At 71.6% G+C, this 114,608-nt stretch carries 100 protein-coding genes, 1 tRNA gene, 1 pseudogene and 1 riboswitch (1 of these 103 only partly in view); of the genes and pseudogenes, 44 read left to right on the plus strand and 58 right to left on the minus strand.

Annotated elements, in window-relative coordinates; translation table 11 throughout:
- Positions 1-216: 216 nt before the first annotated feature.
- Positions 217-906, minus strand: coding sequence for a class II aldolase/adducin family protein (locus ACFY1P_RS23015; protein ID WP_361535667.1), 690 nt, complete (start codon positions 904-906; stop codon positions 217-219).
- 113 nt (positions 907-1,019) lie between these two features.
- Between ACFY1P_RS23015 and ACFY1P_RS23020 the strand changes: the two genes are divergently transcribed.
- From ACFY1P_RS23020 to ACFY1P_RS23050, 7 genes are all read left to right on the plus strand, one after another.
- Positions 1,020-2,249: an anion permease gene (locus ACFY1P_RS23020; protein WP_390751732.1), complete on the plus strand. Its 1,230-nt coding sequence runs from the start codon at positions 1,020-1,022 to the stop codon at positions 2,247-2,249.
- A gap of 12 nt (positions 2,250-2,261) precedes the next feature.
- The gene (locus tag ACFY1P_RS23025; RefSeq protein WP_390751733.1) at positions 2,262-2,474 is read left to right on the plus strand and encodes a hypothetical protein; all 213 of its coding nucleotides are present in this window, start codon (positions 2,262-2,264) and stop codon (positions 2,472-2,474) included.
- Between the two features lie 281 nt (positions 2,475-2,755).
- Positions 2,756-2,882: riboswitch (cobalamin riboswitch) on the plus strand.
- Positions 2,883-3,003: 121 nt separating this feature from the next.
- On the plus strand, positions 3,004-3,990 hold the full coding sequence (locus tag ACFY1P_RS23030; protein WP_390751734.1) for a cobalamin biosynthesis protein: 987 nt from the start codon (positions 3,004-3,006) through the stop codon (positions 3,988-3,990).
- A 29-nt stretch (positions 3,991-4,019) separates the two neighbouring features.
- The gene (locus ACFY1P_RS23035; RefSeq protein WP_390751775.1) at positions 4,020-5,681 is read left to right on the plus strand and encodes a cobyric acid synthase; all 1,662 of its coding nucleotides are present in this window, start codon (positions 4,020-4,022) and stop codon (positions 5,679-5,681) included.
- Complete coding sequence (locus ACFY1P_RS23040) at positions 5,681-7,774, plus strand: putative cobaltochelatase (RefSeq protein ID WP_390751735.1); 2,094 nt, start codon at positions 5,681-5,683, stop codon at positions 7,772-7,774. Before ACFY1P_RS23035 ends, ACFY1P_RS23040 begins: the two co-directional genes overlap by 1 nt.
- Complete coding sequence (gene cobO / locus ACFY1P_RS23045; protein ID WP_390751736.1) at positions 7,774-8,373, plus strand: cob(I)yrinic acid a,c-diamide adenosyltransferase; 600 nt, start codon at positions 7,774-7,776, stop codon at positions 8,371-8,373. The genes ACFY1P_RS23040 and cobO overlap by 1 nt, the downstream gene beginning before the upstream one ends.
- Complete coding sequence (locus ACFY1P_RS23050) at positions 8,367-9,878, plus strand: cobyrinate a,c-diamide synthase (RefSeq protein ID WP_361530829.1); 1,512 nt, start codon at positions 8,367-8,369, stop codon at positions 9,876-9,878. Before cobO ends, ACFY1P_RS23050 begins: the two co-directional genes overlap by 7 nt.
- 2 nt (positions 9,879-9,880) lie before the next feature.
- On the opposite strand, the gene ACFY1P_RS23055 is transcribed toward ACFY1P_RS23050, so the two are convergent.
- Positions 9,881-10,606 carry a ZIP family metal transporter gene (locus tag ACFY1P_RS23055; RefSeq protein ID WP_361530832.1) on the minus strand — a complete coding sequence of 242 codons (726 nt, stop codon included), beginning with the start codon at positions 10,604-10,606 and terminating at the stop codon, positions 9,881-9,883.
- 93 nt (positions 10,607-10,699) lie between these two features.
- Here ACFY1P_RS23055 and ACFY1P_RS23060 point away from each other — a divergent pair, with 93 nt between their 5' ends.
- Both ACFY1P_RS23060 and cobC read left to right on the plus strand, forming a co-directional pair.
- Positions 10,700-11,083 (plus strand): cobalamin biosynthesis protein, encoded by a 384-nt coding sequence (locus tag ACFY1P_RS23060; protein WP_361530835.1) that lies wholly within the window; start codon positions 10,700-10,702, stop codon positions 11,081-11,083.
- A gap of 102 nt (positions 11,084-11,185) precedes the next feature.
- Positions 11,186-12,238 (plus strand): Rv2231c family pyridoxal phosphate-dependent protein CobC, encoded by a 1,053-nt coding sequence (gene cobC, locus ACFY1P_RS23065; protein ID WP_361530838.1) that lies wholly within the window; start codon positions 11,186-11,188, stop codon positions 12,236-12,238.
- A gap of 302 nt (positions 12,239-12,540) precedes the next feature.
- On the opposite strand, the gene ACFY1P_RS23070 is transcribed toward cobC, so the two are convergent.
- Together ACFY1P_RS23070 and ACFY1P_RS23075 are read right to left on the minus strand one after the other, a co-directional pair.
- The gene (locus ACFY1P_RS23070; protein WP_390751737.1) at positions 12,541-13,422 is read right to left on the minus strand and encodes an SCO1860 family LAETG-anchored protein; all 882 of its coding nucleotides are present in this window, start codon (positions 13,420-13,422) and stop codon (positions 12,541-12,543) included.
- 270 nt (positions 13,423-13,692) lie between these two features.
- Positions 13,693-13,824, minus strand: coding sequence for a hypothetical protein (locus ACFY1P_RS23075; RefSeq protein ID WP_361530844.1), 132 nt, complete (start codon positions 13,822-13,824; stop codon positions 13,693-13,695).
- Positions 13,825-14,007: 183 nt separating this feature from the next.
- Here ACFY1P_RS23075 and ACFY1P_RS23080 point away from each other — a divergent pair, with 183 nt between their 5' ends.
- On the plus strand, positions 14,008-14,136 hold the full coding sequence (locus ACFY1P_RS23080) for a hypothetical protein (protein ID WP_361530847.1): 129 nt from the start codon (positions 14,008-14,010) through the stop codon (positions 14,134-14,136).
- Positions 14,137-14,208: 72 nt separating this feature from the next.
- On the opposite strand, the gene thpD is transcribed toward ACFY1P_RS23080, so the two are convergent.
- The 4 genes from thpD to ectA all read right to left on the minus strand — a co-directional run bounded on the left by thpD (position 14,209) and on the right by ectA (position 17,428).
- Complete coding sequence (gene thpD / locus ACFY1P_RS23085) at positions 14,209-15,099, minus strand: ectoine hydroxylase (protein WP_390751738.1); 891 nt, start codon at positions 15,097-15,099, stop codon at positions 14,209-14,211.
- 1 nt (position 15,100) lies between these two features.
- Positions 15,101-15,499, minus strand: a complete 399-nt coding sequence (locus ACFY1P_RS23090; RefSeq protein WP_361530853.1) for an ectoine synthase — start codon at positions 15,497-15,499, stop codon at positions 15,101-15,103.
- Between the two features lie 71 nt (positions 15,500-15,570).
- A complete protein-coding gene (ectB, locus tag ACFY1P_RS23095; RefSeq protein WP_361530856.1) occupies positions 15,571-16,839 on the minus strand; it encodes a diaminobutyrate--2-oxoglutarate transaminase in 1,269 nt (422 codons plus the stop codon).
- A gap of 40 nt (positions 16,840-16,879) precedes the next feature.
- Positions 16,880-17,428: a diaminobutyrate acetyltransferase gene (gene ectA, locus ACFY1P_RS23100; protein WP_390751739.1), complete on the minus strand. Its 549-nt coding sequence runs from the start codon at positions 17,426-17,428 to the stop codon at positions 16,880-16,882.
- Between the two features lie 385 nt (positions 17,429-17,813).
- Between ectA and ACFY1P_RS23105 the strand changes: the two genes are divergently transcribed.
- Complete coding sequence (locus ACFY1P_RS23105; RefSeq protein ID WP_390751740.1) at positions 17,814-18,914, plus strand: amidohydrolase family protein; 1,101 nt, start codon at positions 17,814-17,816, stop codon at positions 18,912-18,914.
- Positions 18,915-19,061: 147 nt separating this feature from the next.
- On the opposite strand, the gene ACFY1P_RS23110 is transcribed toward ACFY1P_RS23105, so the two are convergent.
- Positions 19,062-20,219 carry a serine hydrolase domain-containing protein gene (locus ACFY1P_RS23110; RefSeq protein ID WP_390751741.1) on the minus strand — a complete coding sequence of 386 codons (1,158 nt, stop codon included), beginning with the start codon at positions 20,217-20,219 and terminating at the stop codon, positions 19,062-19,064.
- Positions 20,220-20,403: 184 nt separating this feature from the next.
- Here ACFY1P_RS23110 and ACFY1P_RS23115 point away from each other — a divergent pair, with 184 nt between their 5' ends.
- Positions 20,404-21,210, plus strand: coding sequence for an NAD(P)-dependent oxidoreductase (locus ACFY1P_RS23115; RefSeq protein ID WP_361530868.1), 807 nt, complete (start codon positions 20,404-20,406; stop codon positions 21,208-21,210).
- A gap of 77 nt (positions 21,211-21,287) precedes the next feature.
- Positions 21,288-22,502, plus strand: a complete 1,215-nt coding sequence (locus ACFY1P_RS23120; RefSeq protein WP_390751776.1) for a TerD family protein — start codon at positions 21,288-21,290, stop codon at positions 22,500-22,502.
- Here the strand turns inward: ACFY1P_RS23120 and ACFY1P_RS23125 are convergent.
- Together ACFY1P_RS23125 and ACFY1P_RS23130 are read right to left on the minus strand one after the other, a co-directional pair.
- Complete coding sequence (locus ACFY1P_RS23125; RefSeq protein ID WP_390751742.1) at positions 22,455-23,516, minus strand: MsnO8 family LLM class oxidoreductase; 1,062 nt, start codon at positions 23,514-23,516, stop codon at positions 22,455-22,457. The two genes, ACFY1P_RS23120 and ACFY1P_RS23125, sit on opposite strands and share 48 nt — an antisense overlap.
- Positions 23,517-23,960: 444 nt before the next feature.
- On the minus strand, positions 23,961-25,454 hold the full coding sequence (locus ACFY1P_RS23130; RefSeq protein ID WP_361527899.1) for a hypothetical protein: 1,494 nt from the start codon (positions 25,452-25,454) through the stop codon (positions 23,961-23,963).
- A gap of 254 nt (positions 25,455-25,708) precedes the next feature.
- On the opposite strand from ACFY1P_RS23130, the gene ACFY1P_RS23135 reads away from it, so the two are divergent.
- Together ACFY1P_RS23135 and ACFY1P_RS23140 are read left to right on the plus strand one after the other, a co-directional pair.
- Complete coding sequence (locus ACFY1P_RS23135) at positions 25,709-27,538, plus strand: endonuclease/exonuclease/phosphatase family protein (protein WP_390751743.1); 1,830 nt, start codon at positions 25,709-25,711, stop codon at positions 27,536-27,538.
- 292 nt (positions 27,539-27,830) lie between these two features.
- A pseudogene (locus ACFY1P_RS23140) lies at positions 27,831-28,283 on the plus strand (dihydrodipicolinate synthase family protein); the annotation flags it as partial.
- A 119-nt stretch (positions 28,284-28,402) separates the two neighbouring features.
- Here the strand turns inward: ACFY1P_RS23140 and dapD are convergent.
- Positions 28,403-29,389 carry a 2,3,4,5-tetrahydropyridine-2,6-dicarboxylate N-succinyltransferase gene (gene dapD / locus ACFY1P_RS23145; RefSeq protein WP_390751744.1) on the minus strand — a complete coding sequence of 329 codons (987 nt, stop codon included), beginning with the start codon at positions 29,387-29,389 and terminating at the stop codon, positions 28,403-28,405.
- 171 nt (positions 29,390-29,560) lie between these two features.
- Between dapD and ACFY1P_RS23150 the strand changes: the two genes are divergently transcribed.
- Entirely contained in the window at positions 29,561-30,241 is a 681-nt protein-coding gene (locus ACFY1P_RS23150; protein WP_361527907.1) for a DUF6445 family protein, read from the plus strand.
- Between the two features lie 80 nt (positions 30,242-30,321).
- On the opposite strand, the gene ACFY1P_RS23155 is transcribed toward ACFY1P_RS23150, so the two are convergent.
- The 8 genes from ACFY1P_RS23155 to ACFY1P_RS23190 form a co-directional block, all read right to left on the minus strand.
- On the minus strand, positions 30,322-30,660 hold the full coding sequence (locus ACFY1P_RS23155) for a metal-sulfur cluster assembly factor (protein ID WP_361527909.1): 339 nt from the start codon (positions 30,658-30,660) through the stop codon (positions 30,322-30,324).
- Positions 30,657-31,112 (minus strand): Fe-S cluster assembly sulfur transfer protein SufU, encoded by a 456-nt coding sequence (sufU, locus tag ACFY1P_RS23160; RefSeq protein WP_361527911.1) that lies wholly within the window; start codon positions 31,110-31,112, stop codon positions 30,657-30,659. The genes ACFY1P_RS23155 and sufU overlap by 4 nt, the downstream gene beginning before the upstream one ends.
- 18 nt (positions 31,113-31,130) lie before the next feature.
- Entirely contained in the window at positions 31,131-32,387 is a 1,257-nt protein-coding gene (locus tag ACFY1P_RS23165) for a cysteine desulfurase (protein ID WP_361527913.1), read from the minus strand.
- Positions 32,384-33,151, minus strand: a complete 768-nt coding sequence (gene sufC, locus ACFY1P_RS23170) for a Fe-S cluster assembly ATPase SufC (protein WP_361527915.1) — start codon at positions 33,149-33,151, stop codon at positions 32,384-32,386. Before sufC ends, ACFY1P_RS23165 begins: the two co-directional genes overlap by 4 nt.
- Positions 33,152-33,158: 7 nt before the next feature.
- The gene (locus ACFY1P_RS23175) at positions 33,159-33,479 is read right to left on the minus strand and encodes a non-heme iron oxygenase ferredoxin subunit (RefSeq protein WP_361527917.1); all 321 of its coding nucleotides are present in this window, start codon (positions 33,477-33,479) and stop codon (positions 33,159-33,161) included.
- Entirely contained in the window at positions 33,476-34,657 is a 1,182-nt protein-coding gene (sufD, locus tag ACFY1P_RS23180) for a Fe-S cluster assembly protein SufD (RefSeq protein WP_361527919.1), read from the minus strand. Before sufD ends, ACFY1P_RS23175 begins: the two co-directional genes overlap by 4 nt.
- Positions 34,658-34,718: 61 nt before the next feature.
- Positions 34,719-36,140, minus strand: coding sequence for a Fe-S cluster assembly protein SufB (gene sufB / locus ACFY1P_RS23185; protein ID WP_361527921.1), 1,422 nt, complete (start codon positions 36,138-36,140; stop codon positions 34,719-34,721).
- Complete coding sequence (locus tag ACFY1P_RS23190) at positions 36,137-36,958, minus strand: helix-turn-helix transcriptional regulator (protein WP_390751745.1); 822 nt, start codon at positions 36,956-36,958, stop codon at positions 36,137-36,139. The genes sufB and ACFY1P_RS23190 overlap by 4 nt, the downstream gene beginning before the upstream one ends.
- Positions 36,959-37,132: 174 nt before the next feature.
- On the opposite strand from ACFY1P_RS23190, the gene ACFY1P_RS23195 reads away from it, so the two are divergent.
- The 3 genes from ACFY1P_RS23195 to ACFY1P_RS23205 all read left to right on the plus strand — a co-directional run bounded on the left by ACFY1P_RS23195 (position 37,133) and on the right by ACFY1P_RS23205 (position 39,966).
- Positions 37,133-38,104: an ABC transporter ATP-binding protein gene (locus ACFY1P_RS23195; RefSeq protein ID WP_390751746.1), complete on the plus strand. Its 972-nt coding sequence runs from the start codon at positions 37,133-37,135 to the stop codon at positions 38,102-38,104.
- Entirely contained in the window at positions 38,101-38,886 is a 786-nt protein-coding gene (locus ACFY1P_RS23200; protein WP_390751747.1) for an ABC transporter permease, read from the plus strand. Before ACFY1P_RS23195 ends, ACFY1P_RS23200 begins: the two co-directional genes overlap by 4 nt.
- 90 nt (positions 38,887-38,976) lie before the next feature.
- The gene (locus ACFY1P_RS23205) at positions 38,977-39,966 is read left to right on the plus strand and encodes a COX15/CtaA family protein (protein WP_361527927.1); all 990 of its coding nucleotides are present in this window, start codon (positions 38,977-38,979) and stop codon (positions 39,964-39,966) included.
- On the opposite strand, the gene ACFY1P_RS23210 is transcribed toward ACFY1P_RS23205, so the two are convergent.
- From ACFY1P_RS23210 to ACFY1P_RS23220, 3 genes are all read right to left on the minus strand, one after another.
- Positions 39,939-40,985: an amidohydrolase gene (locus tag ACFY1P_RS23210; protein WP_361527929.1), complete on the minus strand. Its 1,047-nt coding sequence runs from the start codon at positions 40,983-40,985 to the stop codon at positions 39,939-39,941. The genes ACFY1P_RS23205 and ACFY1P_RS23210 overlap by 28 nt on opposite strands.
- Positions 40,986-41,046: 61 nt before the next feature.
- Positions 41,047-41,400 (minus strand): hypothetical protein, encoded by a 354-nt coding sequence (locus ACFY1P_RS23215; protein WP_361527931.1) that lies wholly within the window; start codon positions 41,398-41,400, stop codon positions 41,047-41,049.
- 24 nt (positions 41,401-41,424) lie between these two features.
- Positions 41,425-42,366 carry a heme o synthase gene (locus ACFY1P_RS23220; protein ID WP_361527933.1) on the minus strand — a complete coding sequence of 314 codons (942 nt, stop codon included), beginning with the start codon at positions 42,364-42,366 and terminating at the stop codon, positions 41,425-41,427.
- Positions 42,367-42,806: 440 nt separating this feature from the next.
- Between ACFY1P_RS23220 and tkt the strand changes: the two genes are divergently transcribed.
- Genes tkt through pgl form a run of 5 tightly spaced genes read left to right on the plus strand, consistent with a single transcriptional unit; the run spans position 42,807 to position 49,437 of the window.
- Complete coding sequence (gene tkt / locus ACFY1P_RS23225; RefSeq protein ID WP_390751748.1) at positions 42,807-44,894, plus strand: transketolase; 2,088 nt, start codon at positions 42,807-42,809, stop codon at positions 44,892-44,894.
- Positions 44,895-44,929: 35 nt separating this feature from the next.
- On the plus strand, positions 44,930-46,045 hold the full coding sequence (gene tal, locus ACFY1P_RS23230; protein WP_361527937.1) for a transaldolase: 1,116 nt from the start codon (positions 44,930-44,932) through the stop codon (positions 46,043-46,045).
- A 1-nt stretch (position 46,046) separates the two neighbouring features.
- Positions 46,047-47,573 carry a glucose-6-phosphate dehydrogenase gene (zwf, locus tag ACFY1P_RS23235; protein ID WP_361527939.1) on the plus strand — a complete coding sequence of 509 codons (1,527 nt, stop codon included), beginning with the start codon at positions 46,047-46,049 and terminating at the stop codon, positions 47,571-47,573.
- The gene (gene opcA / locus ACFY1P_RS23240; RefSeq protein WP_361527941.1) at positions 47,570-48,658 is read left to right on the plus strand and encodes a glucose-6-phosphate dehydrogenase assembly protein OpcA; all 1,089 of its coding nucleotides are present in this window, start codon (positions 47,570-47,572) and stop codon (positions 48,656-48,658) included. Before zwf ends, opcA begins: the two co-directional genes overlap by 4 nt.
- A complete protein-coding gene (gene pgl, locus ACFY1P_RS23245) occupies positions 48,655-49,437 on the plus strand; it encodes a 6-phosphogluconolactonase (RefSeq protein WP_361527943.1) in 783 nt (260 codons plus the stop codon). The genes opcA and pgl overlap by 4 nt, the downstream gene beginning before the upstream one ends.
- 339 nt (positions 49,438-49,776) lie before the next feature.
- Here pgl and pgi read toward each other — a convergent pair whose 3' ends face one another.
- The 14 genes from pgi to ACFY1P_RS23315 form a co-directional block, all read right to left on the minus strand.
- Complete coding sequence (gene pgi, locus ACFY1P_RS23250) at positions 49,777-51,426, minus strand: glucose-6-phosphate isomerase (protein ID WP_390751777.1); 1,650 nt, start codon at positions 51,424-51,426, stop codon at positions 49,777-49,779.
- 55 nt (positions 51,427-51,481) lie between these two features.
- Positions 51,482-52,753, minus strand: a complete 1,272-nt coding sequence (locus ACFY1P_RS23255; protein WP_390751749.1) for an MFS transporter — start codon at positions 52,751-52,753, stop codon at positions 51,482-51,484.
- 110 nt (positions 52,754-52,863) lie between these two features.
- Positions 52,864-53,199, minus strand: coding sequence for an RNA polymerase-binding protein RbpA (locus ACFY1P_RS23260; RefSeq protein ID WP_079110552.1), 336 nt, complete (start codon positions 53,197-53,199; stop codon positions 52,864-52,866).
- Between the two features lie 185 nt (positions 53,200-53,384).
- Complete coding sequence (secG, locus tag ACFY1P_RS23265) at positions 53,385-53,615, minus strand: preprotein translocase subunit SecG (RefSeq protein ID WP_184730779.1); 231 nt, start codon at positions 53,613-53,615, stop codon at positions 53,385-53,387.
- Positions 53,616-53,729: 114 nt separating this feature from the next.
- Positions 53,730-54,506 (minus strand): triose-phosphate isomerase, encoded by a 777-nt coding sequence (gene tpiA, locus ACFY1P_RS23270; RefSeq protein WP_361532314.1) that lies wholly within the window; start codon positions 54,504-54,506, stop codon positions 53,730-53,732.
- 6 nt (positions 54,507-54,512) lie between these two features.
- Complete coding sequence (locus tag ACFY1P_RS23275; protein WP_390751750.1) at positions 54,513-55,724, minus strand: phosphoglycerate kinase; 1,212 nt, start codon at positions 55,722-55,724, stop codon at positions 54,513-54,515.
- Positions 55,725-55,872: 148 nt separating this feature from the next.
- Positions 55,873-56,877 (minus strand): type I glyceraldehyde-3-phosphate dehydrogenase, encoded by a 1,005-nt coding sequence (gene gap / locus ACFY1P_RS23280; protein ID WP_361532308.1) that lies wholly within the window; start codon positions 56,875-56,877, stop codon positions 55,873-55,875.
- Between the two features lie 121 nt (positions 56,878-56,998).
- On the minus strand, positions 56,999-59,959 hold the full coding sequence (locus ACFY1P_RS23285) for a M14 family zinc carboxypeptidase (RefSeq protein ID WP_390751751.1): 2,961 nt from the start codon (positions 59,957-59,959) through the stop codon (positions 56,999-57,001).
- A gap of 143 nt (positions 59,960-60,102) precedes the next feature.
- Positions 60,103-61,110, minus strand: a complete 1,008-nt coding sequence (gene whiA, locus ACFY1P_RS23290; protein ID WP_116211143.1) for a DNA-binding protein WhiA — start codon at positions 61,108-61,110, stop codon at positions 60,103-60,105.
- Positions 61,101-62,153 carry a uridine diphosphate-N-acetylglucosamine-binding protein YvcK gene (gene yvcK, locus ACFY1P_RS23295; protein ID WP_361532301.1) on the minus strand — a complete coding sequence of 351 codons (1,053 nt, stop codon included), beginning with the start codon at positions 62,151-62,153 and terminating at the stop codon, positions 61,101-61,103. Before yvcK ends, whiA begins: the two co-directional genes overlap by 10 nt.
- Complete coding sequence (gene rapZ, locus ACFY1P_RS23300; RefSeq protein ID WP_361532298.1) at positions 62,150-63,082, minus strand: RNase adapter RapZ; 933 nt, start codon at positions 63,080-63,082, stop codon at positions 62,150-62,152. The genes yvcK and rapZ overlap by 4 nt, the downstream gene beginning before the upstream one ends.
- A gap of 138 nt (positions 63,083-63,220) precedes the next feature.
- Complete coding sequence (uvrC, locus tag ACFY1P_RS23305; RefSeq protein ID WP_361532295.1) at positions 63,221-65,233, minus strand: excinuclease ABC subunit UvrC; 2,013 nt, start codon at positions 65,231-65,233, stop codon at positions 63,221-63,223.
- Between the two features lie 129 nt (positions 65,234-65,362).
- Complete coding sequence (locus ACFY1P_RS23310; protein WP_390751752.1) at positions 65,363-66,211, minus strand: hypothetical protein; 849 nt, start codon at positions 66,209-66,211, stop codon at positions 65,363-65,365.
- A gap of 4 nt (positions 66,212-66,215) precedes the next feature.
- Positions 66,216-66,845: a papain-like cysteine protease family protein gene (locus ACFY1P_RS23315; RefSeq protein WP_361535562.1), complete on the minus strand. Its 630-nt coding sequence runs from the start codon at positions 66,843-66,845 to the stop codon at positions 66,216-66,218.
- 230 nt (positions 66,846-67,075) lie between these two features.
- Between ACFY1P_RS23315 and ACFY1P_RS23320 the strand changes: the two genes are divergently transcribed.
- Positions 67,076-68,023 carry a hypothetical protein gene (locus ACFY1P_RS23320; RefSeq protein WP_361535559.1) on the plus strand — a complete coding sequence of 316 codons (948 nt, stop codon included), beginning with the start codon at positions 67,076-67,078 and terminating at the stop codon, positions 68,021-68,023.
- A 160-nt stretch (positions 68,024-68,183) separates the two neighbouring features.
- Here ACFY1P_RS23320 and ACFY1P_RS23325 read toward each other — a convergent pair whose 3' ends face one another.
- A complete protein-coding gene (locus tag ACFY1P_RS23325; RefSeq protein ID WP_390751753.1) occupies positions 68,184-68,639 on the minus strand; it encodes a Rieske (2Fe-2S) protein in 456 nt (151 codons plus the stop codon).
- Between the two features lie 136 nt (positions 68,640-68,775).
- On the opposite strand from ACFY1P_RS23325, the gene ACFY1P_RS23330 reads away from it, so the two are divergent.
- A complete protein-coding gene (locus ACFY1P_RS23330; RefSeq protein ID WP_390751754.1) occupies positions 68,776-69,690 on the plus strand; it encodes a carbohydrate kinase in 915 nt (304 codons plus the stop codon).
- Positions 69,691-70,344: 654 nt separating this feature from the next.
- Here the strand turns inward: ACFY1P_RS23330 and uvrA are convergent.
- Positions 70,345-73,302, minus strand: a complete 2,958-nt coding sequence (uvrA, locus tag ACFY1P_RS23335) for an excinuclease ABC subunit UvrA (RefSeq protein ID WP_390751755.1) — start codon at positions 73,300-73,302, stop codon at positions 70,345-70,347.
- A 177-nt stretch (positions 73,303-73,479) separates the two neighbouring features.
- Between uvrA and ACFY1P_RS23340 the strand changes: the two genes are divergently transcribed.
- The 3 genes from ACFY1P_RS23340 to ACFY1P_RS23350 all read left to right on the plus strand — a co-directional run bounded on the left by ACFY1P_RS23340 (position 73,480) and on the right by ACFY1P_RS23350 (position 76,342).
- The gene (locus ACFY1P_RS23340) at positions 73,480-74,169 is read left to right on the plus strand and encodes a maleylpyruvate isomerase family mycothiol-dependent enzyme (protein WP_361535076.1); all 690 of its coding nucleotides are present in this window, start codon (positions 73,480-73,482) and stop codon (positions 74,167-74,169) included.
- A 10-nt stretch (positions 74,170-74,179) separates the two neighbouring features.
- Entirely contained in the window at positions 74,180-74,836 is a 657-nt protein-coding gene (locus tag ACFY1P_RS23345; protein ID WP_361535073.1) for an MBL fold metallo-hydrolase, read from the plus strand.
- Between the two features lie 222 nt (positions 74,837-75,058).
- A complete protein-coding gene (locus ACFY1P_RS23350; RefSeq protein WP_361535070.1) occupies positions 75,059-76,342 on the plus strand; it encodes an MFS transporter in 1,284 nt (427 codons plus the stop codon).
- Positions 76,343-76,359: 17 nt separating this feature from the next.
- Here ACFY1P_RS23350 and ACFY1P_RS23355 read toward each other — a convergent pair whose 3' ends face one another.
- The 4 genes from ACFY1P_RS23355 to uvrB form a co-directional block, all read right to left on the minus strand.
- Complete coding sequence (locus tag ACFY1P_RS23355) at positions 76,360-77,340, minus strand: TerC family protein (protein ID WP_361530351.1); 981 nt, start codon at positions 77,338-77,340, stop codon at positions 76,360-76,362.
- A 138-nt stretch (positions 77,341-77,478) separates the two neighbouring features.
- A complete protein-coding gene (locus tag ACFY1P_RS23360; protein WP_390751756.1) occupies positions 77,479-79,341 on the minus strand; it encodes a TerD family protein in 1,863 nt (620 codons plus the stop codon).
- A gap of 144 nt (positions 79,342-79,485) precedes the next feature.
- Positions 79,486-80,064 (minus strand): TerD family protein, encoded by a 579-nt coding sequence (locus ACFY1P_RS23365; RefSeq protein ID WP_361530345.1) that lies wholly within the window; start codon positions 80,062-80,064, stop codon positions 79,486-79,488.
- A 142-nt stretch (positions 80,065-80,206) separates the two neighbouring features.
- Positions 80,207-82,333, minus strand: a complete 2,127-nt coding sequence (gene uvrB, locus ACFY1P_RS23370) for an excinuclease ABC subunit UvrB (protein ID WP_390751757.1) — start codon at positions 82,331-82,333, stop codon at positions 80,207-80,209.
- Positions 82,334-82,412: 79 nt separating this feature from the next.
- Here uvrB and ACFY1P_RS23375 point away from each other — a divergent pair, with 79 nt between their 5' ends.
- From ACFY1P_RS23375 to ACFY1P_RS23385, 3 genes are all read left to right on the plus strand, one after another.
- On the plus strand, positions 82,413-83,339 hold the full coding sequence (locus ACFY1P_RS23375) for a glycerophosphodiester phosphodiesterase family protein (RefSeq protein ID WP_361530339.1): 927 nt from the start codon (positions 82,413-82,415) through the stop codon (positions 83,337-83,339).
- A gap of 164 nt (positions 83,340-83,503) precedes the next feature.
- A complete protein-coding gene (locus tag ACFY1P_RS23380; protein WP_390751778.1) occupies positions 83,504-84,019 on the plus strand; it encodes a methylated-DNA--[protein]-cysteine S-methyltransferase in 516 nt (171 codons plus the stop codon).
- A gap of 199 nt (positions 84,020-84,218) precedes the next feature.
- Positions 84,219-84,500 (plus strand): DUF6343 family protein, encoded by a 282-nt coding sequence (locus ACFY1P_RS23385; protein WP_361530336.1) that lies wholly within the window; start codon positions 84,219-84,221, stop codon positions 84,498-84,500.
- A 17-nt stretch (positions 84,501-84,517) separates the two neighbouring features.
- Here the strand turns inward: ACFY1P_RS23385 and ACFY1P_RS23390 are convergent, their stop codons facing one another.
- The 7 genes from ACFY1P_RS23390 to rpsA all read right to left on the minus strand — a co-directional run bounded on the left by ACFY1P_RS23390 (position 84,518) and on the right by rpsA (position 92,218).
- Positions 84,518-86,644 (minus strand): TIR domain-containing protein, encoded by a 2,127-nt coding sequence (locus tag ACFY1P_RS23390; protein ID WP_390751758.1) that lies wholly within the window; start codon positions 86,642-86,644, stop codon positions 84,518-84,520.
- Positions 86,645-87,418: 774 nt separating this feature from the next.
- Positions 87,419-87,757: a hypothetical protein gene (locus ACFY1P_RS23395; protein WP_390751759.1), complete on the minus strand. Its 339-nt coding sequence runs from the start codon at positions 87,755-87,757 to the stop codon at positions 87,419-87,421.
- On the minus strand, positions 87,750-88,523 hold the full coding sequence (locus ACFY1P_RS23400; RefSeq protein WP_390751760.1) for a hypothetical protein: 774 nt from the start codon (positions 88,521-88,523) through the stop codon (positions 87,750-87,752). The genes ACFY1P_RS23395 and ACFY1P_RS23400 overlap by 8 nt, the downstream gene beginning before the upstream one ends.
- A complete protein-coding gene (locus ACFY1P_RS23405) occupies positions 88,520-88,834 on the minus strand; it encodes a hypothetical protein (RefSeq protein WP_361530321.1) in 315 nt (104 codons plus the stop codon). The genes ACFY1P_RS23400 and ACFY1P_RS23405 overlap by 4 nt, the downstream gene beginning before the upstream one ends.
- Before the next feature lie 124 nt (positions 88,835-88,958).
- Positions 88,959-89,558 (minus strand): dephospho-CoA kinase, encoded by a 600-nt coding sequence (gene coaE / locus ACFY1P_RS23410; RefSeq protein ID WP_361530318.1) that lies wholly within the window; start codon positions 89,556-89,558, stop codon positions 88,959-88,961.
- A gap of 25 nt (positions 89,559-89,583) precedes the next feature.
- On the minus strand, positions 89,584-90,528 hold the full coding sequence (locus ACFY1P_RS23415) for a PAC2 family protein (RefSeq protein WP_361530315.1): 945 nt from the start codon (positions 90,526-90,528) through the stop codon (positions 89,584-89,586).
- Positions 90,529-90,712: 184 nt separating this feature from the next.
- A complete protein-coding gene (rpsA, locus tag ACFY1P_RS23420; RefSeq protein ID WP_087928573.1) occupies positions 90,713-92,218 on the minus strand; it encodes a 30S ribosomal protein S1 in 1,506 nt (501 codons plus the stop codon).
- Between the two features lie 426 nt (positions 92,219-92,644).
- On the opposite strand from rpsA, the gene ACFY1P_RS23425 reads away from it, so the two are divergent.
- On the plus strand, positions 92,645-93,460 hold the full coding sequence (locus tag ACFY1P_RS23425; RefSeq protein ID WP_361530311.1) for a methyltransferase domain-containing protein: 816 nt from the start codon (positions 92,645-92,647) through the stop codon (positions 93,458-93,460).
- A 291-nt stretch (positions 93,461-93,751) separates the two neighbouring features.
- Positions 93,752-96,286, plus strand: coding sequence for an ATP-dependent helicase HrpB (hrpB, locus tag ACFY1P_RS23430; RefSeq protein WP_390751761.1), 2,535 nt, complete (start codon positions 93,752-93,754; stop codon positions 96,284-96,286).
- A gap of 99 nt (positions 96,287-96,385) precedes the next feature.
- Here the strand turns inward: hrpB and ACFY1P_RS23435 are convergent, their stop codons facing one another.
- From ACFY1P_RS23435 to polA, 4 genes are all read right to left on the minus strand, one after another.
- Positions 96,386-96,577 carry a hypothetical protein gene (locus ACFY1P_RS23435; RefSeq protein ID WP_390751762.1) on the minus strand — a complete coding sequence of 64 codons (192 nt, stop codon included), beginning with the start codon at positions 96,575-96,577 and terminating at the stop codon, positions 96,386-96,388.
- 16 nt (positions 96,578-96,593) lie between these two features.
- On the minus strand, positions 96,594-97,634 hold the full coding sequence (locus ACFY1P_RS23440) for a DUF3068 domain-containing protein (RefSeq protein WP_390751763.1): 1,041 nt from the start codon (positions 97,632-97,634) through the stop codon (positions 96,594-96,596).
- A gap of 13 nt (positions 97,635-97,647) precedes the next feature.
- On the minus strand, positions 97,648-97,782 hold the full coding sequence (locus ACFY1P_RS23445) for an SPW_0924 family protein (protein ID WP_361526878.1): 135 nt from the start codon (positions 97,780-97,782) through the stop codon (positions 97,648-97,650).
- A 238-nt stretch (positions 97,783-98,020) separates the two neighbouring features.
- Positions 98,021-100,735: a DNA polymerase I gene (polA, locus tag ACFY1P_RS23450; protein ID WP_390751764.1), complete on the minus strand. Its 2,715-nt coding sequence runs from the start codon at positions 100,733-100,735 to the stop codon at positions 98,021-98,023.
- Between the two features lie 196 nt (positions 100,736-100,931).
- On the opposite strand from polA, the gene ACFY1P_RS23455 reads away from it, so the two are divergent.
- From ACFY1P_RS23455 to ACFY1P_RS23490, 8 genes are all read left to right on the plus strand, one after another.
- Positions 100,932-103,214: an FdhF/YdeP family oxidoreductase gene (locus ACFY1P_RS23455; RefSeq protein WP_361526882.1), complete on the plus strand. Its 2,283-nt coding sequence runs from the start codon at positions 100,932-100,934 to the stop codon at positions 103,212-103,214.
- 84 nt (positions 103,215-103,298) lie between these two features.
- Complete coding sequence (locus tag ACFY1P_RS23460; RefSeq protein WP_361526884.1) at positions 103,299-103,763, plus strand: PaaI family thioesterase; 465 nt, start codon at positions 103,299-103,301, stop codon at positions 103,761-103,763.
- A 77-nt stretch (positions 103,764-103,840) separates the two neighbouring features.
- Positions 103,841-104,239, plus strand: coding sequence for a hypothetical protein (locus ACFY1P_RS23465; RefSeq protein WP_390751765.1), 399 nt, complete (start codon positions 103,841-103,843; stop codon positions 104,237-104,239).
- 399 nt (positions 104,240-104,638) lie between these two features.
- Positions 104,639-105,874 carry a branched-chain amino acid ABC transporter substrate-binding protein gene (locus ACFY1P_RS23470; RefSeq protein WP_361526888.1) on the plus strand — a complete coding sequence of 412 codons (1,236 nt, stop codon included), beginning with the start codon at positions 104,639-104,641 and terminating at the stop codon, positions 105,872-105,874.
- Positions 105,875-105,965: 91 nt separating this feature from the next.
- Positions 105,966-106,898: a branched-chain amino acid ABC transporter permease gene (locus ACFY1P_RS23475; RefSeq protein WP_361526890.1), complete on the plus strand. Its 933-nt coding sequence runs from the start codon at positions 105,966-105,968 to the stop codon at positions 106,896-106,898.
- Between the two features lie 5 nt (positions 106,899-106,903).
- Complete coding sequence (locus tag ACFY1P_RS23480) at positions 106,904-108,727, plus strand: branched-chain amino acid ABC transporter permease (protein ID WP_390751779.1); 1,824 nt, start codon at positions 106,904-106,906, stop codon at positions 108,725-108,727.
- A 5-nt stretch (positions 108,728-108,732) separates the two neighbouring features.
- A complete protein-coding gene (locus ACFY1P_RS23485; protein ID WP_390751766.1) occupies positions 108,733-109,599 on the plus strand; it encodes an ABC transporter ATP-binding protein in 867 nt (288 codons plus the stop codon).
- Complete coding sequence (locus ACFY1P_RS23490) at positions 109,596-110,312, plus strand: ABC transporter ATP-binding protein (RefSeq protein WP_390751767.1); 717 nt, start codon at positions 109,596-109,598, stop codon at positions 110,310-110,312. The genes ACFY1P_RS23485 and ACFY1P_RS23490 overlap by 4 nt, the downstream gene beginning before the upstream one ends.
- 62 nt (positions 110,313-110,374) lie before the next feature.
- Here the strand turns inward: ACFY1P_RS23490 and ACFY1P_RS23495 are convergent, their stop codons facing one another.
- Positions 110,375-111,022: a response regulator gene (locus ACFY1P_RS23495; RefSeq protein ID WP_361526898.1), complete on the minus strand. Its 648-nt coding sequence runs from the start codon at positions 111,020-111,022 to the stop codon at positions 110,375-110,377.
- 89 nt (positions 111,023-111,111) lie between these two features.
- Between ACFY1P_RS23495 and ACFY1P_RS23500 the strand changes: the two genes are divergently transcribed.
- A tRNA-Leu gene (locus tag ACFY1P_RS23500) sits at positions 111,112-111,199 on the plus strand.
- Between the two features lie 82 nt (positions 111,200-111,281).
- Positions 111,282-112,070, plus strand: a complete 789-nt coding sequence (locus tag ACFY1P_RS23505) for a helix-turn-helix domain-containing protein (protein ID WP_390751768.1) — start codon at positions 111,282-111,284, stop codon at positions 112,068-112,070.
- A gap of 3 nt (positions 112,071-112,073) precedes the next feature.
- On the opposite strand, the gene ACFY1P_RS23510 is transcribed toward ACFY1P_RS23505, so the two are convergent.
- The 3 genes from ACFY1P_RS23510 to ACFY1P_RS23520 all read right to left on the minus strand — a co-directional run.
- Positions 112,074-112,805: a class I SAM-dependent methyltransferase gene (locus tag ACFY1P_RS23510; protein WP_361526902.1), complete on the minus strand. Its 732-nt coding sequence runs from the start codon at positions 112,803-112,805 to the stop codon at positions 112,074-112,076.
- Positions 112,806-113,012: 207 nt separating this feature from the next.
- Entirely contained in the window at positions 113,013-114,434 is a 1,422-nt protein-coding gene (pyk, locus tag ACFY1P_RS23515) for a pyruvate kinase (protein WP_390751769.1), read from the minus strand.
- Positions 114,435-114,580: 146 nt separating this feature from the next.
- On the minus strand, positions 114,581-114,608 hold the 3' end of the coding sequence (locus ACFY1P_RS23520; RefSeq protein ID WP_361526906.1) for an SIMPL domain-containing protein. 671 nt of this gene lie beyond the right edge of the window; 28 of the gene's 699 nt are visible here — the last part of the coding sequence; its start codon lies beyond the right edge, outside the window; its stop codon occupies positions 114,581-114,583.

The raw sequence follows: 114,608 nt of genomic DNA on the forward strand, positions 1-114,608 counted from the left end.
GGGCGCGTCCTCAAACGCCGGACGGGCTGGATGTGCGGACGGTAGTCCGTTGCCTGCGGCCCGCGGGTTACGAACCATGTTCCGCATGTTTCAGCCCGTCCGGCGTTTGAGGACGCGCCCGCAGGGCGCTCAAGGGGGTCCGGGGTCTCCCCCACGCGGCGGAGCCGCACATCAGATGCAGCCGGGAAGGGGCGGGGCTGGGGAACAAAACCCCGCTCACCCCCTCCGCTGCCCGTACCCCCGAAGCTTCCGCGTCGCCTCCCCCAGCTCGTCAAGCGTGAGCAGGGACGGAGTCCGGCCGGAGACCGCGGCGGACTTCAGCCACAGCTCGCACATCCACTCCAGCTGAGCGGTCCGGTCGTACGCCTGGTCGAGGGTCGCGCCGTGGACGACCGTGCCGTGGTTCCGCAGCAGACAGCCCGTGCGGCCCTCCAGGGCGCGCAGCATGTTGTGGGCGAGTTCGTCCGTGCCGTAGAGCGCGTAGTCGGCGACCCGTACCGGGCCGCCCAGCGCGCCCGCCATGTAGTGGACCAGGGGCAGCTCGTCGACCAGGCCCGCGGTCGCCGTCGCGTGGACGGCGTGGGTGTGGACGACGGCCGCCGCGTCGGTGGAGCGGTAGACGGCCAGGTGCATGGGGAGTTCGCTGGTGGGGGTCAGCTCGCCGAGGACCTGGCGGCCGTCGAGGTCGACGCCGACCGCGTCCTCGGGGCGGAGCCGGTCGTAGGGGACCCCGCTGGGCGTGACAAGAACGACATCGCCGACCCTCGCCGAGACGTTGCCGGAGGTGCCCACCACCAGCCCGTCCGCCACGGTGCGGCGGGCGGTGGCCACCACCTCGGCCCAGGCCCGGCCTATGTCGTCGCCCGTGTCGCCGTTGTCACTCTGCGCTGTGTTCGATATCCGCATCGCCATCCGCCTCCGGTTCGCGTCACCACTCGGTCCGACCCAGTTCACCTTCCGTTCACCCAGGGTCCTTACGGTCACCGCTGTACTGACCATCGAGCTGATTGCCTGGGTGAATGGAACACATCACGCTTCTCATCGGGATCGTGATCGTCACGGCCTTGGTGTTCGACTTTACGAACGGCTTCCACGACACGGCCAACGCCATGGCCACCACCATCTCCACCGGGGCACTCAAGCCCAAGGTGGCAGTGGCGATGTCGGCCGTTCTCAACCTTGTCGGCGCGTTCCTTTCCGTCGAGGTCGCCAAGACCATCTCCGGGGGCATCATCGACGAGAGCGCCGGGATCAGACCCGAAGTGATCTTCGCGGGCCTGATCGGCGCGATCGTCTGGAACCTGCTGACGTGGCTGGCCGGACTGCCCTCCAGCTCCTCGCACGCCCTCTTCGGCGGCCTGATCGGCGCGACCATCGTGTCCGTCGGCTTCGACGCGGTGAACGCCGACAAGGTCGTCATGAAGGTCCTCATCCCGGCGGTCGCGGCGCCCGTCGTGGCCGGCATCGCCGCCATGGTCGCCACGCGGCTCACCTACCGGCTCGCCAAGGGCCGCGACGAGAAGGAGACCGCCAAGGGCTACCGCGCCGGGCAGATCGCCTCGGCCGCCCTGGTCTCCCTCGCCCACGGCACCAACGACGCGCAGAAGACGATGGGTGTCATCACCCTCGCGCTGGTCACCGGCGGCGTCGTCGCCCCGCACTCCGACCCGCCGCTGTGGGTCATCGTCTCCGCGGGCCTGGCCATCGCGCTCGGTACGTACCTGGGCGGCTGGCGCATCATCCGTACGCTCGGCAAGGGCCTCACCGACATCCAGCCGCCGCAGGGCTTCGCCGCCCAGACCGGCGCCGCGACCGTGATCCTCGCCTCCTCGCACATCGGCTTCGCGCTCTCCACCACCCAGGTCTGCTCCGGCTCGATCATGGGCTCCGGCCTCGGCCGCAAGGGCGGCGTGGTCCGCTGGTCGACCGCGGGCCGGATGGCCGTCGCCTGGTGCCTGACGCTGCCGGCCGCGGGCATCGTCGCCGGTGGCGCCGCGTTCCTCGCCGACCAGGGCGACTGGGGCGTCGCCACGGTCGCGGTACTCGGCCTGATGGTGTCCGGCGCGATCTACGCCGCTTCCCGCCGCAAGCCCGTCACCCACGACAGCGTCAACGAGGACCAGCCGGAAGCGGCCGAGCCGGCCGGTGTGGTCACCGCCGCGCTCCAGGCCGTCGCCCCGCCGCCGGTCGGCCCCGTGGTCACCGTCTCCCCCGAAGCCGGGCGCACTCCCGCCGCCGCGGCGAGCTAAGGAATCCACACCATGCACATCGACTGGGCAGCTCTTGGGCAGGTCTTCGGCGTCAGCCTCGTGGTGACCGTCGGATTGGTCGGCGTCTTCACGCTGGGGATCGTCGGAACGTCGCGCCCTGCGGGCAGCGCGGCTCCGGGGGTTCTGGCGCGGTCCGGGGCGTATGCGTGCTTTGCGCTGTGCGCGGCGGCTGTGGGGTACGGGATCTTTTTGATCGTGGGGTAGGTGGGGGTGGGTTTTGTTCCCCAGCCCCGCCCCTTCCCGAAACTGGGGCTTCGCCCCAGACCCCGCAACACGTTTCGCGTGTTGTCCTCAAACGCCGGACGGGCTGATGGTGCTGACCGTAACCAGCACCATCAGCCCGTCCGGCGTTTGAGGACGAGCGCCGCAGGCGCCCACGCACCGCACCCAGATCAGCGCACCCCCAAGCCCAGCCCACCCACCAGGCCGGAAGTTGACGCCCGTTCATACCCCATGGTGGACTTCCGGGGCCAAACGGCGACAGCAGAGGAAGCCGGTGTGAGTCCGGCGCGGTCCCGCCACTGTCACCGGGGAGCGTTCCCCCAAGCACTACCGCCACGGCCGCGAGGCCGGAAGGCCGGGGGCGGCGTCGATCCGGGAGCCAGGAGACTCTGGTCGCCGGTCACGTCGAGCCAGGGCGCGGACCCTGAGTGAGGACACATCGCCATGCCCGGCCGCCGCCGACCATCCCGTTCCCCCGGATCCAGGTACCACACGACGGCGGTCTGATCCGATGCGCGCCGATCATCTCGGTTTCGCGTGCGGTGCCGCCCTCGGCTTCCTCGGTGACCGCGCCCTCGGCGACCCCCGCCGCGGCCATCCCGTGGCCGCTTTCGGACGGGCCGCGCAGGCCGTGGAGCAGCGGCTGTGGCGTGACCACCGCGGTCACGGCGCCCTGCACACGCTGCTGTGCGCGGGCGGCACCGTGGCCGCCGCCGGAGCGCTGGCCCGTGCCGTACGCCCCTCCCGCGCCGCCGGGATCGCCCTGACCGCCGCCACCACGTGGGCCGTGCTGGGCGGCACCTCGCTGGGCCGTGAGGCCCGTGCCGTCGGGGGCGCGCTCGCCGCCGGTGACCTGGAGGTCGCCCGGGAGCGGCTGCCCCATCTGTGCGGGCGCGACCCCGAGGCGCTGGACGGCCCGCAAATGGCCCGCGCCGTCGTGGAGTCCGTGGCCGAGAACACCTCCGACGCCGTCGTCGGCGCCCTCGTCTGGGGTGCGCTGGGCGGCGTTCCGGGGCTGGCCGGCTTCCGGGCCGTCAACACCCTGGACGCGATGGTCGGCCACAAGTCGCCCCGCTACCGGCGCTTCGGCTGGGCCGCGGCCCGGCTCGACGACGTCGTCGGCTGGCCCGGCGCCCGGCTCACCGCGACCCTCGCCGTGCTCGCCGGCCCCGACCCTCGGGGTGCCTGGCGGGTGGCCCGGCGCGACGCGTCCCGGCACCCGAGCCCCAACGCGGGCCCGGTGGAGGCCGCGTTCGCCGGGGCGCTCGGCGTCCGGCTCGGCGGCACCCTCGCCTACAAGGGCCGCGTCGAGCACCGCCCCGTCCTGGGCGCGGAGAACCGGCCCGTGGAGACCGCCGACATCGAGCGCGCCGTGCGCCTCTCCCGGCGGGTGTCGCTGCTGGCGCTGGGCGTCGCGATCGGGGTGCGGGCCGCCGTCTCCCGGGGCCGTGCGGCGGGCAGCCTTTCCCCAGATCGTCTTACGAGGAGGAGCCGGTGACAGCGGACAAGGGCGGGCCTTCGGGCCCGCTGGGCGGGGGCCTGCTCGTGGCCGGGACGACCTCGGACGCGGGCAAGAGCGTGGTGACCGCCGGGATCTGCCGGTGGCTGGTCCGCAAGGGCGTCAAGGTCGCGCCGTTCAAGGCGCAGAACATGTCGCTCAACTCCTTCGTGACCCGCGAGGGCGCGGAGATCGGCCGCGCGCAGGCCATGCAGGCGGCCGCGGCCCGGGTCGAGCCGTCGGCCCTGATGAATCCCGTGCTGCTCAAGCCCGGTGGCGACCGCAGCAGTCAGGTGGTGCTGATGGGCAAGCCTGTGGGCGAGCTCAGCGCCCGTGGGTATTTCGGGGGGTCCGGGGGGTCGTCCCCCGGGGAGACACGGCATTCGGGGCGTCAGGAGCAGTTGTTCGGCACGGTGACCGCGTGCCTGGAGGAGCTGCGGCGCACCCATGACGCGGTGATCTGCGAGGGCGCGGGCAGCCCCGCCGAGATCAATCTGCGGCGCACGGACATCGTCAACATGGGCATAGCCCGTGCGGCGCGGCTGCCGGTCGTCGTGGTCGGTGACATCGACCGGGGCGGGGTGTTCGCGTCGTTCTTCGGTACGACGGCGCTGCTGTCCCGCGAGGACCAGGCGCACATAGCGGGCTATCTGGTCAACAAGTTCCGGGGTGACGTGACGCTGCTGGAGCCCGGCCTGGAGATGCTGCGGGACCTCACCGGGCGGCCCACGGTCGGCGTGCTGCCGTTCGCCCACGGCCTGGGCATCGACGAGGAGGACGGTCTGCGGGTGTCGATGCGCGGCGCCGTCCGGGAGTCGGTGGTGGCCCCGCCGCACGGCGCGGACGTGCTGCGCGTCGCGGTGTGCGCGGTGCCGCTGATGTCGAACTTCACCGACGTCGACGCGCTCGCCGCCGAACCGGGCGTCGTCGTACGGTTCGTGGACCGCCCGGAGGAGCTCCTCGACGCGGATCTGGTCGTCGTGCCGGGCACCCGCGGCACCGTGCGGGCGCTCGCCTGGCTGCGCGAGCGCGGGCTCGCGGACGCGCTCGCGCGGCGCGCGGCGGAGGGCCGGCCGGTGCTGGGCATCTGCGGCGGCTACCAGCTGCTGGGCGAGCGCATCGAGGACGAGGTCGAGTCGAAGGCGGGCACCGTCGAGGGCCTGGGCCTGCTGCCGGTCCGGGTGCGGTTCGCCCTGGAGAAGACGCTGGCCCGGCCGGTCGGCGAGGCGCTCGGCGAGCGGGTGGAGGGCTACGAGATCCACCACGGTGTCGCCGAAGTGCTGGGCGGAGAAGAGGCGTTCCTGGACGGGTGCCGGTCGGGATCCGTGTGGGGCACGCACTGGCACGGCTCGCTGGAGAGCGACGGTTTCCGGCGGGCGTTCCTGCGACGGGTCGCCGAGGCGGCGGGCCGGTCGTTCGTACCGGCACCGGACACGTCGTTCGCGGCGCTGCGCGAGGAGCAGCTGGACCGGCTCGGCGACCTCATAGAGCAGCACGCGGACACGGACGCGCTGCTGCGGCTGATCGAGGACGGGGTTCCCCGCGGGATGCGGTTCATACCGCCGGGGGCACCGCTTCCGCCTGCGCGCAGAGAACAGAGCCCGGACCGTCGCGGTGACAGTGCCGGCGAGACCCCGGCGGCCACCGGCGTGCCCGGTGGGATCGATTCCCTCGAAGGGGGTAACACCTGATGGCCTCGGCCACCTATCCGTTCACCGCGATCGTCGGCATGGACGACATGCGGCTGGGCCTGTTGCTCAACGCCCTCTCACCCGCCATCGGCGGAGTGCTCGTACGGGGCGAGAAGGGCACGGCCAAGACGACTGCCGTCCGAAGCCTGGCCGCGCTGCTGCCCGAGGTCGAGGCCGTCACCGGCTGCCGGTTCTCGTGCGACCCGGCGTCCCCGGACCCCGCCTGCCCGGACGGTCCGCACGAGGACGGCGCCCCGCACGCCCCGCGCCCCGCGCGCATGGCCGAGCTGCCGGTGGGTGCCTCGGAGGACCGGCTCGTCGGCGCCCTCGACATCGAGCGCGCGCTGGGCGAGGGCGTCAAGGCCTTCGAGCCGGGCCTGCTGGCGGCCGCGCACCGGGGGGTGCTCTACGTCGACGAGGTCAATCTTTTGGGTGACCACCTCGTGGACAGCCTCCTCGACGCGGCCGCGACCGGCTCCTCGTCCGTCGAGCGCGAAGGCGTCTCCGTCCGCCACGCCAGCCGCTTCCTCCTCGTCGGCACCATGAACCCCGAGGAGGGCGAGCTGCGGCCGCAGTTGCTCGACCGCTTCGGCCTGACCGTCGAGGTCGCGGCGTCGCGCGAGCCGGACGAGCGGGTGGAGGTCGTACGCCGTCGGCTCGCCTACGACGAGGACCCGGCCGCCTTCGCCGCCAAGTGGGCCGCCGAGGAGGACGCGCTGCGGGAGCGGATCGCCGCCGCGCGGGCGCTGCTGCCGGCGGTACGGCTCGGTGACGGGGCACTGCGCCGCATCGCCGCCGTGTGCGCCGGGTTCGAGGTGGACGGCATGCGCGCGGACATCGTGACCGCGCGGACCGCCACCGCGCTGGCCGCGTGGGCGGGGCGTACGGACGTGCTCACCGAGGACGTCCGGCAGGCGGCCCTGCTGGCCCTCCCCCACCGGCGGCGCCGTGCGCCTTTCGACGCCCCCGGCCTCGACGAGGACAAACTCGACGAGATCCTGCGGCAGTTCGAGGACGACGAGCCGGAGCCCGAGCCCGACCCGGAGCCGGAGGGCCCGGACGGCGGCCCCGGCGACGACGGTCCCGAGGGCGGCGAGCCGCCGCGGGACAACGACGGGCCCGGCACCCCGGACGTCCCGGCACAGGGCGATTCGCCGGAGAACGCCCCGGCGCGGCAGGAGAGTTCACCCTCCGAGGCGCACGGTGAGCAGGGCGCGGCCGACGGGCAGTCACGTCCTTCGGAGGGCGGTGACGCCCCGGCGGTGGCCGCCTCGGACCCGTTCCGTGCGCGCAAGTTCGACGTGCCGGGCCTGGGCGAGGGCGCGGACGGGCGGCGTTCGCGGGCGCGTACCGCGCACGGCCGGACGACGGGGGCCCGGCGCCCGCGGGGCGCGCTGGCGAAGCTGCACCTGGCGGCGACCGTACGGGCGGCGGCGCCGCACCAGCGGGCGCGCGGGCGCGGCGGGCCGGGGCTGGTCGTGCGCCGTGACGATCTGCGGGAGGCGGTGCGCGAGGGGCGCGAGGGCAATCTCGTGCTGTTCGTCGTGGACGCGTCCGGTTCGATGGCGGCCCGCAAGCGGATGGGCGCGGTCAAGGGCGCGGTGCTGTCGCTGCTGCTGGACGCGTACCAGCGCCGGGACAAGATCGGGATGATCACCTTCCGGGGTGCGGGCGCCGAGGTGGCGCTGCCGCCGACGTCGTCGGTGGACGTGGGCGCGGCCCGGCTGGAGCGGCTGCCGACCGGTGGCCGTACGCCGCTGGCGGCGGGGTTGCTCCAGGCGCACGAGGTGCTGCGGGTGGAGCGGCTGCGCGACCCGTCGCGGCGGCCGCTGCTGGTCGTGGTGACGGACGGCCGGGCGACGGGCGGCCCCGAGCCGCTGGCGCGGGCGGCGCGGGCCGCGCGGCTGCTGGCGGGCGAGGGCACGGCGTCGGTGGTCGTGGACTGCGAGACGGGCCCGGTGCGGCTCGGGCTGGCGGGCGAGCTGGGCCGTGAGCTGCGGGGCCCGGTGGTCACGCTCGAGGAACTGCGCGCGGACAGCGTCTCCGCGCTCGTACGTACCGTGAGGAACACAAGCTCCAGGAGGGCCGCTTAATGCCGCAGGGACAGCCGACCGTCGTGCCGGACGACGGTCTCACCACGCGCCAGCGCCGCAACCGGCCGCTGGTCTTCGTCCACACGGGCATCGGCAAGGGCAAGTCGACGGCCGCGTTCGGGCTGGCGCTGCGCGCCTGGAACCAGGGGTGGCCGGTCGGTGTTTTCCAGTTCGTGAAGTCCGCGAAGTGGAAGGTCGGCGAGGAGAACGCGCTGCGCGTCCTCGGCGCCTCCGGCGAGGGCGGCACGGTGGACTGGCACAAGATGGGCGAGGGCTGGTCCTGGATCCAGCGTGATTCCGATCTGAGCAACGAGGAGAAGGCGCGCGAGGGATGGGAGCAGGTCAAGCGCGACCTGGCGGCGGAGAAGTACAAGCTCTACGTGCTCGACGAGTTCGCGTATCCGATGCACTGGGGGTGGATCGACACGGACGAGGTGGTCTCGGTGCTGCGGGAGAGGCCCGGCACCCAGCATGTGGTGATCACCGGCCGCAACGCCCCGGAGAAGCTGATCGACTTCGCCGATCTGGTGACGGACATGTCCAAGGTCAAGCACCCGATGGACACGGGCCAGAAGGGCCAGCGGGGCATCGAGTGGTGAACGTCCCCCGCCTCGTCATCGCCGCGCCCGCGTCCGGCAGCGGCAAGACGACCGTCGCCACCGGCCTGATGCGGGCCTTCGCGGACGCCGGGCTCGCGGTGTCCCCGCACAAGGTCGGCCCCGACTACATCGACCCCGGCTACCACGCGCTGGCGACCGGCCGTCCGGGCCGCAATCTGGACGCCTACATGTGCGGGCCCGAGCGGATCGCCCCGCTGTTCCTGCACGGCGCGGCGGGCTGCGATCTCGCCCTGGTCGAGGGCGTGATGGGCCTCTACGACGGGGCGAGCGGGCAGGGCGAGCTGGCGTCGACGGCTCATGTGGCGAAGCTGCTGAAGGCACCGGTCGTGCTGGTCGTGGACGCGTCGTCCCAGTCGCGGTCGGTGGCGGCCCTGGTGCACGGCTTCGCCGCGTGGGACCCGGAGGTGCGGGTCGCGGGCGTGATCCTGAACAAGGTCGGCTCGGACCGCCACGAGGCGCTGCTGCGCGAGGCGTTGGCGGAGTCGGGGGTCCCGGTGCTGGGCGCGCTGCGGCGCGTGGCCGCGGTCGACACGCCCAGCCGCCACCTCGGCCTGGTGCCGGTGGCGGAACGCAGCGCGGCCGCGCTGGCCGCGGTGGCCGCGCAGGCGGCACAGGTACGCGAGGGCTGCGACCTCAAGGGCCTCCTCGCCCTGGCCCACGATGCGCCGCCGTTGACGGGACCGGCTTGGGATCCGGAGGCGGAGGCCGTCTGCGGTGAGAGCGCCCTGCGGGGGCGTCCTCAATCTCCCCCAGCTACCGCTGGGAGGCGCCCCCGCGGGCTGATTTCAGCCCGTCCGGCGATTGAGGACAACGCGGCGAAGCCGTGTTGCGGGGGCTGGGGCGCAGCCACGGTTTCGGGAAGGGGCGGGGCAGGGGAACAAACCCCCGTCGTCGCCGTCGCGGGCGGCCCCGCCTTCACCTTCTCCTACACCGAGCACACAGAACTGCTGCGCGCCGCCGGCGCGGAGGTCGTCACCTTCGACCCCCTCCACGACGAGCGACTGCCGGAGGACACCACCGCCCTCGTCATCGGCGGCGGCTTCCCCGAGGTGTACGCCCCGGAGCTCTCCGCCAACGAGCCCCTGCGCGCAGCCGTCGCCGCCCTGGCGGAACGCGGCGCGCCCGTCGCCGCCGAGTGCGCGGGGCTGCTCTACCTGTGCCGTTCGCTCGACGGCAAGCCCATGTGCGGCGTGCTGCCCGCGGAGGCCCGGATGTCCGGCCGGCTCACGCTCGGCTACCGGGAGGCCGTCGCCATCGCGGACAACCCGCTGGCCCCGGCGGGCACTCGCGTACGCGGTCACGAGTTCCACCGCACGGTCGTGGAGCCGGGCACCGGCGCCTCCCCGGCGTGGGGGATGACGCACCCGGAGCGCCGGGTGGAGGGCTTCGTGCAGGGCGGCGTCCACGCCTCGTATCTCCATACGCACTGGGCCGGCTCCCCCGGCACCGCGCACCGCTTCGTGGCGGGCGCGGCACGGCGGTGACGTCAGCTCGCCAGGCCCACCACGAGCCAGACGAACGCCACCCCGGCCACCGTGCAGGCCAGCGTGGAGCGGGCGGAGTGCCGGTGGTGGGCCTCGGGGAGGATGTCGGAGGCCGCCAGATAGAGCAGCACCCCGCCGAAGAATCCGAGGTACATGCCGAGGGAGTGCTCCGGAAGGGTGAACAGCAGCGTCGAGGCGGCACCGACGACGGGCGCGAGCGCGTCGGCTCCGAGCATCAGGAGGGCGCGGTGGCGCTGGTTCCCGTACAGGTCGGTGATCGTGTACGTGTTGAAGCCGTCGGCGAAGTCGTGGGCGATGACGGCGAGCCCGACGGAGGCGGCCATGGAGCTGTCGACCTGGAAGGCGGCGCCGATCGCGACGCCGTCCATGGCGCTGTGCCCGACCAGCGCGGCAGCGGCGGTGAGCCCCACCTGGGGGACGCGTTCCCGGCCGGTGAGGCCGTGGTCCGCCCGGCGGACGGCGAGGAGGCGTTCGACGAGGTGGGCGGTGAGGAAGCCGAGGACGAAGCAGAGCAGGGCGACCGGCACTCCGAAGATCTTCCGCCCGGCGGCCTCCAGCGCCTCCGGCAGCAGGTCGAGGCCGACGACGCCCAGCATGAGCCCGCCCGCGAGCCCCAGGATGAGGTGGCGGCGGTCGGTGACCCGATGGGCGGCCCAGCCGCCGAGCAGCGTCATCAGGAACGCTCCCAGGGCGACGACGACCGGCACCGGTCCACCACCCTTCTCGCGGTTGCGCTGCTTCCTGCTTACTGACCTCCCGCCCGCGCCGCATGTCCACCGCCGTACGTCCCCGGAGAGCCGATGACCGTCCCCGCGCCGCTGTACGTCGGTGTCGGCGCCCGGCGGGGCGCCGGGGCCGACGAGGTCCTCGCGCTCGTCGGGCGGGCGCTCGGCGAGGCGGGCGGCGGGGTGCCTGCGGCGCTGGTCACCGCCGAGGCGAAGGCCGGCGAGCCGGGGCTGCGCGAGGCCGCCGCCCGGCTCGGGGTGCCGCTGCTGTCGTACGGTGCGCGGGCGCTCGCCGCCGTCGCGGTGCCGCACCCCTCCCCGGCCGTCCTCGCCGCCGTGGGCGTGCCGGGCGTGGCCGAGGCCGCGGCGCTGCTGGCCGCCGGCCCGCGCGGGGTGCTGGTGGTCGGCAAGCGGAAGTCGGCACGGGTGACCTGCGCGATCGCGCGCGGACCCGGGTGAGGGCGGCGGGCGGGCCGTCAGTACCGTTTCCGGGTCGGGCCCTCGCACGGGCCCCGCGGGCGTCAAGTCGGCGTCGAGGAGAAGAGAAGGTGGCCCGCGGCCATGCACACACCCAGTGAACCCGACCTGCGGCACCACGGCGACGCCGAAGTGCGCGGCGGCGGTGCGGAGTTGACCGACCTCGCGGTCAACGTGCGCTCGGGCACGCCTCCGGAGTGGCTGCGGGAGCACATCGCGGGCTCGCTCGACGGGCTCGCCGCCTATCCGGACGGGCGGGCCGCGCGGCGGGCCGTGGCCGCGCGGCACGGGCTGCCGGAGGAGCGGGTGCTGCTGACGGCGGGCGCGGCGGAGGCGTTCGTGCTGCTGGCGCGGGCCCTGCCGGTGCGGCGGCCGGTGGTCGTCCACCCGCAGTTCACGGAGCCGGAGGCGGCGCTGCGGGCCGCCGGGCACACGGTGGAGCGCGTGCTGCTGGACGCGGCGGACGGCTTCCGGCTGGACCCGCGCGCGGTGCCCGGTGACGCGGATCTGGTGGTCGTCGGCAACCCCACCAACCCCACGTCGGTCCTGCACCCCGCGCAGGCGCTGGCCCAGCTCGCCCGCCCGGGGCGGACCCTCGTCGTGGACGAGGCGTTCATGGACGCGGTGCCGGGCGAGCGCGAGTCCCTGGCCTCCCGTACGGACCTGCCGGGCCTGGTCGTGCTGCGCAGCCTCACGAAGACCTGGGGTCTCGCGGGGCTGCGCATCGGTTACGTCCTCGCCTCGCCCGGCGCCATAGCGAAGCTGGAGCGGGCCCAGCCGCTGTGGCCCGTCTCCTCCCCCGCCCTGGCGGCGGCGGAGGCGTGCAGCGCGCCCCCGGCGCTGGCCGAGGCCGCCCACGCGGCTCATCACCTGGCGTCCGACCGGTCCCATCTGGTCGCGGCCCTCGCGGAGTTCGAGGAGGTACGCGTGCACGGCCCGGCGGCGGGCCCCTTCGTCCTGATCCAGCTGCCGGACGCGGTGACGGTCCGCTCCCGGCTGCGCGGCCTGGGCTTCGCGGTCCGCCGCGGTGACACGTTTCCGGGCTTGGGCCCGGATTTTCTGCGTCTGGCGGTGCGGGATCGTGCGACGACGGACCGCTTCATCTCGGCACTTCGCGAGGTCTTGTCGGCGGGGTAGGGGATCGCGCCCGTCTGCGCCTGCGGCGCTTTGTTCCCCAGCCCCGCCCCTTCCCGAAACCTGGGAGACCCCGGACCCCCTTGACCGCGCTTCGCGCGGTGTCCTCAAGCGCCGGACGCGCTGAATTTCGCTGGTTACGGTCCGCACCTTCCAGCCCGTTGGGGGCACCTCCCAGCGGTAGCTGGGGGAGTTTGAGGACGCGGCCGCAGGCCGCCCCCGCCGCAGGCGGCAACGGACCCGCACATCGGGGTCTGGGGCAGAGCCCCAGTTCGGGAAGGGGCGGGGCTGGGGAAAAACAACCGCTAGCAGCTGCGGCGGCGGCGCGCCAGCGCCAGCGCTCCGCCCCCCGCAGCCACGAGCACAGCCGCCGCCCCCACCACATACGGCGTGGCAGAGCCACCCCCCGTCTCGGCCAGATCCTTCGCGGCGGCCGGCTCCGCGGACGTCCGGGCCGCGGCCTCCCGCGGCCCGGCCGTGGCCGCGCCGGACGGCGTCTCGCACGTGGCCGAGGCCAGCGTCACCGACCCCCGCACGTCGGCCACGTTCAGCTTCAGCGGGTTCACCGAGACGTTGAGCGCCAGCGCGCTCGCCGCCGCCGTGCGGGACGTCGTGGCCGTGCGGGACAGGTCCAGCCGTACGTCGCCGACACCGGGCACCGAGACCTTCGTCGGGCCGTTCGGGGTGAGCGTGACCTTCCTGCCGAGCACCGAGACGCTGCCCAGGAGGTTGGAGGTGGCGGTGGGCTTCCTGCCCGCCTCGCACACGGCCGTGGAGGTGACCTGCTGGACCTCGACGAGCGAGAGGAGCGGCAGGCCGGGTACGTGCACCCGGGCGTGGACGAGGTTGGCGTAGCCCTCCGCCTTGTTCCCGTCGGCGGTGGCGCGGGCGGTGGCGGCGTCGGCGCGCAGGACGTCGACGGGCTTGCCCTTCTCGACGCCGTCGAGCGTGACGGTGAGGGCGGTCTTGTCCGCGTCCGCCGGCGCGTGCACCTCGTTGAGGGAGGCGTTGAGCGGGACGTGGACGGTCTTGTCGAGCAGGGCGACGTCGAGTCCGGTGCGCAGGACGGCCGCGCCGGACTTCCCTCGGTCGCCGGAGCCGCTTCCGGTGGCGTGCGCGGGGCCGGCGACGGCGGTCGCTGTCGCGGCGGCCGTCACCGCGAGCGCGGCGAGACGGCGTGCGGGCATGCCGAAAGAAGGGCTGGTGGTGCTGTACACGTGTGTGGAACCCCCACAAGAGGCGTGGTGCCGTCGGCGCGGTCCATGGGGGACATCGCCGCGCCGACGGCGGGACCCCGCCATATTTGACCTCTTGAGGGTGAACGGGCAGCCTCCTGGGGCCAGTTCACCCCAACGAGTAGGTTTCGCAGCGGCATTCGATTCGCGCGGCGCGCGAGTCGCTTCCCGTCACACGCGTCGCCACACCCGCCGCCCAGCCACCCGTAGCCTGCCGCGCGGTCAGCCCGGCGGTCCCGCCCGCGGCGGCCCCGGGTTCACGACGGTCGCATGGTCGTCGTCACCGACCGGGAAGACGGTGACGTGGTCGTCGTCGAAGGCCGTTCGGAGCGCGGGCACTGTCGTTCGGTTCATGCGAACAGCTTCCCGGGGACGGCACCGCGGCGCGTCGGCCCAGGCGGCAGACCCGCTACTCCCCAGGACTGATCCATTTCTCGTTCCCGGGGCAGAACTCGCCGCGGCTTTCTCGGCCTTGAGGAGGACGAGCGCCCCTGACGACGTGGACGCGGCGATCGCACGCGCGGATAGCGGACCGGTATGGAGAGCCTCGCGCCCGGTCGCTTCGACCCCCGGACCACGCACCTCGGCACCGCGGCCTGGGGCCTGCTCCCCACGGACGCCGTCAACACGGCCGCGGACGTGGACCGGCTGCTGTCGGCGCCGTGACGCGAGCGCCGGACGGGCCCGACCCCGAAGGGCCCGTCCGGCGCTCGCTCCCCCGGCGTCACATCACCGGCCTCACATCACCGGCGTGAAATCTCTCGCGCCGATGAACTCCGGCCTGCGCACCGGTGCGGCGAACGGTTCCACCGCCGTGTTCTCCACGCTGTTGAAGACGATGAAGACGTTGCTGCGGGGGAAGGGCGTGATGTTGTCGCCGGAACCGTGCATGCAGTTGCAGTCGAACCACGTGGCCGAGCCGGCCGGGCCGGTGAACAGCTTGATGCCGTGCTCCTCCGCGAAGCCCGTCAGCGCCTTGTCGGAGGGCGTGCCCGCGTCCTGCATGCGCAGCGACTGCTTGTAGTTGTCGCGCGGCGTCTCACCGGCGCAGCCGAGGAACGTCCGGTGCGAGCCGGGCATGATCATCAGCCCGCCGTTGGTGTCGTGGTTCTCGGTGAGGGCGATGGAGACCGAGACGGTCCGCATGCGCGGCAGCCCGTCCTCGGCGTGCCAGGTCTCGAAGTCGGAGTGCCAGTAGAACCCGGAGGCGCCGAAGCCGGGCTTGACGTTGATCCGGGACTGGTGGACGTAGACGTCCGAGCCGAGGATCTGCCGGGCCCGGCCGACGACGCGGGGGTCGCGCACGAGCGCGGCGAAGACCTCGCTGATGCGGTGGACCTCGAAGACCGAGCGCACGTCCTGGGACTTCGGCTCGATGACCGAGCGCTCGTCGGCCCGTACGGCGGGGTCGGCGATCAGCCGGTCGAGTTCGGCGCGGTAGCGGGCCACCTCGTACGGACCGAGGAGCTGATCGACCGTCAGGAAGCCGTTGCGGTCGTAGCTCTCCAGCTCCGCCGTGCCGATCGGCCCGGGAGCGTCGGGGCCGGACCAGACGACGGGGTCCTGGCGGGGGACGGACACCTCGTGGACGCCGCGGGTGGGGTAGAGGTCTTCGGCCGTGGCCGTCATGTCAGCCCTCCTCCGTGAGCAGCGGGTAGACGCCGTTCTCGTCGTGGTCCTCCCGGCCGGTGACCGGCGGGTTGAAGACGCACACGCAGCGGAAGTCGGTCTTCGGGCGCATGGTGTGCTTCTCGTGGCCGTCCAGGAGGTACATCGTCCCGGGCGTGATCCAGTGCGTCTCGCCGGTCTCGTCGTTGGTGAGTTCGGCCTCGCCCTCCACGCACAGGACGGCCTCGATGTGGTTGGCGTACCACATGGAGGTCTCGGTCCCGGCGTAGAGCGTGGTCTCGTGCAGGGAGAAGCCGACGCGCTCCTTGGCGAGGACGATGCGCTTGCTCTCCCAGGTGCCCGACTTGGCCTTGACGTGCCGGTCGGTGCCCTCGATGTCCTTGAACGAGCGGACGATCATGGTGGTGCTTCCTTCTCTCGGTTTCTTCCGGGCTTCGCCGGGTTGTCTCTCGTGAGGGCGGCGGGTGCCGCTCAGGCGGTCTCGCGGACCGCGCGGGCGAGGATGCGCAGGCCCTCGTCGAGGTCCTCGGGGGAGATGGTCAGGGCCGGGAGCAGCTTGACGACCTCGCTCTCGGGGCCGGAGGTCTCGATGAGCAGGCCGAGTTCGAAGGCGCGCGCGGCGACGGCGGACGCCCGCGCGCGGTCGGTGAACTCCAGGCCCCAGACAAGGCCGCGGCCGCGGTAGCGCCCGCCCAGGCCGGGGTGCTCGGCGCAGATCGCGCGCAGCGCCTGCTCGACCTGCTCGCCGCGGGCGTGGGTCTGCTTCTCCATCTGCCCGTCGGTCCAGTAGGCGTTGAGGGCGGCGGCCGCGGTGACGAAGGAGGGGTTGTTGCCGCGGAAGGTGCCGTTGTGCTCGCCGGGCTCCCAGAGGTCGAGCTCGGGCTTGAAGAGGGTGAGCGACATCGGCATGCCGTAGCCGCCGATGGACTTGGAGAGGGTGACGATGTCGGGCGTGATGCCCGCCTCCTCGAAGGAGAAGAAGCCGCCGGTGCGGCCGCAGCCCATCTGGATGTCGTCGACGATCAGCAGCATGTCGCGGCGCTCGCACAGCGCGGCGAGGGCGCGCAGCCATTCGGGGCGCGCGACGTTGATGCCGCCCTCCCCCTGCACGGTCTCGACGATCACGGCGGCGGGGGTGTTGAGGCCCGAGCCCTGGTCCTCCAGGAGCCGCTCGAACCACAGGAAGTCCGGGACCTGTCCGTCGAAGTAGTTGTCGAACGGCATGGGCGTGCCGTGCACCAGCGGGATGCCGGCCCCGGCGCGCTTGAAGGCGTTGCCGGTGACGGCGAGCGAGCCCAGCGACATGCCGTGGAAGGCGTTGGTGAAGGAGACGACCGACTCGCGGCCCTTGGCCTTGCGGGCCAGCTTGAGCGCGGCCTCCACGGCGTTGGTGCCCGTCGGGCCGGGGAACATCACCTTGTAGGGCAGGTCGCGCGGCCGGAGCACGACGTCCTGGAAGGTCTCCAGGAAGGCGCGCTTGGCGGTCGTCGCCATGTCCAGGCCGTGGGTGACGCCGTCGTGTTCGAGGTAGTCGAGCAGGGCGCGTTTGAGCACGGGATTGTTGTGGCCGTAGTTGAGCGCGCCGGCGCCGGCGAAGAAGTCGAGGTAGGTGTGGCCGTCCTCGTCGTACATCCGGCTGCCCTGGGCGCGGTCGAAGACGGCGGGCCAGCTGCGGCAGTAGCTGCGCACCTCCGACTCCAGGCTCTCGAAGACGCTCAGTGCGGGCGGGGTGATGGTCACGGCAACTCCAGGAAGGGCGGGGGTGGTGGCTCGGGGGTGGTCAGGCCGCGAGGGGGCCGATGCGGTGCAGCACCTCGGGGGCGTGGCCGCCGTCGGGGAACAGGCCGTCGTCGAAGAGCACCTCGCGCTCGACGGGCGCGCCGTGGCGCTCGGCGAAGGAGGCGAACAGCCGGTTGGACGCGGTGTTGTCGGGCGTGACGGTGGTCTCGACACCGCGCACGCCCAGCTCCCGGGAGACCCGGGCGACGAGGCCGTCCAGCAGCGCGGCGGCCAGGCCCCGGCCGCGGTGCGCGTGGTCGACGGCGACCTGCCAGACCACGAGCGTGTGGGGCCGGTCGGGGCGGACGTAGCCGGTGACGAAACCGGTCGGCTCCCCGTCGGCGCCGCGGGCCACGGCGGAGGTGGCGGCGAAGTCGCGGCACCACAGCAGATAGCTGTACGAGGAGTTGAGGTCCAGCGCCTTCGAGTCACGGGCGATCCGCCAGATCGCGGCCCCGTCCTCGACGCGCGGGGTGTCGAGCGTGAGCCCCTCCGGCATTTCCGGGAATTCACTGCGGGCACGTACAAGGTCTGCTTGTGCGGCGGTCATGCGGAGTGAATTTACCGAGGTGAATCGAAAAATGCATGGGGGTGTGGTCTTTACCGGCACGGCGGTCCCGTGTTATCGCGCGAGCGTGGGCGGGCGCGAGCCACCCCGAAACGACGCCGATTTGTCGGCTATTACCGGACACTCCGGGCGGAATTGTGGGGTCGGTCACAGGAAAGATCCACCCGCTCGGACGCCAATAAAATTCGCGCGTTTAGGGTCAGGGCATGGGGGCAGGCGAAGGCAGGGAATTTGCATTCACGTATATACGGAGGGGAAATCGGGACCGCAGACCGCGCCGAATACGGAAACAGCCCGCCGGCCGGGGCCCGGGGCCGCGTTCCGGCGGCCCCGCCGCGCCGAACACGCCCCCGAATACAGTGATCCCATGAGCGACAGCGGAGTGCTGCACATCAAGGGGCGCGTGCTCACCGGCCCGGACCCCGACCACGGGACGCGCGACGAACTGTGGGCCGTGGACGGCAGGATCACCTTCGACCGGCCGACGGGGACACGCGACGTCACCACCCTCGAGGGGTGGGTGCTCCCCGGCCTCGTCGACGCCCACTGCCACGTGGGGCTCGACGCCCACGGGCCGGTCGACGGCTCGACCAGCGAGAAGCAGGCGACGACGGACCGCGACGCCGGCGCGCTGCTGCTGCGGGACGCGGGCTCCCCCTCCGACACCCGGTGGATCGACGACCGCGAGGACCTGCCGCGCATCATCCGCGCGGGCCGCCACATCGCCCGCACCCGCCGCTACATCCGCAACTACGCGCACGAGATCGAGCCCGAGGACCTCGTGGCCTATGTGGCGCGCGAGGCGCGGCGCGGGGACGGCTGGGTCAAGCTCGTCGGCGACTGGATCGACCGCGAGACGGGCGACCTGTCGCTGTGCTGGCCGCGCGGCGCGGTGGAGGCCGCCATCGCCGAGGCGCACCGGCTGGGGGCGCGGGTCACGGCGCACTGCTTCGCCGAGGAGTCGCTCGCGCCGCTGGTGGAGGCGGGCATCGACTGCGTCGAGCACGCCACGGGGCTGACGGAGGAGACGATCCCGCTCTTCGCCGAGCGGGGCGTGGCGATCGTGCCGACGCTGGTCAACATCGCGACGTTCCCGGCCCTCGCGCGGGGCGGCGAGACGAAGTTCCCGCGCTGGGCCGACCACATGCGCCGCCTGCACGCGCGGCGCTACGCGACGGTGGGCGCGGCGTACGACGCGGGCATCCCCGTCTACGTCGGTACGGACGCGGGCGGTTCGCTCGCGCACGGCCTGGTGGCCCAGGAGGTCGCCGAGCTGGTCAAGGCGGGGATCCCGGCGACGGCCGCGCTCGACGCGGCGTCCTGGGGCGCACGCTCCTGGCTCGGCCGCCCCGGCCTGGAGGAGGGCGCGCCGGCGGACCTGGTGGTCTACGGAAGCGACCCCCGCGAGGACGTCAGGGTGCTCGGCGCACCGCGGCGGGTGGTGCTCAGGGGGAAGGTGGTGCGGTAGCCGTGCGCGGCGGATGCGCCCTCGAAGTGCCGCCGATGGGCCGGATGTGGTGCGCGTCGACGATCACGTGCACCATGTCCAGCCCGTCCGGCGTATGAGGACGCTCCCCCGGACTTCGTCCGGGGGGACCCCTCGCCGGGCCGGCCCTCAGCTCGCCGACGCGCAGTCGTGGACCACCGCGGCCAGGCGGGGCGTCTCCGGGGCCGCGCCGCCGGGGAAGGCGAAGCGGCGGCGGTTGTAGCCGAAGGCGAGGGCGCGGCTGGGGTCGGCGAAGGCGACCGACCCGGCCGCGCCGTTGTGCCCGAAGGACCGCCCGCCCAGGAACGGGAAGGCGGTGTCCGAGACCGCCGCGAAGCCCAGGCCGAAGGCGTTGTGCTGACGCAGGACCAGGTCGTGGCCGACCGAGTGGACCTGGGCGAAATCGGCGGCCGTGGCGGGCGTGAGCAGCGGCTCCTTGCCGTCGACGCTGCTGATGGCCGCCGCGTAGAGCCGGGCGAGGCCGCGGGCGGAGGCCATGCCGCCGACGGAGGCGGGGCCGCCCGCGCGGATGACACGGGAGTTGGGCAGCGCCTCCAGCACGGTCGGCACGGCGTGGTTGAGGTTGAACGCGATGCCCTTGAGGCTCTCCGGTCCGCCGGCGACCTCCTGAAGGGCGCGCTTCTGCTCGGGCGTCGGGTCCATCGGCTGGGTGTCCAGCACCCGGTGCTCCTGGTCCTCGGGCAGGCCCATGTAGAAGTCGATGCCGTACGGGGCGCGGACGCGCGTCTCGTAGAACTCCTGCATGGTCAGCCCGGTCACGCGGCGCACGACCTCGCCGGTGAGGGCGCCGATGACCAGGCCGTGGTAGCCGAAGGCGGCGCCCGGCCGCCAGTGCGGGCGCTGCGCGGCCAGCCGCTCGGCTATCACGCGGTCGTCCGCGAGCTCCTCCAGGGTGAGCCCGCCGTCGACGCCGGCCAGGCCCGCGCGGTGGGCGAGCAGCTCGCGCAGGGTGATGCGCCCCTTGCCCTCGGCGGCGAACTCGGGCCAGTAGTGGCTCACTTCCCGGTCCAGGTCGAGGGTGCCGTCCTGGACGAGCATCGCCACGACGAGGTGGGCGGCGCCCTTGGTGGAGGAGAAGACCCCGGTGAGGGAGTCGGCCTCGATGCCGGGACCGCCCCACAGGTCGACGACCTGATGGCCGTCCACATAGGCGGCGAGCTGCGCCGAGTGCCCCTCGCGCTCCTCCGCGAGGGTCGCCTCGAACTCCTCGCGCACCGCTTCGTAGCCCTTGGCGACAGTCCCCTGGGCGATGGCACCGTTCGGCATGTGTACTCCTTGCGGATCGGGGTTGGGCGGATCCTGTGTGGGTGTGGAGCAGCGCCGGGCGCCGGGTTATTCCGCTGACCTGCGAAAAGGCGTCTTCTTCCGGCCGGTTCCACGAGCGCGGGCCGAAACAGGGGGTGGATCCGGGGTGCTTGACCCCATCCGTCCCCCTCCCTAGCGTGACCGCATGCCGACCGCTCCCACCGTCCTCGTCACCGGCGCCGCCGGAGGCATCGGCACCTTCCTGCGCGAACTGCTCCCCGGATACGGCCACAGGCTGCGCCTGTTCGACCGGCGCCCGGTCGAGGGCGAACCGGACGCCGTCACGGCGGAGCTCCACGACGGCGAGGCGCTGCACGCGGCCATGGCGGGCGTCGACGCGGTCGTCCATCTCGCGGGGATCCCGGTGGAGGCACCCTTCGAGGAGATCCTGCACGCCAACATCGAGGGCACGTACCGCCTTTACGAGGCGGCGCGGCAGGAGGGCGTCCGCCGGGTCGTCCTCGCGTCGAGCAACCACGCCGTCGGCTTCACCCCGGTCCCGGCCGAGGGCGCGCCCCCGATCCCCGTCACGACGCCGCACCGCCCGGACACCTTCTACGGGCTCTCCAAGTGCTTCGGGGAGGACCTCGCCGCCCTCTACTGGCACCGGCACGGGATCGAGTCGGTCTGTCTGCGCATCGGCTCCTGCTTCCGCGCGCCGTGGGCCGTGCGCATGCTGTCCACCTGGCTGAGCCCCGGCGACTGCGCCCGGCTGACGCACGCGGCGCTGACGGCCGAGGGGGTGGGGCACACGGTGGTCTACGGCAGCTCCGCCAACTCCCGCCTGTGGTGGGACCTGTCGGGCGCCCGCGCGCTCGGTTACGAGCCCCAGGACGACTCGGAGCCGTACGCCGCCGAGCTCCTCGCGGCGGAGGGCGAGGGCCCGCGGCCCGGCGACGCCTGGCTCGGCGGGACCTTCTGCACGGACAGCCCGCCCACCAGGAAGCACTGACCGCGGCCGGGCGGGAATCCGGCGTTCGGTAATGGAACCGCAAAGCGCGGCCACTCGTTACCCGGGACATGACCGCTATGACACCCGGCTCGAACATCCCACTGGCCGTCACGCGCGTGACGGTGGACGTCACCGCACCGGTGCGGCTCGACGTTTCGGGCCTGCTGCTCACCGCCGACGGCAAGGTGCGCTCCGACGACGACTTCGTCTTCTACAACCAGCCCAGCGGGCCGGGCGTGACCCACCGCGCCGCGTCCGCCGGCTCGCCCGACTCGATCACCGTGGACACCGGCGCGGTGCCGGACGGCATCGAGAAGATCGTGGTGACGGCCAGCCCGGACGCCGCGGGCGCGACCTTCGCGGGCACCGAGCCGACCGCGACGGTGCGCAGCGCGGACGACGGCTCCGTGCTCGCCACGTTCACCCCGCCGCGGCTGGGCTCGGAGACGGCGCTGGTGGTCGTCGAGGTCTACCGCCGGGCCGGCGCGTGGAAGGTGCGCGCGGTCGGCCAGGGTTACTCGAACGGCCTGGCAGGCATCGCCACGGACTTCGGGGTGAGCGTGGAGGAGCCGGCCGCCCCGGCGCAGCCCGTCGCCCCGCCGGCCGCCCCGCCCGTGCCCGCGCAGGCGCCGCCCGCGGGCCAGTGGGGCGCCCCCGCTGCCCCGGCCGCCCCCCCGGCCCCCGCCGCGCCGCCCGCCTTCCCGCCCGCGCCCGGCAAGATCAACCTCGACAAGGGCCGGGTCAGCCTCCAGAAGAACCAGACGGTCTCCCTCGTCAAGGGCGGCAAGCCGCTCGCCCGGTCGGTGCGGATGGGGCTCGGCTGGGAGCCCGCGTACGGCAGCCGGGCCATCGACCTCGACGCCTCGGTCATCGCCTACGGCCCCGACCGCAACATGATCGACGCCTGCTACTTCGGCAAGCTCCAGATCCTCAACGGCGCGATCCAGCACTCCGGTGACAACCTCACCGGCGAGGGCTCGGGCGACGACGAGTCGATCACCGTGCACATGGAGGGCCTGCCGCCCGAGGTGACCGGCCTGGTCTTCACCGTCAGCTCCTTCAACGGCCAGAAGTTCACCCAGGTCGCCAAGGCGTACTGCCGCCTGCTCGACGCCCGTACGGGCGAGGAGCTGGTGCGCTTCGACCTGACGGGGGCCGAGGCGAAGACCGGTGTCCTCATGTGCAAGTTCATCCGGCAGTTCTCGGGCGAGTGGGAGATGACGGCTCTCGGGGAGTACGTGAAGTCAAAGACGGTGCGCGACCTGGTCAAGCCCGCCGCCCAGGCCCTGTGACGCGGCCGTCGGCAGCCCGGCGAGGCGGGCCAGCCGGCGGTAGGAGGCGAACAGCGCCTCCCGGTCGTGGGAAGCGGTGGTGACCAGCACCTCGTCGGCGCCGCTGCGCTCGATCAGCGAGTCGAGCGCAGCGGCCACCTCGTCCTCCGTGCCGTGGATGTGGCCGCGCAGCCCGGCCTCGTAGAAGCCGCGCTCCCGGTCGGTCATGGCGAGGGAGTCGATCTCCTCGGCGGAGGTCAGCGGCGGGAAGACGCCGTGCGTACGGGAGTGGGCCAGTGCCCACGCCTCGGGCATCAGCAGGCGGCGGGCCCGCTCGGTGGTCTCCGCCACGGCCACGTTGCCCGCGACGACGACATAGGGGCGGTCGCGCAGGGCGGAGGGGCGGAAGGCGGATCGGTAGCGGGCGATGGCCGAGAGCGTCTTCTCCTCGCCGTTCAGCCCGCCGATGACCAGCGCCGCACCGGCCTCTGCGGCGAGCTCGGCACCCGCTCCGTTGGCGAGGACGAACATGGGCACCCGCAGCCCCTCCGCCGGGCGGGCGTGGACCTCGGGGTGAGCGCGGGGGCCGCCGGTGAAGTAGGCCGTGAGCTCGGCGAGCTGCGTGCCGAACTCCCCCATGGCGTCCTTGTCCGTGCCGAGCGCCCGGCGGATGCCGTCGGTGAAGCCCACGGAGCGGCCCAGGCCCATGTCGATCCGGCCCGGGAAGAGGGACTCCAGCACGCCGAACTGCTCGGCGACCACCAGGGTGCGGTGGTTGGGCAGCATCACCCCGCCGGTGCCGACCCTGATCCGCGACGTCGCGGCGGCGACGGCCGCGGCCAGCACGGTGGGGGCGGAGCCGGCCACTCCGGGCACGCTGTGGTGTTCCGACACCCAGAAGCGGTGGTAGCCGAGGGCCTCGGCGTCCTGGGCGAAGCGGACGCTTTCGCGGAGGGCTTCTCCTGGTTCATGCCCTTGTCGCGTCCGCGACCGGTCGAGAACGGAGAAGGGGGTCTTCCTGATACGCGCGCTCACGTCGGCTTCAACAGCGGTGACGCCGGAAGATTCCCGCCGGTGACGCCTGCGGCGGGCTTTTCCCCTACCCGCCCCTTCCCGGCTGCGTCTGATGTGCGGCTCCGCCGCGTGGGGGGCTCCGCCCCAGACCCTGGCGGTGGACCGGTTGGTGCCTGCGGCGCTTTGTTCCCCTGCCCCGCCCCTTCCCGAAACTGGGGAGACCCCAGACCCCCTGACCGCGCTTCGCGCGGTGTCCTCGAACGCCGGACGGGCTGATTTCAGCCCGTCCGGCGTTTGAGGACGCGCCCGAAGGGCGCTCCCGCCGCAGGCGGCAATGGGCCCGCAGGTCGGGGTCTGGGGCAGCGCCCCAGTTTCGGGAAGGGGCGGGGCTGGGGAACAAGCCCGCCGCAGGCGAACCACCGCACCCGGCGAACCCACGGATCCACCCCAGGCCAAGGCCACCGCCTAACGGCGAGACCGCGCCTTGAACGCCGCCTTGCGCGCTTCCTTCGCCGTCTTCTTGTCCGGATGCAAGCGCCCCATCGCCTCCAGGACATCCGCGGTAGCGGGGTGGTCCACCCGCCACGCCGAGTCGAAGAAGCCGCTGTGCCGGCCCACCAGGTCCGTCACCAGGTCGCGCAGTTCGTCCGAGTCGCCGTCGGCCGCCAGCTGTGCGGCGATCGTGTCGACGGTCAGCCAGAAGACCATCGTCTCGTCGGGCTCGGGGATGTCCGCCGCGCCGTGCTCGGCGAGCCAGACCCGGGCGAGGCCGCCGAGCTCGCGGTCGTCGAGGACCTCGCGCAGGGCGGGCTCGGCCTCCGGGCCGAGGAGGGAGAGAGTCTGCTGGCAGGACAGCCGGCGGCGCGGCGCCTCGTCGTCCGCCCCGCGCGCGGCGGCGACCAGCTCGCGGGCGGCGTCGAGCGGCGCGCGGCGGGCCAGCCACTGCTCCGTCTCGGCGCGGGCGGCCGTGCCGGGGTGGCCGGGGAGCGCGGCGAGGAGGACGTCGGCGCTCTCCTCGGCGAGGTCGCCGACGGCAGGGGCGTCGATCCCGGCGTCGATCATCCGGGTGCGGACGGCGTGGACGCCGAGCGGGGTGAGGGTGACCAGGCCGTAGCGGCTGACGTCCTCGTCCTCCGGGCTGTCGGAGTCCACTCCGTCGACGGACTCGCGGATGTGCCCCTCGCCGTCGACCTCCTCGATGAGGGCCTCGTCGACGGGCTTGTACTCCACGATCCCGGTCGGCGCGAGCATCCGGAACTGGTCGTCCAGGCGCATCATCGCGTCGGAGACCTCTTCGAGGACGTCGTCGGTCGGCTCGTCCATGTCATCGGGGACGATCATCGAGGCGGCGAGCGCGGGCAGCGGCACGGGGCGCTCGGCGGCGCTCTCGTCCAGCGCGGTCAGCAGATAGAGGTTGCCGAGTACGCCGTCGAGGAAGTCGGCCTCCTCCTCGGGGTTCCAGTCGAGGGAGTCGAGGTCGATGTCCCCGCCCTCGGAGATCTGGTCGACGATGTCGCCGAGGTCGGGGGCCGCGGCGTCGGCGAGGACGTTCTCCACGCCGCCGAGCCAGAGTTCGAGGATGTCGGCGGGGCTGCCGGAGGTGAGGGTCTCCATCTCCTCGCCCACGGTGGCGATGCCGGAGGGCTCGTCGGGGTCGGCGTCCGCGGGCTGGTCGGCGAGCGGGGCGGCGTCCACCAGCCCGGTGTCCAGCGCGTGCTGCCACGCCTCGGCGGCGTAGGCCGAGCCGTCCTCGTCGTCGGTGAGCCCCAGGAGCTCGGTGGCGGTGCGCAGCTGCTCGGCGAGCAGCTCGCCGCCCGCACCGACCGGGATGCCCTTCTCGCCGGCCCAGCGGGCGAGCCGCGCGGCACGGGTCAGCAACGGCGTGGACAGCGCGTCGCGCGCGAGCTCCGCGTCGGAGTGAAGCCGCACCGGCGGCATGGTCGGGCGGTCTCCGGACATCAGGGGGGTCATCTCCTCGTCGTGAACAGGCCGCGCCGCGGTCGTCCGGCGCGCGATGACCAAGCGTAGACGGGATTTCCCCGGTGCCGCCCGGTTCATCGCCCCGACGGCTGCCGTACACCCGCGGAACCTTGACAACTGCCGTGACCAGGCAGGACATTGACGCGCGTAGATCCGTCCGGCCCGCCCGGACACGCTCGGCCGCGCGCCTTCCGCGCCGGCCCGCCCGTCCCTCACCTCTCCCGGAGGCCCTCGTGCCCGCTCGCCGCCCTCTGCTCAGACCCCCGACGGTCGTGTCCGTCGTCGCCGCCGCGCTCGCCGCCGGACTGCTCGCCGCGCCGCAGTCCGCGAGCGCGGCGGAGGTCCGGATCCACGACATCCAGGGCACGACCCGGATATCCCCGCTCGCGGGCCGGCAGGTGAGCGGGGTGCCGGGCGTCGTCACGGCCGTACGCGCCTTCGGCTCGGCGCGCGGCTTCTGGTACCAGGACCCGCACCCCGACGCGAACCCCGCGACCAGCGAGGGGATCTTCGTCTTCACCGGCTCGGCCACGCCGGACGTCAAGGCCGGTGACGCGGTGCTCGTCTCCGGCACCGTCTCGGAGTTCTATCCCGGCGGGGAGGACGCGGGCCTTCAGTCGGTCACCGAGCTGACCAAGGCCACCTGGACCGTCACGTCCTCCGGCAACGCCCTGCCCGCCGCCGTCGTGCTCGACCCGGCGACGCTGCCCCGGCGGTACGCGCCCGACGCCCGCGGGGGGTCCGTCGAGAAGCTGCCGCTGAAGCCGGGCACGTACGCCCTGGACCGGCTCGAGTCGCTGGAGGGCATGCGCGTCTCGGTCGAGGACGCGCCCGTCGTCGGCCCGACCAGCGCGCACAAGGACCTGTGGGTCACCGCGGCTCCGGCGCACAACCGCACGGCGCGCGGCGGCACCCTCTACGGATCCTACGGTGACCCCAACTCCGGGCGGGTGAAGGTGTCTTCGCTCATCCCGTACGCGCAGCGCCCCTTCCCGGTCGCGAACGTCGGGGACGTGCTCGCGGGCACCACCGCCGGGCCGCTGGACTACGACAACTTCGGCGGCTACACGCTTCAGGCCACCGAGCTCGGGACGCTCGCCGACAAGGGGCTGAAGCGCGAGACGACCCGCAAGCAGAAGAGCGGCGAGCTGGCCGTGGCCACGTACAACGTCGAGAACCTCTCCCCCAGGACCCCGCAGGCGAAGTTCGACCGCCTGGCGTCGGCCCTCGTCACCAACCTCGCGTCGCCCGACATCGTCGCGCTCGAAGAGGTGCAGGACAACGACGGGCCGACGGACGACGGTGTCGTGGACGCCGGGCAGACGCTCAAGAAGCTCACGGACGCGATCGCGGCGGCGGGCGGCCCGTCCTACCAGTGGCGGCAGATCGACCCGGTGAACGACCAGGACGGCGGCCAGCCGGGCGGCAACATCCGCACTGCCTTCCTCTTCAACCCCGCGCGCGTCTCCTTCGACGACCGGCCCGGCGGGGACTCCACCACGGCCGTCGAGGTCGTCCGCGAGGGCGGCAAGGCCGCGCTCTCCGCCTCCCCGGGCCGCGTGGCGCCCGCCGACGAGGCCTGGAAGAACAGCCGCAAGCCGCTGGCCGGGCAGTTCACCTTCCGGGGCAAGCGCGTCTTCGTCGTCGCCAACCACTTCAACTCCAAGGGCGGCGACCAGGGCCTCGACAGCCGCTTCCAGCCCCCGGCCCGCACCTCGGAGGTCCAGCGGACGCGGCAGGCGAAGCTCGTCAACGCCTTCGTCAAGCGGCTGCTGGCGGCCGACAGCCAAGCGAACGTGATCGTCGCGGGCGACCTCAACGACTACCAGTTCTCCCCCGCCCTCAAGGCGCTCACCGCGGGCGGCGCCCTCACCGACCAGGTCACGAAGCTCCCGAAGAAGGAGCGCTACGGCTACGTCTACCAGGGCAACTCCCAGGTCCTCGACCATGTGCTGACGAGCCGTCATGTCAGTCGCACGGACTACGACATCGTGCACATCAACGCGGAATTCGCGGACCAGGCGAGCGACCACGACCCGCAGGTGCTGCGCTGGACGCCTTAGCCGCGCAGCCCCGTTTCGGTTCCGAGGGTGCCGCCCCGCACCACCGCTGCGCGGCGGTGTCCTTAATCGCCGGACGGGCTGGATGTGGCTGATGCCGCGATAGATGACCCGCTGGCCGATCAGTCACGGTGAGCACATCAGGCATGATCATCTGAGCTCCGGCTCTGCCTGGGGCCCGGCCCTCACCGCAAGCCATCCGGCGCTTGAGGACACGCGGCGCAGCCGCGTCCGGGGTCTGGGGCGGAGCCCCAGTTTCGGGAAGGGGCGGGGTAGGGGAAAACACCGGCCGGTCACCGGCACCCGCATCGAGCCCGAGACCGTGCTGCGGCTCGCGGAGCACCCGCGGATCGCCGGGGTCAAGGACTGCGCCTACGACCTGCTCGGCAGCTCGAAGGTGATCGCCGAGACCGGGCTCGCCTACTACTCCGGCGTCGAGGAACTGATTCTTCCGCTGCGCGCGGTCGGTGGCGTCGGCTACGTCAGCACGGTCGCCAACGTCGCGGGCCCGGCCGTGGCGGCGGTCCTGGACGCGTTCGACCGCGCGGACACGGCGGAGGCCACCCGCCGCCACCAGCGGCTCCTGCCCCTGGTCCAGCTGATGATGGCCGCCGGCCTGCCGGGCACGGTGACGGCGAAGGCCCTGCTCAACGCTCTGGCCCTGCCGGGCGGCCCGGTCCGGGCGCCGCTACGGATGGCGGACGCGGACCGCACGGCGGAGCTGGTGGCGGCGTACGCCGCCCTGTAGACCTGCGCGCGGTACCGCGATCACATCAGCCACTCCAGCCCGTTGGGGCCCCCGGACGAAGTCTGGGGGCCCCAACGGCGCTCACCGCCGCAGGCGGCACCGCGCCCGAGCACCGCGCCTCAGTTGTGGCTGTGCAGCGCCTCGTTCAGCCCGCCCCACGAGCCGGAGCGCGGCAGGGCCTCGACGCGGCCCGTCGTGGAGTTGCGGCGGAAGAGGAGGTTGTTCACGCCGGAGAGGTCCAGCGCCTTGACGACCTCGCCGTCCGGCAGGGTCACGCGCGTGCCCGCCGTGACGTACAGACCGGCCTCGACGATGCAGTCGTCGCCCAGCGCGATGCCGATGCCGGCCTCGGCGCCGAGCAGGCAGCGCTCGCCGATGGAGATGATCTGCTTGCCGCCGCCGGACAGGGTGCCCATGATCGACGCGCCGCCGCCGATGTCGGAGCCGTCGCCGACGACGACGCCCGCGCTGATCCGGCCCTCGACCATGGACGTGCCGAGCGTGCCGGCGTTGAAGTTGACGAAGCCCTCGTGCATGACGGTGGTGCCGGGCGCGAGGTGCGCACCGAGGCGGGCCCGGTCGGCGTCGGCGATGCGGACGCCGGAGGGGGCGACGTAGTCGGTCATGCGCGGGAACTTGTCGATGCTGGTCACCGACAGGTGCAGGCCCTCGGCGCGGGCGTTGAGGCGGACGGTCTCGACCTGGTCGACGGCGACGGGGCCCAGCGAGGTCCAGGCGACGTTCGCGAGCAGGCCGAAGATGCCGTCCAGGTTCTGGCCGTGCGGCTTGACCAGGCGGTGGGAGAGCAGGTGCAGACGGAGGTAGGCGTCGTGCGCGTCGAGCGGCTTCTCGTCCAGCGAGGCGATGACCGTACGGACGGCGACGACCTCGACGGCGCGGCGCGGGTCGGGCCCGACGGCCTTGAGGACGGCCTCGCCCAGCAGCTCCGCGGCGCGCTCGGCGGTCAGCCGCTCGGTCCCGGCCGGGCCGGGCTCGGCGACCAGCTCGGGGGCCGGGAACCAGGTGTCGAGGACGGTGCCGTCCTCGGTGATCGTGGCGAGGCCGGCGGCGACGGCGCCGGTGGGGGAAGCAACTGCATCGGTCATGGTCGAAAGCTAACCGGACACAGCCGCTCAATGCGAACCGGCCCCACCGACGATCACCGCGGCGGGCCCACGCACGGTGGCGGCGCGGTCACCCACCGATGGGCCGAGTTGGGCCATTGTTGACCAATTCCGAGGCGAACGCTGGCAGTTGTCGACCGTATGGTCTGCCGCATGTCCCCCGATCCCACGCGGAAGCCCGCGCTGCCGGTGCTTCCCTACCGCAAACCCACCCCAGGCCGGGACTACTGGGTGCTGGACGACGTGCTCCCCGGCGTCGACGCCGTCCGGGAGCGCTGCCTCGCGAAGGACGACTGGGTCGAGGGGTATCCGCACAAGCCCGAGAGCTGGCCCGGCATGCGGACCATGCCGGGGCTCGAACCGGACGAGCTGGACCGCGTGGAGCGGCTGGTGCGCAAGGCGACCGGTGCCCGGCGGATCTGGATGGAGACGGCGCCCGGCGGCGGGACGCTCAACCACAACTGCGTCCAGGTCGTGGGCAAGGGCGAGTCCGAGCCCCGCCCGCACACCGACTCACGCTCCCTGTGCCGCTACGCCGCGGTGCTCTACCTCAACCCCCACGTGCCCAAGGACTGCGGCACCAGCTTCTACCGGCAGCAGCTGCCCGGCGGCAGGCTCGGCGGCAACATGGTGACGGCGCCGCACAACAACCTCGTCGACGCCCTGGGCACCCGCTTCGTCCCGCCGGACTCCTTCACCGAGGACGTACGCGTCCCGCACCGCTACAACCGGCTGCTCCTCTACACCGCCAACATGATGCACAGCGCCACCGGCTACTGGGGCAGCACCCTGGAGGACAAGCGCATGACGGCCGTCTTCTTCTGGATGGCCTGACCCACCGCGCCACACAGCAGCAGCCCGCCACCTGACCGGGTCGGGTGGCGGGCTGCTGCGGCAAGCGCGGTCGGGCGGTCTCAGACGTTGAAACCGAGCGCCCGGAGCTGCTCACGGCCGTCGTCCGTGATCTTGTCCGGGCCCCACGGCGGCATCCAGACCCAGTTGATCCGGAGCTCGTTGACGATGCCCTCGGTGGCCGACTTCGCCTGGTCCTCGATCACATCGGTCAGCGGGCAGGCCGCCGACGTCAGGGTCATGTCGAGGGTGGCGATATTGGCGTCGTCGACATGAATGCCGTAGATGAGGCCGAGGTTGACGACGTCGATGCCCAGCTCGGGGTCGACGACGTCGTACAGCGCCTCGCGCACCTCCTCCTCGGAGGCCGGCTTCGTCGTCACGTCCACGTTCTCACTCATGCGGTCTTCCCTTCGGACAGCGCCTTCGCCGTCGCGTCCTTCCACGCCATCCAGCTGAGCAGCGCGCACTTCACCCGCGCGGGGTACTTGGAGACGCCGGCGAACGCGACCGCGTCCTCCAGCACCTCCTCCATCGCGTCGTCCGGCTCGAGCCGGCCCTTGGACTGCATCAGCTCCAGGAAGGTCTCCTGGATCCGGCGGGCCTCGTCGAGATCCTTGCCGACCAGCAGCTCGTTGAGGACCGAGGCGCTGGCCTGGCTGATGGAGCAGCCCTGGCCCTCGTACGAGACGTCTTCAATCGTCTCGCCGGAGAGCCGGACCCGCACGGTGATCTCGTCGCCGCACGTGGGATTGACGTGGTGCGCCTCGGCGTCACCGGGCCGCAAGCCCCGCCCGTGCGGGTGCTTGTAGTGGTCCAGGATGACGTCCTGGTACATCGAATCAAGCTTCACAGTCAGCAGCCTCGATCGTCAGCCGAAGAAGTTCCGGACGTGCTCCAGGCCCTCGACCAGCGCGTCGACCTCGCCGGGGGTGGAGTACAGATAGAACGACGCCCGGGTGGTCGCGGGAATTCCGTACCGCAGGCAGACGGGCCGCGCGCAGTGGTGGCCGACGCGGACGGCGATGCCCTGCTCGTCGAGCACCTGGCCGACGTCGTGGGGGTGGATGTCCCCGAGGGTGAAGGAGATCGTGGCCCCGCGGTCCTCGGCCGTGGTGGGGCCGATGATGCGCAGGTCGGGGACCTCCTGGAGCCTGCGGACCGCGTATTCGGTGATCGCGTGCTCGTGGCGGGCGATGTTCTCCATGCCGATCGCCGAGAGGTAGTCCACCGCGGCGCCGAGGCCGACGGCCTGGGCGATCGGGGGCGTACCGGCCTCGAACTTGTGCGGCGCGGGGGCGTAGGTCGAGGAGTGCATCGAGACGGTCTCGATCATCTCGCCGCCGCCGAGGAAGGGCGGCAGGTCCTCCAGGAGCTCCTGGCGGCCCCAGAGGACGCCGATGCCCGTGGGCGCGCACATCTTGTGGCCGGTGAAGGCCACGAAGTCGGCCTGGAGCGCCTGGACGTCCAGCACCATGTGCGGGGCGGCCTGGGAGGCGTCGACGACGACGAGCGCGCCGACCTCCTGGGCGCGGCGCACGATCGCCTCGACCGGGTTGACCGTGCCCATGATGTTGGAGACCAGCACGAAGGAGACGACCTTGGTCTTCTCGGTGATGATCTCGTCGATGTTGGACAGGTCGAGCCGGCCGTCGTCGGTGAGGCCGAACCACTTCAGCTTCGCGCCGGTGCGCTGCGAGAGCAGCTGCCAGGGCACGATGTTGGAGTGGTGCTCCATCTCCGTGATGACGATCTCGGTGTCGTGGTCCACGCGGTAGGGCTCATCGGCCCAGCCGAGCATGTTGGCCACGAGGTTGAGCGACTCGGAGGCGTTCTTGGTGAAGATCACCTCGTCGCGGCTGGGCGCGTTGATGAAGGCCGCGACCTTGTCGCGGGCGCCCTCGTAGAGCGCCGTGGCCTCCTCGGCGATCGTGTAGACGCCGCGGTGGACGTTGGCGTTGTGGCGCTCGTAGTACGCGTTGAGCGCGTCGAGGACCTGCCGCGGCTTCTGCGAGGTCGCCGCGGAGTCCAGGTACACGATCTTCTTGCCGTCGTGGACCGTGCGGTCCAGGATCGGGAAGTCCTTGCGGATCGCGTCGGTGTCGAGGAGCCCCGGCAGTATCGTCACGCGGTTACGCCGCCCTTCGTCTGGTAGGCCTCGTAGCCCTCGTTCTCCAGCTTGTCGGCCAGCTCGGCGCCGCCGGACTCGACGATGCGGCCGCCGGAGAAGACGTGGACGAAGTCGGGCTTGATGTAGCGCAGGATGCGCGTGTAGTGCGTGATCAGCAGGGTGCCGACCTCACCGGTCTCGCGGACGCGGTTGACGCCCTCGGAGACCTGGCGCAGCGCGTCGACGTCCAGGCCGGAGTCGGTCTCGTCGAGGATCGCGATCTTCGGCTTGAGGAGCTCCAGCTGGAGGATCTCGTGGCGCTTCTTCTCACCGCCGGAGAAGCCCTCGTTGACGTTGCGCTCGGCGAAGGCGGGGTCCATGTTGAGGCGCTCCATGGCCTCCTTGACCTCCTTCACCCAGGTGCGCAGCTTGGGGGCCTCGCCGCGGATGGCGGTGGCGGAGGTGCGCAGGAAGTTGGAGACCGAGACGCCGGGGACCTCGACGGGGTACTGCATGGCGAGGAAGACGCCGGCGCGGGCGCGCTCGTCGACGGACATCTCCAGGACGTCCTCGCCGTCGAGGGTGACGGTGCCGCCGGTGATCGTGTACTTCGGGTGCCCGGCCAGGGAGTAGGCCAGGGTCGACTTGCCGGAGCCGTTGGGGCCCATGATGGCGTGGGTCTCGCCCTGCTTCACGGTCAGGTCGACGCCGCGCAGGATCTCCCGGGGGCCGTTCTCGGCCTCGACGGAAACGTGCAGGTCGTGGATCTCAAGCGTTGCCATGGGGAACTCAGGACTCCTGGGTGACGGAGACGAGCACGTCGTCCCCTTCGATCTTGACGGGGTATACGGGGACGGGGCGCGTGGCGGGCAGCCCCGAGGGCTTGCCGGTGCGCAGGTCGAAGCTGGAGCCGTGCAGCCAGCACTCGATGGCGCAGTCCTCCACCTCGCCCTCGGACAGCGAGACGTTCGCGTGCGAGCAGATGTCGTTGATCGCGAACACCTCGCCCTCGGTGCGGACGAGGGAGACCGGCGTGCCGTCGACCTCGACCCGCTTGGGGGTGTCCTCCTCCAGCTCGCTCAGGGCGGCCACCTTCACGAATGCGCTCATGCCACCGACGCTTCCAGCTCGGCCTCGATCTTGGCGATGAGGCGCTCCTCCAGGTCGGGGAGGCCGATCTGCTGGACGAGCTCGGCGAAGAAGCCGCGGACGACCAGGCGGCGGGCCTCGTCGGCCGGGATGCCGCGGGCCATCAGGTAGAAGAGCTGCTCGTCGTCGAAGCGGCCGGTCGCCGAGGCGTGGCCGGCGCCGACGATCTCGCCGGTCTCGATCTCCAGGTTGGGCACGGAGTCGACGCGGGCGCCGTCGGTGAGGACGAGGTTGCGGTTGAGCTCGTAGGTGTCCGTGCCCTCGGCCGCGGCGCGGATGAGGACGTCGCCGATCCACACCGCGTGGGCGCCGTCGCCCTGGAGCGCGCCCTTGTAGGCGACGTTGCTGCGGCAGTGCGGGGTGTCGTGGTCGACGAAGAGGCGGTGCTCCTGGTGCTGGCCCTCGTCCGTGAAGTACAGGCCGTAGAGCTCGGCCTCGCCGCCGGGGGCGGCGTAGACGACGCGGGGGTGGAGGCGGACCAGGTCGCCGCCGAAGGTGACGATCACGGACTTGAAGGAGGCGTCGCGGCCCACCAGCGCGGTGTGCTGCGCGGCGTGCACGGCGGTGCCGTCCCAGTCCTGGACGGAGACGACGGTGAGCTTGGCGCCGTCGCCGATCACGTACTCGACGTTGGCCGCGAGCACCGCGTCACCGGTGTGGTCGAGGACGACGACGGCCTCGGCGAAGGCACCGAGCTCGACGACCTGGTGGCCGAAGGCCACGCCGCCCTCTCCGTGCACGGAGATGCGGACGGGCTCGGTGAGCACCGTGTCCTTCGGGATCGAGACGACCGAGGCCTTCTCGAAGGAGCTGTACGCCTGGGCGGCGACGCGGTCGACCGGCTTGCCGGCGCGGCCGAGGCGGGCGTCGTCCCGGCCGACGGTCTCGACGGTGACGCCCTCGGGGGCGCTCACCTCGACCTTGACGCCGCCGCCGTCCGCCACCGCGGTGCCGTCGTGCAGGCCACGGAGGCGCTCCAGCGGGGTGAACCGCCACTCCTCCTCGCGGCCGTGCGGCACGGGGAAGTCCGCGACGTCGTACGAGGCGGGGGCGCTGACGCGCGCGTCGATGGGCTGCTGGGGCCCGCCCACCTGGATGGCGCCGTCGGTCGTGCTGCCGGCGGGAGTGTTGTCAGCCATGGCTGTCGTCGTGCTCTCTTCCTGTCACAAAAGGGGTCGCTGCGGGGTGGGGGGGCGGCCGTCAGCCGACCGCGCCTTCCATCTGCAGCTCGATCAGCCGGTTGAGCTCCAGGGCGTACTCCATGGGCAGCTCGCGGGCGATCGGCTCGACGAAGCCGCGCACGATCATCGCCATGGCCTCGAACTCCGTCAGGCCACGGCTCATCAGGTAGAAGAGCTGGTCGTCGCTGACCTTGGAGACGGTCGCCTCGTGGCCCATGGAGACGTCGTCCTCGCGGACGTCGACGTAGGGGTAGGTGTCCGACCGGGAGATGGTGTCCACCAGCAGGGCGTCGCAGAGCACGTTCGACTTGGAGCCGTGGGCACCCTCGCCGATCTCGATCAGGCCGCGGTAGGAGGTGCGGCCGCCGCCTCGCGCCACCGACTTGGAGACGATGTTGGAGGAGGTGTTCGGCGCCATGTGGACCATCTTCGCGCCGGCGTCCTGGTGCTGGCCCTCGCCGGAGAAGGCGATGGAGAGGGTCTCGCCCTTGGCGTGCTCGCCCATCAGATAGACGGCCGGGTACTTCATGGTCACCTTGGAGCCGATGTTGCCGTCGACCCACTCCATGGTCGCGCCCTCATAGGCCACGGCCCGCTTGGTGACCAGGTTGTAGACGTTGTTCGACCAGTTCTGGATGGTCGTGTAGCGGCAGCGGCCGCCCTTCTTGACGATGATCTCCACAACGGCGCTGTGCAGCGAGTCCGAGGAGTAGATCGGGGCGGTGCAGCCCTCGACGTAGTGCACGTAGGCGTTCTCGTCGACGATGATCAGCGTGCGCTCGAACTGGCCCATGTTCTCCGTGTTGATACGGAAGTAGGCCTGGAGCGGGATGTCGACGTGGACGCCCGGCGGGACGTAGATGAAGGAGCCACCGGACCACACGGCGGTGTTCAGCGAGGCGAACTTGTTGTCGCCGACGGGGATCACCGTGCCGAAGTACTCCTGGAAGATCTCCGGGTGCTCCTTGAGCGCGGTGTCGGTGTCCAGGAAGAGGACGCCCTGCTCCTCCAGGTCCTCACGGATCTGGTGGTAGACGACCTCCGACTCGTACTGCGCGGCGACACCGGCGACGAGGCGCTGCTTCTCGGCCTCCGGGATGCCCAGCTTGTCGTAGGTGTTCTTGATGTCCGCGGGCAGGTCCTCCCAGGTGGCGGCCTGCTTCTCGGTGGAGCGGACGAAGTACTTGATGTTGTCGAAGTCGATGCCGGAGAGGTCCGAGCCCCAGGTCGGCATGGGCTTCTTGTCGAAGAGCCGCAGGCCCTTCAGACGCAGCTTGAGCATCCACTCCGGCTCGGACTTCTTGGCCGAGATGTCGCGGACGACCTCCTCGGAGAGGCCGCGCTTGGCCGCGGCCCCGGCCACGTCGGAATCGGCCCAGCCGTATTCGTACGTGCCCAGGCCTTCGAGCTCAGGGTGGGCAGTCTCCGTGGGGAGAGTCATGCGGGGTTCCTCCCGGCCGTGCTGGCGGATGCTGTGGTGGTCTCGGTGGTGCGCTGCTTCTCGCTCTGCGGGTTGCCGCGCGGGATGAACGTCGTGCACACCCCGTCGCCGTGGGCGATGGTGGCAAGACGCTGCACATGCGTCCCGAGCAGGCGGGAGAAGACCTCGGTCTCCGCCTCGCACAGCTGCGGGAACTGCTCGGCGACATGGGCGACCGGGCAGTGGTGCTGACAAAGCTGTTCGCCGACCGGCGCGCTACGCGCCGTAGCAGCGTACCCGTCTTCGGTCAATGCCCTGGCAAGGGCCTCCGCGCGGGAATCCGGCGCGACGGCCTCCAGGGCCTTGCGATACCCCTCGGCCTGTGCGGCCATCCGGGCGCGGGCGAAGGCCGCGACCGCGGCCTCGCCCATCTCGCCACCGCCGGCGGCCTGCGCGATCCAGCGCAGGGCGTCCCCGGCGAGCTTGTCGTATGCCTGGTCGAAGGCGTCGCGGCCGCAGTCGGTGAGCGCGAACGCCTTCGCGGGGCGGCCGCGGGTGCGCGCGCCGTAGACCCGCTTCTCGCGGGGCTCGACGACGCCCTCGGCGACCAGGGTGTCGAGGTGGCGGCGGACGGCGGCCTGCGTCAGCTCCAGGCGCACGGCCAGCTCGGCCGCGGTGGACGGGCCGTGGTCGAGGATGGAGCGGGCGACGCGGTTACGGGTGCCGCGCTGCTCGTCGTGAACGCGCTCCTCGTCGCGCGCGGGCACGGAGGCAGACGCGTGAACCCCGGCGGCCGGCCCGGCCGTGGGGTCCTGCGGAGCCTCGCTCGCGTATTTCACAACACCATTGTTGCGTAATTACCGGGATACGGACAAGCCTCACCGGGACCACCCCCCGGTGGCCTCGATCACTAAGGGTCACCTAACCGCCACGGCCAAGATCACCCGCGAGTACGGGGGAATCCCGCACCCCGGGGCGGTCCGGGGGGCCGCCGGGTTCGTAGACTTCCCGCCATGCGCAGCGTCTTCCCGGGGGACAGCCCGGCCGTCCCCCCGCCCCCCGGCCGTGAGCCCGCGGTCGAGGTCCGCGGGCTGGTGAAGCGGTACGGGCCGAAAACCGCCGTCGACGGCCTCGACCTGTCCGTCGCCCGCGGCTCCCTCACCGCCGTGCTCGGCCCCAACGGCGCGGGCAAGACGACCACCGTCGAGACCTGCGAGGGCTACCGCCGCCCCGACGGCGGCACCGTCCGGGTGCTCGGCCTCGACCCGGTCGCCGACGCCGCCGCACTGCGGCCCCGCATCGGCGTGATGCTCCAGAGCGGGGGCGTCTACGCGGGCGCCCGCGCGGAGGAGATGCTGCGCCACACCGCCTCCCTGCACGCCCACCCCCTCGACGTCGGCATGCTCGTCGAGCGGCTCGGCCTGGAGAGCTGCGGGCGGACCGCCTACCGGCGGCTGTCCGGCGGGCAGCAGCAGCGGCTCTCCCTCGCGATGGCCGTCGTCGGCCGCCCCGAGCTGGTCTTCCTCGACGAGCCGACGGCCGGCCTGGACCCCCAGGCCAGGCACGCCACCTGGGACCTGGTGCGCGAGCTGCGCCAGGACGGCGTCACCGTCGTCCTCACCACGCACTACATGGACGAGGCGGAGGCCCTGGCCGACGACGTCGCCATCATCGACAGCGGCAAGGTCATCGCCCAGGGCAGCCCCGAGGAGCTCTGCCGCGGCGGCGCCGAGAACACGCTCCGCTTCAGCGGCCGCCCCTCGCTCGACCTCGCCTCGCTCCTCAAGGCCCTGCCCGCGGACTCCGCCGCGGTGGAGCTCACGCCCGGTACGTACCGGGTCAGCGGCAAGATCGACCCCCAGCTGCTGGCGACGGTCACCATATGGTGCGCGCAGCACGGGGTCATGCCGGACCACATAGCGGTGGAACGGCACACGCTGGAGGACGTCTTCCTCGAACTGACCGGCAAGGAGCTGCGGGCATGAGCACCGAGACGAGCACGAGCGCCGGGACCTTCACGCCCGCGCCCGGGGCCGCGCCGCTGGGCCGGATGATCCGCGCGCAGGCCGCGCTGGAGACCCGGATGCTGCTGCGCAACGGCGAGCAGCTCCTGCTGACCGTCGTCATCCCGACCCTGCTGCTGGTGCTCTTCAGCTCCGTCGACATCGTCGACACGGGCGAGGGTAAGGCCGTCGACTTCCTCGCCCCGGGCGTCCTGGCCCTGGCGGTGCTGTCGACGGCCTTCACCGGCCAGGCCATCGCGACCGGCTTCGAGCGGCGCTACGGCGTCCTGAAGCGGCTCGGCGCCTCCCCGCTGCCGCGCTGGGGCCTGATGACCGCGAAGACCTGCTCCGTGCTGGTCACCGAGGTGCTCCAGATCGTCCTGCTGACGGTGATCGCGTTCGCGCTGGGCTGGTCCCCGCACGGCAACCCCTTCGCCGTCGTCCTGCTGCTCGTGCTCGGCACCGCGGCCTTCTCCGGGCTGGGCCTGCTGATGGCGGGCACCCTCAAGGCCGAGGCGACGCTTGCCGCCGCCAACCTCGTCTTCCTGCTGCTGCTGGTCGGCGGCGGGGTGATCGTGTCGCTGGAGAAGTTCCCGGCCGCCGCCCGGACGGTGCTGGACCTGCTGCCGATCTCCGCGCTCTCGGGCGGCCTGCGGGACGTGCTCCAGCACGGCGCGGGCGTCCCCTGGGCCGACCTGGGCATCCTCGCGGTCTGGGCGGTGCTCGGACTGGGCGCGGCGGCGCGCTTCTTCCGCTGGGAGTGACCGGGGGCGAGCCGGCCCGGCGGACATCGGGCAATTCGCCACGCACCCCCCTCGTGAATCCATGCACAAGCGGGCCCTTACGATGACTCCGTGCCGAATTCGATGAACCCCCTCCAGCTGATCGCCGACCGCTGGCAGCCCTCCGCGCGCTTCGTCCAGCGGGCCGCGCTCGCCTGTGTGGTCATGGCCGTGATCATCGTGGTGACCGGCGGCGCGGTCCGGCTGACCCAGTCGGGGCTCGGCTGCCCGACGTGGCCGACCTGCACCGACGAGAGCCTGACGCCCACGCGCGCGATGGGCATCAACGGAATCATCGAGTTCGGCAACCGCATGCTGACGTACGTCCTGTGCGGCGTCGTCGGGCTCGCGATCATCGCGGCACGCGCGCGTGAGCCGCGCCGGCGCTCCCTGACCCGGCTGGGCTGGGCGCAGTTCTGGATCGTCATGGGCAACGCCGTCGTCGGCGGCGTCACGGTGCTGACGGGCCTCAACCCGTACATCGTCAGCGCCCACTTCCTGCTGTCCACCGCGCTGTTGACCGTCGCCGTGGTGATGTGGCAGCGCAGCCGCGAGGGCGACGCCGAGCCGCGTGACCTGGTGGCCCGTCCGGTGCGGCAGATGAGCTGGCTGCTGGTCGTCGCCAGCGCCCTGCTGATCGTGATCGGCACGGTGGTCACCGGCGCGGGCAAGCACGCGGGCGACGCGTCCAAGAACGTGCACCGGATCCCGCTGAACTGGCGTGAGCTGACGCAGCTGCACGTCGACTTCGTGTTCGTCGTGGTCGGCCTGACCGTCGCCCTGTGGTTCACCCTGCGGGCCGTCAAGGCGGCCGCGGCACCGAGCCGCCGGGTCACCGAGCTGTTCGTCGTGCTGCTGCTCCAGGGCGTCATAGGGTACGTGCAGTACTTCACCGGCCAGCCGGAGCTGATCGTCGGCGCCCACATGCTCGGCTCCTGCCTGGTGTGGATCGCCGTCCTGCGGGTCTTCCTGGCGCTGCGCGACCGCGGCGAGCTCGCCTCCGTGCCCGCCCCCTCCGGCGAGCACGACGCGCTTCAGCCGGCCTCCGTCCCCAGCCGGTAGATCCTGCGGGCGGTGCCGGCGGCGACGAGCGAGGCGATCCGCCCCGCCTCCGCCCACCGGCACACCCCGTCGGCGACCCAGTCGTTCATGAGCCTCTCCATGGCCTGCGAGAAGGTCCGGGCGCCGACCACATAGAGCTCCGCGAGCGCCCGCGCCCCGGTGGAGAACACCAGCTTCCCGAACGGCGCTTCGCTCAGGCTCTCCTCGGGCCGGGTGCCCACGTCCGCGTAGACGTGCGGGAATCCCGCCGCCAGCCGCGCCGCCTGCCGGTGGTGCCAGGGGTCGGGCAGCAGCACCAGATCGGTCCCCAGCCCCTCGGTGGCGCGCAGGAAGGGCGTCACGCGCCGGGGGTCGGGGCAGTGCAGCTGCACGGGCAGCCCGGTGGCGACCGCCGTCCACAGCAGATGGCAGGCGACCACGGGCTCGTCCAGCCGGCCGCCCGGCCGGCGCGTGCGCAGCCAGCGGTCGACGGCCCTGCGGACCTCGGGCGGCTCCGGCGGGGTGCCGTCGCAGCAGCGGATCCCGGAGGCGAAGGCGGTGGCGCCGCGAGCGGCCGCCCACAGCGCCTCGGCGACGTAAGCGGCGAAGGAACCGGCGCTGCCGGAGGTGTCGGCGACCTGTTCGGCCAGCGGTTCGAGCCGTACGACCTCGTGGGCGTGCCCGTTCGCCGCGTACGCCAGCTCCGCGGCCGAGGTGAGGGCGCCGGGCGCCCCGGACTCCAGCAGGAAGGTGCCGATGCCCGCGCCGCGCAGCAGCAGCCGCCCGGCGCGGTAGGCGCCCAGTTCCCGCCGCCGGGCCAGATAGCGCACCGGCGCGCAGTGCGGCTCCAGGCCGAGCAGGGGCGGGCACCAGCGGCGCACGGCGAGGCCGGCGGGGCTGTCGAAGAAGGTGGTGCCGGGCGGTGCGGGGCCGGTGGACCCGGCGGCCGCGGCGAGGTGCGCCTCGAACTTCCCGAGCCCCAGCTCGCCGTGGACCGTGCCGTGGCTGTGCTGATCCACGATCGGCGGCATGCCGTCCATCCGCGCCCTCGCCCCCCGTGCCGAGTCCCGCTCCCGGCGGGTCTAACGGGCGAGGGGGCGCTCAGTTATTGCTGGGGCCGCCGATCTGGATGCCCGCCATACGGGACCATTCGTACGGGCCGGTGCGGACCTTGGCGGCGAACTCGCCGTCGAAGTCGTCGTGGAGGGTGAGTCCGGCGAGCTCGGCGGCCTTCTTCGCCGTCTCCATGGAGGGGGCGACGAGGGTGCCCCACTCGCCGTTGGCGCCGACGAGGGCGATGCGGACGGTGCCGCGGGCGATGTGTGCCAGCTGGCCCTCGGCGGCGCCGCCGTGGTCCTTGGCGAAGGCGCGGATCTGCCGGGCGAGCCGGGCCGCCTTGCGGTCGGCCCGGGCGTCGGGTGCGGTGGCTGCGGCCTGCGTGGTGGTGTCTGCCATGAGCAGGATGCTACCGGTCGGTAATTACCTCAGGAAGGGATCCACGGCCACCGCCGCGAAGAGCAGCGACACATAGGTGATGGACCAGTGGAAGAGGCGCATCTCCTTGAGCTTCGCCCCGGTGATCTCGGCGTTGGCGCGGCCCTGGAGCGCGTGCGCCTCCTTGAGCCACATGCCGCCGAGCACGGCCGCCGTGACCGTGTAGAACCAGCCGGTGTAGCCCAGCGGCTGGAGCGTCAGCGAGACGGCGACCATCACCCAGCTGTAGAGGACGATCTGCCGGGCGACCGCCTTGTTGCCCGCGATGACCGGCAGCATGGGCACGCCCGCGCGCTCGTAGTCGCCCTTGACCTTCATCGACAGCGGCCAGTAGTGCGGCGGCGTCCAGAAGAACATGACAAGGAAGAGGACGAGCGAGGCCCAGGAGACCGAGTTGGTCACGGCGGACCAGCCGATGAGGACCGGCAGGCAGCCCGCGATGCCACCCCAGACGATGTTCTGCGCGGTGCGGCGCTTGAGGAGCATCGTGTAGATGACGACGTAGAAGGCGTTGGCACCCAGCGCCAGCATCGCCGACAGCGGGTTGACCAGGAACCAGAACCAGACGGTGGAGCCGACGGTCAGGGCCGTGGCGAAGACCAGGCACTCCTTCGGCGAGACCATCCCGGTCACCAGGGGGCGCTGGGCCGTGCGCTCCATCAGCGCGTCGATGTCCCGGTCGATGTACATGTTGTACGCGCCGGCGCCGCCCGCGGACAGATAACCGCCGACGCACGTGGCGAGGACCAGCCACAGGTCGGGCACGCCCTGTGCGGCGAGGAACATCACCGGCACGGTGGTCATCAGCAGCAGCTCGATGATCCGCGGCTTGGTCAGCGCCACGAATGCCTTGGCCCGGGCCCCGAACGGCCGGTGACCGGAGGTCTCCGAAAGCACCCCCGCAGGACGGGATTCGACGGCCGTCACGCACACCCCTGACAGAGATAAGGCCAGCAAGCACCTCGGGCGTGATCGACCCGGTAAAGGCTTGCGCTTACCACGCCACTCTAGACGTAGGGGATACCCCGGCCTCCGCCGGGGTGGGGTCGTGTTGGGACCGTAGCGGACCCGATCCGCGCCCGGTCACCGGTGCCCGCGCATCGGACCGGGCCTTTGGGGAACATGACACGGTGGCCCCGTTCGGGAGGCGCCAAGGCGCCCTCCCCGGCAGGCTGGACCCATGACCACCGCAGCCGCGGCGGGAATCTTTGTCATCCGGATCCGGTTGCCCGGGACGTCGGGTCGGGCAGCCGACTGCGTGTCGAAAAGGCGCACTCCCTTGCGGGGTAGGCTCGACAGCGCCGCGTCGTGGCGGAACATACCGCCCCCGGCAATCGAAACATGTGGAGAGGAGCCCTGAACCGAGGGTGAGCACCAAGCCGACCACAACAGACCTCGAGTGGACCGAACTGGACCAGCGGGCCGTCGATACCGCCCGCGTCCTGGCCATGGACTCCGTGCAGAAGGTCGGCAACGGCCATCCGGGCACGGCCATGAGCCTGGCGCCCGCCGCCTATCTGCTGTTCCAGAAGCTGATGCGGCACGACCCGAGCGACGCCGACTGGGCCGGCCGCGACCGGTTCGTCCTCTCCCCCGGCCACACCAGCCTCACGCTCTACGTCCAGCTCTTCCTGGCCGGTTACGGCCTTGAGCTTTCGGACCTGAAGGCCTTCCGCACCTGGGGCAGCAAGACCCCGGGTCACCCGGAGCACGGCCACACCCGCGGCGTGGAGACCACCACCGGCCCGCTGGGCCAGGGCATCGCCAACGCCGTGGGCATGGCGATGGCCGCCCGCTACGAGCGCGGCCTGTTCGACCCGGAGGCCCCGAAGGGCGCCTCCCCGTTCGACCACACCATCTGGGCGATCGTCTCCGACGGCGACCTGGAGGAGGGCATCTCCGCCGAGGCGTCCTCGCTGGCCGGTCACCAGAAGCTCGGCAACATCGTCGCGCTCTACGACGACAACCACATCTCGATCGAGGGCGACACCGAGACCGCCTTCTCCGAGGACGTCCTGGCGCGCTACGAGGCGTACGGCTGGCACGTCCAGCGCATCGAGCAGGCCGAGAACGGCGACTTCGACGTCCAGGCCCTCTACGCCGCCCTGAAGGCGGCGCAGGAGGAGACCGAGCGTCCCTCGATCATCGCGGCACGCACGATCATCGCCTGGCCGGCCCCGAACGCCCAGAACACCGAGGCCTCGCACGGCTCGGCCCTCGGCGACGCCGAGGTGGCCGCCACCAAGCGCGTCCTGGGCTTCGACCCGGAGCAGACCTTCCAGGTCGAGGACGAGGTCTTCGCGCACGCCCGCAAGGTCGTCGACCGCGGCCGTGAGGCCCACGCGACCTGGGACAAGCAGCTCCAGGAGTGGCGCTCCGCCAACCCCGAGCGCGCCGCCGAGCTGGACCGCATCACCGCGGGCGAGCTGCCCGACGGCTGGGAGCACGCGCTCCCCGTCTTCCCGGCCGGCAAGGACGTCGCGACCCGCAAGGCGTCCGGCGAGGTCCTCAAGGCGCTGGGCGGCGTGCTGCCCGAGCTGTGGGGCGGCTCCGCCGACCTCGCCGGCTCGAACAACACCACGATCGACGCGTCGTCCTCGTTCCTCCCGGAGGGCAACCCGCTCCCCGAGGCGAGCCCGTACGGCCGCACGATCCACTTCGGCATCCGCGAGCACGCCATGGGTTCGACCATGAACGGCATCGCGCTGCACGGCAACACCCGCGTCTACGGCGGCACCTTCCTGGTGTTCTCCGACTACATGCGCCCGGCCGTCCGCCTGGCCGCCCTGATGAAGCTGCCGGTCACCTACGTGTGGACGCACGACTCCATCGGTCTCGGCGAGGACGGCCCGACCCACCAGCCGGTCGAGCACATGGCCGCGCTGCGGGCCATCCCGGGCCTGAACATGGTCCGCCCGGCCGACGCCAACGAGACGGCGATCGCCTGGCGCGAGATCACCAAGCGCCACACCACGAACCCGGCGCCGCACGGTCTGGCCCTGACCCGCCAGAACGTCCCGACGTACGAGGCCAACGAGGGCGCCGCCAAGGGCGGCTACGTCCTCTTCGAGGCCGAGGGCGGCCGGCCGCAGGTGATCCTGATCGGCACCGGCTCCGAGGTCCAGCTGGCCGTCGAGGCCCGTGACGTGCTCCAGGCGGAGGGCATCCCGACCCGCGTGGTCTCCATGCCGTCCGTCGAGTGGTTCGAGGAGCAGGACCAGGCGTACCGCGACGGCGTGCTGCTGCCGGACGTCAAGGCCCGCGTGGCCGTCGAGGCGGGCATCGGCCTGACCTGGCACCGGTTCGTCGGCGACGCCGGCCGGATCGTCTCGCTGGAGCACTTCGGTGCCTCCGCGGACTACAAGATCCTCTACCGCGAGTTCGGTCTGACCTCCGAGGCCGTCGTGGCCGCCGCCCGCGAGTCGATCGAGCTCGCCGACGCCAACCGTCGCTGACGCGACCGCTTCCACTAGTAGGAGATGCAATCCCGATGACAGACGCACTCAAGCGCCTCTCCGACGAAGGCGTCGCGATCTGGCTGGACGACCTGTCCCGCAAGCGCATCACGTCCGGCAACCTGGCCGAGCTGATCGACCAGAGCCACGTCGTGGGTGTCACCACCAACCCGTCGATCTTCCAGAAGGCGATCTCCGGCGGCGACGGCTACGAGCAGCAGCTCACCGACCTCGCGGCCCGCAAGGTCACCGTCGAAGAGGCGATCCGCATGATCACGACGGCGGACGTCCGTGACGCCGCCGACATCCTGCGCCCGGTCTTCGACGCGACCGACGGCCAGGACGGCCGGGTCTCCATCGAGGTCGACCCGCGCCTGGCGCACGAGACGACGGCCACCGTCGCCGAGGCCAAGCAGCTGGCCTGGCTGGTGGACCGCCCCAACACCCTGATCAAGATCCCGGCGACCAAGGCGGGCCTGCCGGCCATCGCCGAGGTGATCGGCAAGGGCATCAGCGTCAACGTCACGCTGATCTTCTCGCTGGAGCGCTACCGCGCGGTCATGGACGCCTACCTGACGGGTCTGGAGAAGGCCAAGGCCGCGGGCTTGGACCTGTCGCTGATCCACTCGGTCGCGTCCTTCTTCGTGTCCCGCGTGGACAGCGAGATCGACAAGCGCCTGGACGCGCTGGGCACCGACGAGGCCAAGGCGCTGCGCGGCAAGGCCGCCCTGGCCAACGCCCGCCTCGCCTACCAGGCGTACGAGGAGGTCTTCTCCTCCGACCGCTGGGCCGCCCTGGAGAAGCTGGGCGCCAACAAGCAGCGTCCGCTGTGGGCCTCGACCGGCGTCAAGGACCCGGCCTACAAGGACACGCTGTACGTGGACGACCTGGTCGCCCCGAACACGGTCAACACCATGCCGGAGGCCACCCTGGAGGCCACGGCCGACCACGGGCAGATCACCGGCGACACGGTGCGCGGCACGTACGAGCAGGCCAAGGCCGAGCTCGACGCGCTCGCCAAGCTGGGCATCTCGTACGACGAGGTCGTCCAGCTGCTCGAGGACGAGGGCGTCGACAAGTTCGAGCAGTCCTGGAACGACCTTCTGAAGTCCACCGAGGCGGAGCTCAAGCGCCTCGCCCCGGAGGCGTGAGTTGAGCACAAGCAGCAATCCGCTGCGTGACGCTCAGGACCGACGGCTCCCGCGTATCGCGGGGCCGTCGGGCCTGGTCATCTTTGGCGTCACGGGCGATTTGTCCCGAAAAAAGCTGATGCCCGCAGTCTACGACCTCGCGAACCGGGGCCTGCTGCCGCCGGGCTTCTCGCTCATCGGCTTCGCGCGCCGCGACTGGGAGACCGAGGACTTCGCCCAGATCGTGCACGACGCCGTCAAGGAGCACGCGCGCACGCCCTTCCGTGAGGAGGTCTGGCAGCAGCTGGTGCAGGGCTGCCGGTTCGTGCAGGGCGACTTCGACGACGACGAGGCGTTCGAGACCCTCAAGGACACCATCTACGAACTCGACAAGGCACAGGGCACCGGCGGCAACTTCGCCTTCTACCTGTCCGTGCCGCCGAAGTTCTTCCCCAAGGTCGTCCAGCAGCTGAAGAAGCACGGCCTGGCCGACCAGAAGGAGGGCTCCTGGCGGCGTGCCGTCATCGAGAAGCCCTTCGGTCACGATCTGGCCTCCGCGCAGGAGCTCAACCGGATCGTCCACGAGGTCTTCCCGCCCGAAGAGGTCTTCCGGATCGACCACTACCTGGGCAAGGAGACCGTCCAGAACATCCTGGCGCTCCGCTTCGCCAACACCCTCTTCGAGCCGATCTGGAACCGGTCCTACGTCGACCACGTGCAGATCACCATGGCCGAGGACATCGGCATCGGCGGCCGCGCGGGCTACTACGACGGCATCGGCGCCGCCCGTGACGTCATCCAGAACCACCTGCTCCAGCTGCTGGCGCTGACCGCCATGGAGGAGCCCGCCTCCTTCGAGGCCGACGCGCTGGTCGCGGAGAAGACCAAGGTGCTGGGCGCCGTGCGGCTGCCCAAGGACCTCGGCAAGGAGACCGTCCGCGGGCAGTACGCGCACGGCTGGCAGGGCGGCGAGGAGGTCGTCGGCTACCTCGAAGAGGACGGCATCGACCCGGCGTCCAAGACCGACACCTACGCCGCGATCAAGCTGGAGATCGACAACCGCCGCTGGGCGGGCGTCCCCTTCTACCTCCGCACGGGCAAGCGGCTCGGCCGCCGCGTCACCGAGATCGCGGTGGTCTTCCAGCGCGCGCCGCACTCGCCCTTCGACCACACCGCCACCGAGGAGCTGGGGCAGAACGCCCTGGTCATCCGGGTGCAGCCGGACGAGGGCGTCACCCTGAGGTTCGGTTCGAAGGTGCCGGGCACCTCGATGGAGGTCCGGGACGTCTCGATGGACTTCGCCTACGGCGAGTCCTTCACCGAGTCCAGCCCCGAGGCGTACGAGCGGCTCATCCTCGATGTGCTCCTCGGCGACGCCAACCTCTTCCCGCGCCTGCGGGAGGTCGAGCTGTCCTGGCAGATCCTCGACCCGATCGAGCAGTACTGGGAATCCAACGGCAAGCCCGCGTCCTACCCGGCAGGCACCTGGGGCCCCGTCGAGGCGGACGAGATGCTCGCACGTGACGGACGGAGCTGGCGCCGGCCATGAAAATCGACCTGACGGACACCACGTCCAGCAAGATCAACAACGCGCTGGTCCAGGGCCGCCGCGCCATCGGCACCCCCGCCATCGGCATGGTGCTGACCCTGGTCATCGTCACCGACGAGGAGCACGCCTACGACGCGCTGAAGGCGGCCAACGAGGCCTCCCGCGAGCACCCCTCGCGCAAGCTCGTCGTCATCAAGCGGGTCAGCCGCTCCCCCCGCGACCGCGCCAAGGCCCGCCTCGACGCGGAGGTCCGCGTGGGCACCTCGGCGGGCACCGGCGAGACCGTGGTGCTGCGGCTCTACGGCGACGTCATCGACCACGCCCAGTCGGTCGTGCTGCCGCTGCTGCTGCCCGACGCCCCCGTGGTCGTCTGGTGGCCGGTGGCCTCCCCCGCCAACCCCGAGAAGGACCCGCTGGGTTCGCTCGCCCAGCGCCGGGTCACCGACGCCTACGCCGCCGAGGACCCCCTCACGGAGCTGGCGGCCCGCGCGGCGCACTACGCGCCGGGCGACACCGACCTGGCCTGGACCCGCATCACGCCCTGGCGCTCGATGCTCGCGGCCGCGCTCGACCAGCAGCAGGTCGAGATCGTCTCCGCCGACGTCACGGGCGAGGGCTACAACCCCAGCGGCGAGCTGCTCGCGATGTGGCTCGCCGACCGCCTCGGCATCCCGGTCAGCCGGACCGTCTCCGACGGGCCGGGCCTGACGGCCGTGCGCATGGAGTCCAAGAACGGCACCATCGTGCTGGACCGCCCGGACGGCTCCCTGGCCACGCTCTCCATGCCGGGCCAGCCCGACCGCGCGGTGGCGCTCAACCGGCGCGACACCGCCGAGCTCCTCGCCGAGGAACTGCGGCGGCTCGACCCGGACGACACCTACGCCTCCGCGCTGAAGTACGGCGTGGAGCGGCTCGGCGACGGCGGCAAGAGTGCGGCACCGGCCGCGGCGGCGGCGAAGACGGCCGAGGCCGCCCCGGAGGCTCCCGAGGCTCCGCAGGCGGAGACCGCCGAGACCGGTGCGGCCGCCGAGGCCAAGCCCGCGCCCGCCAGGAAGACCGGCGGCAAGAAGGCGGCCGGCAAGTGAGCGCTCCGCAGATCGTCGTCCACCGGGACAAGGAGCTGATGGCGCAGGCCGCGGCGGCCCGGCTGATCACGAAGATCGTGGACGCGCAGGCCGCCCGGGGCTCCGCCTCCGTCGTCCTCACGGGCGGGCGCAACGGCAACGGGCTGCTCGCGGCCCTCGCCGGGGCGCCCGCGCGCGACGCGGTGGACTGGTCCCGGCTGGACCTGTGGTGGGGCGACGAGCGCTTCCTGCCCGAGGGCGACCCCGAGCGCAATGTGACCCAGGCGCGCGAGGCGCTCCTGGACTCGGTGCCGCTGGACCCCGCACGGGTGCACGTGATGCCCCCGTCCGGTGACCGGTACGGCAATGACGCGGACGCCGCGGCGGAGGCGTACGCCGCCGAACTCGCGGCCGCCGCGCGGCCCGAGGACCACGGCCCCGTGCCGTCCTTCGACGTGCTGCTGCTGGGCGTCGGCCCGGACACGCACGTGGCGTCGCTGTTCCCGGAACTGCCGGGCGTACGGGAGACCGAGCGCACGGTCATCGGCGTGCACGGCGCGCCGAAGCCGCCGCCGACGAGGGTCTCCCTGACCCTCCCGGCGATCCGCGCGGCCCGCGAGGTCTGGCTCCTCGCGGCGGGCGAGGACAAGGCGAACGCGGTCGCGATGGCACTGTCGGGCGCGGGCGAGATCCAGGCACCGGCGGCGGGCGCGTACGGCACCCGCCGGACGCTCTGGCTTCTGGACCGTGCCGCGGCGGCACAGCTGCCGCGGAGCTTGTACCCTCCGGCTTCGTCCTGACGCCGGCGACGCCGCTGTAGGTGCGGGAAGGGGCGGGGCGGGGGATTTTCCCCCAGCCTCGCCCCTTCCCACTGCATCTGACGTACGGCTCCGCCGCGTGGGGCTCCGCCCCAGGTCCGGGTGGGTTGGCGCCTGCGGCGCTTTGTTCCCCTATCCCGCCCCTTCCCGGCTGCGTCTGATATGCGGCTCCGCCGCGTGGGGGCGCTGCCCCAGACCCCGACGTGCGGGCCCGTTGCCGCCTGCGGCGGGAGCTCCCCCAGCTACCGCTGGGGGAGTTTGAGGACACCGCGCGAAGCGCGGTCAGGGGGTCTGGGGGGCGCAGCCCCCAGGGGCCAACGGCTAGCGCCCCCGCAGCTCCCGGTAGCGCGCGACCAGCGCAGCCGTGGACGCGTCCAGTCCAGGTACATCGGAGCCGGCGCTGAGCGCCGGCTCCACCCGCTTGGCGAGGACCTTGCCGAGCTCGACGCCCCACTGGTCGAAGGAGTCGATGTTCCAGACAGCGCCCTGGACGAACACCTTGTGCTCGTAGAGCGCGATCAGCTGCCCGAGCACCGACGGCGTCAGCTCGCTCGCGAGGATCGTGGTCGTCGGGTGGTTGCCCCGGAACGTCTTGTGCGGCACGAGCTCCGCCGGGACGCCCTCCGCGGCGACCTCCTCCGCGGTCTTGCCGAAGGCGAGCGCCTGACCCTGGGCGAAGAGATTGGCCATCAGCAGGTCGTGCTGGGCGACCAGACCCGGCAGCAGGTCGTCCACCGGCTTGGCGAAGCCGATGAAGTCCGCCGGGATCAGCTTCGTGCCCTGGTGGATCAACTGGTAATAGGCGTGCTGCCCGTTGGTGCCCGGCGTGCCCCAGACGACCGGCCCGGTCTGCCAGTTGACGGGATTGCCCTCACGGTCGACGGACTTGCCGTTGGACTCCATGTCGAGCTGCTGGAGATAGGCCGCGAACTTCGACAGGTAGTGGCTGTAGGGCAGCACCGCGTGCGACTGCGCGCCATGGAAGTTGCCGTACCAGATGCCGAGCAGGCCCAGCAGCAGCGGGACGTTCTCCTCGGGCGGCGCGCACCGGAAGTGCTCGTCGACCAGGTGGAAGCCGGCGAGCATCTCGCGGAAGTGGTCCGGCCCGATGGCGAGCATCAGGGACAGGCCGATGGCCGAGTCGTACGAATAGCGGCCGCCGACCCAGTCCCAGAACTCGAACATGTTCGTCGGGTCGATGCCGAACTCCGACACCTTCCGCTCGTTCGTCGACAGCGCCACGAAGTGCTTGGCGACGGCGTCCTCGCCCGCCCCGAGCCCCGTCAGCAGCCAGTTGCGCGCCGAGGTGGCATTGGTGATCGTCTCGATCGTGGTGAAGGTCTTCGAGGCGATGATGAACAGCGTCTCGGCCGGGTCGAGGTCCCGGACGGCCTCGTGCAGGTCCGCGCCGTCGACGTTGGAGACGAAACGGAACGTCAGGTCGCGCGCCGTGTAGGCCCGCAGCGCCTCGTAGGCCATCGCCGGGCCGAGGTCGGAGCCGCCGATGCCGATGTTGACGACGTTCTTGATGGGCTTGCCGGTGTGACCCTTCCAGTCACCGGAGCGCACCCGGTCGGTGAAGACCTGCATCTTGCGCAGCACGGCGTGCACGGCGGGGACGACGTTCTCGCCGTCCGACTTGATCACCGCCGACTCGGGGGCGCGCAGCGCGGTGTGCAGCACGGCGCGGTCCTCGGTGGTGTTGATCTTCTCGCCGCGGAACATCGCGTCCCGCAGCTCCGCCACCCCGGCCGACGCCGCCAGCTCGCGCAGCAGGCGCAGCGTCTCGTCGGTCACCAGGTGCTTGGAATAGTCGACGTGCAGATCGCCGACGGTGAGCGTCAAGCGCCCGGCCCGCTGGGGATCATCCGCGAACAGCTGTCGCAGGTGCACCTCCCCGAGCTCGTCCCGGTGCTTGGCCAGTGCGTTCCACTCAGGCGTCTGGTCGAGCCTGCGGCCCTCTGCGTTCATCTCGGACATCAGCCCATTCTTCTCGTAGCTGCCCCGCCACCCCCAACCTATGTGATCAGGGCGCCGTATGAGATGTCGTGCCCTTCCCGGCGCGGTCCACGGCGGGCAGCAGGGCGAGAACGGCGAGCGCGAAGAGCGACGCGGCGGGCAGCATGGGGGCGTTCAGCCCCCATGCGGTGGCGACGGCGCCCGCGGCCAGGGCCCCGAAGGGCGCGCCGGCGACGGCGAGGGTGCGGAAGGCGGCGCTGATCCGCCCGAGCATGCCCGCCGGGGCGCGCCGCTGCATCAGCGTCGTCTGGGTGACGTTCCAGACCATGCCGGCGAAGCCGAAGAGGCTCAGGGCGGCGACGGCGACGGGCAGTTCGCGCACCGAGCCGAGCGCCACCAGGCAGGCCGTCTGGAGGGCGCCGCCGAGCAGCATGCTCCGCACCGGTCCGAAGCGCTCCACGAGCCGGCCGGCCAGCAGCCCTCCGGCGACGCCGCCCGCGCCGTACGCGGCGATGACCGCCGCGTAGCCTCCGTCGCCGCCGTGCAGCCACCGGGTGACCAGCAGCGGCAGGCTCGCGATGAGCGCGCCGACCGCCACGTTGCACAGCGTGGTGGATATGCACAGCGCGCGGAGCGTGGCGTCGTGCCACAGCGCTCGCAGGCCCTGGGCCATCTCATGGCGGAGCGTCCGCCCGGCGGGGCGCGGCTCCCGTGCGGGCGCCGGTATCCGCAGGGTCGCCACGAGGGCGGCCGCCAGGAGATAGGTGGCGGCGTCGGCCGCGAAGGGCATCGCGGCGCCCACGGCGAGCAGCACCGGGAGCAGGGGCGCGCCCAGGAACGTCCCGGCGATCTGCTGTCCGGTCATCAGCCTGGCGTTGGCCCGGCCGAGCCCCTCCGGGGGCACCACGGCGGGGAGCAGGGCGGTGGCGGCGTTGTCGAAGAGGGTCTGGAGGGTGGTGAGGAGGAAGGCGAGCGCGATCAGGAGACCGATCGTGGCGTGCCCGAGGGCGACGGCGGCCGCGAAGGCGGCCACCAGGGCGCCGCGGAGCACGTCGACCGTCCACATGGCCCGCCGCTGGTCGACCCGGTCGGCGAGCGCCCCGCCGAGCAGCCCGAAGAGCAGCCAGGGCAGGAAGCCGCTCGCCGTCACCAGCGAGACGAGCAGCGGCGAGCTTGTGAGGGAGGCGGCGAGCAGCGGGAGCGCGGCACCGCGCAGCGCGTCGCCGAAGCGCGACACCACGGCCGCGGCCCACAGCCGCCCGAACCCGCCCCGAACTCCCGTCCGGCCCACGGTCGTTGATGTGACCGGTACGACCGTCGGATCCTCGACAGCTGCCACGATTCCCCCCGGAGGACGCCCTGTCGAAAACCGTACCGGCGACCACTGACAACGGCCCGGCAGCGCACCTTCTCAGGTGCGCTGCCGGGCCGTCCGTTCGGTGGTGCCGCTCAGATCTCCCCGCGGAGCTTGGCGAGCGCCTCGGCGAGGATCGCCTCGCCGTCCGCGTCGCTGCGCCGCTCCCGGACGTACGCCAGGTGGGTCTTGTAGGGCTCGGTGCGGGGCGGGTCCGGCGGGCTGTCCCGGTCCTGACCGGCCGGGAAGCCGCAGCGGGGGCAGTCCCAGGTGTCCGGCACCTGGGCGTCGCTGGCGAAGCTCGGCTGCGTCTCGTGCCCGTTCGAGCACCAGAAGGAGATGCGGAGGCGAGGTGCGGACTCGCCGCGCTCGGCCTCTCCCATCGGCCCCGCTCCGACCCGACTTCCTCGGATCGCGTTGCCACTTGCCACGGTCGTAACTCCCTGCGTGATGGTGCTGCACGGTGCCAAATAGCGGCTGCGCCGCGGGGTCGGCCGAACGGACTCCGCTGCGGGCGCCCCAGTCTACGTAAGGCCCAACGCGCGTCCAGTGGCAGGAGTTACAGCCCGGCCGCGAAGACGCGACCTCAATGATAGGCCGCGTCCGCGACGGTACGTCAGCTATCGAGCTTCATCAGCAGGCCGAGTGCGACAATGCACGCGAACCACAGCAGACCGACCACGACGGTGATCCGGTCGAGATTCCGCTCGGCGACCGAGGAGCCGCCGACGGAGGACTGCATGCCGCCGCCGAACATGTCGGACAGACCGCCGCCCTTCCCCTTGTGCATGAGCACCAGCATCATCATCAGCAGGCTGAAGACGATGAGGGCGATCGAGAACCCCATGACCACGGCTGGACCAACTCTCTCGGACTGGAACGGTGAGGGGCCGGGCGGCGAGAAAACACCGGTCCCGGCCCCGACAGGGTACGACGGGGAGCACCCGTCGTCATAGCTCGCTTACTGGTCGCGGAATCGGACGATCTTGACGAAGTCGTCCACGTCCAGGGCGGCGCCGCCGATCAGGGCACCGTCGACGTCGGGCTGCGCCATGATCGCGGCGATGTTGCCGGACTTGACGGAGCCGCCGTACTGGATGCGCACCTTGTCGGCCAGCTCACGGCCGTAGAGCTCGGCGAGACGGCCGCGGATGGCACCGCAGACCTCCTGCGCGTCCTCGGGCGTGGCGACCTCGCCGGTGCCGATGGCCCAGACGGGCTCGTAGGCGATGACGATGCTCTCGGCCTGCTCGGCCGGGATGTCCTTGAGGGCGCCGTCGACCTGCGCGAGGGTGTGCGCGACCTGGGCGCCGGCCTTGCGGACCTCCAGGCCCTCGCCGACGCAGAGGATCGGGGTGATCCCGTGCCGGAAGGCGGCCTTGACCTTGGCGTTGCAGACCTCGTCGGTCTCGCCGTGGTACTGGCGGCGCTCGGAGTGGCCGACGGCCACGTAGGAGCACTTGAGCTTGGCCAGCATCGCGCCGGAGATCTCGCCGGTGTAGGCGCCGGAGTCGTACGCCGAGATGTCCTGGGCGCCGTACTTGATCTTGAGCTTGTCGCCGTCGACCAGGGTCTGCACCGAGCGCAGGTCCACGAAGGGCGGCAGGACGGCGACCTCGGTCTGGTCGTAGTCCTTGTCGGCGAGCGCGAAGGCGAGCTTCTGGACGTGCGCGATGGCCTCGAGGTGGTTGAGGTTCATCTTCCAGTTGCCCGCCATCAGCGGGGTACGTTCACTCACGGTGGTTCAGTCCTCCAGTGCGGCGAGGCCGGGGAGCGTCTTGCCCTCGAGGTATTCGAGGCTGGCGCCGCCGCCGGTCGAGATGTGGCCGAAGGCGGTCTCGTCGAAGCCCAGGATGCGCACGGCGGCGGCCGAGTCGCCACCGCCCACGACGGTGAATGCCTCACTGTCGAGGAGGCCCTGGGCCACGGCCTTGGTGCCGTTGGCGTAGTCGGGGTGCTCGAAGACGCCCATGGGTCCGTTCCAGAAGACCGTGCCCGCGTCGGCGAGCTTCGAGGCGTAGAGCTCACGCGTCTTCGGGCCGATGTCCAGGCCCTCCTTGTCCGCCGGGATGGCGTCCGAGGAGACGAGCTCCGGGTCGGCCGGAGCCTTGGTCTTCAGGTCCGGGAAGTCGGCCGAGACCAGGACGTCGACGGGGAGGACGAACTCCACGCCGCGCTTCTCGGCCCGGGCCAGGTACTCCAGGCAGACCGGGATCTGGTCCTCCTGGAGCAGGGAGATGCCGACCTCGTGGCCCTTGGCCTTGAGGAAGGTGTAGGACATGCCGCCGCCGATGAGGATGCGGTCGGCCTTCTCCAGCAGGTTGTCGATGACACCCAGCTTGTCGGAGACCTTGGCACCGCCGAGGACCACGACGTACGGGCGCGCGACGTCCTCGGTCAGCTTCTTCAGCACGCCGACCTCGGTGGCGATCAGGTCGCCGGCGGCGTGCGGGAGGCGCGCCGGGAGGTCGAAGACCGAGGCGTGCTTGCGGTGCACCGCGCCGAAGCCGTCACCCACATAGAGGTCGGCCAGCGACGCGAGCTGGTCGGCGAAGGCGCCGCGCTCCGCGTCGTCCTTGCTGGTCTCGCCCGCGTTGAAACGGAGGTTCTCCAGCAGCGTGACCTCGCCGTTCGCCAGTGCGGCGACGGTGGCCTTCGCGCTGTCACCGACCGTGTCGGTGGCGAACGAGACATTCTTCCCCAGGATCTCGCCGAGCCGCGCCGCGGCGGGAGCGAGCGAGAAGGCGGGGTCCGGGGCGCCCTTGGGACGGCCCAGGTGCGAGGCGACGATCACCTTGGCGCCCGCGGCGGCGAGCTTGGCGATCGTCGGGGCGACGGCGCGGATGCGGCCGTCGTCGGTGATGGTCGTGCCGTCGAGCGGCACGTTGAGGTCGGCGCGGACGAAGACCCGCTTGCCCTCGACACCGTCCTGCAGGAGTTCGTCGATCGTCTTCATGAATGACTCCGGTTGGGGGCACCTCCCAGCGGGAGCTGGGGGTTTCCATTGTGGTCAGTCATGGGACGGGGCTCGTACGGCGCCCCTTCGCGCCCTACGAGCCCCTTCCCTACATCTCAGTGCCTGCGACCGTGCGGCCGGGCAAAGATCAGAGCTGGCCGCCGACGAAGACGGTCAGGTCGACCAGGCGGTTGGAGTAGCCCCACTCGTTGTCGTACCAGCCGACGACCTTGACCTGGCTGCCCTGGACCATGGTCAGGGAGGAGTCGAAGGTGCAGGAGGCCGGCCAGTTCACGATGTCGGAGGAGACGATCGCGTCCTCGGTGTACTCGAGGATGCCCTTGAGCTGACCCTCGGCGGCCTTCTGGAAGGCGGCGTTGATCTCTTCCTTGCTGGTCTCGCGGTCGAGCTCGAGGACCAGGTCGGTGACCGAGCCGGTCGGGACCGGGACGCGCATGGCGATGCCGTCCAGCTTGCCCTTCAGCTGCGGGAGGACCAGCGCGGTGGCCTTGGCGGCACCCGTCGAGGTCGGGATGATGTTCTCCGCGGCGGCGCGGGCGCGGCGCAGGTCGGAGTGCGGGAAGTCCAGGATGCGCTGGTCGTTGGTGTACGCGTGGACCGTGGTCATCATGCCCTTGACGATGCCGAAGTTCTCGTCGAGAACCTTGGCCATCGGCGCCACGCAGTTGGTGGTGCAGGAGGCGTTGGAGATGACGTGGTGGTTGGCCGCGTCGTACTTGTCCTGGTTGACGCCCATCACGATCGTGATGTCCTCGTCCTTGGCGGGCGCGGAGATCAGGACCTTCTTGGCGCCGGCCGCGATGTGCTTGGCGGCGTCGGCCTTCTTGGTGAAGATGCCGGTCGACTCGATGACGATGTCGGCACCCAGCTCGGCCCAGGGCAGGTTCGCCGGGTCGCGCTCGGCCATCGTCTTGAAGGTCATGTCACCGACGGTGATGGAGTCGTCGGTGTGGCTGACCTCCTGCTTCAGACGACCCAGGATGGTGTCGTACTTCAGCAGGTGGACCAGAGTGGCGTTGTCGGTCAGGTCGTTGACACCGACGATCTGGATGTCCGCACCCTGCTCCAGCAGCGCGCGGAAGTAGTTACGACCGATACGGCCAAAGCCGTTGATGCCTACGCGGATCGTCACGAACCGATCTCCTCGTTGGTTTGCCGGTCTGTCCGCCGGCGAGCTGTATGGGATGTCCCCGACCACCACCGACCCTACCTCTAACGAAGGAGGGACGTGACATTGGCGGACCCCTCGACCGTCACCTGTCAATGGCGTGCAACACATTCCCGAGCAGACGAGCGCGGTCGTTCCCATTTGATACGTGTTCGAGACCGAAACCCAGCAGTGCGGTGTCACTGGTGGTGACGGCCGCCGCGTAGTGGCCGAGCTCCTGCGAGCGCGCCCAGTCCCCCGCGTTCCCGGGGCTGCCCGCGGGCGGGCCGGGCACGGTCCAGGGCCCCAGTGAGGTCTCGAAGCCCTCCGTGGGCTGGGCGGTGCCGCCGACGGTGACGGTGGCGTCGTCGACGAAGACGCCGCGGCCGCCGCTGCCCGGGTCGGTGACGTAGGAGACGGCCACCTCGATCTTCCGGCCCGCGTAGGCGCCGAGGTCGAAGGAGACCTGCCGCCAGCCGCCGGAGGAGCCGGTGAAGGCGTGCCAGCCGCCCGTGCTGCCCTGGCCCACGCAGCTGCCGCTACGCAGCGTGAGGTAGTGGGCGAGGAAGGGGTGGAGGGCGAGGGTGGAGCCGCAGTCCAGGGGCGCCTGGTCGGTCGTCCCGCCGCGGGCGTCGGGCAGGGTCGTCCAGTCGTCGCGGCCGACGGTGTGCACCTCCACGACGGCGTTGTCGTAGCCCTGCTCGGTGTCGTGGCTGAGCCAGAAGCCGAGGGCGGGCCTGTCGGCCGCCTTCGCCCCGGTGAGGTCGACGGTGCGGGCCAGCCGCATCCAGGCGCTGTCCCGGTGCCGGGCGGCCGCCATCCAGGAGCCCGCGTACGGCTGGAAGGGGGAACGCACGCCGCTGTAGTCACCCGCGGGCGCGCTGCGGAACTGCGGGAAGCCGGCGGGCGGCAGTTCGTCGGAAATCGGGCTGTACGCGCCGGCGGCGGTCAGCGGGCTGCCCGGCGCGTCGGCGAGCACGGCCGAGGTGCCCTTGAGCTCACCGGTGCCGTCGAAGCGCGGCGGCCGGACGTAGGAGACCCTGCCGCCTGCGCCCAGGTAGTACTGGCTGAAGTCGTCGGTGTCGGCCGCGCCGACGCGCGCGCTGCCGCCGGCCTGCTGCCCGGCGGCGACGACCTTGCCCCCGGCGTTGATGAAGTCCCTTACGGCCAGCAGGGTTTCGCCTCCCGGCCGGTTCGCGCCGGAGTACCACACCACGGTGCCGAAGTGGCCGAGCACACCGAGCGCGTGGGGCGCGCCCTGCCGCGCGACGTCCCAGACGGCGGCCCTGCGGCCGTTGTCGGCGAGGGCCTTGGTGTAGACGGCGACGGAGCGGGCGGCCGTCGTGCCGCCCTCGTCGGCGAGCACCAGGGTGTCGGCGCGGGGCCGCTGGGCGACGCTGTAGGTGAACGGCTCGCTGGCGGTGGGCCTGCCCCCGCGCGTACGGCCGGTGAACCAGACCTGGACGCGGGAGCCGGGATCGGCGCCCTCCACCTGGGCGCGGTACTGGTCGAAGCGGAGGTTGTCCCGGCCGCCGTAGCGCTTGCCGCCCTCCCACGCCTCCAGCGGCGCGGTGTGCGTACGGCCGCCGTCGATGCGGTAGTTGAGGCGCTTGTCGCGCACGCTCTTGCGGACGGTGACGGCGACGTCCTGTTCCTCGCCGCGCGCGTAGGAGGTGGTGAAGGTGTCGGGGGTGAAGTCCGGTGCGCTCAGGCCCACGGAGGAGACCGGCTGGTCGTCACCCGCCTGGTTGGCGGCGGTCTCGGCGACGGAGAGCGCGAAGGGGAGGTTCTTGGTGAACTCCCGCTGGATCAGCTTCTCGTCGTCCGGGAAGGTGAAGGAGGAGCGGCAGTCGGCCGGGTCCCAGCGGTGGTCCGGGTCGGACTTGGCCGCGGTCTCGCAGGTCGACATCTCCGGGGTGAACATCATCGTGCCGTTGACGTTGGCCGCGTGCCCGTCGGCCTCGCCGTTGGTGGTGTAGAGCTCGGAGGAGAGCTGGGGGCGGTAGCCGGGGATCGCGGACTTCTCCGGGGTGCCGGCGAGTGCCTTGTAGAGGACGTCGTCCGGGGTGGGCGTGGCGACCTGCCAGCCGACGCCGTAGAGCAGCAGTTCGGCGGCGGAGTGGTAGTTGATGGCGTACCTGAAGCGGACGCGCTTCTCGAAGGCGTCCAGGGCGCGGGTCTCCGGCTCGGAGGCGGGGGACGGACCGCGGTAGGTCTCGGAGGTGGGCCTGGGCGAGGAACCCTCGTTGTCGTAGCCCCACTTGTAGGGGAAGTTGCGGTTGAGGTCGACGCCGTCGGCGGAGGTGATCTTTCCGTCGCCGTCGTTGTCCCGCAGGTTCTTGCGCCACAGCCGGGTGTCGGGGCTCTGGAAGGTGTAGTCGTAGCCGTCGGGGTTGGCGGAGAGCAGGAACCACAGTTCGGAGCGGTCGACCAGCCTGGTGATGCGGTCGTCCTTGCCGTAGTCGTCCACATAGTGGTGCATCAGCCGGCGGGTCATCTCGGGCGTGATCCACTCGCGGGCGTGCTGGTTGGACATGTAGAGCACGGCGGGCCTGGCGCCGTCGCGCGTCCGCGTCGCGTCCTTGGTGACCTTCAGGGCCAGGATGTCCTGGCCGCGCACGGTCTTGCCGATGCTGACGACCTTGGCCAGGCCGGGGTGCGCCCGCGCGGTGGCGACGATCTCTTCCTCGAGGCCGCCCTTGGGGCCGTACGGGCGGAAGACGCCGTCGCCGGTGGCCTTGAGCCGCTCCTGGGTCTTCCTGGGGACGCGCTTCTCGGTGAGGTCCACGCCCTGCCCGCGCAGGCCGGCGGCCTGCGCGGGGGTGAGGGTGAGCTCGACGGGCGCGGTGCGGCCGACGGTGACCCGCTCGCCCAGTTCGTGTCCGTCGATGCCCGCCGCGAGCAGCAGCGGGATCTGTGCGGAGGTGACCTTCGCGGTCCATACGGAGAGGGTGCCGCTGTCGGCGGTGGTGCCCGGAGCGGGTTGCGCGTGTGCGAAGGGTGCGGCGGCCAGCCCGCTGATCATCAGTGAAGCGGCCGCCAGGATCGGTCTCGCCCTGCGTCTCATGAGCTCCCCTTGCTGAGGTCGGCACATCGGGTCGCACGCACGTCAGGCTGATGAAGCGCTCATGGTCATGTCAACAGGCCCTGGATCGCCGGTCCGGCTGGATTCCTCCAGCCGGACCGGCGGACCGGGGCGTGCCCGACAGGTCAGCCGACCATGCCCTCGGCGAGCTCCTCCGAGAGGTCGGACAGATCCGAGAGGTTCGACTCGGTGCCGGGGATGCCCAGGTCCTGCGCCCGCTTGTCGGCCATCGCGAGCAGCCGCCGGATGCGGCCGGCGACGGCGTCCTTGGTCAGCGGCGGGTCGGCGAGGGCGCCCAGCTCCTCCAGGGAGGCCTGCTTGTGCTCCATGCGCAGCCGGCCCGCGGCGGCGAGGTGCTCGGGGACCTCCTCGCCGAGGATCTCCAGCGCGCGCTGCACCCGGGCGCCCGCGGCCACCGCGGCGCGCGCCGAGCGGCGCAGGTTGGCGTCGTCGAAATTGGCGAGGCGGTTGGCCGTGGCCCGCACCTCGCGGCGCATCCGCCGCTCCTCCCAGGCGAGCACCGACTCGTGCGCACCCAGACGCGTCAACAGCGCGCCGATCGCATCACCGTCCCGGACGACGACGCGGTCCACGCCGCGCACCTCGCGCGCCTTGGCCGCGATCTGGAGCCTGCGGGCCGCCCCGACCAGCGCCAGCGCCGCCTCGGGCCCGGGGCAGGTCACCTCCAGGGAGGACGAGCGGCCGGGCTCGGTGAGCGAGCCGTGGGCCAGGAACGCGCCGCGCCAGGCGGCCTCCGCGTCACACGTGGCACCGGAGACGACCTGCGGCGGCAGCCCGCGGATCGGCCGGCCGCGGCCGTCGACCAGGCCGGTCTGGCGGGCCAGCTGGTCACCGCCCGCCACCACCCGCACCACGTACCGGCTGCCGCGGCGCAGCCCGCCGGGGGCCATCACCACCAGGTCGGAGGTGTGCCCGAAGATCTCCAGGATGTCCTTGCGCAGCCGCCGGGCCGCGATCCCGGTGTCCAGCTCCGCCTCGATCACGATGCGCCCGCTGACCAGGTGCAGCCCGCCCGCGAACCGCAGGATCGCCGAGACCTCCGCTTTCCGGCAGCAGGTCCGGGTGACGGGGAGCCGGGAGATTTCATCCTTCACCGCTGCCGTCATCGCCATGGGCCGATCCTTCCATGCATCCGAAAAATACGGTCGTACGCGGCGGCCAACAGCTCCGGGTCGTGTGTCGGGGAGCCGTCGGGAGCGGCGACCGGCGCCAGCTCGACCGCGGCCCCCAGACGCTTGGCGGCGTCGGTGAGGCTCTGCCGGTCGGGCACGGCGGCCTCGTCGGCCAGCACCACGTCCAGGGCGAGTTTAGGGGCGTGTCGGGCCAAAACCTCCAAATGACGCTGCGGGGAGAAGCCATCGGTTTCGCCGGGCTGCGGCGCGAGGTTCAGCGAGAGCACCCGGCGCGCCTTGGTCTGCTGGAGCGCGTCGAGCAGCTCGGGCACCAGCAGATGAGGGATCACGGAGGAGAACCAGGAGCCCGGCCCGAGCACCACCCAGTCGGCGTCGAGCACCGCCGCCACGGCCTCGGGCACGGCCGGCGGGTCCTCCGGCACGACGTGCACGGACTGCACCTCTCCGGGGGTGAGCGCCACGGTGGCCTGGCCGCACACGGTGCTGATCGCGTCGGGCTCGGCCGGGTCGTGGCCCCGTACGAGCGCCTGGAGCTCCAGCGGCACCGCCGACATGGGCAGCACCCTGCCGTGCGCGCCGAGGAGCTTGCCGACCAGGTCCAGGGCCTGCACGTGGTCGCCGAGCTGCTCCCACAGGGCGACGATCAGCAGATTGCCGACGGCGTGTCCGTGCAGGTCGCCCTCGCTGGCGAAGCGGTGCTTGATCACCCGGGCCCAGGTCTGGCCCCAGTCGTCGTCGCCGCACAGCGCGGCGAGCGCCTTGCGCAGATCGCCGGGGGGCAGCACGCCCAGCTCGTCGCGGAGCCGGCCGCTGGAGCCGCCGTCGTCGGCGACGGTGACGACGGCGGTGAGGTCGCCGGTGATGCGGCGCAGGGCGGCCAGCGACGCGGACAGGCCGTGGCCGCCGCCGAGGGCGACGACCTTGGGCTGCGCGCCGCGGCCCACGCGGCCCTTGCCCCGCCCGCTCGCGCGGGCGGGGACGAGCCGGCGGCCGCGGCGCAGCCGGAACGTGCCGCCGGTCACTCGCGCCCCATGTCCCTGTGGACGACCACGGTCTCGACACCCTCCGAGGCCAGGCGGTGGGCGAGCTTCTCGGACATCGCCACCGAGCGGTGCTTGCCGCCGGTGCAGCCGACCGCGATGGTCACATAGCGCTTGCCCTCGCGGCGGTAGCCCGCGGCGATCAGCTGGAGCAACTCGGTGTAGCGGTCGAGGAACTCCTTGGCGCCGGGCTGGTTGAAGACATAGCCCGAGACCTCCTCGTTGAGGCCGGTGAAGGGGCGCAGCTCGGGGACCCAGTGGGGGTTGGGCAGGAAGCGGCAGTCCACCACGAGGTCGGCGTCGACGGGCAGGCCGTACTTGTAGCCGAACGACATGACGGTGGCCCGCAGCTCGGGCTCCTCCTCGCCCGCGAACTGGGCGTCCATCTTGGCGCGCAGCTCGTGGACGTTGAGGCTGGAGGTGTCGATCACCAGGTCGGCGTCGCCGCGCAGCTCACGCAGCAGGTCGCGCTCGGCGGCGATGCCGTCGACGATGCGGCCGGAGCCCTGGAGGGGGTGCGGGCGACGCACGGACTCGAAGCGGCGCACCAGGGCGTCGTCGGAGGCCTCCAGGAAGATGACGCGGCGCTTGACCTTCTTGGCCGCGAGGTCGGCGAGGGACTCCCGGAGGTTGTCGAAGAAGCGGCGGCCGCGGACGTCCACGACCACGGCGATCCGGGCCACGTTGCCCTGCGAGCGGGCGCCGAGGTCCACCATGGTGGGGATCAGGGCGGGCGGCAGGTTGTCCACGACGAACCAGCCGAGGTCCTCCAGGCACTTGGCGGCGGTGCTGCGGCCCGCCCCCGACATACCGGAGATGATCACCAGTTCGGGGATGCCCGCCGCCTCACCGGTCGTGTCCGCCGTCGTGCCCGTACTCACCTGTGCTCCGTCTCGCTCGGTCCCGGTCATGCTGCTACCCCCGTTCTGCGGACGGTGCCGCGGGGCGCGGCTCCGTCTTCCATACTGCGTCTTGCGGTGTCCGTGTCCCGGACGGCGCCCGCCGTCCGGGCGCGCACCGCCGGCCGAGGCCGTGGGCGTCCACGTCCATCATTCCTCCGCATCGTCCATGATCTCGCCAGTCGCGGTGTTGACGGCAGGGGCGGGCGGCGCTGTCGCGGCGAGCGCGGCGGCGATCGTCTCGGCCGTCTTGCGGCCGATGCCGGGCGTCTCGCAGATCTGCTCCACCGTCGCGGCCCGCAGCCGCTTGACCGAGCCGAAGTGCTTGATCAGCGCCCGCTTGCGGGTGTCCCCGAGGCCGGGGACGGCGTCCAGCGGTCCGGCCTTCATGCTCTTGGAGCGCTTGCCGCGCTGGTAGGAGATGGCGAAGCGGTGCGCCTCGTCACGGACGCGCTGGAGGAGATAGAGGCCCTCGCTGGTGCGCGGCAGGACGACGGGATCGTCCTCGCCGGGCAGCCAGACCTCTTCGAGGCGCTTGGCGAGGCCGCAGACGGCCACGTCGCTGATGCCGAGGTCGTCCAGGGCCCGCCGGGCGGCGGCGACCTGCGGCTGCCCGCCGTCGACCACGACGAGCTGCGGCGGATAGGCGAAGCGCTTGGGCTTGTCGTCCTCGGCGTGGAGGGGGCCGTCCTCGCTGTCCTCGACGGCGTTCGCCTCGGACCACTCCCCCGCCTTCTGCTGCTCCCGCAGATAGCGGCGGAAGCGGCGGGCGACGACCTCGTGCATCGAGCGGACGTCGTCCTGGCCCTGGCCGTGCCAGACCTGGGTGTCGCCGACCCGGCCGGTGATCTGGAAGCGGCGGTACTCGCTCTTGCGGGCGAGGCCGTCCTCGAAGACGACCATGGACGCCACGACGTCCTGCCCCTGGAGGTGGGAGATGTCGAAGCACTCGATGCGCAGCGGTGCCGAGTCCAGCCCGAGGGCCTCCGCGATCTCCTCCAGGGCGCGGGAGCGGGTGGTGAGGTCGGAGGCGCGCTTGGTCTTGTGCAGCGCGAGGGCCTGCGCGGCGTTGCGCTGGACCGTGGCCATCAGGTCCTTCTTGTCGCCGCGCTGCGGGATGCGCAGGTCGACGCGGCCGCCCCGGCGCTCACCGAGCCACTGGGCGACGGGCTCCACCGGGTCGGGCAGGGCGGGGACAAGGACCTCCTTGGGGACCGCGTCGCCCTTCTCCTCGCCGTAGAGCTGCTGGAGGGCGTGCTCGACCAGGCCCGCGGTGTCGACGGCCTCGACCTTGTCGGTCACCCAGCCGCGCTGGCCGCGCACCCGCCCGCCGCGCACGTGGAAGATCTGGACGGCGGCCTCCAGTTCGTCCTCCGCGACGGCGATGAGGTCGGCGTCGGTGGCGTCGGCGAGGACGACCGCGTTCTTCTCCATGGCGCGGCGCAGCGCCTCTATGTCGTCACGCAGCCGGGCCGCCTTCTCGTACTCCATCTCCTCGGCGGCCTCGCGCATGCGCTCCTCGAGGCGGCGCAGATAGGCGCCGGTGCGGCCGGCCATGAAGTCGCAGAACTCCTCGGCCAGTTCGCGGTGCTCCTCGGGGGTGACGCGGCCGACGCACGGGGCGGAGCACTTGCCGATGTAGCCGAGGAGGCAGGGGCGGCCGATCTGGGCGGAGCGCTTGAACACCCCGGCGGAGCAGGTGCGTACGGGAAAGACGCGCAGCATCAGGTCGACGGTCTCGCGGATCGCCCAGGCGTGGGCGTACGGGCCGAAATAGCGCACGCCCTTCTTCTTGGGGCCGCGCATGACCTGCACGCGCGGGAACTCCTCGCCCAGCGTGACGGCGAGGGAGGGGTAGCTCTTGTCGTCGCGGTACTTGACGTTGAAGCGCGGGTCGTACTCCTTGATCCAGGAATACTCCAGCTGGAGGGCCTCGACCTCGGTGGCGACCACGGTCCACTCGACGGAGGCCGCGGTGGTGACCATGGTGCGCGTGCGCGGGTGCAGACCGGCGAGATCCTGGAAGTACGAGGAGAGCCGCTGGCGCAGGCTCTTCGCCTTCCCGACGTAGATCACGCGGCCGTGCTCGTCACGGAATCTGTAGACCCCCGGCGAGTCGGGGATCTGTCCCGGCTTGGGTCGGTAGCTGCTGGGGTCGGCCATGTCCCACAGCCTACTTGCGGGCACTGACAACGCCGTCGCCCAGCCGGGCGCGGGCACGCCTCCGGCCCCGGCGAGTGCGCGCCGGGGCCGGAGCGGGGGCGTTGTGGGGCCGCCCCCAGGTGCGGGTGGTCAGCCGCGGCGCCGCCTGCGGTGGACCACCAGGGCGGAGGCGCCGAGGGCCAGGGCCGCGCCCGCGGCCGTCGCGGTGGCGCCCGCGTTCAGCGGGCTCCCCGCGCCGGTCCGCGCCGCGGACGCGGCCTTGACCTGTTCGGTCTTCTCCGCCGTCCCGCCGGCCGGCTCCGCGTAGCCGCCGGCCATGCCCTGCCGGGCGTACGCGGAGCCCGGCAGCTTGTCGCCGTACGCCTTGTGGACGCGCGCCCGGTAGTTCTCGACGCTCGTGCCGCCTGCCCCGATCGCCCGGGTGGCGTCGGCGTCGAGCGGCAGCACGCGGTCGCCGCGCTGGACGTACCAGGCGTCGATCTGCGGCTCGTGGAAGACGGTGCCGCCGCTGAGCTTCCGCGCGCCCTCGGCGGCGTAGCGCGTCTCGTCGTCGCCGGTGGCGATGTTGACGACCTTCCAGGCGTCCCCGGACTTCACCGTCCACACCGACGCCTTCTGCCCGTCGGCGGAGACCGCCCCGCTGGCGAGGAACTCGAGCTGGGCGACCGGGGCGTCCTTCTTGCCCGCCACGAACTCCGGGGCGAGCGAGTAGACGGGCACCGTCGCGCCGTCGATCCTCGGCCGCGCCTTCGACTGGGCGACGGCTCCGTCGCGGGCGAAGAAGCGGGCGAGGGTGTCGAGCGTCGCGGGGGCGGCCGCCGCCTCGTGCGCGGCCGTGACTCCCGCGGCGGGCGGGGCGAGGGGGGCGGGGACCGGGTTCCCGTCGGCGTGCGCGAGGGGCGCGAGGCCGAGCAGGGCGGCGGTGAACGCCCCGGCGGCCGCCGCACGGGCCGCGTTCTTCCTGATGTGCGCGCTCATGACATCACGCCCCGATCCCGTAGAGCGAGTGGGTCCACGAGAACTGGTCGTTGTTCACGTACCAGCTGTGCGAGGCCCAGTTGTAGCGGTTGTTGGACGGCCACGGGTCGCCCCAGTAGACCCAGCTGCTGGAGTCGTCGTACCCGTAGAGGACGTGCATGTGGCCGCCGCCGGAGGACCACTGGATGCGGGTCTCCATGGGCCGGTTCGCGTTGATCTCCCTCTGCACGGTCGTGTAGCGCAGCCAGCCGCTCACGTACGAGCCGGAGTTGATGCCCGCCCAGTTCAGGGCGTTCTGCACATTGCCCAGGGTGGCCTGGTTGTTGGGGCACTCCGAGCCCTGCTGCCGGTTGAAGGCCGCGTTGCAGAACTGGTTCTGGCTGTAGCCGCGCCCGAACCAGGTGGCGATGGTGTTGCCCGAGCCGGCCCAGCACCAATTCGTCTTCTGCTGGGCCTGCATGGTGATGTTGAGCTTCTTGGACGCGGCGAAAGCCTGGTGGTCGCCGCCGGTCGCCGCGCTCGCCGTGGTGGGGACGGCGATCAGGGCGGAGGCGACGAGCGCGGCGACGGACAGCCGTCTGCCGCGTATACGGCTCTTTCCGGTCGTTTTCTGTTGTGCCGATGCACGGGACATGGACGTTCCTCCCGAGGCGGGGGGTTGAGACGGAGGAGCGCGTCCGGACGCTGATCAGGAGCATCAGGGTGTTGTCAGTGACCGGTCAACAGGTTTCAATGCTGGGTGAGCCGGCGGTGTGAACAGCGCGAACCGGATGTGAACGGCCGGTGCCCGGTCAAGAGGATCACAGCGGTCCGGTGAGCCGGATCGATCCCGCCGCCGGTGAATATTCACAGAGGGGCGAGCGGATGGCACACAGCGGCGCAGCGGCCGACGCGGCCGAGAACGAACTTGCGCAGACCCTGCGCACCGGGCCGTTCCATCTGGCGCTGCGCACCGCGCTGTCCGTACGCGGCCTCGCCCTGCACCGGGTGCAGCACCGGCTCGCGCAGCGCGGCGTACGGGTCGGGGTGACGAGCCTCAGTTACTGGCAGCAGGGCGCGCGCAGACCCCAGCGGGCCGAGTCGCTCCGGGCGGTGCGCGCGCTGGAGGAGGTGCTGGAGCTGCCCCCGCACTCCCTGAGCCGGCTGCTCGAACCGGCGTCACCCGGCCCCGGGGCGGAGCGGCCCGCGGCCCGCTCCTACCGCTCCCTGGTCGAGGAGTCACGGGCGCTGGAGCGGCTGCTGGCGGAGCTGGAGTCACCGGCGGACGGCGGGCTGCACACCGTCTGCCATCTGGAACGGGTCCTGATCGGCGCCGGACGCGAGCTCCGGGAGCGCGACTCGCAGCACGTCGTCCGCGCCCACCGGGACGGTGTGGACCGCTATGTGGCCATCCACCACGGCGACGCCGGCTGCGACCCCGGGCAGGTGGCGGTGCGCGCCCTCGAGAACTGCCGGGTGGGGCGCGTGCGCTGGCACGCCGGGGCGGGCGTCCTCGTCGCCGAGCTGCTCTTCGACACCCGGCTGCGGGCCGGGGAGACCTACGTCTTCGGCTACGGCTTCGAGGACGGCACGGCGGGGCCGAGCAGCGAGTACGTCCGGGGGTTCAGCTTCGCGGGCGGGCAGTACGTCCTTCAGGTCCGCTTCGACAGCGCGGCGCTGCCGGTGCGCTGCCGCAGATTCGCCCAGAGCTCCGCGGGCGCACCGCGCGCCGGGCAACAGGAACTGACGCTGGCGGGACGGCACCGCGGAGTGCACCTGGTGGAACAGGGGGTGCGGCCGGGCATCGTGGGGATCACCTGGGACTGGACGTGAGCGGTGGCCGCTTCTCTGGACTCCGTCCTCGGCCACATCAGCCTGTCCGGATCAGCCCGTCCGGCGCTTGAGGACACCGCCGCGCAGCGGTGGTGCGGCAAGGACGACCCGCGGCCCGGCCACAAGAGCAACCGAACCACCCGGCGCCCGCCGCCAGGCGTCACGCGTCAGGGCCCGCGATCAGCTTGCCGTCGGCCAGCTTGACCGGGACGGCGGGCAGGGGCGCGCCGGCCGGGCCCTGGAGCACCTTGCCGGTGGCCGGGTCGAACTTGCTGCCGTGGCACGGGCAGCTGATCTTCCCGTCCTCGATCTTGTCGACGACGCAGCCCGCGTGCGTGCACACCGCGCTGAACGCCTTGTACTCCCCCTTGGCGGGCTGCGAGACGACCAGGCGCTGCTCGCGGTAGAGCCGCGCTCCGCCGACGGGCACGTCGGCCGGAGCGCCGAGCTCCACGGGGGCGGTGGGCGCGGCCGCGCCCTTGCCGCCGCCGGAACCGCCGCCCGTGCACGCGGTGACGCCGAGCCCCGCGGCACCCACCAGAGCGGCACCGCGCAGCACGGTGCGGCGGTCCGTACCGGGGACGGTCGGGTCGGTGGGGTCAGCAGGGGCTGTCATGGGTGCTCCAACGGTGCGCTGCGAATACAACGCGTCGACCCTACCGGCACCCTGAATTCCACTTGCGGCCCCTCGGGCGGTCGGCGCCGTGGCAGGCTGGGCCCGGCGTGAACCCGGCAGGAAAGGATGCTCCCTCGTGATCGTCATAGCCGGAGAGGCCCTGATCGACCTGGTGCCGTCTCCTCTGCCACCGGACGGCGAGGGCGGGCTGCCCGCGTTGCTGCCACGGCGCGGCGGAGGCCCGTACAACACAGCTGTCGCACTGGGGCGGCTGGGCAGTCCGGCCGCCTTCTGCTCCCGGGTGTCGGCGGACGGCTTCGGCGAGGCCCTGCTGGACGGCCTCCGGTCCGCGGGGGTCGACGTCTCGCTGGTACGGCGCGGGCCGGAGCCGACGACGCTCGCGGTGGCCGACGTGGGGGCGGACGGCTCCGCGGGCTACGCCTTCTACGCGGAGGGCACCGCGGACCGCCTGTTCGAGCTCCCGGGGCCGCTGCCGGAGGCGGTGTCGGCGCTGTGCCTGGGCACGTGTTCGCTGGTGCTGGAACCGGGCGCGAGCGCGTACGAGGCGCTGCTGCGCCGGGAGGCGGAGCGCGGGGTCTTCACGCTCCTCGACCCCAACATCCGGGCGGGCCTGATCCCCGACGCGGACGCCTACCGCGCCCGCTTCCGCTCCTGGCTGCCGCATGTGACCCTGCTGAGACTGTCCGAGGAGGACGCCCGGTGGCTGGGCGGCTCCCCCGAGGAATGGCTGGCCGAGGGACCGGCCGCGGTGGTGATCACCCACGGGGCGGCGGGCCTGTCCGCACACACCCGGGACGGCGCCCGGCACACGGCCCCGGCCCCCGCGGTCGAGGTCGTGGACACGATCGGTGCGGGCGACACGGTGAACGCGGCGCTTCTGCACGGGCTCGCGACATGTGGGGCACTGTCGCGAGAGAGCCTGGCCACGGTGGCCTGGCCTCCCCTCCTCGACTTCGCGGCTCGCGCGGCGGCCTCCACGTGCTCCCGCGCGGGGGCGGAGCCGCCTTGGGCGGCGGAGCTTGCTCTGTAGGGCCTCTTCCCGGGTGCGGGTGTGTTGTGGCTGGGGTGGGGTGGCCTCAATCGCCGGCCGGGCTTGGGCGTGTGGTGGGTGCGCTTTCCGCTGGGTGCGGGGGCGGTTCTGGGTGCGGGTCCGATGTCTTGTGCGGGTTGTGTGCGCCTGCGGCGGGCGGCCTCAATCGCCGGCCGGGCTCGGGTGGTGGCGGGTGCCGGGGGTGGGGCCTCCGGGCTGGGAACCTGGAACGCGGTGCGGAAACCGTAAGACGTATTGGGTGCCCTGAAGTCGCACCGCGTTCCATAACCCCACCCTCCGACCCCACCCCCTCCCGCCGGAGGGCAAGTGCGGGCACGTCCGGCTTCGGGGTGCGCATTCAGCCCGTCCGGCGATTGAGGACACGCCCGAAGGGCGTTCCCGCCGCTGGGGGCACCTCTGGGGGAGGTAGCTGGGGGAGGCAACGGACCCGAGGTTCGGGGTCTGGGGCGGAGCCCCAGTTTCGGGAAGGGGCGGGGTAGGGGAACAAAGCCCGCCGCAGGCGCCAACCGGCCCGCAGTCGGGGGTCTGGGGCAGCGCCCCCCACGCGGCGGAGCCGCACATCAGACGCAGCCGGGAAGGGGCAGGGTGGGGAAAAGCTCGCCGCAGGCGCCCACCCACCCCCACCCCCACCGGCTACGCCTTCCGCACCCGAGCAGCCACCTTCTTCGCAGGCGCAGCCTTCGCAGAAGCCGCCACCTTCTTCGGCGCAGCCCTCTTCTTCCGCGCAGGCGCCGCAGGCGAATCACTCACCCGGTCCCCGAGAAGCTCCCGCAGGAACTTGCCGGTGTGACTGTCCGGCACGGAAGCCACCGCTTCCGGCGTGCCCTCCGCGATGACGAGGCCGCCGCCGCTGCCGCCCTCCGGGCCCATGTCGACAACCCAGTCGGCCGTCTTGATGACGTCGAGGTTGTGCTCGATGACGATGACGCTGTTGCCCTTGTCGACCAGCCCCGACAGCACGGCGATCAGCTTGCTGATGTCCTCGAAGTGCAGGCCCGTGGTGGGCTCGTCGAGGACGTAGACCGTGCGTCCGGTCGAGCGCTTCTGCAGCTCGCTGGCGAGCTTCACGCGCTGGGCCTCGCCGCCGGAGAGCGTCGGCGCGGACTGTCCGAGGCGGACGTATCCGAGCCCGACCTCGTTCAGGGTGCGCAGGTGCCGCGCGATGGTCGGCACCGCCTCGAAGAAGTCGAGCGCCTCCTCGATCGGCATGTCCAGCACCTCGGCGATGGACTTGCCCTTGTAGTGCACCTCCAGGGTCTCCCGGTTGTAGCGCGCGCCGTGGCAGACCTCGCACGGCACGTACACGTCCGGCAGGAAGTTCATCTCGATCTTGATGGTGCCGTCGCCGGAGCAGTTCTCGCAGCGGCCGCCCTTGACGTTGAAGGAGAAGCGGCCCGGCAGATAGCCGCGCACCTTCGCCTCCATCGTCTCCGCGAAGAGCTTGCGGATGTTGTCGAAGACGCCGGTGTACGTCGCGGGGTTGGAGCGCGGCGTGCGGCCGATGGGCGACTGGTCGACGTGGACGACCTTGTCGACGAGGTCGTCGCCGTCCACGCGCGTGTGCCGCCCGGGGACGGCGCGGGCGCCGTTGAGTTCGCGGGCCAGGTGGGTGTAGAGGATGTCGTTGACCAGCGTCGACTTGCCGGAACCGGAGACGCCGGTGACGGCCGTGAGCACGCCGAGCGGGAAGGACACGTCGATGTCCTGGAGGTTGTTCTCCCGGGCCCCGCGCACGGTCAGCCGGCGGTCGAGGTCCACGGGCCGGCGCTCGAACGGCGTGGCGATGGCCTTCTTGCCGGAGAGATACTGCCCGGTCATCGACTCCTTGTTGCGCAGCAGGTCCTTCAGGGGCCCGCTGTGCACCACCTTGCCGCCGTGCTCACCGGCGCCGGGGCCGATGTCGACCACCCAGTCGGCGACCTTGATGGTGTCCTCGTCGTGCTCGACGACGATCAGGGTGTTGCCCATGTCCCGCAGGCGCACGAGGGTTTCGATGAGACGGTGGTTGTCGCGCTGGTGGAGGCCGATGGAGGGCTCGTCCAGTACGTAGAGGACGCCGACGAGACCGGAGCCGATCTGGGTGGCGAGCCGGATGCGCTGGGCCTCGCCGCCGGAGAGGGTGCCCGCGGCGCGGTTGAGCGAGAGATAGTCCAGGCCGACGTCGACCAGGAACCTCAGCCGCTCGTTGACCTCCTTGAGGACGCGCTCGGCGATCTTCTTCTCGCGGCCGGTGAGCTTCATGTCCCGCAGGAAGTCGGCGCATTCGCTGATCGACATCGCGGCGACCTCGGCGATGGACCGCCCCTGCACGGTGACCGCGAGGACGATCGGCTTGAGGCGGGTGCCCTCACAGGTCGGGCAGGGCACCTCGCGCATATAGCCCTCGAAGCGCTCGCGGCTGGAGTCGCTCTCCGCCTCGGAGTGGCGCCGCTTGACGAACGGCACCGCGCCCTCGAAGGCCGTGGTGTAGGCGCGCTCGCGGCCGTAGCGGTTGCGGTAGCGCACCTCGATCTGGGTGCGGTGGCCGTTCAGCAGCGCCTTCTTGGCGCGCTGCGGCAGCCCGGCCCAGGGGATGTCGGTGCGGAACCCGAGCTCGCCGGCCAGGGCTCCCACGAGGCGGTTGAAGTAGTCCTTGGTGTGGCCGTGCGACCAGGGGCTGATCGCGCCCTCGTCCAGGGACTTGTCCTCGTCGGGGACGATCAGCTCCGGGTCGACCTCCATGCGGGTGCCGATGCCGGTGCAGTCCGGGCAGGCTCCGAAGGGCGAGTTGAAGGAGAAGGAGCGCGGCTCCAGCTCCTCGAAGGACAGGTCGTCGTACGGGCAGTAGAGGTGCTCGGAATACATCCGCTCACGCTCGGGGTCGTCCTCGGCGAGGTCCACGAAGTCGAGGATCACCATGCCGCCGGAGAGGCCCAGCGCCGTCTCGATCGAGTCGGTGAGCCGGCGCTTGGCGCTGTCCTTGACGGTGAGGCGGTCGACGACCACCTCGACGGTGTGCTTCTCCTGCTTCTTGAGCTTGGGCGGCTCGGAGAGCTGGATGGTCTCGCCGTCGACACGGGCCCTGCTGTAGCCCTTGGTCTGGAGGTCGGAGAAGAGGTCGACGAACTCGCCCTTGCGCTCGCGCACCAGCGGCGAGAGCACCTGGAAGCGGCTGCCCTCGGGCAGCTCCAGGACCTTGTCGACGATCGCCTGCGGCGACTGCCGGGAGATGGGCCGGGCGCACTCGGGGCAGTGCGGCTTGCCGATGCGCGCGAAGAGCAGGCGGAGGTAGTCGTAGACCTCGGTGATGGTGCCGACCGTGGACCGCGGGTTGCGCGAAGTCGACTTCTGATCGATGGAGACGGCCGGGGACAGACCCTCGATGAAGTCCACATCGGGCTTGTCCATCTGCCCCAGGAACTGCCGTGCGTAGGAGGAGAGGGACTCGACATAGCGACGCTGCCCCTCGGCGAAGATCGTGTCGAACGCGAGGGACGACTTGCCCGACCCGGAGAGCCCCGTGAAGACGATGAGGGAGTCGCGGGGGAGGTCGAGCGAGACGTTCTTGAGGTTGTGCTCGCGAGCGCCACGGACGATGAGACGGTCAGCCACGCGGGTCGGCACCTTTCTTGAGAACGGTGGGATGTGCCGCATCCCCGACCCAGGGTATGGGGGCCGCGGCGCGGATGTCGGATCCGATGCCACACACGAGCCTATAGCACGCACATTCGAATTACGGCGGGAGACGAGCTACTTCACCCGGACGAGTGGCGGCGCTATCGTCGCCGCATGATTGATCATGTGCACGACCTGGCATCTGTACGTGAAGCGACCGACCGGCTCCTCACCGCGGTCGCGGAACTGGACAACGGCGCCGTCGCCGAACCGTCACGGCTCCCCGGCTGGACCCGTGGTCATCTGCTCACCCACCTCGCCCGGAACGCGGACGCCCTGGGCAACGTCCTGCGCGGACTGCCGATGTACGCGAGCGGCGAGGCGCGCGACGCGGACATCGAGAACGGCGCGGGCCGCCCCCTGGACGCCCAGCTCGCCGACCTCCGGGAGAGCGCGGACCGCCTCGCGGAGACCGCCGGCGCCGTCGACGACTGGACGCGCACGGTCACCCTGCGCAACGGAGTGACCGACACCGCCGCGCGCGTCCCCTTCCGGCGGCTCACCGAGCTCGCGCTGCACCACGTCGACCTGGGCATCGGCTACGAGCTGACGGACCTGCCGGACGACCTCCTCGGCCGGGAGATCGACTACCTCGCCCAGCGCTTCTCCGGCCACGCGGACCTGCCCTCCGTCACCGTCACCGCGACCGACGGGCGGCAGTGGCACACCGGCCGCGCGGACGGCATCGCGGTCACCGTCACCGGCGCCGCCCCCGCCCTGCTCGGCTGGCTCGCCGGACGCGGTGACCGCGGCGCCGGACTGCGGACCGACGGCGCCCCGCTCCCGGCGCTGCCCCCGCTATAGGCTTGAAGCCATGACGTACAGCGGAGCGGTGAAGGTCGGCGGCCCGGCGGATGTGCACGAGCTGACCGACCTGATGATCTCGAAGGTCGCCGTCGGACCGATGGACAACAACGCGTATCTGCTGCGCTGCCGCGCGACGGACGAGCAGTTGCTGATCGACGCCGCGGCCGAGCCGCACACCCTGATCGGCCTGATCGGGGACAGCGGCATCGCCTCGGTCGTCACCACCCACCGGCACGGCGACCACTGGGGCGCGCTGCGCGAGGTCGTGGACGCCACCGGGGCCCGCACCTACGCGGGCCGCTACGACGCCGAGGGCATCCCCGTGCCGACGGACGTACCGGTCGAGGACGGTGACACCATCCGCGTCGGCCGCGTCGAGCTCACCGCGCGCCACCTGACCGGCCACACGCCGGGCAGCATCGCCCTGGTCTACGACGACCCGCACGGCCACCCGCACCTGTTCACCGGCGACTGCCTCTTCCCGGGCGGCGTCGGCAACACCCACGGCGACCCGGAGGCGTTCGCGAGCCTCCTGGACGACGTCGAGACCAAGCTCTTCGGCCAACTCCCGGACGAGACCTGGGTCTATCCCGGCCACGGCGCCGACACCACCCTCGGCGCCGAGCGCCCCCACCTCGACGAGTGGCGCGCCCGCGGCTGGTGACCCCCGTCCTGTGAAGCGAGAACGGTAAGGACCGCCGGCCATGGCCGGCGGTCCTTACCGTTGCCCCCGGGACCAGGTCGCGAGGCGCCGCCACGCACCCGCACCGCCGACCTCTCCGCGCGCCCCCGGCCGTACCCCCGCACGCCCCGTTGCCTCCCTCCCCACGCGGAAGTTGGGCACTACATGCGATCCGACCGATCCCCGGGCGAACGTCCGCCGGCCATGCTCCGCCTGGCAGCCGCGTCCCTGGTGGGCACCGCCATCGAGTTCTACGACTTCTTCGTCTACGGCACCGCGGCGGCCCTCGTGCTCGGCCCGCTGTACTTCCCGACGGTCTCGCCACTGGCCGGCACACTCGCGGCCTTCGGCACCTTCGGGGCGGGGTTCGTCGCGCGGCCGCTCGGGTCGGTGTTCTTCGGTCACATCGGCGACCGGCGCGGCCGCCGCCCGGTCCTGATCATGTCCCTGCTGCTGACGGGCATCGCGACCGTCGCGGTCGGCCTGGTGCCCACCTACGCCACGATCGGGGTCGCGGCACCGGCCCTGCTGGTCGTCCTGCGGTTCGCGCAGGGCTTCGGAGTCGGCGGCGAGTGGGGCGGTGCCGTGCTGATCACAGCCGAGCACGCCCCGGCCGGCCGCCGCGCGCTGTGGTCGAGCCTGCCGCAGATCGGCCCGCCCGTGGGCTTCCTGATCGCCAACGGCATCACGCTCACCCTGTCGGCCACGCTCACCGACGCGCAGTTCCGCTCCTGGGGCTGGCGGGTCCCGTTCTGGTTCGCCGGTGTCCTCGCGGTGGGCGGGCTGCTGCTGCGCGCCCGCCTCTCCGAGACCCCGCAGTTCCGCGAACTGGCCGACCGGGGCGACCGGGCGGAGGCGCCCTTCGCGGAGGTCGTACGCGGCCACTGGCGGCTCGTCCTGCTCACCGCCGGGGGGCTGGCCGTCGCCTACGCGCTCTACTACGCGATCACCACGTGGTCCCTCGCCTACGCGACCGAACGGCTCGGTGTCGACCGCACGGTCATGCTCGGCTGCATCATGGCGGCAGTCTCGGCGTCGGCCCTGGTCACCCCGGTGTTCGCCTACCTCGGCGACCGCTACGGGCGCCGCCCGCTGTGCCTGGCGGGCTGCGCCGCCGTGGCACTGTGGGCGGTCCCGCTGATCGCCCTGCTGCACACCGGCCGACCGCTGTGGATGGTGCTCGGCTTCCTGGTCGCGACGCTGGCGTTCACGACGATGTTCGCCGTCGTCGCGGCCTATCTCCCCGAGCTGTACGAGCCCCGGGTGCGCTGCACGGGCGCGGCCGTGGGCTACAACCTCGCCGGGGTGCTGGGCGGCGCCGTCACCCCGCTGGTCGCGACCGCGACGGCGCGGGGCGACGGCCCGCCGTGGGGCGTAGCGGCCTATCTGACGGCCCTCGCGCTGCTCGGCCTGGGCTGCTTCGCGCTGCTCCCCGAGACCCGCCCGGCGACCGCCGAGGGCCCGCTCGCCGAGGCCGCGCCCGCCTGAAAGGGGCGCCCCAGGGATCAGACCCGGGCGCTGTCGGCCACCGCTTCGGCGGCCTCCTGCTTCTTGGACGCGCGCAGGCTGGTGACGGTGGTGACGACCAGCACCGCGCAGATGACGCCGAGCGAGACCGGGATGCTGATCTCGGGCACCCCCACGCCGTTCTCGTGCAGCGCGTGCAGGACGAGCTTGACGCCGATGAAGCCGAGGATCACCGACAGGCCGTACGAGAGGTGGACCAGCTTCTTCAGCAGGCCGCCGATCAGGAAATACAGCTGTCGCAGCCCCATGAGGGCGAAGGCGTTGGCCGTGAAGACGATGTACGGGTCCTGCGTCAGGCCGAAGATCGCCGGGATGGAGTCCAGGGCGAAGAGGACGTCGGTGGTGCCGATCGCCAGCATGACGATCAGCATCGGCGTCATCAGGCGCTTGCCGTTCTCGACGACGAACAGCTTGGTGCCGTGGTAGCGGTCGGTCGAGGGGAAGCGCTTCTCGACGAGCTTGAGGAAGCGGTTCTCCTCGAACTCTTCCTCCTCCTCGTCGGCCCGCGCCTCCTGGATGAGCTTCCAGGCGGTCCAGATGAGGAAGGCGCCGAAGATGTAGAAGATCCAGGAGAAGTTGGCGATGATCGCCGCGCCGGCGCCGATGAAGACGGCGCGCAGGACGAGGGCGATCAGCACACCGACCATGAGGACGCGCTGCTGGTAGATCGGCGGCACCGCGAACTTCGCCATGATCAGCACGAAGACGAAGAGGTTGTCGACGCTCAGGGACTTCTCGGTGATGAAGCCCGCGAAGAACTCGCCCGCCGGCTCGCCGCCGCCGAAGAGCAGCAGCCCGAGCCCGAAGAGCCCGGCCAGGGCCACCCAGACGACGGTCCAGACACCGGCTTCCTTGAGGGAGACCTCATGCGGTTTGCGGCCGCCGATGAAGAAATCGGCGGCGACGAGGGCGCACAGACCGAGAATGGTCAGCACCCACAGGGTCAGGGAGACGTCCACTGTTCCTCCGGCACGTCGTACGGCAACTGGTCAGCGTCGTCGCTGCCGGAGGAGCACCGGGGTACACCACGGGCGCCTCCGTACAAAAACAGTACAGGAAGACCCAAGCGAAGGTAAAGGAAAAGCCAAAAGACCTGGTCAGATGCCGTATGCCTGACGGGCTTGCCCCACCTGCCGGAGCACCTGCCGCAGCACGTCGCTCCCCGGCGGGACGACCGGCGGCTCGTACGTCCAGGTGTGCCCGACCCAGGGGTCGGCGAGGTGGTCGTCGGCGACCGGGGTGATCCGCAGCAGGGCGCGCCAGAACGGGTCCAGCACCGGCCCGTACGCCCGCGCGTCGGCGCGGTCGGCGACCATCATCAGGTGCACGCCCACGGACGGCCCCTCGTCCGCGAGATAGCGCAGCTGCGTCACGCCCCGGTCGTCGAACCCGTGCGGGAAGTCGTTGACGACGAGCAGCTGCTCCGCGGTGTCGAGGTCCGGCGGCAGCGCGTCGGCAGCGCCGCTGCGGATCGCCATCTGCACCAGGTCGACCCGCCGCGTCAGCCGGTCCAGCACCGCGGACACCCCCTGCGCACCGGCCGCGGGCGCCTCGCGCAGCGCACCGGAGCTCAGCAGCGGCGCGAGCGACGCCCCCGCGGCCCCGGCCGGGTCGATGACCTGCACCGTGAAGTCGGCGACCGGGTGGACGGCCAGCAGCCGGGCGGCGTGCGCGACCGCTGTGTCCATCGCCCGCCGGCGCAGCTCGGCCGTGGCCGGCAGGGCCGCCTCCGGGCCGGAGGGCCGCCCGCTGTCGATCCACAGGCCGCGCTCCAGCGGCAGCCGCACCAGCATGGGGATGCGCAGGTCCGTGCGCTCGGGCAGGTGCAGATCGCCCAGCCGCAGCGCCATGGGCGTCTCCAGCGGCAGCTGGTACCCCTGCCAGACGGGGCTGTCCCAGCGGGCGAAGGCCGGCGGCAGCGCGTGCTCGACGACCTCGGACTCGGCCACCAGCCGGCCGAGGTCACGGTCGAGCACGGCGCGCGCCCGCGTGGCCAGATCCTCGTGCCGGGCCCGCGCCTCGGCGCGGGCGGCGTCCGCGGCCGGGCCGACCCGGGTCAGCGGGTCGGAGAGCACCTCGTCCAGCTCGCGCTCCAGGCGCGACTCCGCGAAGTCGACCGCGCTGCGGTACGCGGCGGCCGAGCGGGCCAGGTCCTCGAACATGCCCCACACCTGGTTGTAGAGGCGCTCGTCCATCGTCCAGCCGTTGGCGTCCCCCGCGACGGGCGGCGCGGGCCGCTCCGGCCCGGAGGCGGGCTCTGCGGGCCCGGGAGCGGCCGCGGGTGCCGAGGCCCGGCGGCGAGGGTGTTCGTAGCTCACGCGGCTGCCCGGAGACGCGGACGGGGTGCCGGACGCGGGGGCCGGGGACGGAGACGGGGCCTGTGCGGGCGGGGGCGCGACCGACCGGGCCATGCCCTGGGCCACCGCCGCCTCGATGGCGGCCGCCGTGCCGGTGGCGTCCGCGAGGCCCTGGTCGTGGAGCATGGCGACGAGACCGCCCGCGTACCCCTGGCCGACGGCGCGCACCTTCCAGCCGCCCTGCCTGCGGTACAGCTCCAGGGCCACGACCGCCGATTCGGAGTCCAGGCCGGTGACCGTGTAGCTCGCGACCTCGGCCCCGTCGAGGCCGGTGACGGCGACGAACGGCGCGGCCATCGCGCCGAAGCGGGCCGGGCCGCCCTGGCCGGCCGGGAGGGCCAGCAGGACGTTGACGTGGTGGACGGACTCCGGGAGCGCGTCCAGGTCGACGGCCAGCCGGTGCTCGGCCGCGGCCTGCCGGGACACCTCCAGACCGGGCAGCCGGTGCGAGGCCGGGTGCGCGACGCTCCGCTCACCGGCCACCCTGCCGTCGGCACCGCCGAGCGTGGCGCCCGCCACGACCGCCTCGGCCGCCGAGACGCGGATCTCCAGTCGGGTCTGCGCCAGCGGGTGGTTCTGCCCCCGCGTCAACTCGGCCGTCATGCCCGCTCCCCCTCGTGTTCCGTGCCCGCGCGGCGTCGTCCCCCGCCGCACGTGTCGTACTCGCCGTGCCGAGCGCCCGGTGCGCCCGCGGGCCCGGCGGATGCTCACTCCGCCGGGCCCGGTCGCCGCTTCCGCCGGTATGTCCTACAGGCTCGGCAGGATCGCCGGCATGAGGTCCTGGAAGGTCCGGCCGTTGGCCGGCGTACCGATCGCGGTCATCTGCCAGCCGGCGCCCGAGCGGTGCACCTTGGCCATGATCTGCGCGGTGTACGGGCCGCCGCCGTCGAGGGTGTAGCGGGCCAGCTCCTGGCCGGTGGTCTCGTCGACCAGGCGGCAGAACGCGTTCTGCACCTCGGCGAACGTCTGGCCCGTGAAGGAGTTCACAGTGAAGACGATCTGGTCGATGTGCACGGGAACGCGCTGGAGGTCGACGAGGATCGCCTCGTCGTCACCGCCCTTGCCCGCGCCGCCGACCAGGTTGTCACCGGTGTGCCGGACCGAGCCGTCGTCGCTGACCAGGTGGCGGAAGAAGACCACGTCCACCGGCTGGCCACCGGCGAAGAGCACCGCCGACGCGTCGAGGTCGATCTCCTTGGTGCGCGACCCGAACAGTCCGCGGCGGGGTGCGGACTGCCAGCCCAGCCCCATCCGTACCGCGGTCAGGGTGCCCCCGTCGGCCTTCTGCAGGCTGATGCCCTGACCCTTGGACAAGTTGACCGTCACGCGCAGTCCCTTCTCGTGCTTCCCCGGCCGCGCGTTCGCACGGCCACGCGACCGACCCTACGCAGAGCCGCGGACGCCCCCACCGCTCGGGCGCCCTTTTGTGGCGGTCTTGCAACATCCCGCGGCCGCGCCCCCGCCGCCGTCAGGCCAGGCCCGCCTCCTTCATCTGCCGCAGCTCCTTCTTCAGCTCGCTCACCTCGTCACGCAGCCGCGCGGCCACCTCGAACTGGAGCTCCGCGGCGGCGGCCCGCATCCGGTCGGTCATGTCCTCGATGAGCTGGGCGAGTTCGGCGGCCGGACGGTCCGTCGCCACCGCCGCCTTGGCCTTGCCCTTCGTCTTGGCACCGGCACCCTTGCCCGCCGGCGCCGTCGGGACCGGGGCCTTGCCCTTCTCGTCCTTGCGATAGCCCGTGCCCAGCAGCTCCTGGGTGTCGATCTCCTCCCGGGCGAGGGAGGCCACGATGTCACCGATCTTCTTCCGCAGCGGCTGCGGGTCGATGCCCCGCTCCTTGTTGTACGCGATCTGCTTCTCGCGGCGGCGGTTGGTCTCGTCGATGGCCTTCTCCATCGCGGGAGTGACCTTGTCCGCGTACATATGGACCTGCCCGGAGACATTGCGCGCGGCACGGCCGATGGTCTGGATCAGCGACGTCCCCGACCGCAGGAAGCCCTCCTTGTCGGCGTCGAGGATGGCCACGAGGGAGACCTCGGGGAGGTCGAGGCCCTCGCGCAGCAGGTTGATGCCGACCAGCACGTCGTACTCACCGGCACGCAGCTCGCGCAGCAGCTCCACGCGGCGCAGCGTGTCGACGTCGCTGTGCAGATAGCGCACCTGGATGCCCAGCTCCAGGAAATAGTCCGTGAGGTCCTCGGCCATCTTCTTGGTGAGGGTGGTGACCAGGACGCGCTCGTCCCGCTCGGTGCGCTGACGGATCTCGTGCACCAGGTCGTCGATCTGGCCCTCGGTCGGCTTGACGACGACCTCGGGGTCGACAAGGCCGGTGGGGCGGATGATCTGCTCCACGAAGCCGTCGGAGCGCGACAGCTCGTACTTCCCGGGCGTCGCCGAGAGATAGACGGTCTGCCCGATGCGCTCGACGAACTCCTCCCACTTCAGCGGCCTGTTGTCCATCGCCGACGGCAGCCGGAAACCGTGCTCGACCAGGGTGCGCTTGCGGGAGGCGTCCCCCTCGTACATCGCGCCGATCTGCGGGACGGTCACGTGCGACTCGTCGATGACGAGGAGGAAGTCCTCGGGGAAGTAGTCGAGGAGGGTGTTGGGCGGGGAGCCGGGCTCGCGGCCGTCCATGTGCAGCGAGTAGTTCTCGATGCCCGAGCAGGAGCCGATCTGCCGCATCATCTCGATGTCGTACGTGGTGCGCATGCGCAGCCGCTGCGCCTCCAGCAGCTTGCCCTGCTTCTCCATCCGGGCGAGGGTCTCCTCCAGCTCCCGCTCGATCCCCGCGACGGCCTTCTCCATGCGCTCGGCACCGGCGATGTAGTGGCTGGCGGGGAAGACGTACAGCTCCTGGTCGTCGGAGATGACCTCGCCGGTGAGCGGGTGGAGCGTGGAGAGTGCCTCGATCTCGTCGCCGAACATCTCGATGCGGACGGCGAGCTCCTCGTAGACCGGGAAGATCTCGATGGTGTCGCCGCGCACGCGGAAGGTGCCCCGGGTGAAGGCCAGGTCGTTGCGGGTGTACTGGATCTCCACGAAGCGGCGCAGCAGCTCGTCGCGGTCGATCTCCTGGCCGATCCGGAGCGGAACCATCCGGTCGACGTACTCCTGCGGCGTGCCCAGGCCGTAGATGCACGACACCGAGGCGACCACGACGACGTCACGCCGGGTGAGCAGAGAATTCGTCGCCGAGTGGCGCAGGCGCTCGACTTCCTCGTTGATCGAGGAATCCTTCTCGATGTAGGTGTCCGACTGCGGTACGTACGCCTCGGGCTGGTAGTAGTCGTAGTAGGAGACGAAGTACTCGACCGCGTTGTTCGGCAGAAGCTCCCGGAACTCATTCGCGAGCTGGGCTGCGAGGGTCTTGTTGGGTGCCATCACCAGGGTCGGCCGCTGGAGCTTCTCGATCATCCACGCGGTGGTCGCCGACTTTCCGGTGCCGGTCGCGCCGAGCAGCACGACGTCCTTCTCGCCTGCCCGGATGCGCCGCTCCAGGTCGGCGATGGCCGTGGGCTGGTCGCCGCTGGGCTGGAAGGGGCTGACGACCTCGAAAGGCGCCACCTTGCGTTCGATCTTCGATACGGGCCGCATGGGTCCACGGTACGACCCCCCACTGACAACGGCCGGGCGCCGGACGCCGGGCCCCCGCGTCCCGGAGCGAGGACCCCGTATGCGCCGCCGCCCCTTCCCCGCCGCGGCCGGTGCCCTGCTGTGTCTGGCGGCCCTCCTGTTCGGGGCGCCCCCGGCGCGGGCCGCCGCGCGGATCCCCGTCACCATCGGTCACCGGGGCGTCCCGGTGCGGGCCCCGGAGAACACCCTCGCCTCGATCGACACGGCCGCCCGCCTGGGCGTGCGCTGGGTGGAGAACGACGTCCAGCGCACCAGGGACGGCGCCCTGGTCGTCCTGCACGACACCACCCTGGAGCGGACCACCGACGTCGGGCGGCGCTTTCCGGGCCGCGCACCCTGGAGGGTCGCGGACTTCAGCCTCGCGGAGGTCGAGCGGCTCGACGCGGGCAGCTGGTTCGGCCGCCGGTTCGCCGGGGAACGCGTGCCGACGCTCAAGCGCTATCTCCAGCGCGTCACCCACAACCGCCAGCGGCTGCTGCTGGAGCTCAAGTCCCCGGGCCGCTACCCCGGCATCGAGCGGCAGCTGGTGGCCGAGCTGCGCCGCGCCGGGTGGCTCGGCGCGGCACGCGTCCGGCACGATCTGGTCGTCCAGAGCTTCGACGCCCGCTCCCTGCGGATCTTCCACGCGCTGCGCCCGGACGTGCGGACCGGGCTCCTGGGCGCGCCGAAAGCGGCGGAGCTGCGCGCGGACGCGGCCTTCACCGACCAGATCAACCCGGATCAGCGCGGGGTCACCGCCGGGTGGATCCGCTCGGTCCACGCGGTGCGGGGTCCGCACGGGAGTCCGCTGGAGGTCTCGGCGTGGACCGTGGACGACGGTGACAGGGCCGTCGCACTGGCCCGCATGGGGGTGGACGCGGTGATCAGCAATGCCCCGCAGGTCGTGCAGGCGGCGCTGGCCGAGGAGGACCCGGTGCCGCCGGGCCCGCCGCTCCCCTTCCCGGAGGCGGCCTTCGGCGTCTTCTGACCCAACGCCCTTCAGGCGGACGGCACTTCCCGCGAGCGCGGGACGCCGGCCGATGACGGGAATGCCTGTGGCCCGTGCGACGGGAACGTCCTACGCTGGGCCGTGTGACGGACGTGGAACAGAAGAGCCCGCAGCCCGGGGCGCGCGCATGGGCCTGGACGACGATGGAGGCCCCCGTCGGACCCCTGGGGCTCGCCGCGACCTCGGAAGGACTGCTGGAGGTCGTCTTCCACGCCGACGCGAAGCGGGCGGCCGAGGCCGTCGACCGGCTCACGCACCGCCTCGGCACCGGGCCCACGCCCCCGCCCTCCACCGCGCACGGCCTCCTCACCGAGGCGGCGGCCGAACTCGAGGCGTACTTCGCCGGCCGCCGCGAGACTTTCTCCCTCCCGCTGGACTGGTCGCTGACCTCGGGCTTCAACCGGCGGGTGCTGCGCGAGCTGGCCGCCGGGGTCCCGTACGGCACGGTCGTCAGCTACCAGGACCTCGCCGACCGCGTCGGCGAGGCCGGGGCCGCGCGGGCCGTGGGCGTGGCGATGGGCAGCAATCCCCTGCCGGTCGTGGTGCCCTGCCACCGCGTCGTCGAGAGCGGCGGCGGACTGGGCGGATTCGGCGCGGGCCTGGAGACCAAGAGGGCCCTCCTGTCACTCGAAGGAGTGCTCCCCGCGCCGCTTTTCTAGGGGTTACGCGGCTTCCAGGGAGGGGACAGGAGCCGATAAGGCAGGCACGATTTCTACGAGTTGACGTCCTCCCCCCTCTGCAGCAGGGGGATTCCTGGCTTACGCTGCCTGACGGACCGGCGGCCGTCAGGTCTTCCACGATCAGCGCCAGCCACTTCCCCCCGGCCAGGTGGATGCTGGTAGTGGGAGATGGTGTGCGATGCGTAGCGGCAATGAACCCATGAACGCCCGCAGCCCCCTGCGCCTGCGGTGCGGGCTCGCCGCGTGGGGGCTCGCCTGGGCCGTCGCCGGGACCGTGCTCTTCGCGCTGGCCGGGCACCCGGGGTGGGCGGTGGCCTGCGCGGTGCTGGCCGTGGTGACCGCGGTCGATCTGGGCCTGGTCATCCGGCACATCCGGCAGGGCCCGCACTTCCAGCCGGGGCGGGACGTCCCGCCGTACGAACCGGTGCGAGGCGACCGGCGCACCGGTGGCCCCCGCTGAGGCGGGCCCGCCCGGGGTCAGCTCGCCGCCGGGAGGCCGAAGTCCGCGCCGGAGATCTCGGCGAGCTCGGCGACGACGCTCAGCAGCGGGGCCCGCAGCTCCGCCAGCGCCGTGCGCAGGGCGGGCGCGTCCGCCCAGGACTGCTCATGGGCGACCGGGCTCGCACCCTCCGGGCACAGCGCCTCGTGCGCCGCGAGCCGCGGATGCCACTCACTGGTGAACGGACGGAGGATGCGGTTGAGGAGGTCGTAGGCGATGCCGTGCACGGTGCGCACGCCCTTCGCGGCCGGCTGGTCGGCGGCGAGGTTGATGCTGTACTGCCGCAGCGTGGACCGCGTGAACGGGAACATCGCGTGCAGCGAACCGAGCGCCTCGCGAAGGCTGCCCGAGCCGGGAGCGAGCTCCTGGACGCCGATGCGGGTGGCGAGTTCGACCTGGATGTCGAAGGCGGCCATGCGCTCCAGCTCGCTTGGCGCGGCGTCCCGCTGCGCGGGCATGTACGGCCTCATCTGCGACTCCCTCGTGCTCGTGCCGGTCACGCCGGGACGGCCTCCGATGCGCTCCAGGGTAGTGCCGTACGGGGTGCGCAGCGTCTGGAGCACGGCGTGGCGCAGCTGCTCGGCGCGGGCCGGCTCGGGGTCGTGCCGCAGCCACGCGTGCAGGATCAGCGGGTGCACCGACCAGGCACCGCTGCCCGCCGGGGCCAGGAGACTGCGGCCGTGGAGCTCGGCGATGCCCGCGTCGAGGCGGCGGGCCGTCGCGATGTCCGGGACAGCCACCGCAGCCGACAGGGCGCGCACCGCGTCGTCCCTGGTCAGCGGCGTAGGAGAGAAGGCGGCGGCGAGGCGGAGCACATCCATCGCGGACGGCCCGGCGGCGGGCACGTCGCGCACCAACGCCGCCGTCACCTCGGCGGGATAGCCCGTGGGCAGCGCCCGGCGCCGCGCGAGGACGTCGAGGAGGGAACGGCCAGGGGTGTGGAAGCGGTCGTGGAGAGCGGTGTAGCCGTCGGCGGCACCCGACGCCAGGAGATCCAGGGCGAGGGGGTGCCCGACGACAGCGGCGCACAGCGCGCGTGCCGCCGCCTCCTCGTCGGGGCCGGAGGGCGTGACGTCGTGGGTGAGCAGCGCGTACGCCGCGTCGTCCCCCAGCGGCCCCGGCTCGACCGCGGTGGCCAGCGCGTCGTACATCCGGCTGCGGGTCGTGAGCAGGGTGCGCCCCAGTGGATGCGGCGCGCACAGACGGCCCACCTGCTGGGTGGTGAGCCCGCCGGGGAGGTCGTCGACGATCCAGAGGAACGGTTCACCGACGTACGCGAAATGGTCGTGCAGCCGCGCCACGACCTCCTCCGCCGCGCCCTCGCCCGACAGGCCATGGGTGGCCGCCAGCGCGCGAAGCCCCTTGTCGTAAGGGGCGTGGGAACCACCCGCATCGCGGGCGAGCCAGTGGATACCACCTGGGTAGGCGGCGGCGAACCACGTCGCGTACTCCTGGGCGAGCAGCGTCTTGCCCATCCCCGCCGCGCCCCGGATCTGCACCGGGCGGGCGGTGGTGTGACCAGTGGTGAGCGGCGCGGCGTGCCGGTGCAGGGAGCTGTGCACCTGCCACAGCCACGGCAGCCGGCCGGTGAAAGCGGGGGCCGGCGAGGGTGCCGGGCCCGGCAGCCAGTACGGGGCGGGCGCGGTCTCCGTGGCCCCGATCGGGCCGTCGAGCGCGGAGACGTGGGCCGTCACGTCCGCGACCAGCGCGTCCAGCGCCACCGGCCCGGCCGGGAGCGCCCAGTGCTTGGCGTCCCGCAGCTCGACAGGGTGGATGTGATCCGCGGCCGGCTCGGGGTTGACGACCATGACGCGGCGCCGCGGGTCGCCCTCGCGCAGCCCCGCGAGGTAAGCGGCCGTCAGCTCCCACTGGCATGCCTGCCGCTCGGGATAACCGGCCGAGTAGCAGGCCAGCAGCGCCTTCGAGCGGGACAGGCCGTCCCGGATCGCGTCGCTGATGCCCGCGAACCCGGCGACGGCGACCTCGTCGACGAAGACCTCCAGGCCACAGGCGATCAGCCGCTCGCGCAGCGGCGCGACGCGGTGGGCGTCACCACGGCTGTAGCTGAGGAACACGTCCCAGGTCCGGGGGCTCGATCCCGCCACGCTCACGTCTCCTTCTCCCCTGCCGCGCACCGTCCTCGCCGGCTCTTCCGCGCCGGATACCGACGGTGTTCGGGCCGATCCCCTGCCTCCCGGCGGCCCCTAGCCTACTGTGGGGGTTCGGGGAGGAAGATCATGCGACGGAAGCGCAACGCCGCCGGCCGGGCCAGGCCGAAGCAGATCACGGTCCGGATGGCGATCCCGCTGCTGGGGGACATCACCGGGGTCTGGGAACCTGTCGAGGCCGAACGGAAAGCCGCCTGGGAGCTCTACGCCGAGCTGGCCACCCGGATATCGACCGTGGAACTCGGGCCGGACGAAGGCTTCCTGAGGGAGGCGCTGTCCTCCTTCTACAGCCTCTTCGGCACCACCCGTGACATCCTGCGCCGCTACGGCCCCGACGTCGCCCCGCGCCGCGGCCCCGGCCAGATCACCTTCGGGGCACTGGCCGTGACCGTCCTCAACCAGGCGCTGCGCCCGGTGCTGGCGAACTGGCACCCCCGCCTGGCCGCGTACGAGTCGCTGCGCCCGGCGGACGTGGACCCCGTCTCCTACGAGCGGGGCTGGGAGCACGCGGCGGCGCTGCGGGAGGAGGTGGCGCGGGTACGGGAGGTGCTGGTCGCCCTCGCGAACGCGCTGGCCGAAGTGGCGGGCTCGGCGGACCTGCTCCGACCGGCCACTATGCCCTACCCCCCCCCGGAGGCCGGACGGGCTGATGTGAGGGGCCCGGGCGCGCGGGTGCTGGGGTCCGCCCGCGGGGCGGGCCGGGCGCCCAATTCACGCGGTGCGGGATCCGCGGGCCTCGCCGCCGTCGCCTTGCGCCGCGAGGAAGCGGCGGGCTTCGGCCATGTGCCGCTCACGGTCGGCGGCGGGCATCGCCCCCCATTCCGCGTGGGCGGCCCGCACCCGCTCGGCGAGCGCGGTGGCGTACGGGCCGACGCGCAGGGCTTCGCGCAGTCCGATGCGCCCGGAGAGAATGTCGCGGGCCATTTCCTGGAGGACTTCCCCGGCGCCGCCTTCCGCCATTTCCTGAAGTCCCCGGCGGACCGCGCGCGCCTGGGCCCGGTCGCGGCCCGGAGCGAGGAACTCCTCGTGCCCGACTTCTTGTTCACGCACGGTGTTCACCCATGCCGCTCTCCCCGTCCCGGCTGTACGGCAGGGACGGCAACTGCGGGAAATCATCGAGCACGACAGCCAATTCGCCGCCGATGTCCGCGAGTTGTCCGTACACCGCGTCGATTCTCATCTGGAGCATGTTGACCGTCTTGGTCACCTCGCCCCACAGGTCGCAGATCCGCAGGACCTCGGTGGCCGCCAGGCCGTAGCCGACGCCGGCGCCCCAGCCCGTCCAGGCAGTCAGGCCGCCCGCCGCCCAGGCGATCGCGGCCGTCGCCGCGGCGTCCCCGATCAGGCCCATCAGCTGCCCCACGGCCTCACCGGTCATCGAGACCCCGTGGGCCGCCACGAGGCATTCCCCCCGCATGGTCTCCAGCGAGCCCTTGATGTCGCGCAGCTTTCCGCAGAGAGAGGCGAAATAGGCGTCGGCGGCGGTCGCCGCCTCCCCCTGCCACGCCTCGCCCAGCGACCGCTTCCCCGACTCGATGTTGGTGGCGACGCCTTCGCAGAATCCGGCGAGATTCGCCCACGCCTCGGCACTCCGCGCGTACGCCTCCCAGTCCCCGGCGAAGTATTTCCTGCCCTCTTCCAACGGGTCGAAGGCAAGGGCGAAATCCAGCACCTTGGACATCCAGAACGACGGACTGACCAGATCACCGGCGGCATTGAGCGTATCGATCGGCGACGTGAAATCCTCCGGCGCGCGAGGCGGCCGGAGGCAGTCGGTGGGCCGGACCACGTCCCGGATGTCCGTGCCGCCGGTCACGGCCGCACCTTCCGGCGGGCCGCGTCCATCCTCGCCGCCTCCCGCAGATCCGACGCGCGGTAGTCACCGGCCGCCCGCTCGACCTCGTCGGCCGAGGCCCGCAGCACGCGCTCCAGCCGCCCCATGGCGGCCGTCACCGTCTCCGCCAGCTCGCCGTGCAGATCGATGACCCTGGTCAGCAGGCCCTGATCCGTCGAACCGATGGCACCGTGCCGCCGCACATAGCCCTGCGCCTCGGCGGCATCGTCCGCGGCCCGGCGCAGCAGACCGGAGAAGCCGTGTAACCGTGTTGCTGGAACAGACAGGACCATGCGGGAGAGTTCGCTTCCGTAGCCGGGACCGGTTCGACGCGGCCGCATGCTAACGCAACGCGCGCACCGGCCGCTCGAACTCCCTCACCCGATCGGGGAGTTGACCACCACCCCGGGATCTGCCCTACTGTGCGGCCCGCTCCCGCAGCCGCGCCCAGACCTTCTCCACCTGCGGAGCCAGCGCTTCCAGCGGACCGTCGTTGTCGATCACGAAGTCGGCCACGGCCAGGCGCTCTTCACGCGTCGCCTGCGCCGCCATGCGGGCGCGCGCCTCGTCGGGGGTCATGCCGCGCAGCCGTACGAGGCGGTCGAGGCGGGTCTCCGTGCCGGCGTCGATGACGACGACCAGGTCGTACAGCGGCGCCAGGCCGTTCTCGGCGAGGAGGGGCACGTCGTGGACGACCACCGCGTCCGGCGCGGCCGCCGCTTCCAGCTCGGCGGAGCGCGCCCGGACGAGGGGGTGGACGATGGCGTTCAGCGCGGCCAGCCGCTCGGGGTCGGCGAAGACGATCGCGCCCAGCCTGGGGCGGTCGAGCGCGCGCTCCGCGGTCAGCACCTCCGCACCGAACTCGGCGACGACGGCCGCGAGTCCCGGCGTGCCCGGCTCGACCACCTCACGCGCGATCCGGTCGGAGTCCACGACCACCGCCCCGTACGAGGCGAGCAGCCGTGACACCTCACTCTTGCCCGCGCCGATTCCACCCGTAAGACCGACCTTCAGCATGGGCCCCACGGTAGCGGGCGGCACTTCAGTGACCGCCGTCGCCCTCCCGGTCGGCGAGGAAACGCTCGAACTCGGCACCCAGCTCGTCCGCCGACGGCAGCTCGACGGGCTCGGCGACGAGATTGCCGCGCGTCTCGGAGCCGGCCACCGCGTCGTACTGGTGCTCAAGGCCCCGGACCAGCGCGACCAGTTCCTCGTCGCCCTCGCCGATCTGACGCTCGATCTCCTCCTGCGTCCGCAGCGCCTCGGTGCGCAGCGCGTGCGCGGCGTTCGGCAGCACCAGGCCCGTGGCGGCGGTGACCGCCTCCAGGGCGGTCAGGGCGGCGTCGGGGTAGGGCGAGCGGGCGACGTAGTGCGGGACGTGCGCGGCGACACCGAGGACGTCGTGGCCCGCCTCCGCGAGCCGGAACTCGACGAGCGACTCGGCGCTGCCGGGCACCTGCGCCTGGTCGAAGTAGCCGCGGTGGCCGGGCATCAGGTCCGTGCGGTTGCCGTGGGGGGTGAGGCCGACCGGCCGGGTGTGCGGCACGCCCATGGGGATGCCGTGGAAGTTGACGGACAGTCGCACGCCGAGCCGCTCCACCAACTGCCGCACGGCGGCGGCGAAGCGCTCCCACTCCACATCCGGCTCCGGGCCGGTGAGCAGCAGGAAGGGTGCCCCGGTGGCGTCCTGCACCAGGTGCAGCTCGATCTTCGGCGTCTCGTAGGCGCTCCAGCGGTCGCGCTGGAAGGTCAGCAGGGGGCGGCGGGCGCGGTAGTCGATGAGCCGGTCGTGGTCGAAGCGCGCGACCACCTGGTGCGGCAGACCGTCCAGCAGCCGGTCGACGATCAGTTCGCCGGTCTCCCCCGCGTCGATGTAACCGTCGAAGTGGTAGAGCATGACCAGTCCGGCCGTGTCCTGGGCCAAGGCCAGGTCGGCTACGGCGAGCCCCTTGGGCTCCCATTCGTACAAACCCTGCGGATCCAACACAGTGACCGTTCCTCCTCATGTTCCGTACGGGGGAACGCCGGTGGAGGCCCGGCCCATTCCCGGCGGCCGGATGACGACACAGTGCGGACATACTCCACAAGGCCGGGAGGGCATGAGAAAGGCCCGCTCCCCGAGGGGAACGGGCCTTTCTCAGTCAGCTGTCAGCTGTCGGTCGGTCGGAGCCTCAGCTCTGGCCGCCGGCGAGCTTCTCGCGGAGCGCGGCGAGCGCCTCGTCCGACGCCAGGGCGCCGGAGTTGTCGGCCGACTCCGAGGAGTACGAACCGCCGGAGACGTTGCCACCGGTGGAGGCGGCGGCCGGAGCGGCGGCACCCTCAGCGGCGGCCTGCTCGTCGGCCTCGCGGGACTTGATGACCTGCGCCTGGTGCTGCTCGAAGCGCTGCTGCGCCTCGGCGTACTGGCGCTCCCACTCCTCGCGCTGCTTCTCGTAGCCCTCGAGCCAGTCGTTGGCCTCGGGGTCGAAGCCCTCGGGGTAGATGTAGTTGCCCTGGTCGTCGTAGGACGCGGCCATGCCGTACAGGGTCGGGTCGAACTCGACCACGGACGGGTCGGCACCGAAGGACTCGTTGGCCTGCTTCAGCGAGAGGCTGATGCGACGGCGCTCGAGGTCGATGTCGATGACCTTGACGAAGATCTCGTCGTTGACCTGGACGACCTGCTCCGGGATCTCCACGTGGCGCTCGGCCAGCTCGGAGATGTGGACCAGGCCCTCGATGCCCTCGTCGACGCGGACGAACGCACCGAACGGAACGAGCTTGGTGACCTTACCCGGGACGACCTGACCGATCTGGTGGGTCCGGGCGAACTGCTGCCACGGGTCTTCCTGCGTCGCCTTGAGGGACAGGGAGACGCGCTCGCGGTCCATGTCGACGTCGAGGACCTCGACGGTGACTTCCTGGCCGACCTCGACAACCTCGGACGGGTGGTCGATGTGCTTCCAGGACAGCTCGGAGACGTGGACGAGACCGTCGACGCCGCCCAGGTCCACGAAGGCACCGAAGTTGACGATGGAGGAGACGACGCCGGAGCGCACCTGACCCTTCTGGAGGGTGGTGAGGAAGGTCTGGCGGACCTCGCTCTGGGTCTGCTCCAGCCAGGCACGGCGGGACAGGACCACGTTGTTGCGGTTCTTGTCCAGCTCGATGATCTTGGCCTCGAGCTCCTTGCCCACGTAGGGCTGGAGGTCGCGGACGCGGCGCATCTCGACGAGGGAGGCCGGCAGGAAGCCACGGAGGCCGATGTCGAGGATGAGACCACCCTTGACGACCTCGATGACGGTACCGGTGACGATCCCGTCCTCTTCCTTGATCTTCTCGATCGTGCCCCAGGCACGCTCGTACTGAGCGCGCTTCTTGGACAGGATGAGGCGGCCTTCCTTGTCCTCCTTCTGGAGAACCAGGGCCTCGATCTCGTCGCCGACCTTGACGACCTCGTTCGGGTCGACGTCGTGCTTGATCGAGAGCTCGCGGGAGGGGATGACACCCTCGGTCTTGTAACCGATGTCGAGCAGGACCTCGTCCCGGTCGACCTTCACGATGACGCCGTCGACGATGTCGCCGTCGTTGAAGTACTTGATCGTCTCGTCGATCGCGGCGAGGAAGGCTTCCTCGTTACCGATGTCGTTGACCGCAACCTGCGGGGTGGTGGCGGTGGTCTCGGTGCTGCTCGTCATGTGGGTAAAGGCTCCGGTACGGACAGTGAGTCGTAGGTACTGCTACGCCGAGAACCCGTATCGCACTGCCGAAGCCGGACAGCCTTGGAGGCGCGCCATCCAAGGGCCCCAGAAGATCCGAAGACCTCCCGAAGGCTCCCGAAAAGACCGAAAGCGCCTCGACAACCGAGGGGACATACAACAAGTGCGAGCGCGACCTGCTATGTCTGAGGAGCGCAGGCCCGCAGCGCAACTTGTAGCATACGGGGGCAGCGGGGCACGGTCAATGCGCGAAGACGCACACCCGGGACGAAACCCCCATAACGGGCACAACTTGTGTTTCGCGAGGCCACGAGGGACCTGACGCACCCCGTAGCTTTACGCTCAGGCGCCGAGCAGGCGCATAGAAGATACGACAAACCTTGCCGAACCACTACTGCCGAGGGCATGAGCGTCGAAATGATCCACGAGTACGAGCCGGAAGCGACCCGGCGGGCCACCGGCGAGGCGGAGAGCAGCCGGGCCAGCCGTGGCTGGTGGGACCGCAACGCCGACGAGTACCAGAACGAGCACGGCGCCTTCCTCGGCGACGACCGTTTCGTCTGGGGGCCGGAAGGGCTCGACGAGGCCGACGCGGCCCTGCTGGGGCCGGCCGAGGGGCTCAAGGGCCTCGACATCCTGGAGATCGGCGCCGGCGCGGCCCAGTGCTCGCGCTGGCTGGCGGCCCAGGGCGCGCGGCCCGTGGCCCTCGACCTCTCCCACCGGCAGCTCCAGCACGCCCTGCGGATCGGCGGCGGCGTGCCGCTCGTCGAGGCCGACGCGGGCGCGCTGCCCTTCGCGGACGGCTCCTTCGACCTGGCGTGCTCGGCGTACGGCGCGGTGCCCTTCGTCGCCGACCCGGTGCGGGTGATGCGCGAGGTGCGCAGGGTGCTGCGGCCCGGCGGGCGCTGGGTCTTCTCCGTCACCCACCCCCTCCGCTGGGCCTTCCCGGACGAGCCGGGCCCCGAGGGCCTCTCGGTCTCCGCCTCCTACTTCGACCGCACCCCTTATGTGGAACAGGACGAATCCGGCCGGGCGGTCTACGTCGAGCACCACCGCACGATCGGCGACCGCGTACGCGACGTGGTCGCCGGCGGCTTCCGCCTGGTCGACCTCGTGGAACCGGAGTGGCCCGCGTGGAACACGCAGGAATGGGGCGGCTGGTCCCCCCTGCGCGGTCACCTGATCCCGGGCACGGCGATCTTCGTCTGCGAGCGGGACTGACGACCGGGGCGTGTGCGGGTCCGTCGCCGCCTGCGGCGGGAGCGGCCTGCGGCCGCGTCCTCAAACGCCGGACGGGCTGATTTTGGCTGATGTGGGTGCCAATTCAGCCCGTCCGGCGTTTGAGGACAACGCGCGAAGCGCGGTCCGGGGGTCTGGGGGCTCGCCCCCGGTTTCGGGAAGGGGCGGGGTAGGGGAACAAAGCGCCGCAGGCGCCCACCGCCCCACACCCAGGGGGCCAGGGCGCGGCCCAGGGAGAAATCCCGCCCACCGACCTGAGCGAGACTGGGCCCCGTGACCCGCGCAGAAGCCCTCCGCCAACTCCCCGTCCGCACCGCTCTCCCCGCCCTCACCCGCGCCCTCGACGACCGCGGAGTCGCCGTCCTGTGCGCGCCTCCCGGCACCGGCAAGACGACCCTCGTCCCGCTCGCCCTCGCCGGCCTGCTGGGTGAGGGCCCGCGACGGCGCGTGGTCGTCGCGGAGCCCCGGCGGATCGCGGCCCGGGCCGCCGCCCGCCGCATGGCGTGGCTGCTGGGCGAGGCCGTCGGCGAGCGGATCGGCTTCACCGTGCGCGGCGAGCGGCGGGCGGGGCCGCGCACGGTGGTCGAGGTCGTCACCACCGGCGTCCTGCTGCAGCGCCTCCAGCGCGACCCCGAACTCGCGGGCGTCGACACCGTGATCCTCGACGAGTGCCACGAGCGGCACCTGGACGCGGACACGGCCGCCGCGTTCCTCCTGGACGTACGGGACGCCCTCCGGCCCGAGCTGCGGCTGGTCGCGGCGTCCGCGACGACCGACGCCGAGGGCTGGGCCCGGCTGCTGGGCGGCGCCCCCGTGGTCGAGGCGCAGGGGATCGCGCACCCGGTGGAGGTCGTGTGGTCCCCGCCGGAGCGGCCCGTACGGCCGCCGCACGGGATGCGGGTGGACCCCGCCCTGCTGGAGCACGTGGCGGACGTGGTGCGGCGGGCCCTGCGGGAGCGGCAGGGCGACGTGCTGTGCTTCCTGCCCGGCGTCGGCGAGATCGCGCGGGTGGCGGGACGGCTCGGCGGGCCCGGGGCACTGGGCGCCGAGGTCCTCCAGGTGCACGGGCGGGCCCCGGCCGCCGTGCAGGACGCGGTGCTCGCGGGCGGTTCGGGGACCCGCCGGGTGGTCCTGGCGACCTCGGTGGCCGAATCGAGCCTGACCGTCCCGGGCGTACGCGTCGTGGTGGACGCGGGCCTCGCGCGTGAGCCGCGCGTGGACCACGCCCGGGGGCTGAGCGCGCTGACGACCGTACGGGCCTCCCGGGCGGCCGCCCGGCAGCGCGCGGGACGGGCCGGGCGCGAGGCGCCGGGCGCGGTCTACCGCTGCTGGACGGAGGCCGACGACGCCCGCCTGCCGCGCTTCCCGGCGGCGGAGATCACGGTCGCGGACCTCACGGCGTTCGCCCTCCAGGTGGCGTGCTGGGGCGACCCCGACGCGTCCGGCCTCGCCCTCCTCGACCCGCCGCCGGCCGGGGCGATGGCCGCCGCACGCGAGGTGCTGACCGCCACGGGAGCGGTCACCGCCGACGGCAGGCCCACCGACCGCGGCCGCCGCATGGCCCGCCTGGGCCTCCACCCGCGGCTGGCGCGCGCCCTGCTGGACGGCGCGCGAGAGGTGGGTGCGCGCCGGGCGGCCGAGGTGGTGGCGCTGCTGAGCGAGGAGCCGCCGCGCGAGTACGGCGACGACCTCGCGGCCGCCTGGCGCACGGCCCGCCGGGGCGGCGACGCCTATGCGGCCCGCTGGCGCGCGGAGGCCCGCCGCCTGGAGCAGGCGGCGCGGGGCGGATCACCGGACGGGCCGGGTCCGGAGGGCGGTGGTCCGATGAGCGACGACGCCGTGGCCGGGCTCGTCGCCGCGCTCGCGTTCCCCGAGCGGGTGGCGCGGGCCCGGGGCGAGGGCGCGTACCTCATGGTGTCCGGCACGGGCGCCGAGCTGGGCGAGGGGTCGCGGCTGCGCAGCGGCCGTTGGCTGGCGATCGCCGTGGCCGACCGGCCCGTGACGGCCGCGTCGGCGCGGGTGTCCCTGGGCGCGCTGATCGACGAGGACACCGCCCGGGAGGCCGCCGGGGCGCTCTTCCACGCAGGGGAGGAGGTCGGCTGGTCCGAGGAGCGGCGGGAGGTGGTGGCCCGGTCCGTCGAGCGCCTGGGCGCGGTGGAACTGGCCGCCCGCCCGCTGTCCGCCCCGGACCCCGCACTCGTAGGCCAGGCCCTGCGCGAAGGGCTGCGGCGCGAGGGCCTGGGCCTGCTGCGCTGGACGCCCGAGGCCACCGGCCTGCGGCAGCGGCTGGCGTTCCTGCACCGCGAGCTGGGCGCGCCCTGGCCGGACGTGTCCGACGAGGCGCTGCTGGAGCGCCCGGACGACTGGCTCGGCTGGGACCTCGACCGGGCCCGCAGGCGTGCCGACCTGGAGCGGCTCGACGCGGGCAAGGCGCTGGAGCGGCTGCTGCCGTGGGCGTCCGGCGACGCCGCGCGCCTGGACGAGCTGGCCCCGGAGCGCATCGAGGTGCCGAGCGGGTCCCGGATCCGGGTGGACTACGGCGGTGAGCAGCCGGTGCTGGCGGTCAAGCTCCAGGAGCTCTTCGGCCGGCAGGAGACGCCGCGGGTGGCGGGCGGCCGGGTGCCCGTGCTCGTACACCTGCTGTCCCCGGCGGGCAGGCCCGCGGCGGTGACGGCCGACCTGGCCTCGTTCTGGAAGGACGGCTACCGCTCCGTACGGGCGGAACTGCGCGGCCGTTACCCGCGCCATCCCTGGCCGGAGGACCCCATGACGGCGGCGGCGACGCGCAGGACGAACGCCCGCCGCTGATCCCCCGGGACAGCATCGGAGGGCCGGCATCGTAAAAAGCGCCGCTCCCGCCGTACCTCGGGAGCGGCGCCGGTCTGTCCCGATCTCTCGGGGGTCTCTTCAGGGGAGGTACCGCTCGACCGCGGCCGGCCCCTTCTCCTCCATCAGCCGCTTCGCGGCCTCCACCCGCTCGGGCGTCACGTCCCGGCCCGACGCCATGACCAGGTCCTCGGGGTCGAACGGCCGCTCACCGCCGGTGTACAGCCGCACAGGCCGGGACGTGGTGGACACGTCCTCGGAGCTCTCCTTCACGGTGGACCTCCTCTGTTCAGCCGTCCCGGGCGGGGGGCAGCCGTTTGGGTTTCCCTCCATCGTGTGACATTTCCGGAACAAGTGCACGCTGATCTCTCGCCGTGGTATTTGCGGCGGGCAGTGCCCGGCGGGCCCTCGCCTCCAGCAGCAGCGCGAGACCCAGCAGCGCCCCGCCCAGGCCGAGGAAGCCCCAGGGCAGCCAGCTGGTGAGCAGCAGCACCAGCCGGCGCTGCGAGGTGACGAGGGCGACCGTCGCGTCGACGTAGTCCGGGCGCATCCGCACATGCCCGGAGAAGGCGGTGATCGGCTTCTTCTCGGGGTGGCCGGTCCAGCGCATCTCCTCCTGGTGGACCTCCTCGCCGTTGACGGGCGCGCCGGTCGTGGGGTCGACCCAGAACATGCGCTTGGTGGTGTACCAGCGCTCCAGGCCGATCTGCCGGACGGCGTCGGGGGTGAGGCCCAGGGGCAGCGCCCGCGGCACGGGGACGAGGGTCCAGGGGATCGTCTGCTCGAAGTAGTAGACGCTCAGTCCGTGGAAGCGCCGGGTCCCCCCGTAGTGGATGGGCGCGGAGGTGCGGGTCTGCATGTCGAAGTAGCGGTAGTCGTGCTTCCGTACGAGGAAGGGCCACTTGAACTCGATGCCGTCGCGGCGCACCGGCGTGTCGTCGACGTTCTCACCGCCCGCGTGGACGGGTTCCTGGCTGTGCGCGTCGAAGACGTAGCGCTCGGGGATCTTCGAGACCATCGCGCCGTCGGGCCCGGCGACATAGGTGAGGGTGTCCCAGACGACGACGTCCCGGCCGGTCTCGTGCTCGACCTTACGGGCCTGCTCCACATTGCCCTTGAGGGTCTCGGTCATGGTGATCCGGGAGACCTTCTTCGGCTCCAGGGTGCTGTAGTCGATGAGGGTCGCGTCCTTCGCCTCCAGGACGACGGTCTGGTAGCGGCCGGCGGGGACCTTGGCCAGCCGGGGGAAGGCGTACCAGCGCAGCAGCGGCGAGAGGGTGGCGAAGAAGACCGCGAAGGCGAGGAGGACGAGGCCGGCTCGGCGGCGCACGGCGGGCCCGCGCTCAGGGGTGTGCGGGGACGGTGGTGAGGAGCGGCTCCGGCGAGGTCCGCCCGCCGGGCGGCCCGATCGCGGTCACGGTGAGGACGAGGGCGAGGGCGGCGGCCACTCCGATGGCCACGGCGGCCAGTGCGCGCATGCGTCCGCCTCCCAAGACAGCTGATGGCCCGTCAGGAGTGGGGCACGGTAGCAACACGGGCCGCATAAACCAAGGGAGTTGGGCAACGCCGGACGGGCCGGCTGTCACCCGAAGCGGCTGGATGCACATCCACATCAGCCAAATCCAGCCCGTCCGGCGCTTGAGGACACCGCCGCGCAGCGGTGGTGCAGGGACGACAACGCACCCACACCACCGACCACCGGCCCGCCCCGCAGGGCTAGTGCGCGGCCGACTCCCAGTCGCCGCCCACGCCCACCGACACATCCAGCGGCGCGCGCAGCGCCACCGCACCGGCCATCTCCCGGCGCACCAGCGCCTCCACCGCCTCGCGCTCGCCCGGAGCGATCTCCAGCACGATTTCGTCGTGCACCTGGAGCAGCATCCGCGACGTGAGCTCCTCGGCCTCCAGCGCCTGCCCGACCCGCAGCATCGCGATCTTGACGATGTCGGCGGCCGTGCCCTGGATCGGCGCGTTCAGCGCCATCCGCTCCGCCATCTCACGGCGCTGGCGGTTGTCGCTGTTGAGGTCCGGGAGATACCGGCGGCGGCCGAGCATCGTCTCGGTGTAACCCGTCGCCCGCGCCTCCTCGACCACCCGCTGCAGATAGTCGCGCACCCCTCCGAACCGCTCGAAGAAGGTGTCCATCAGGCGGCGCGCCTCGTCCGGGGCGATGTTGAGCTGCTGCGACAGACCGAACGCCGACAGGCCGTACGCCAGGCCGTACGACATCGCCTTGATCTTCCGGCGCATCTCCGGATCGACATCGGCCTTGGCCACGCCGAAGACCTGCGAGGCGACCGTGGTGTGCAGGTCCTCACCCGACGCGAACGCCTCGATCAGGCCCTCGTCCTCGGAGAGATGGGCCATCACCCGCAGCTCGATCTGGCTGTAGTCCGCCGTCATCAGCGTCTCGAAGCCCTCGCCGACCACGAAGCCCCGCCGGATGGCCCGGCCCTCGTCCGTACGCACCGGGATGTTCTGCAGATTCGGGTCCGTGGACGACAGCCGGCCGGTGGCAGCCACCGTCTGGTTGAACGTGGTGTGGATCCGCCCGTCGGGAGCGATCGCCTTGATCAGCCCCTCCACCGTCGAGCGCAGCTTGGACTGCTCACGGTGCCGGAGCATGATCACCGGAAGCTCGTTCTCCGTCTGCGCCGCGAGCCAGGCCAGGGCGTCGGCATCCGTGGTGTACCCCGTCTTGGTCTTCTTCGTCCGCGGCAGGCCCAGCTCACCGAAGAGAACCTCCTGGAGCTGCTTGGGCGACCCCAGATTGAACTCGTGACCCGCCGCCGCGTGCGCCTCCGTGACCGCCTGCTGCACCGCCGCCGCGAACTGCTGCTCCATCCGCTCCAGCCAGCCGCGGTCCGCCGCGATGCCCGCCCGCTCCAGCCGCGCCAGCAGAGCACTCGTCGGCAGCTCCACATTGGTGAGGAGCTCCGCCGCGCCCACGTCCTTCAGCCGGCCCGTGAAGGCGTCACCCAGATCCAGGACCGTACGCGCCCGGCCCATCAGGGCATCCGCCTCGGCCTGCTCGTCCGCACCGAACGCCAGCTGCCCGTCACCCGCGGCCGCCGTCGCCAGCTCACGGCCCAGATACTCCACCGACAGCGCGTCCAGCGCGAACGAACGACGGCCCGGCTTGACCAGATAAGCGGCCAGCGCGGTGTCCATCGTGACCCCCGCCACCGACCAGCCGTGCTCGGCGAAGACCCGCATCGCGGCCTTCGCGTCGTGCATCACCTTCGGCCGCGCGGCATCCGCGCTCCACTCGGCGAACGCACGCTCGTCCGCCTCGTCGAGCTCCGCCGGATCGAACCACACCGCCGGGCCCTCGCCCGACGCCAGAGCGATCTCCGCCACCCGGCCACTGCCCTGCGACCAGGAATCCACCATCTCCAGGCCCAGCGGCCCCGACCCGTGCTCCGCCAGCCACGGAGCGAGCCCGCCCGCCGCCAGCACCACACCGTCGACCTCGGCACCGGCGGCCGGAGCCGCCTCCTCCTCGGCCTGCGCCCCCGGATCGGCCGCCAGCAGCCGGTCCCGCAGACCCTGGTTACGGATCTCCAGACCCTCCAGGAACGCGATCAGCGCCGTGCGGTCGTACGCCTCACGCACCAGCCCGTCCGGACCCACCGGCAGGGCCACATCGCGCACCATCTCGGTCAGACGGCGATTGAGCTTGACCGCCTCCAGATGATCACGCAGATTCTGCCCGGCCTTGCCCTTGACCTCCTCGACCCGCTCCACCAGCTCCGCGAACGAACCGAACTGGGTGATCCACTTCGCGGCCGTCTTCTCACCCACACCCGGGATGCCCGGAAGATTGTCCGACGGGTCACCCCGCAGCGCCGCGAAATCCGGATACTGCGACGGGCTCAGGCCGTACTTCTCCTGCACCTTCTCCGGGGTGAAACGCGTCAGCTCCGACACACCCTTCGTCGGATACAGCACCGTGACGTCATCGGACACCAGCTGGAAGGAGTCACGGTCACCCGTGACGATCGAGACGTGGAAACCCTCCGCCTCCGCCTGCGTCGCCAGCGTCGCGATCACATCGTCGGCCTCGAAGCCGTCCACCGCGAACCGCGGCACCCGCATCGCGTCCAGCAGCTCGCCGATCAGCTCGACCTGCCCCTTGAACTCGTCAGGCGTCTTCGAACGCGTCGCCTTGTACTCCGGGAACTCCGCCGAGCGCCACGTCTTGCGGGACACGTCGAACGCCACCGCGAAATGCGTAGGCCGCTCGTCACGCAGGGTGTTGGCCAGCATCGACGCGAAGCCGTACACCGCGTTCGTCGGCTGCCCGGCGACCGTCGTGAAGTTCTCCGCGGGCAGCGCGAAAAACGCACGGTACGCCATGGAATGCCCGTCCATCAGGAGCAGGCGGGGCCGGTCTCCCCCCGCCGCCTCGGACCCGGTCACTGCGCTCATCTTCGCTGCCTTCGTCGCCTTTGCTGCCACGCCCCCGATCCTGCCACGGACCACTGACAATCCCGGCCACACGCACCTGACGCCCGCCTCGGCGGCGCCCCTGTCAGTGCCCCGTGACAGGATCAGCACGCACGGACATCCGCGGACCACACCCACGCACGGATCCGCGACCCCCGACCGCTCAAGGGAGAGCGAGATGGCAGGCAAGCCGCCGACCAGCGATCCAGTCCAGGACGCACCCGAAGTCGCCGCCCCGCAGCACGCCGCCGCCGGCCTCCCCGCCGTCGCCCACTCCCTGCGCATGGCCCACCAGCAGATGGGCGTCAAACGCACCGCCCTCACCCTGCTCAAGGTCAACCAGAAGGACGGCTTCGACTGCCCCGGCTGCGCCTGGCCCGAAGGCGAGAAGCGCCACGCCGCCGAATTCTGCGAGAACGGCGCCAAGGCCGTCGCCGAGGAAGCCACCCTCCGCCGCGTTACCCCCGACTTCTTCGCCGCGCACCCCGTCACCGACCTCGCCACCCGCAGCGGCTACTGGCTCGGCCAACAAGGCCGCCTCACCCAGCCCATGCACCTCGCCGAAGGCTCCGACCACTACGAACCCATCACCTGGGAACGCGCCTTCGACATCATCGCCGAGGAACTCCACGCCCTCGCCTCCCCCGACGAAGCCGTCTTCTACACCTCCGGCCGCACCAGCAACGAAGCAGCCTTCCTCTACCAGCTCTTCGCCCGCGAATTCGGCACCAACAACCTCCCCGACTGCTCCAACATGTGCCACGAGTCCTCCGGCTCCGCACTCTCGGAGACCATCGGCATCGGCAAGGGCAGCGTCCTCCTCGAAGACCTCCACCAGGCCGACCTGATCATCGTCGCCGGACAGAACCCCGGCACCAACCACCCCCGCATGCTCAGCGCCCTCGAAAAGGCCAAAGCCGGCGGCGCGAAGATCATCACGGTCAACCCACTCCCCGAAGCGGGCATGGAACGCTTCAAGAACCCCCAGAACGCCCGCGGCCTCAGCGGCCTCGGCACCCCCCTCACCGACCTCTTCCTCCAGATCCGCCTCGGCGGCGACCAGGCACTCTTCCGCACCCTCAACCGCCTGATCCTCGAAACCGAAGGCGCCCTCGACACCGAATTCATCGCCGAACACACCCACGGCTTCGAAGAATTCGCAACAGCGGCACGCACCGCCGACTGGGACGAAACCCTGCGCGCCACCGGCCTGCGCCGCGAAGAGATCGAGCGCGCCCTCGAAATGATCCTCGCCTCCCGGCGCACCATCGTCTGCTGGGCCATGGGCCTCACCCAGCACAAACACGCCGTCCCCACCATCCGCGAAGTCGTCAACTTCCTCCTCCTCCGCGGCAACATCGGCCGACCCGGCGCCGGCGTCTGCCCCGTCCGCGGCCACAGCAACGTCCAGGGCGACCGCACCATGGGCATCTTCGAACGCCCCGCCCCCGCCTTCCTCGACGCCCTGCAAAAGGAATTCGGCTTCACCCCACCACGCGAACACGGCCTCGACGTCGTCCGCGCCATCCGCGCCCTCCGCGACGGCCAGGCCAAGGTCTTCCTCGCCATGGGCGGCAACTTCGTCTCCGCCACCCCCGACACCGACATCACCGAAGCCGCCGTACGCCGCGCCCGCCTCACCGTCCACGTCTCCACCAAGCTCAACCGCTCCCACGTGGTCACCGGCGCCCGCGCCCTCATCCTCCCCACCCTCGGCCGCACCGAACGCGACCACCAAGCAGGCGGCGACCAATTCGTCACCGTCGAGGACTCCATGGGCATGGTCCACGCCTCCCGCGGCCGCCTCCGCCCCGCGAGCCCCCAGCTCCTCTCCGAGACCGCCATCGTCTGCCGCCTCGCCCGCCGCACCCTCGGCCCCCGGAGCACCACCCCCTGGGAAGACTTCGAGAAGGACTACGGCACCATCCGCGACCGCATCGCCCGCGTCATCCCCGGCTTCGAGGACTTCAACGCCCGCGTCGCCCGCCCCGGCGGCTTCACCCTCCCCCACGCCCCCCGCGACGAACGCCGCTTCCCCACCACCACCGGCAAGGCCAACTTCACCGCCGCCGACGTCGAATACCCCCGCGCACCCCAAGGCCGCCTGCTCCTGCAGACCCTGCGCTCCCACGACCAGTACAACACCACCATCTACGGCCTCGACGACCGCTACCGCGGCATCAAGAACGGCCGCCGCGTCGTCCTCGTCAACCCCGACGACGCAGCCGAACTCGACCTCGCCGACGGCACCTACGCCGACCTCGTCAGCGAATGGACCGACGGCAGCGAACGCCGCGCACCCGGCTTCCGCGTCGTCCACTACCCCACCGCCCGCGGCTGCGCCGCCGCCTACTACCCCGAGACCAACGTCCTCGTCCCCCTCGACCACACCGCCGACACCAGCAACACCCCCGCCAGCAAGTCCCTGGTCATCAGGCTCGAACCAGCCCGCCCGGCCTGACCACCCACCCGGCTCCCCCACCACCCCCACCCGCCTGATAAGACGTTCACCACGCAACGACCACGGACGAACGGAGCCGCACCCATGGGCGAGCAGAGCCAGACCACGTTCCCGCAGCAGGTCCTCGACCAATGGGCCGGCAGCGGACACGACCTGCACGCCCTCTTCTCCGCCGGCCACCTCGGCAACCGCATGGGCCTCCAAGTCCGCGAAGCCTCCCCCGACCGCGTCGTCGGCACCCTCCCCGTCGAAGGCAACACCCAGCCCTACGGCCTCCTCCACGGCGGCGCCTCCGCCGTCCTCGCCGAAACCCTCGGCTCCGTCGGCGCCATGCTCCACGGCGGCCCCGACAAGATCGCCGTCGGCGTCGACCTCAACTGCACCCACCACCGCGGCGTACGCTCCGGCCTCATCACCGCCATCGCCACCCCCGTCCACCGCGGCCGCACCACCGCCACCTACGAAATCGTCATCACCGACGACCAGGACAAGCGCGTCTGCACCGCCCGCCTCACCTGCGTCCTCCGCCCGGCAGACACCACCACCTGACCGGACCCCGCAACTCCGCACCCGCCACCACCGGCACACCCCTTCCCCACCCGGCCGACCCGCCCTACCTTTCGGCCATGAGGGACCCCACCACCACACGACGGCTGACCACCGCCATCGGCACCCTGCTGCTCACCACCGCCCTCGCCACCGGCTGCTCCGACACCCACGGCGAGGGCGACAGCGCAGCCCCCCACACCGACCCGCCCGTCCAGGTCTGCGCCAAGCTCATCACCTACTGGGCCGGCCAGGACCTCACCGGCGGCCACTGGGCCGGACTCGACTGGGAACAAAAGGGCCTGTCCAACGACCAGTACGTCATCTACGACGACATCGTCCGGGCAGCCCGCGCCGAACAGCAGCGCCGCGGAACCGACGCCGCCCGGAAACTGATAGAGCATCAGGCAAAGCAGCGCTGCACCGCGGCCGACGGCGCCACCCACAGCTCCGAGAACTGGCGCCCCCCACCCACGTAACAGCACGTGACATTCACGCCGTGCGACACCCGGGGCGATCCACTTCCCCCCGCCACCGCACCCGCGCCCCCTCGCCCTGCACCTCACACGCCGGACTCCACCACGCCACCGAAACATAAGCGGAACTGCACCTTCGCACTATCTGGATGATGGCATTCACCCCAAAGGCGAAGACTGTCCGCGCAATACCGCTACAACGACACCCCCAAGTGACCTGCGTCATAACAAGACAGTCACATCATGGCCAGCACCTCTGCCACCCACCGCCGCGCACCCCTAGAGTCACGGCCAGTCACCACCCCCGGGCGCCGCACGACCCGACCCCACACCTTCCCACCCCGCCCGGCGGGCGACACGGCACCTCAGCAGAGGCGGCCGCGCCAGGGAAAGGACCCGACCTTGCGACACCGCCCCCTACTCGTCCTCACCACCGCCATCGCCACCGGCGCCCTCACCCTGAGCGCATGCGGCTCCCGCGACGACAAAGGCAGCACCGACAACGACAACAGCGCCAAAACCACCGTCGTCATCGGCATCGACGCCCCACTCACCGGATCCCTCTCCGCCCTCGGCCAAGGCATCAAGAACTCCGTCGACCTCGCCGCCCGCACCGCCAACGACAACAAAGAAGTCAAAGGCATCACCTTCAAGACCGAACCCCTCGACGACCAGGCCGTCCCCGCCTCCGGCCAGCAGAACGCCACCACACTCGTCGCCGACAAAAACGTCCTCGGCGTCGTCGGCCCCCTCAACTCCGGCGTCAGCCAATCCATGCAAGGCGTCTTCGCCCGCGCCGGCCTCACCCAGGTCTCCCCCGCCAACACCAGCCCCGAACTCAGCCAGGGCGCCAACTGGCTCAAAGGCCAGAAAACCCGCCCCTTCAAAACCTACTTCCGCACCGCCACCACCGACATCATCCAAGGCCGCTTCGCCGCCCAATACGCCCACAACGACGCCAAGAAAACCAAAGCCTTCGTCGTCGACGACAAACAGACCTACGGCGTCGGCCTCGCCTCCATCTTCGCCGAAGAATTCAAACACCTCGGCGGCCAGATCGTTGGCACCGACCACATCACCGTCAAGGAAACCGACTTCTCAAGCGTCGCCAACAAAGTCAAGAACTCCGGCGCCGACATCGTCTACTTCGGCGGCCAGTACCCCGAAGGCGGACTCCTCTCCGACCAGGTCAAAAAAGCCGGCGCCCACATCCCCCTCATGGGCGGCGACGGCATCTACGACCCCGCCTTCATCACCGCATCCAGCGAAAGCAACGACGGCGACCTCGGCACCTCCGTCGGCTACCCCGTCGACCAGCTCGACTCCGCCAAAACCTTCGTCAAGAACTACGACAAGGCCGGCTACAAAGACCCCTATGCCGCATACGGCGGCTACTCCTACGACGCCGCCTGGGCCATCGTCCAAGCCGTCAAGAAAACCGTCGAAGACAACAACGGCAAACTCCCCGCCAACGCCCGCGACAAAATCACCGAAGCCATGAGCAAGATCGCCTTCGACGGAGTCACCGGCAAGGTCTCCTTCGACCAATTCGGCGACACCACCAACAAACAACTCACCGTCTACCAAGTCCAGGGCAACACCTGGAAATCCATCAAGAGCGCCACCTTCAAGGACTGACCCGACCCCAGGCCCCCCACCCACCGCGCGAGGACGCCACCACCACGCCCTCGCGCGGACCCACATCCGACACCCACATCGGAGGCCCGCGGTGCACGAACTGCCGCAAACGCTGGTCAGCGGACTCGCCCTCGGTGCCCTCTACGGCCTCATCGCCATCGGGTACACCATGGTCTACGGCATCGTCCAACTCATCAACTTCGCCCACGGCGAGATCGTCATGATCGGCGCCTTCGGCGCCCTCACCATCCACCTCTGGCTCCCCGCAGGAACCACCCTCGCCACCGCACTCCCCCTCATGCTCATCGGCGGCGCCATAGCCTCCGTCGCCATCGCCACCGCCGCCGAACGCTTCGCCTACCGTCCCCTCCGCGACGCCCCCCGCCTCGCCCCCCTCATCACCGCCATCGGCCTCTCCATCGCCCTCCAGCAAACCGTCTGGGCCTTCTACCCCGACGCCAAGAAATCCCGCGCCTTCCCCCAATTCCAAGGCGACTCCTTCGAACTCGCCGGCAACATCCACATCCAACGCGACGACCTCTTCGTCCTCATCGCCGCACCCCTCTGCATGCTCGCCCTCGGCCTCTTCGTCGCCAAAAGCCGCACCGGCCGCGCCATGCAAGCCACCGCCCAGGACCCCGACACCGCAAAACTCATGGGCATCAACACCGACCGCATCATCGTCCTCGCCTTCGCCATCGGCGGCGCATTCGCAGCCGTCGCCGCCGTCGCCCAAGGACTACGCGCCGGCCAGATCAACTTCGAAATGGGCTTCATCCTCGGCCTCAAAGCCTTCACCGCCGCCGTACTCGGCGGCATCGGCAACATCTACGGCGCCATGCTCGGCGGCGTCGTCCTCGGCATCGCCGAAGCCGCCTCCACCACCTACATCCAGAACATCCCCGGCATGCACCAACTCGGAGGCGGCGGCTGGAAAGACGTCTGGGCCTTCGCCCTCCTCATCCTCGTCCTCCTGATCAGACCCCAAGGACTGCTCGGCGAACGCGTCGCGGATCGGGCGTGACCACCATGACCCCAACCACCGACACCACCCACGACACCAACCTCGAAACCACCCCCGTCCTCCACCTCCCCCTCACCGCCGCCCGCACCCTCACCACCACCGGCGCCCTCCTCACCACCGCCTCCACCTTCCTCTCCTGGACCTGGACCACCGCCTTCCCCGGCAACCTCACCGTCAACGGCTACCCCGGCGGACTGCAACTCCTCACCCTCACCGGCGCCCTCCTCACCCTCGCCCTCACCTTCGCCACCCGCCCCACCCCAGGACTCCGCTGGCTCAACCCCACCCGACGCCACGACGCCACCACCTACCTCGCCACCGGCACCCTGGCCACCACCTGGTACACCCTCGCCGCCATCGCCGTACAACTCGGCGGACTCGCCAACCTCGAACCCGGCGGCTACATCGCCGCACTCGCCACCCTGCTCACCCTCACCGGCGCCCTCGGCCTCCCCATCGACCGCCGAACCACCGCCTCCTACCCCGCGAACAGCCGCCTCGCCACCCTCCCCCGCCCCCTGGCCACCGCACTCCGCGGCACACTCCGCACCATCCGCCCCGGCCGCACCGACCGCCCCCTGCCCGCCGCCCGGCCACTCCCCGCCTGGGCCGAAATCCTCATCATCGCCGCCACCTTCGGCATCGCCCTCCACCTCGTCACCTACGGCATCGGCACCGGCTACGGCGAACTCTTCACCGGCTTCCTCATCCTCACCGCCTTCACCACCCTCGCCCTCCGCAAAGCCGGCCTCATCACCAGACTCACCGAACTCACCGACAAACACCGCAACATCACCATCACCGCCGCCTTCGTCGCCGCCGCCCTCTTCCCCCTCACCCAGTCCACCGACCAATACACCCTGATCGCCGTCAACATCCTGATCTTCTCGACCGTCGCCCTCGGCCTCAACGTCGTCGTCGGCCTCGCCGGACTCCTCGACCTCGGCTACGTCGCCTTCCTCGGCGTCGGCGCCTACACCGCCGCCCTCGTCTCCGGCTCCACCGCCTCCACCCTCGGCGTCCACTTCCCCTTCTGGGCCGCCGTCCTCACCGGCGCCGCCGCCTCACTCGCCTTCGGCATCGTCATCGGCGCCCCCACCCTCCGCCTCCGCGGCGACTACCTCGCCATCGTCACCCTCGGCTTCGGCGAGATCTTCCGCATCACCGTCGGCAACCTCAACGGCGAATCCGGCCCCTCACTCACCAACGGCCCCAACGGCATCCCCAACATCCCCGACCTCAACCTCTTCGGCTACAACTTCGGCTCCACCCACCACCTCACCGGCATCACCCTCAACCCCTTCGCCAACTACTACCTCCTCATGCTCCTCATCACGATCCTCGTCGTCCTCGTCTTCAGCCGCGCCGGCAACTCCCGCATCGGCCGCGCCTGGATCGCCATCCGCGAGGACGAGACCGCCGCCACCGCCATGGGCATCAACAGCTTCCGCCTCAAACTCCTCGCCTTCGCCCTCGGCGCCACCCTCGCCGGACTCGCCGGCACCGTACAGGCCCACGTCGCCTACACCGTCGTACCCGAGCAATACGTCTTCGCCGGCCCCGTACCCCCCAACTCCGCATTCCTCCTCGCCGCCGTCATCCTCGGCGGCATGGGCACCATCCGCGGCCCCCTCCTCGGCGCCGCACTCCTCTACCTCATCCCCGCCAAACTCCAATTCCTCCACGACTACCAACTCCTCACCTTCGGCCTCGCCCTCATCCTCCTCATGCGCTTCCGCCCCGAAGGACTCATCCCCAACCGCAGGCAACAACTCGAATACCACGAGGACGCCACCCCCACCCTCGGCATCACCAAGGCGGAGGCGTAACCACCATGAACACCACCCACAACGCCCCCGTCCTCACCGCCACCGGCGTCACCATGCGCTTCGGCGGACTCACCGCCGTACGCACCGTCGACCTCACCGTCAACCACCACGAAATCGTCGGACTCATCGGCCCCAACGGAGCAGGAAAAACCACCTTCTTCAACTGCCTCACCGGCCTTTACCGCCCCACCGAAGGCACCGTCACCTACCGCGACACCGTCCTCCCACCCAAACCCCACCTCGTCACCCGAGCCGGCATCGCCCGCACCTTCCAGAACATCCGGCTCTTCGCCAACATGACCGTCCTCGAAAACGTCCTCGTCGGCCGCCACACCCGCACCAAAGAAGGACTCTTCGCCGCCCTCCTCCGCAGCCCACGATTCCACCGCGCCGAAACCGCCTCCACCCAACGCGCCATGGAACTCCTCGACTTCACCGGCCTCACCCCCAAAGCCGACCACCTCGCCCGCAACCTCCCCTACGGCGAACAACGCAAGCTCGAAATCGCCCGCGCACTTGCCAGCGACCCCGGACTCCTCCTCCTCGACGAACCCACCGCCGGAATGAACCCCCAGGAAACCCGCGCCACCGAAGCACTCGTCCGCGCCATCCGCGCACAAGGCACCGCCGTCCTCGTCATCGAGCACGACATGCGCTTCATCTTCAATCTCTGCGACCGCGTCGCCGTCCTCGTCCAAGGAGAAAAACTCGTCGAAGGCACCTCGGACACCGTCCAGGCCGACGAACGCGTCATCGCCGCCTACCTCGGCACACCCTTCGAAGGCGCCCCCGGCCAGGAAGAAGTCGCCGAAGTCGAAGCCGCCGAAGCGGAAGCGGAATCCGCACACGCCGCGCCGGAGGAAGACCGATGACCGCCCTCCTGGAGGTCGAGAACCTCCGCGTCGCCTACGGCAAGATCGAAGCCGTCAAAGGAATCACCTTCATCGTCGAAACCGGCCGGATCGTCACCCTCATCGGCACCAACGGCGCCGGAAAGACCACCACACTCCGCACCCTCTCCGGCCTCATCAAGCCACTCGACGGCACCATCCGCTTCGACGGCCGCAGCATCGTCGGCACCCCCGCCCACGAGATCGTCGCCCTCGGACTCGCCCACTCCCCCGAAGGCCGCCACATCTTCCCCCGCCTCACCATCGCCGAGAACCTCCAGCTCGGAGCGTTCCTCCGCAAGGACACCAGCGGCATACAGCAGGACATCCAGCGCGCCTACGAGCTCTTCCCCATCCTCGGGGAACGGGCGAAGCAGGCCGCCGGCACCCTCTCCGGCGGCGAACAGCAGATGCTCGCCATGGGCAGGGCCCTGATGTCCCGCCCCAAACTCCTCATGCTCGACGAGCCCTCCATGGGCCTCTCCCCGATCATGATGCAGAAGATCATGGAGACCATCGCCGAACTCAAGTCCACCGGCACCACGATCCTGCTCGTCGAACAGAACGCGCAGGCGGCGCTGTCGCTCGCCGACAGCGGCCATGTGATGGAGGTCGGGAAGATCGTGCTCTCCGGATCGGGAGCGGATCTGCTGCACGACGAATCAGTGCGGAAGGCGTACCTGGGCGAGGACTGAGGGCATGCGAAAGGGCCCACGTCCTCGCTTTTGCGGACGCGGGCCCTTCGTACGCGTACTGCCTACTGCCCCTTGGCCTTCTTCTCCTCGGCATCCTCGATGACCGCCTCGGCCACCTGCTGCATGGACAGCCGACGGTCCATCGACGTCTTCTGGATCCACCGGAACGCGGCCGGCTCGGTCAGCCCGTACTGCGTCTGGAGAACGCTCTTCGCCCGGTCCACGAGCTTCCGCGTCTCCAGCCGCTGGGAGAGGTCCGCGACCTCCCGCTCCAGCGCCTTCAGCTCCGTGAAGCGCGACACCGCCATCTCGATGGCCGGCACCACATCGCTCTTGCTGAACGGCTTCACGAGATACGCCATCGCCCCGGCGTCCCGCGCCCGCTCCACGAGCTCGCGCTGCGAGAAGGCGGTGAGCATCAGCACGGGCGCGATCGAGTCCGCGGCGATCTGCTCGGCGGCGGAGATCCCGTCCAGGACGGGCATCTTCACGTCCAGGATGACCAGGTCCGGCTTGTGCTCCCGGGCGAGCGCGACCGCGGTCTCCCCGTCGCCCGCCTCGCCGACTACGGAGTACCCCTCTTCTTCGAGCATCTCTTTGAGATCGAGCCGGATGAGGGCCTCGTCCTCGGCGATCACGACGCGGGTGATGTGGGGAGGGGTGTGCTGCGGCTCGTCGTCGACGGGCGGCGTGGGCTCGGCGGCGGTCACGGGTCTCCTCGATCGGGCATGGTGGTGCCAGCTCAGCCTACCCAGCTGCTGCCACGTACGCGCACACGGTAGGGTGTCACATGCAGCCTGCCCGGTTGGTGGAACTGGTGAGACACGCGGCGCTCAAACCGCCGTGCCCTCTGGGGCATGTGGGTTCGAATCCCACACCGGGCACCAATGCTCAAAAGCGGACGATCACCTTCTCGTGAAGTCCCGCCATTTCACTCCGCGCAGTGCACTTGTCACGCACGGTTGTTCCATGCAGATGCACGGCACAGAGGTACGCCAGAAGGCCCTCACTCTCCTGCGGAACGGCTCCAAGAATGCGGACGTCGCACGCGCCCTGAATGTCCCCCTCGGCACGGTCAGCTACTGGCGGCACATGGACCGGGCGAAGCGCGGGGAATGCCCCGGGGCCCACAATCCCAAGTGCCCGAGATGCGACGGCCGTGAGCTCGACGAGGCCGCGTACTCCTACCTCCTGGGCCTCTACCTCGGTGACGGCCACATCATCCAGCACTCCGGGCATCGAGTGCCCAGCCTCATGATCACGTGTGCAGACGACTGGCCGGGGCTGATGGACGACTGCGAGAAAGCGATGCGCGGGGTGCTCCCCGACAACTCGGTCTGCCGCGTCCGCAGCAAGGGATGCCACAACGTGAAGATCTACTCCAAACACCTCTGGTGCCTGTTCCCTCAGCACGGCCCCGGCAAGAAGCACGAGCGCCTCATCGCACTCGAACCCTGGCAACAGGAAATCGTGGACGCCCACCCTTGGGAGTTCATACGCGGGCTCATCCACTCCGACGGTTGCCGCATCACCAACTGGACCACGCGTCTCGTCGGCGGTGTACGCAAGCGCTACGAGTACCCCCGGTACATGTTCGCCAACAAGTCGGATGACATCCGGAAGCTCTACTGCGACACCCTCACCACCGTCGGCGTCGAATGGAGCGTCCTCGCTCGCGACGGCGCCCCATTCAACATCTCCGTAGCCCGCAGAGCATCCGTCGCCCTCATGGACGCCCACATAGGCCCCAAATACTGACCGCTACACCCCCCGCCGGAACAGCGCCGTCCACAGAAACTCCTCACCGAAGCACTCCGATTCCGGCAACTCGTCCCGCATCCGCCGCAGTTCGACCTCCTCCAGGTCGGAGAAGATCCAGCGCAGCGACTCCGGCGTATAGGCGAGCCCGCCCCCAAGGCCCGACTCCCGGTAGAACGCCGCGTCGGGGAGTTCGGAACCCATCGCTCCGGACGCGAAGCACGTCAGGCCCAAGTGCCCGCCCGGCGCCAGCGCGCGCTCAAGAAGCGCGCGATAGCTGATGCGGCGGTGGGGTGGGAGGTGGTGGAAGCAGCCCGAGTCGTAGATCAGGTCGTACGGGCCCGTCAGTTCGGTCCCGGCCAGGGCGAACGCGTCTCCGCAGTGGAAGCGGATGTCGGCCCCGGCCTCGCGGGCGCGTTCCTCGGCCCAGGTGATGGCCGTCGGGGAGAGATCGACCGCGTCCACCTGGAAGCCCAGTGAGGCCAGGTGCAGCGCGTTGCGGCCCGGGCCGCAGCCGAGGTCGAGGGCTCGGCCGGGGGTGATCAGTCCGCGGTCGGCGTACGAGGCCAGGTTCTCGTCCGGCTTCGCCACGAAGAACGGCACCGGCTTCGTTCGGTCACCGTAGAAGCCGTCCCACCAGGCGGCCCCGTCGGCCGTCCAGCGGTCGGCGTCCGGTGCGAACAGGCCGTCCAGGAGCTTGAGTACGTCGTCGACCGTGCGTATGTTCCGGTCCATCCGGTCCCCCTCTCACCTGAGGGAACGGTACGGCCGCGCCGTGCGTAAGCCCAGCTCAGGACGGATGCCGCGAGCGCGTGGAAAGGCCCCTGCGGCCGGAGCGTGAGCGGTGTGACCCCGCCAAACCCTCGACCCCGTACGCGCGCTCGCCCGTCCCCCGGCGAAGGCCCTCCAGGGCCCTTTCCCGGCGGTGTCGAGGCGGGTTTTTCACTCCTCTCCGATGTGGTGGACCCGCACCAGGTTCGTCGTGCCCGCCACCCCCGGCGGGGAGCCGGCCGTGATGATGACCATGTCGCCCTTCTGGCAGCGGCCGATCTTCAGCAGGTGTTCGTCGACCTGGTCGACCATTTCGTCGGTCGTCTGGACCATCGGTCCCAGGAAGGTCTCCACGCCCCAGGTGAGGTTGAGTTGGGAGCGGGTCGCCGGCTCGGGGGTGAAGGCCAGCAGGGGGATCGGGGAGCGGTAGCGGGACAAGCGCCGTGCCGTGTCACCGGATTGAGTGAAGGCGACCAGGTACTTCGCGCCGAGGAAGTCGCCCATCTCGGCGGCGGCGCGGGCGACGGAGCCGCCCTGGGTGCGGGGTTTGCCGCGTTCGCTCAGCGGTGGGAGGCCCTTGGCGAGGACGTCCTCCTCTGCTGCCGCGACGATGCGGCCCATCGTCTTGACCGTCTCCACGGGGTATTTGCCGACGCTGGTCTCACCCGAAAGCATGACGGCGTCGGTGCCGTCGATGACGGCGTTGGCGACGTCGGAGGCTTCGGCGCGGGTGGGGCGGGAGGCGTCGATCATGGAGTCGAGCATTTGTGTGGCGACGATGACCGGTTTGGCGTTGCGCCGGGCGAGTTTGATGGCTCGCTTCTGCACGATCGGGACTGTTTCGAGGGGCATTTCGACGCCGAGGTCGCCGCGGGCGACCATGATGCCGTCGAAGGCGTCGACGATTCCGGGGAGGTTCTCGACGGCCTGGGGCTTTTCGATTTTCGCGATGACGGGGAGGCGGCGGCCTTCGTCGTCCATGACGCGGTGGACGTTGACGATGTCGTCGGCGCTGCGGACGAAGGACAGGGCGATGACGTCGGCCCCGGTCCTGATGGCCCAGCGGAGGTCTTCGACGTCCTTTTCGGAGAGGGCGGGGACGGAGACGGCGACGCCGGGGAGGTTGAGGCCCTTGTGGTCGGAGACCATGCCGCCTTCGATGACGATGGTGCGTACGCGGGGGCCGTCGACGCTGGTCACTTCGAGGGTGACGCGGCCGTCGTCGACGAGGATGCGTTCGCCTTTGGTGACGTCGGCGGCGAGGCCGTCGTAGGTGGTGCCGCAGTGGTGGCGGTCGCCCTGGATGTCTTCGACGGTGATGGTGAACTCGTCGCCGCGTTCAAGAAGTACGGGGCCTTCGCGGAATCGGCCGAGGCGGATCTTCGGGCCTTGAAGGTCGGCGAGGATGCCGATGCTGCGGCCGGTTTCCTCGGCGGCCTTGCGTACTCGGTGGTACCGCGCCTCGTGGTCGACGTAGGTGCCATGGCTGAGGTTGAACCGGGCGACGTCCATTCCGGCTTCGACGAGTGACTTGATCTGCTCGTACGAGTCGGTGGCCGGTCCCAGGGTGCAGACGATTTTTGCTCGGCGCATGGCACGAGCTTATGACCTACCGGTGGGTAGAGAATTGGTCGAGTCCAACCCCCCAACGTCCGTTGGGTAAAAGCTCGTTGACAATTAGTGAAACGTGCGCGGGGGTGCTCCGATGAGCGCTTTTGCACGCCCCGCGCGTGGGTCTCTCAGAGTGCGGGGGGTGTCATGGTGAAC

It is taken from the genome of Streptomyces sp. NPDC001407, from assembly GCF_042895325.1.
Classification (GTDB): Bacteria; Actinomycetota; Actinomycetes; order Streptomycetales; family Streptomycetaceae; genus Streptomyces.

Excerpts from the sequence above, each read along its gene's own strand:
- ACFY1P_RS23015 (WP_361535667.1), bottom strand. The coding sequence starts at position 906 with ATGCGGATATCGAACACAGCGCAGAGTGACAACGGCGACACGGGCGAC.
- ACFY1P_RS23020 (WP_390751732.1), top strand. The coding sequence starts at position 1,020 with ATGGAACACATCACGCTTCTCATCGGGATCGTGATCGTCACGGCCTTG.
- ACFY1P_RS23025 (WP_390751733.1), top strand. The coding sequence starts at position 2,262 with ATGCACATCGACTGGGCAGCTCTTGGGCAGGTCTTCGGCGTCAGCCTC.
- ACFY1P_RS23030 (WP_390751734.1), top strand. The coding sequence starts at position 3,004 with ATGCGCGCCGATCATCTCGGTTTCGCGTGCGGTGCCGCCCTCGGCTTC.
- ACFY1P_RS23040 (WP_390751735.1), top strand. The coding sequence starts at position 5,681 with ATGGCCTCGGCCACCTATCCGTTCACCGCGATCGTCGGCATGGACGAC.
- cobO (WP_390751736.1), top strand. The coding sequence starts at position 7,774 with ATGCCGCAGGGACAGCCGACCGTCGTGCCGGACGACGGTCTCACCACG.
- ACFY1P_RS23060 (WP_361530835.1), top strand. The coding sequence starts at position 10,700 with ATGACCGTCCCCGCGCCGCTGTACGTCGGTGTCGGCGCCCGGCGGGGC.
- cobC (WP_361530838.1), top strand. The coding sequence starts at position 11,186 with ATGCACACACCCAGTGAACCCGACCTGCGGCACCACGGCGACGCCGAA.
- ACFY1P_RS23070 (WP_390751737.1), bottom strand. The coding sequence starts at position 13,422 with ATGCCCGCACGCCGTCTCGCCGCGCTCGCGGTGACGGCCGCCGCGACA.
- ACFY1P_RS23075 (WP_361530844.1), bottom strand. The coding sequence starts at position 13,824 with ATGAACCGAACGACAGTGCCCGCGCTCCGAACGGCCTTCGACGACGAC.
- ACFY1P_RS23080 (WP_361530847.1), top strand. The coding sequence starts at position 14,008 with ATGGAGAGCCTCGCGCCCGGTCGCTTCGACCCCCGGACCACGCACCTC.
- thpD (WP_390751738.1), bottom strand. The coding sequence starts at position 15,099 with ATGACGGCCACGGCCGAAGACCTCTACCCCACCCGCGGCGTCCACGAG.
- ACFY1P_RS23090 (WP_361530853.1), bottom strand. The coding sequence starts at position 15,499 with ATGATCGTCCGCTCGTTCAAGGACATCGAGGGCACCGACCGGCACGTC.
- ectA (WP_390751739.1), bottom strand. The coding sequence starts at position 17,428 with ATGACCGCCGCACAAGCAGACCTTGTACGTGCCCGCAGTGAATTCCCG.
- ACFY1P_RS23105 (WP_390751740.1), top strand. The coding sequence starts at position 17,814 with ATGAGCGACAGCGGAGTGCTGCACATCAAGGGGCGCGTGCTCACCGGC.
- ACFY1P_RS23110 (WP_390751741.1), bottom strand. The coding sequence starts at position 20,219 with ATGCCGAACGGTGCCATCGCCCAGGGGACTGTCGCCAAGGGCTACGAA.
- ACFY1P_RS23115 (WP_361530868.1), top strand. The coding sequence starts at position 20,404 with ATGCCGACCGCTCCCACCGTCCTCGTCACCGGCGCCGCCGGAGGCATC.
- ACFY1P_RS23120 (WP_390751776.1), top strand. The coding sequence starts at position 21,288 with ATGACACCCGGCTCGAACATCCCACTGGCCGTCACGCGCGTGACGGTG.
- ACFY1P_RS23130 (WP_361527899.1), bottom strand. The coding sequence starts at position 25,454 with ATGTCCGGAGACCGCCCGACCATGCCGCCGGTGCGGCTTCACTCCGAC.
- dapD (WP_390751744.1), bottom strand. The coding sequence starts at position 29,389 with ATGACCGATGCAGTTGCTTCCCCCACCGGCGCCGTCGCCGCCGGCCTC.
- ACFY1P_RS23150 (WP_361527907.1), top strand. The coding sequence starts at position 29,561 with ATGTCCCCCGATCCCACGCGGAAGCCCGCGCTGCCGGTGCTTCCCTAC.
- ACFY1P_RS23155 (WP_361527909.1), bottom strand. The coding sequence starts at position 30,660 with ATGAGTGAGAACGTGGACGTGACGACGAAGCCGGCCTCCGAGGAGGAG.
- sufC (WP_361527915.1), bottom strand. The coding sequence starts at position 33,151 with ATGGCAACGCTTGAGATCCACGACCTGCACGTTTCCGTCGAGGCCGAG.
- ACFY1P_RS23175 (WP_361527917.1), bottom strand. The coding sequence starts at position 33,479 with ATGAGCGCATTCGTGAAGGTGGCCGCCCTGAGCGAGCTGGAGGAGGAC.
- sufD (WP_361527919.1), bottom strand. The coding sequence starts at position 34,657 with ATGGCTGACAACACTCCCGCCGGCAGCACGACCGACGGCGCCATCCAG.
- sufB (WP_361527921.1), bottom strand. The coding sequence starts at position 36,140 with ATGACTCTCCCCACGGAGACTGCCCACCCTGAGCTCGAAGGCCTGGGC.
- ACFY1P_RS23195 (WP_390751746.1), top strand. The coding sequence starts at position 37,133 with ATGCGCAGCGTCTTCCCGGGGGACAGCCCGGCCGTCCCCCCGCCCCCC.
- ACFY1P_RS23200 (WP_390751747.1), top strand. The coding sequence starts at position 38,101 with ATGAGCACCGAGACGAGCACGAGCGCCGGGACCTTCACGCCCGCGCCC.
- ACFY1P_RS23210 (WP_361527929.1), bottom strand. The coding sequence starts at position 40,985 with ATGGACGGCATGCCGCCGATCGTGGATCAGCACAGCCACGGCACGGTC.
- ACFY1P_RS23215 (WP_361527931.1), bottom strand. The coding sequence starts at position 41,400 with ATGGCAGACACCACCACGCAGGCCGCAGCCACCGCACCCGACGCCCGG.
- tal (WP_361527937.1), top strand. The coding sequence starts at position 44,930 with ATGACAGACGCACTCAAGCGCCTCTCCGACGAAGGCGTCGCGATCTGG.
- opcA (WP_361527941.1), top strand. The coding sequence starts at position 47,570 with ATGAAAATCGACCTGACGGACACCACGTCCAGCAAGATCAACAACGCG.
- pgi (WP_390751777.1), bottom strand. The coding sequence starts at position 51,426 with ATGAACGCAGAGGGCCGCAGGCTCGACCAGACGCCTGAGTGGAACGCA.
- secG (WP_184730779.1), bottom strand. The coding sequence starts at position 53,615 with ATGGGGTTCTCGATCGCCCTCATCGTCTTCAGCCTGCTGATGATGATG.
- ACFY1P_RS23275 (WP_390751750.1), bottom strand. The coding sequence starts at position 55,724 with ATGAAGACGATCGACGAACTCCTGCAGGACGGTGTCGAGGGCAAGCGG.
- ACFY1P_RS23285 (WP_390751751.1), bottom strand. The coding sequence starts at position 59,959 with ATGAGACGCAGGGCGAGACCGATCCTGGCGGCCGCTTCACTGATGATC.
- whiA (WP_116211143.1), bottom strand. The coding sequence starts at position 61,110 with ATGGCGATGACGGCAGCGGTGAAGGATGAAATCTCCCGGCTCCCCGTC.
- rapZ (WP_361532298.1), bottom strand. The coding sequence starts at position 63,082 with ATGACCGGGACCGAGCGAGACGGAGCACAGGTGAGTACGGGCACGACG.
- uvrC (WP_361532295.1), bottom strand. The coding sequence starts at position 65,233 with ATGGCCGACCCCAGCAGCTACCGACCCAAGCCGGGACAGATCCCCGAC.
- ACFY1P_RS23310 (WP_390751752.1), bottom strand. The coding sequence starts at position 66,211 with ATGAGCGCGCACATCAGGAAGAACGCGGCCCGTGCGGCGGCCGCCGGG.
- ACFY1P_RS23315 (WP_361535562.1), bottom strand. The coding sequence starts at position 66,845 with ATGTCCCGTGCATCGGCACAACAGAAAACGACCGGAAAGAGCCGTATA.
- ACFY1P_RS23320 (WP_361535559.1), top strand. The coding sequence starts at position 67,076 with ATGGCACACAGCGGCGCAGCGGCCGACGCGGCCGAGAACGAACTTGCG.
- ACFY1P_RS23325 (WP_390751753.1), bottom strand. The coding sequence starts at position 68,639 with ATGACAGCCCCTGCTGACCCCACCGACCCGACCGTCCCCGGTACGGAC.
- ACFY1P_RS23340 (WP_361535076.1), top strand. The coding sequence starts at position 73,480 with ATGATTGATCATGTGCACGACCTGGCATCTGTACGTGAAGCGACCGAC.
- ACFY1P_RS23345 (WP_361535073.1), top strand. The coding sequence starts at position 74,180 with ATGACGTACAGCGGAGCGGTGAAGGTCGGCGGCCCGGCGGATGTGCAC.
- ACFY1P_RS23350 (WP_361535070.1), top strand. The coding sequence starts at position 75,059 with ATGCTCCGCCTGGCAGCCGCGTCCCTGGTGGGCACCGCCATCGAGTTC.
- ACFY1P_RS23360 (WP_390751756.1), bottom strand. The coding sequence starts at position 79,341 with ATGACGGCCGAGTTGACGCGGGGGCAGAACCACCCGCTGGCGCAGACC.
- uvrB (WP_390751757.1), bottom strand. The coding sequence starts at position 82,333 with ATGCGGCCCGTATCGAAGATCGAACGCAAGGTGGCGCCTTTCGAGGTC.
- ACFY1P_RS23375 (WP_361530339.1), top strand. The coding sequence starts at position 82,413 with ATGCGCCGCCGCCCCTTCCCCGCCGCGGCCGGTGCCCTGCTGTGTCTG.
- ACFY1P_RS23380 (WP_390751778.1), top strand. The coding sequence starts at position 83,504 with ATGGAGGCCCCCGTCGGACCCCTGGGGCTCGCCGCGACCTCGGAAGGA.
- ACFY1P_RS23385 (WP_361530336.1), top strand. The coding sequence starts at position 84,219 with ATGCGTAGCGGCAATGAACCCATGAACGCCCGCAGCCCCCTGCGCCTG.
- ACFY1P_RS23405 (WP_361530321.1), bottom strand. The coding sequence starts at position 88,834 with ATGGTCCTGTCTGTTCCAGCAACACGGTTACACGGCTTCTCCGGTCTG.
- coaE (WP_361530318.1), bottom strand. The coding sequence starts at position 89,558 with ATGCTGAAGGTCGGTCTTACGGGTGGAATCGGCGCGGGCAAGAGTGAG.
- rpsA (WP_087928573.1), bottom strand. The coding sequence starts at position 92,218 with ATGACGAGCAGCACCGAGACCACCGCCACCACCCCGCAGGTTGCGGTC.
- ACFY1P_RS23425 (WP_361530311.1), top strand. The coding sequence starts at position 92,645 with ATGAGCGTCGAAATGATCCACGAGTACGAGCCGGAAGCGACCCGGCGG.
- ACFY1P_RS23445 (WP_361526878.1), bottom strand. The coding sequence starts at position 97,782 with ATGCGCGCACTGGCCGCCGTGGCCATCGGAGTGGCCGCCGCCCTCGCC.
- polA (WP_390751764.1), bottom strand. The coding sequence starts at position 100,735 with ATGAGCGCAGTGACCGGGTCCGAGGCGGCGGGGGGAGACCGGCCCCGC.
- ACFY1P_RS23455 (WP_361526882.1), top strand. The coding sequence starts at position 100,932 with ATGGCAGGCAAGCCGCCGACCAGCGATCCAGTCCAGGACGCACCCGAA.
- ACFY1P_RS23460 (WP_361526884.1), top strand. The coding sequence starts at position 103,299 with ATGGGCGAGCAGAGCCAGACCACGTTCCCGCAGCAGGTCCTCGACCAA.
- ACFY1P_RS23465 (WP_390751765.1), top strand. The coding sequence starts at position 103,841 with ATGAGGGACCCCACCACCACACGACGGCTGACCACCGCCATCGGCACC.
- ACFY1P_RS23480 (WP_390751779.1), top strand. The coding sequence starts at position 106,904 with ATGACCCCAACCACCGACACCACCCACGACACCAACCTCGAAACCACC.
- ACFY1P_RS23485 (WP_390751766.1), top strand. The coding sequence starts at position 108,733 with ATGAACACCACCCACAACGCCCCCGTCCTCACCGCCACCGGCGTCACC.
- ACFY1P_RS23490 (WP_390751767.1), top strand. The coding sequence starts at position 109,596 with ATGACCGCCCTCCTGGAGGTCGAGAACCTCCGCGTCGCCTACGGCAAG.
- ACFY1P_RS23505 (WP_390751768.1), top strand. The coding sequence starts at position 111,282 with ATGCAGATGCACGGCACAGAGGTACGCCAGAAGGCCCTCACTCTCCTG.
- ACFY1P_RS23510 (WP_361526902.1), bottom strand. The coding sequence starts at position 112,805 with ATGGACCGGAACATACGCACGGTCGACGACGTACTCAAGCTCCTGGAC.
- pyk (WP_390751769.1), bottom strand. The coding sequence starts at position 114,434 with ATGCGCCGAGCAAAAATCGTCTGCACCCTGGGACCGGCCACCGACTCG.